General features: G+C 65.5%; 101 protein-coding genes and 4 pseudogenes (2 of these 105 only partly in view). 55 read left to right on the forward strand and 50 right to left on the reverse strand.

Going from position 1 to position 112,431, the window contains the following annotated elements; genetic code table 11:
• The 4 genes from GcLGCM259_RS12580 to GcLGCM259_RS12595 all read right to left on the reverse strand — a co-directional run.
• Positions 1-109, reverse strand: the 5' end (the start) of a protein-coding gene (locus tag GcLGCM259_RS12580; RefSeq protein WP_054820594.1) for an ABC transporter permease. Its footprint begins 668 nt before the window's first position; only the first 109 of its 777 coding nucleotides appear in the window; its start codon is at positions 107-109; its stop codon lies off the left edge, out of view.
• Positions 106-972 (reverse strand): ABC transporter permease, encoded by an 867-nt coding sequence (locus GcLGCM259_RS12585; RefSeq protein ID WP_246049894.1) that lies wholly within the window; start codon positions 970-972, stop codon positions 106-108. The genes GcLGCM259_RS12580 and GcLGCM259_RS12585 overlap by 4 nt, the downstream gene beginning before the upstream one ends.
• Entirely contained in the window at positions 944-1,945 is a 1,002-nt protein-coding gene (locus GcLGCM259_RS12590; protein ID WP_138926806.1) for an ABC transporter substrate-binding protein, read from the reverse strand. The genes GcLGCM259_RS12585 and GcLGCM259_RS12590 overlap by 29 nt, the downstream gene beginning before the upstream one ends.
• A gap of 183 nt (positions 1,946-2,128) precedes the next feature.
• Positions 2,129-3,712 carry an amidohydrolase gene (locus GcLGCM259_RS12595; protein WP_246049588.1) on the reverse strand — a complete coding sequence of 528 codons (1,584 nt, stop codon included), beginning with the start codon at positions 3,710-3,712 and terminating at the stop codon, positions 2,129-2,131.
• 314 nt (positions 3,713-4,026) lie between these two features.
• On the opposite strand from GcLGCM259_RS12595, the gene GcLGCM259_RS12600 reads away from it, so the two are divergent.
• From GcLGCM259_RS12600 to GcLGCM259_RS12615, 4 genes are all read left to right on the forward strand, one after another.
• Positions 4,027-4,674: a TetR/AcrR family transcriptional regulator gene (locus GcLGCM259_RS12600; protein WP_138926808.1), complete on the forward strand. Its 648-nt coding sequence runs from the start codon at positions 4,027-4,029 to the stop codon at positions 4,672-4,674.
• Positions 4,671-5,630, forward strand: a complete 960-nt coding sequence (locus GcLGCM259_RS12605) for a formylglycine-generating enzyme family protein (RefSeq protein WP_138926809.1) — start codon at positions 4,671-4,673, stop codon at positions 5,628-5,630. The genes GcLGCM259_RS12600 and GcLGCM259_RS12605 overlap by 4 nt, the downstream gene beginning before the upstream one ends.
• Positions 5,631-5,669: 39 nt before the next feature.
• Positions 5,670-6,086 carry a helix-turn-helix domain-containing protein gene (locus GcLGCM259_RS12610; protein WP_138926810.1) on the forward strand — a complete coding sequence of 139 codons (417 nt, stop codon included), beginning with the start codon at positions 5,670-5,672 and terminating at the stop codon, positions 6,084-6,086.
• Between the two features lie 145 nt (positions 6,087-6,231).
• On the forward strand, positions 6,232-7,479 hold the full coding sequence (locus GcLGCM259_RS12615; protein ID WP_138926811.1) for an aminotransferase-like domain-containing protein: 1,248 nt from the start codon (positions 6,232-6,234) through the stop codon (positions 7,477-7,479).
• 119 nt (positions 7,480-7,598) lie between these two features.
• On the opposite strand, the gene GcLGCM259_RS12620 is transcribed toward GcLGCM259_RS12615, so the two are convergent.
• From GcLGCM259_RS12620 to GcLGCM259_RS12630, 3 genes are read right to left on the reverse strand one after another with little or no spacing between them, the layout of a single operon-like run.
• Complete coding sequence (locus tag GcLGCM259_RS12620; RefSeq protein WP_342773560.1) at positions 7,599-8,384, reverse strand: IclR family transcriptional regulator domain-containing protein; 786 nt, start codon at positions 8,382-8,384, stop codon at positions 7,599-7,601.
• Positions 8,385-8,407: 23 nt separating this feature from the next.
• Positions 8,408-10,249, reverse strand: coding sequence for a bifunctional sugar phosphate isomerase/epimerase/4-hydroxyphenylpyruvate dioxygenase family protein (locus tag GcLGCM259_RS12625; RefSeq protein WP_138926812.1), 1,842 nt, complete (start codon positions 10,247-10,249; stop codon positions 8,408-8,410).
• Positions 10,249-11,121 carry a shikimate dehydrogenase gene (locus tag GcLGCM259_RS12630; RefSeq protein WP_138926813.1) on the reverse strand — a complete coding sequence of 291 codons (873 nt, stop codon included), beginning with the start codon at positions 11,119-11,121 and terminating at the stop codon, positions 10,249-10,251. Before GcLGCM259_RS12630 ends, GcLGCM259_RS12625 begins: the two co-directional genes overlap by 1 nt.
• Before the next feature lie 273 nt (positions 11,122-11,394).
• Between GcLGCM259_RS12630 and GcLGCM259_RS12635 the strand changes: the two genes are divergently transcribed.
• Both GcLGCM259_RS12635 and GcLGCM259_RS12640 read left to right on the forward strand, forming a co-directional pair.
• Complete coding sequence (locus GcLGCM259_RS12635; protein ID WP_138175775.1) at positions 11,395-12,735, forward strand: MFS transporter; 1,341 nt, start codon at positions 11,395-11,397, stop codon at positions 12,733-12,735.
• A gap of 124 nt (positions 12,736-12,859) precedes the next feature.
• A pseudogene (locus tag GcLGCM259_RS12640) lies at positions 12,860-13,883 on the forward strand (IS481 family transposase).
• An 18-nt stretch (positions 13,884-13,901) separates the two neighbouring features.
• Here the strand turns inward: GcLGCM259_RS12640 and GcLGCM259_RS12645 are convergent.
• Entirely contained in the window at positions 13,902-14,687 is a 786-nt protein-coding gene (locus GcLGCM259_RS12645) for a 3-hydroxybutyrate dehydrogenase (protein ID WP_138926814.1), read from the reverse strand.
• 169 nt (positions 14,688-14,856) lie between these two features.
• Here GcLGCM259_RS12645 and GcLGCM259_RS12650 point away from each other — a divergent pair, with 169 nt between their 5' ends.
• On the forward strand, positions 14,857-15,576 hold the full coding sequence (locus GcLGCM259_RS12650) for an NUDIX hydrolase (protein WP_138926815.1): 720 nt from the start codon (positions 14,857-14,859) through the stop codon (positions 15,574-15,576).
• Between the two features lie 42 nt (positions 15,577-15,618).
• Here the strand turns inward: GcLGCM259_RS12650 and GcLGCM259_RS12655 are convergent, their stop codons facing one another.
• Both GcLGCM259_RS12655 and GcLGCM259_RS12660 read right to left on the reverse strand, forming a co-directional pair.
• Positions 15,619-16,065, reverse strand: a complete 447-nt coding sequence (locus tag GcLGCM259_RS12655; RefSeq protein WP_138926816.1) for a hypothetical protein — start codon at positions 16,063-16,065, stop codon at positions 15,619-15,621.
• Between the two features lie 144 nt (positions 16,066-16,209).
• Entirely contained in the window at positions 16,210-16,674 is a 465-nt protein-coding gene (locus GcLGCM259_RS12660) for a hypothetical protein (RefSeq protein WP_138926817.1), read from the reverse strand.
• Between the two features lie 171 nt (positions 16,675-16,845).
• Between GcLGCM259_RS12660 and GcLGCM259_RS12665 the strand changes: the two genes are divergently transcribed.
• Positions 16,846-17,409: a MarR family winged helix-turn-helix transcriptional regulator gene (locus tag GcLGCM259_RS12665; protein ID WP_138926818.1), complete on the forward strand. Its 564-nt coding sequence runs from the start codon at positions 16,846-16,848 to the stop codon at positions 17,407-17,409.
• Positions 17,410-17,622: 213 nt separating this feature from the next.
• Entirely contained in the window at positions 17,623-17,832 is a 210-nt protein-coding gene (locus GcLGCM259_RS12670) for a hypothetical protein (RefSeq protein WP_138175763.1), read from the forward strand.
• Positions 17,833-17,960: 128 nt separating this feature from the next.
• Here GcLGCM259_RS12670 and GcLGCM259_RS12675 read toward each other — a convergent pair whose 3' ends face one another.
• From GcLGCM259_RS12675 to GcLGCM259_RS12695, 5 genes are all read right to left on the reverse strand, one after another.
• Entirely contained in the window at positions 17,961-19,097 is a 1,137-nt protein-coding gene (locus GcLGCM259_RS12675) for an acyl-CoA dehydrogenase family protein (RefSeq protein ID WP_138926819.1), read from the reverse strand.
• A gap of 101 nt (positions 19,098-19,198) precedes the next feature.
• Positions 19,199-20,041 carry an MBL fold metallo-hydrolase gene (locus GcLGCM259_RS12680; protein WP_138926820.1) on the reverse strand — a complete coding sequence of 281 codons (843 nt, stop codon included), beginning with the start codon at positions 20,039-20,041 and terminating at the stop codon, positions 19,199-19,201.
• Between the two features lie 44 nt (positions 20,042-20,085).
• Positions 20,086-20,883 carry an amino acid ABC transporter ATP-binding protein gene (locus GcLGCM259_RS12685; RefSeq protein WP_138926821.1) on the reverse strand — a complete coding sequence of 266 codons (798 nt, stop codon included), beginning with the start codon at positions 20,881-20,883 and terminating at the stop codon, positions 20,086-20,088.
• 2 nt (positions 20,884-20,885) lie between these two features.
• Complete coding sequence (locus tag GcLGCM259_RS12690; protein WP_138175755.1) at positions 20,886-21,746, reverse strand: amino acid ABC transporter permease; 861 nt, start codon at positions 21,744-21,746, stop codon at positions 20,886-20,888.
• Positions 21,743-22,669, reverse strand: a complete 927-nt coding sequence (locus GcLGCM259_RS12695) for an ABC transporter substrate-binding protein (RefSeq protein ID WP_138926822.1) — start codon at positions 22,667-22,669, stop codon at positions 21,743-21,745. Before GcLGCM259_RS12695 ends, GcLGCM259_RS12690 begins: the two co-directional genes overlap by 4 nt.
• A gap of 113 nt (positions 22,670-22,782) precedes the next feature.
• On the opposite strand from GcLGCM259_RS12695, the gene GcLGCM259_RS12700 reads away from it, so the two are divergent.
• The 9 genes from GcLGCM259_RS12700 to GcLGCM259_RS12740 all read left to right on the forward strand — a co-directional run bounded on the left by GcLGCM259_RS12700 (position 22,783) and on the right by GcLGCM259_RS12740 (position 31,273).
• Complete coding sequence (locus GcLGCM259_RS12700) at positions 22,783-23,535, forward strand: IclR family transcriptional regulator domain-containing protein (protein ID WP_217496530.1); 753 nt, start codon at positions 22,783-22,785, stop codon at positions 23,533-23,535.
• Positions 23,536-23,652: 117 nt separating this feature from the next.
• A complete protein-coding gene (locus GcLGCM259_RS12705) occupies positions 23,653-24,033 on the forward strand; it encodes a YidH family protein (protein WP_138926824.1) in 381 nt (126 codons plus the stop codon).
• 21 nt (positions 24,034-24,054) lie between these two features.
• Entirely contained in the window at positions 24,055-24,387 is a 333-nt protein-coding gene (locus tag GcLGCM259_RS12710; protein WP_138926825.1) for a DUF202 domain-containing protein, read from the forward strand.
• A 112-nt stretch (positions 24,388-24,499) separates the two neighbouring features.
• A complete protein-coding gene (locus GcLGCM259_RS12715) occupies positions 24,500-25,108 on the forward strand; it encodes an NAD(P)-dependent oxidoreductase (protein ID WP_138926826.1) in 609 nt (202 codons plus the stop codon).
• 116 nt (positions 25,109-25,224) lie between these two features.
• Positions 25,225-26,889, forward strand: a complete 1,665-nt coding sequence (locus GcLGCM259_RS12720) for an ABC transporter substrate-binding protein (protein WP_246049590.1) — start codon at positions 25,225-25,227, stop codon at positions 26,887-26,889.
• Positions 26,890-26,906: 17 nt separating this feature from the next.
• Positions 26,907-27,842 carry an ABC transporter permease gene (locus GcLGCM259_RS12725; protein WP_249354428.1) on the forward strand — a complete coding sequence of 312 codons (936 nt, stop codon included), beginning with the start codon at positions 26,907-26,909 and terminating at the stop codon, positions 27,840-27,842.
• The gene (locus GcLGCM259_RS12730; protein ID WP_138926828.1) at positions 27,839-28,636 is read left to right on the forward strand and encodes an ABC transporter permease; all 798 of its coding nucleotides are present in this window, start codon (positions 27,839-27,841) and stop codon (positions 28,634-28,636) included. The genes GcLGCM259_RS12725 and GcLGCM259_RS12730 overlap by 4 nt, the downstream gene beginning before the upstream one ends.
• Positions 28,633-30,264 (forward strand): dipeptide ABC transporter ATP-binding protein, encoded by a 1,632-nt coding sequence (locus tag GcLGCM259_RS12735; protein WP_138926829.1) that lies wholly within the window; start codon positions 28,633-28,635, stop codon positions 30,262-30,264. The genes GcLGCM259_RS12730 and GcLGCM259_RS12735 overlap by 4 nt, the downstream gene beginning before the upstream one ends.
• A 79-nt stretch (positions 30,265-30,343) precedes the next feature.
• The gene (locus tag GcLGCM259_RS12740) at positions 30,344-31,273 is read left to right on the forward strand and encodes a LysR substrate-binding domain-containing protein (RefSeq protein WP_138926830.1); all 930 of its coding nucleotides are present in this window, start codon (positions 30,344-30,346) and stop codon (positions 31,271-31,273) included.
• 50 nt (positions 31,274-31,323) lie between these two features.
• Here the strand turns inward: GcLGCM259_RS12740 and GcLGCM259_RS12745 are convergent, their stop codons facing one another.
• From GcLGCM259_RS12745 to GcLGCM259_RS12760, 4 genes are all read right to left on the reverse strand, one after another.
• Positions 31,324-32,661, reverse strand: coding sequence for an MFS transporter (locus GcLGCM259_RS12745; protein ID WP_138926831.1), 1,338 nt, complete (start codon positions 32,659-32,661; stop codon positions 31,324-31,326).
• Between the two features lie 11 nt (positions 32,662-32,672).
• On the reverse strand, positions 32,673-33,698 hold the full coding sequence (locus GcLGCM259_RS12750; protein WP_246049592.1) for an MBL fold metallo-hydrolase: 1,026 nt from the start codon (positions 33,696-33,698) through the stop codon (positions 32,673-32,675).
• 159 nt (positions 33,699-33,857) lie between these two features.
• Positions 33,858-35,546, reverse strand: coding sequence for a long-chain-fatty-acid--CoA ligase (locus GcLGCM259_RS12755; protein ID WP_138926833.1), 1,689 nt, complete (start codon positions 35,544-35,546; stop codon positions 33,858-33,860).
• 679 nt (positions 35,547-36,225) lie between these two features.
• Positions 36,226-37,533, reverse strand: coding sequence for an ISL3 family transposase (locus GcLGCM259_RS12760; protein ID WP_138926834.1), 1,308 nt, complete (start codon positions 37,531-37,533; stop codon positions 36,226-36,228).
• A 229-nt stretch (positions 37,534-37,762) separates the two neighbouring features.
• Here GcLGCM259_RS12760 and GcLGCM259_RS12765 point away from each other — a divergent pair, with 229 nt between their 5' ends.
• A complete protein-coding gene (locus GcLGCM259_RS12765) occupies positions 37,763-39,064 on the forward strand; it encodes an HAD family hydrolase (RefSeq protein WP_138926835.1) in 1,302 nt (433 codons plus the stop codon).
• Entirely contained in the window at positions 39,061-39,966 is a 906-nt protein-coding gene (locus GcLGCM259_RS12770; RefSeq protein ID WP_138926836.1) for an NAD-dependent epimerase/dehydratase family protein, read from the forward strand. The genes GcLGCM259_RS12765 and GcLGCM259_RS12770 overlap by 4 nt, the downstream gene beginning before the upstream one ends.
• An 835-nt stretch (positions 39,967-40,801) precedes the next feature.
• Here GcLGCM259_RS12770 and GcLGCM259_RS12780 read toward each other — a convergent pair.
• Positions 40,802-41,586 (reverse strand): annotated as a pseudogene (locus tag GcLGCM259_RS12780) (transposase); the annotation flags it as partial.
• Positions 41,587-41,601: 15 nt separating this feature from the next.
• Positions 41,602-42,643 (reverse strand): annotated as a pseudogene (locus tag GcLGCM259_RS12785) (transposase).
• A 598-nt stretch (positions 42,644-43,241) separates the two neighbouring features.
• On the opposite strand from GcLGCM259_RS12785, the gene GcLGCM259_RS12790 reads away from it, so the two are divergent.
• Positions 43,242-45,170, forward strand: a complete 1,929-nt coding sequence (locus GcLGCM259_RS12790) for an AAA family ATPase (RefSeq protein ID WP_175419426.1) — start codon at positions 43,242-43,244, stop codon at positions 45,168-45,170.
• Between the two features lie 141 nt (positions 45,171-45,311).
• Positions 45,312-46,616 (forward strand): annotated as a pseudogene (locus GcLGCM259_RS15730) (ISL3 family transposase).
• 453 nt (positions 46,617-47,069) lie between these two features.
• Here GcLGCM259_RS15730 and GcLGCM259_RS12800 read toward each other — a convergent pair.
• Positions 47,070-48,485: a pyridoxal phosphate-dependent decarboxylase family protein gene (locus GcLGCM259_RS12800; protein ID WP_138926840.1), complete on the reverse strand. Its 1,416-nt coding sequence runs from the start codon at positions 48,483-48,485 to the stop codon at positions 47,070-47,072.
• Between the two features lie 85 nt (positions 48,486-48,570).
• Entirely contained in the window at positions 48,571-49,341 is a 771-nt protein-coding gene (locus tag GcLGCM259_RS12805) for an IclR family transcriptional regulator (protein WP_138926841.1), read from the reverse strand.
• Between the two features lie 443 nt (positions 49,342-49,784).
• Between GcLGCM259_RS12805 and GcLGCM259_RS12810 the strand changes: the two genes are divergently transcribed.
• The 5 genes from GcLGCM259_RS12810 to GcLGCM259_RS12830 all read left to right on the forward strand — a co-directional run bounded on the left by GcLGCM259_RS12810 (position 49,785) and on the right by GcLGCM259_RS12830 (position 54,765).
• On the forward strand, positions 49,785-50,729 hold the full coding sequence (locus GcLGCM259_RS12810; protein ID WP_246049594.1) for a DNA topoisomerase IB: 945 nt from the start codon (positions 49,785-49,787) through the stop codon (positions 50,727-50,729).
• Positions 50,730-50,887: 158 nt separating this feature from the next.
• The gene (locus GcLGCM259_RS12815) at positions 50,888-51,592 is read left to right on the forward strand and encodes a CoA transferase subunit A (protein WP_138926842.1); all 705 of its coding nucleotides are present in this window, start codon (positions 50,888-50,890) and stop codon (positions 51,590-51,592) included.
• A gap of 2 nt (positions 51,593-51,594) precedes the next feature.
• Complete coding sequence (locus GcLGCM259_RS12820; RefSeq protein ID WP_138927258.1) at positions 51,595-52,245, forward strand: 3-oxoacid CoA-transferase subunit B; 651 nt, start codon at positions 51,595-51,597, stop codon at positions 52,243-52,245.
• On the forward strand, positions 52,242-53,411 hold the full coding sequence (locus tag GcLGCM259_RS12825; RefSeq protein ID WP_138926843.1) for an acetyl-CoA C-acyltransferase: 1,170 nt from the start codon (positions 52,242-52,244) through the stop codon (positions 53,409-53,411). Before GcLGCM259_RS12820 ends, GcLGCM259_RS12825 begins: the two co-directional genes overlap by 4 nt.
• A gap of 160 nt (positions 53,412-53,571) precedes the next feature.
• Positions 53,572-54,765: an NAD(P)/FAD-dependent oxidoreductase gene (locus GcLGCM259_RS12830; protein WP_138926844.1), complete on the forward strand. Its 1,194-nt coding sequence runs from the start codon at positions 53,572-53,574 to the stop codon at positions 54,763-54,765.
• A gap of 90 nt (positions 54,766-54,855) precedes the next feature.
• Here the strand turns inward: GcLGCM259_RS12830 and GcLGCM259_RS12835 are convergent, their stop codons facing one another.
• The 3 genes from GcLGCM259_RS12835 to GcLGCM259_RS12845 all read right to left on the reverse strand — a co-directional run bounded on the left by GcLGCM259_RS12835 (position 54,856) and on the right by GcLGCM259_RS12845 (position 56,297).
• Complete coding sequence (locus GcLGCM259_RS12835; protein ID WP_138175717.1) at positions 54,856-55,419, reverse strand: histidine phosphatase family protein; 564 nt, start codon at positions 55,417-55,419, stop codon at positions 54,856-54,858.
• A 366-nt stretch (positions 55,420-55,785) separates the two neighbouring features.
• Positions 55,786-56,052: a Txe/YoeB family addiction module toxin gene (locus GcLGCM259_RS12840; protein ID WP_138926845.1), complete on the reverse strand. Its 267-nt coding sequence runs from the start codon at positions 56,050-56,052 to the stop codon at positions 55,786-55,788.
• Positions 56,049-56,297: a type II toxin-antitoxin system Phd/YefM family antitoxin gene (locus tag GcLGCM259_RS12845; RefSeq protein ID WP_138926846.1), complete on the reverse strand. Its 249-nt coding sequence runs from the start codon at positions 56,295-56,297 to the stop codon at positions 56,049-56,051. Before GcLGCM259_RS12845 ends, GcLGCM259_RS12840 begins: the two co-directional genes overlap by 4 nt.
• Before the next feature lie 218 nt (positions 56,298-56,515).
• Here GcLGCM259_RS12845 and GcLGCM259_RS12850 point away from each other — a divergent pair, with 218 nt between their 5' ends.
• The 7 genes from GcLGCM259_RS12850 (at position 56,516) to GcLGCM259_RS12880 (ending at position 63,374) form a co-directional block, all read left to right on the forward strand.
• Positions 56,516-57,463, forward strand: coding sequence for a beta-ketoacyl-ACP synthase III (locus GcLGCM259_RS12850; protein WP_138926847.1), 948 nt, complete (start codon positions 56,516-56,518; stop codon positions 57,461-57,463).
• A 64-nt stretch (positions 57,464-57,527) separates the two neighbouring features.
• Positions 57,528-57,926, forward strand: a complete 399-nt coding sequence (locus GcLGCM259_RS12855) for a VOC family protein (protein WP_138926848.1) — start codon at positions 57,528-57,530, stop codon at positions 57,924-57,926.
• A gap of 125 nt (positions 57,927-58,051) precedes the next feature.
• A complete protein-coding gene (locus tag GcLGCM259_RS12860) occupies positions 58,052-58,756 on the forward strand; it encodes a FadR/GntR family transcriptional regulator (protein ID WP_217496531.1) in 705 nt (234 codons plus the stop codon).
• Between the two features lie 56 nt (positions 58,757-58,812).
• The gene (locus GcLGCM259_RS12865; protein WP_138926850.1) at positions 58,813-59,847 is read left to right on the forward strand and encodes an asparaginase; all 1,035 of its coding nucleotides are present in this window, start codon (positions 58,813-58,815) and stop codon (positions 59,845-59,847) included.
• Positions 59,848-59,967: 120 nt separating this feature from the next.
• Positions 59,968-61,383, forward strand: a complete 1,416-nt coding sequence (locus GcLGCM259_RS12870; RefSeq protein ID WP_138926851.1) for an aspartate ammonia-lyase — start codon at positions 59,968-59,970, stop codon at positions 61,381-61,383.
• Between the two features lie 21 nt (positions 61,384-61,404).
• The gene (locus tag GcLGCM259_RS12875) at positions 61,405-62,898 is read left to right on the forward strand and encodes an amino acid permease (protein ID WP_138926852.1); all 1,494 of its coding nucleotides are present in this window, start codon (positions 61,405-61,407) and stop codon (positions 62,896-62,898) included.
• Positions 62,899-63,056: 158 nt separating this feature from the next.
• Positions 63,057-63,374, forward strand: coding sequence for a hypothetical protein (locus GcLGCM259_RS12880; RefSeq protein ID WP_138175699.1), 318 nt, complete (start codon positions 63,057-63,059; stop codon positions 63,372-63,374).
• 98 nt (positions 63,375-63,472) lie between these two features.
• Here GcLGCM259_RS12880 and GcLGCM259_RS12885 read toward each other — a convergent pair whose 3' ends face one another.
• The gene (locus GcLGCM259_RS12885) at positions 63,473-64,255 is read right to left on the reverse strand and encodes a hypothetical protein (protein WP_138926853.1); all 783 of its coding nucleotides are present in this window, start codon (positions 64,253-64,255) and stop codon (positions 63,473-63,475) included.
• Between the two features lie 182 nt (positions 64,256-64,437).
• Between GcLGCM259_RS12885 and GcLGCM259_RS12890 the strand changes: the two genes are divergently transcribed.
• The gene (locus GcLGCM259_RS12890) at positions 64,438-66,549 is read left to right on the forward strand and encodes a S9 family peptidase (protein ID WP_138927259.1); all 2,112 of its coding nucleotides are present in this window, start codon (positions 64,438-64,440) and stop codon (positions 66,547-66,549) included.
• A gap of 53 nt (positions 66,550-66,602) precedes the next feature.
• On the opposite strand, the gene GcLGCM259_RS12895 is transcribed toward GcLGCM259_RS12890, so the two are convergent.
• The 5 genes from GcLGCM259_RS12895 to GcLGCM259_RS12915 form a co-directional block, all read right to left on the reverse strand.
• A complete protein-coding gene (locus tag GcLGCM259_RS12895; RefSeq protein WP_138175695.1) occupies positions 66,603-67,286 on the reverse strand; it encodes a DsbA family oxidoreductase in 684 nt (227 codons plus the stop codon).
• 124 nt (positions 67,287-67,410) lie between these two features.
• Complete coding sequence (locus GcLGCM259_RS12900) at positions 67,411-68,832, reverse strand: dihydrolipoamide acetyltransferase family protein (RefSeq protein ID WP_138175693.1); 1,422 nt, start codon at positions 68,830-68,832, stop codon at positions 67,411-67,413.
• A 21-nt stretch (positions 68,833-68,853) separates the two neighbouring features.
• Positions 68,854-69,819, reverse strand: a complete 966-nt coding sequence (locus GcLGCM259_RS12905; protein ID WP_138176137.1) for an alpha-ketoacid dehydrogenase subunit beta — start codon at positions 69,817-69,819, stop codon at positions 68,854-68,856.
• A gap of 14 nt (positions 69,820-69,833) precedes the next feature.
• Positions 69,834-70,979 (reverse strand): pyruvate dehydrogenase (acetyl-transferring) E1 component subunit alpha, encoded by a 1,146-nt coding sequence (pdhA, locus tag GcLGCM259_RS12910; protein ID WP_175419427.1) that lies wholly within the window; start codon positions 70,977-70,979, stop codon positions 69,834-69,836.
• Between the two features lie 119 nt (positions 70,980-71,098).
• A complete protein-coding gene (locus GcLGCM259_RS12915) occupies positions 71,099-72,214 on the reverse strand; it encodes a histidinol-phosphate transaminase (RefSeq protein ID WP_138926855.1) in 1,116 nt (371 codons plus the stop codon).
• Between the two features lie 82 nt (positions 72,215-72,296).
• Here GcLGCM259_RS12915 and GcLGCM259_RS12920 point away from each other — a divergent pair, with 82 nt between their 5' ends.
• Positions 72,297-72,680: a phage holin family protein gene (locus GcLGCM259_RS12920; RefSeq protein WP_138175687.1), complete on the forward strand. Its 384-nt coding sequence runs from the start codon at positions 72,297-72,299 to the stop codon at positions 72,678-72,680.
• Between the two features lie 9 nt (positions 72,681-72,689).
• Here GcLGCM259_RS12920 and GcLGCM259_RS12925 read toward each other — a convergent pair whose 3' ends face one another.
• Positions 72,690-74,042: an alpha/beta hydrolase family protein gene (locus GcLGCM259_RS12925; RefSeq protein ID WP_138926856.1), complete on the reverse strand. Its 1,353-nt coding sequence runs from the start codon at positions 74,040-74,042 to the stop codon at positions 72,690-72,692.
• A gap of 2 nt (positions 74,043-74,044) precedes the next feature.
• The gene (locus tag GcLGCM259_RS12930; RefSeq protein ID WP_054821497.1) at positions 74,045-74,314 is read right to left on the reverse strand and encodes a hypothetical protein; all 270 of its coding nucleotides are present in this window, start codon (positions 74,312-74,314) and stop codon (positions 74,045-74,047) included.
• A 161-nt stretch (positions 74,315-74,475) separates the two neighbouring features.
• Between GcLGCM259_RS12930 and purB the strand changes: the two genes are divergently transcribed.
• On the forward strand, positions 74,476-75,882 hold the full coding sequence (gene purB / locus GcLGCM259_RS12935; RefSeq protein WP_138926857.1) for an adenylosuccinate lyase: 1,407 nt from the start codon (positions 74,476-74,478) through the stop codon (positions 75,880-75,882).
• Positions 75,883-75,989: 107 nt separating this feature from the next.
• Here purB and GcLGCM259_RS12940 read toward each other — a convergent pair whose 3' ends face one another.
• The 5 genes from GcLGCM259_RS12940 to GcLGCM259_RS12960 all read right to left on the reverse strand — a co-directional run bounded on the left by GcLGCM259_RS12940 (position 75,990) and on the right by GcLGCM259_RS12960 (position 83,262).
• Positions 75,990-77,534, reverse strand: a complete 1,545-nt coding sequence (locus GcLGCM259_RS12940; protein WP_171021176.1) for a nucleobase:cation symporter-2 family protein — start codon at positions 77,532-77,534, stop codon at positions 75,990-75,992.
• Positions 77,535-77,676: 142 nt separating this feature from the next.
• Complete coding sequence (xdhC, locus tag GcLGCM259_RS12945) at positions 77,677-78,543, reverse strand: xanthine dehydrogenase accessory protein XdhC (RefSeq protein ID WP_138175679.1); 867 nt, start codon at positions 78,541-78,543, stop codon at positions 77,677-77,679.
• Positions 78,540-80,900 (reverse strand): xanthine dehydrogenase molybdopterin binding subunit, encoded by a 2,361-nt coding sequence (gene xdhB, locus GcLGCM259_RS12950; protein ID WP_138926858.1) that lies wholly within the window; start codon positions 80,898-80,900, stop codon positions 78,540-78,542. Before xdhB ends, xdhC begins: the two co-directional genes overlap by 4 nt.
• Positions 80,897-82,408: a xanthine dehydrogenase small subunit gene (locus GcLGCM259_RS12955; protein WP_138926859.1), complete on the reverse strand. Its 1,512-nt coding sequence runs from the start codon at positions 82,406-82,408 to the stop codon at positions 80,897-80,899. The genes xdhB and GcLGCM259_RS12955 overlap by 4 nt, the downstream gene beginning before the upstream one ends.
• A 368-nt stretch (positions 82,409-82,776) precedes the next feature.
• Positions 82,777-83,262: a nucleoside deaminase gene (locus GcLGCM259_RS12960; RefSeq protein ID WP_054821614.1), complete on the reverse strand. Its 486-nt coding sequence runs from the start codon at positions 83,260-83,262 to the stop codon at positions 82,777-82,779.
• 474 nt (positions 83,263-83,736) lie between these two features.
• On the opposite strand from GcLGCM259_RS12960, the gene GcLGCM259_RS12965 reads away from it, so the two are divergent.
• The 3 genes from GcLGCM259_RS12965 (at position 83,737) to GcLGCM259_RS12975 (ending at position 86,470) form a co-directional block, all read left to right on the forward strand.
• Positions 83,737-84,438, forward strand: coding sequence for a PepSY domain-containing protein (locus GcLGCM259_RS12965; protein ID WP_175419428.1), 702 nt, complete (start codon positions 83,737-83,739; stop codon positions 84,436-84,438).
• Between the two features lie 496 nt (positions 84,439-84,934).
• Entirely contained in the window at positions 84,935-85,729 is a 795-nt protein-coding gene (locus GcLGCM259_RS12970; RefSeq protein ID WP_138926861.1) for a sigma-70 family RNA polymerase sigma factor, read from the forward strand.
• Positions 85,730-85,747: 18 nt separating this feature from the next.
• Positions 85,748-86,470 (forward strand): hypothetical protein, encoded by a 723-nt coding sequence (locus GcLGCM259_RS12975; protein ID WP_246049598.1) that lies wholly within the window; start codon positions 85,748-85,750, stop codon positions 86,468-86,470.
• A gap of 21 nt (positions 86,471-86,491) precedes the next feature.
• Here the strand turns inward: GcLGCM259_RS12975 and GcLGCM259_RS12980 are convergent, their stop codons facing one another.
• A complete protein-coding gene (locus GcLGCM259_RS12980; RefSeq protein WP_138926862.1) occupies positions 86,492-87,505 on the reverse strand; it encodes a glycosyltransferase family 9 protein in 1,014 nt (337 codons plus the stop codon).
• 161 nt (positions 87,506-87,666) lie between these two features.
• Between GcLGCM259_RS12980 and GcLGCM259_RS12985 the strand changes: the two genes are divergently transcribed.
• The 8 genes from GcLGCM259_RS12985 (at position 87,667) to GcLGCM259_RS13020 (ending at position 95,951) form a co-directional block, all read left to right on the forward strand.
• Complete coding sequence (locus GcLGCM259_RS12985; protein WP_138926863.1) at positions 87,667-88,233, forward strand: D-glycero-alpha-D-manno-heptose-1,7-bisphosphate 7-phosphatase; 567 nt, start codon at positions 87,667-87,669, stop codon at positions 88,231-88,233.
• A complete protein-coding gene (locus GcLGCM259_RS12990; RefSeq protein ID WP_138926864.1) occupies positions 88,230-89,318 on the forward strand; it encodes a glycosyltransferase family 9 protein in 1,089 nt (362 codons plus the stop codon). Before GcLGCM259_RS12985 ends, GcLGCM259_RS12990 begins: the two co-directional genes overlap by 4 nt.
• The gene (locus GcLGCM259_RS12995) at positions 89,315-90,328 is read left to right on the forward strand and encodes a glycosyltransferase (protein ID WP_138926865.1); all 1,014 of its coding nucleotides are present in this window, start codon (positions 89,315-89,317) and stop codon (positions 90,326-90,328) included. The genes GcLGCM259_RS12990 and GcLGCM259_RS12995 overlap by 4 nt, the downstream gene beginning before the upstream one ends.
• Positions 90,325-91,575, forward strand: a complete 1,251-nt coding sequence (locus GcLGCM259_RS13000; RefSeq protein ID WP_138926866.1) for a glycosyltransferase — start codon at positions 90,325-90,327, stop codon at positions 91,573-91,575. Before GcLGCM259_RS12995 ends, GcLGCM259_RS13000 begins: the two co-directional genes overlap by 4 nt.
• Complete coding sequence (locus GcLGCM259_RS13005) at positions 91,575-92,225, forward strand: D-sedoheptulose-7-phosphate isomerase (RefSeq protein WP_138926867.1); 651 nt, start codon at positions 91,575-91,577, stop codon at positions 92,223-92,225. Before GcLGCM259_RS13000 ends, GcLGCM259_RS13005 begins: the two co-directional genes overlap by 1 nt.
• Entirely contained in the window at positions 92,225-93,604 is a 1,380-nt protein-coding gene (locus tag GcLGCM259_RS13010; protein WP_138927261.1) for a PfkB family carbohydrate kinase, read from the forward strand. Before GcLGCM259_RS13005 ends, GcLGCM259_RS13010 begins: the two co-directional genes overlap by 1 nt.
• Positions 93,605-93,663: 59 nt before the next feature.
• A complete protein-coding gene (locus tag GcLGCM259_RS13015) occupies positions 93,664-94,368 on the forward strand; it encodes an SDR family oxidoreductase (RefSeq protein ID WP_138926868.1) in 705 nt (234 codons plus the stop codon).
• 254 nt (positions 94,369-94,622) lie between these two features.
• A complete protein-coding gene (locus tag GcLGCM259_RS13020; RefSeq protein ID WP_138926869.1) occupies positions 94,623-95,951 on the forward strand; it encodes a hypothetical protein in 1,329 nt (442 codons plus the stop codon).
• Positions 95,952-96,059: 108 nt separating this feature from the next.
• On the opposite strand, the gene GcLGCM259_RS13025 is transcribed toward GcLGCM259_RS13020, so the two are convergent.
• Complete coding sequence (locus tag GcLGCM259_RS13025) at positions 96,060-97,247, reverse strand: glycosyltransferase family 9 protein (protein ID WP_138926870.1); 1,188 nt, start codon at positions 97,245-97,247, stop codon at positions 96,060-96,062.
• A gap of 257 nt (positions 97,248-97,504) precedes the next feature.
• Between GcLGCM259_RS13025 and GcLGCM259_RS13030 the strand changes: the two genes are divergently transcribed.
• The 3 genes from GcLGCM259_RS13030 to GcLGCM259_RS13040 are packed head-to-tail and all read left to right on the forward strand — an operon-like array spanning position 97,505 to position 101,299.
• A complete protein-coding gene (locus GcLGCM259_RS13030) occupies positions 97,505-98,914 on the forward strand; it encodes an aldehyde dehydrogenase family protein (protein WP_138175649.1) in 1,410 nt (469 codons plus the stop codon).
• Positions 98,911-100,458: a D-glycero-beta-D-manno-heptose 1-phosphate adenylyltransferase gene (rfaE2, locus tag GcLGCM259_RS13035; protein WP_138926871.1), complete on the forward strand. Its 1,548-nt coding sequence runs from the start codon at positions 98,911-98,913 to the stop codon at positions 100,456-100,458. The genes GcLGCM259_RS13030 and rfaE2 overlap by 4 nt, the downstream gene beginning before the upstream one ends.
• A 1-nt stretch (position 100,459) precedes the next feature.
• On the forward strand, positions 100,460-101,299 hold the full coding sequence (locus tag GcLGCM259_RS13040; RefSeq protein WP_138926872.1) for a glycosyltransferase: 840 nt from the start codon (positions 100,460-100,462) through the stop codon (positions 101,297-101,299).
• Positions 101,300-101,377: 78 nt separating this feature from the next.
• Here GcLGCM259_RS13040 and GcLGCM259_RS13045 read toward each other — a convergent pair whose 3' ends face one another.
• Positions 101,378-101,656: a hypothetical protein gene (locus GcLGCM259_RS13045; protein WP_138175643.1), complete on the reverse strand. Its 279-nt coding sequence runs from the start codon at positions 101,654-101,656 to the stop codon at positions 101,378-101,380.
• A 277-nt stretch (positions 101,657-101,933) separates the two neighbouring features.
• Here GcLGCM259_RS13045 and GcLGCM259_RS13050 point away from each other — a divergent pair, with 277 nt between their 5' ends.
• Positions 101,934-103,535, forward strand: coding sequence for a long-chain-fatty-acid--CoA ligase (locus tag GcLGCM259_RS13050; protein WP_138926873.1), 1,602 nt, complete (start codon positions 101,934-101,936; stop codon positions 103,533-103,535).
• Between the two features lie 76 nt (positions 103,536-103,611).
• On the opposite strand, the gene GcLGCM259_RS13055 is transcribed toward GcLGCM259_RS13050, so the two are convergent.
• On the reverse strand, positions 103,612-104,427 hold the full coding sequence (locus GcLGCM259_RS13055) for an enoyl-CoA hydratase/isomerase family protein (RefSeq protein WP_175419429.1): 816 nt from the start codon (positions 104,425-104,427) through the stop codon (positions 103,612-103,614).
• A gap of 92 nt (positions 104,428-104,519) precedes the next feature.
• Complete coding sequence (locus tag GcLGCM259_RS13060) at positions 104,520-105,302, reverse strand: AraC family transcriptional regulator (RefSeq protein WP_138927262.1); 783 nt, start codon at positions 105,300-105,302, stop codon at positions 104,520-104,522.
• Positions 105,303-105,449: 147 nt separating this feature from the next.
• Between GcLGCM259_RS13060 and GcLGCM259_RS13065 the strand changes: the two genes are divergently transcribed.
• Together GcLGCM259_RS13065 and GcLGCM259_RS13070 are read left to right on the forward strand one after the other, a co-directional pair.
• Positions 105,450-106,808, forward strand: a complete 1,359-nt coding sequence (locus tag GcLGCM259_RS13065; protein WP_175419430.1) for a CynX/NimT family MFS transporter — start codon at positions 105,450-105,452, stop codon at positions 106,806-106,808.
• A gap of 170 nt (positions 106,809-106,978) precedes the next feature.
• Positions 106,979-107,479: a DUF456 domain-containing protein gene (locus tag GcLGCM259_RS13070; RefSeq protein ID WP_138926875.1), complete on the forward strand. Its 501-nt coding sequence runs from the start codon at positions 106,979-106,981 to the stop codon at positions 107,477-107,479.
• A gap of 19 nt (positions 107,480-107,498) precedes the next feature.
• Here the strand turns inward: GcLGCM259_RS13070 and GcLGCM259_RS13075 are convergent, their stop codons facing one another.
• Genes GcLGCM259_RS13075 through GcLGCM259_RS13090 form a run of 4 tightly spaced genes read right to left on the reverse strand, consistent with a single transcriptional unit; the run spans position 107,499 to position 110,891 of the window.
• The gene (locus tag GcLGCM259_RS13075; protein ID WP_138926876.1) at positions 107,499-108,104 is read right to left on the reverse strand and encodes a response regulator transcription factor; all 606 of its coding nucleotides are present in this window, start codon (positions 108,102-108,104) and stop codon (positions 107,499-107,501) included.
• Positions 108,101-109,225, reverse strand: coding sequence for a sensor histidine kinase (locus GcLGCM259_RS13080; protein WP_175419431.1), 1,125 nt, complete (start codon positions 109,223-109,225; stop codon positions 108,101-108,103). The genes GcLGCM259_RS13075 and GcLGCM259_RS13080 overlap by 4 nt, the downstream gene beginning before the upstream one ends.
• On the reverse strand, positions 109,222-109,977 hold the full coding sequence (locus GcLGCM259_RS13085) for an ABC transporter permease (RefSeq protein WP_138926878.1): 756 nt from the start codon (positions 109,975-109,977) through the stop codon (positions 109,222-109,224). Before GcLGCM259_RS13085 ends, GcLGCM259_RS13080 begins: the two co-directional genes overlap by 4 nt.
• Positions 109,974-110,891, reverse strand: a complete 918-nt coding sequence (locus tag GcLGCM259_RS13090; RefSeq protein WP_138926879.1) for an ABC transporter ATP-binding protein — start codon at positions 110,889-110,891, stop codon at positions 109,974-109,976. The genes GcLGCM259_RS13085 and GcLGCM259_RS13090 overlap by 4 nt, the downstream gene beginning before the upstream one ends.
• 162 nt (positions 110,892-111,053) lie before the next feature.
• Between GcLGCM259_RS13090 and GcLGCM259_RS13095 the strand changes: the two genes are divergently transcribed.
• Complete coding sequence (locus GcLGCM259_RS13095) at positions 111,054-111,809, forward strand: DedA family protein (protein ID WP_175419432.1); 756 nt, start codon at positions 111,054-111,056, stop codon at positions 111,807-111,809.
• A 66-nt stretch (positions 111,810-111,875) separates the two neighbouring features.
• On the opposite strand, the gene GcLGCM259_RS13100 is transcribed toward GcLGCM259_RS13095, so the two are convergent.
• Positions 111,876-112,232, reverse strand: coding sequence for a DUF2695 domain-containing protein (locus GcLGCM259_RS13100; RefSeq protein ID WP_138926880.1), 357 nt, complete (start codon positions 112,230-112,232; stop codon positions 111,876-111,878).
• A 131-nt stretch (positions 112,233-112,363) separates the two neighbouring features.
• On the reverse strand, positions 112,364-112,431 hold the final stretch of the coding sequence (locus tag GcLGCM259_RS13105) for a pyridoxal phosphate-dependent aminotransferase (protein WP_138926881.1). The gene runs 1,123 nt beyond the window's last position; only the last 68 of its 1,191 coding nucleotides appear in the window; the start codon falls outside the window, past its right edge — the gene reads right to left on this strand; the stop codon is at positions 112,364-112,366.

A 112,431-nucleotide genomic window follows, 5' to 3' on the forward strand; every position in this document is an offset into this window, starting at 1 on the left:
GGGGTGGGAAGAAGGCATTGGTCGATGAGTTGGAAGCTCCGAACCAGGCAGCGATCAAAACAATCGGAGTCAGTACCGCCAACGTGAGGTTGAGAAGATGCCGTTTCACTTTGCTTCCTCCCTGAAGGCCGGATGCCAGTGCAGAACCTTGCGTTCAATCAAGACGGCCCCATTCTGGGCAAGCAACCCGAGCACACCCAGCACCAACACCAGTGCGTACACCCGAGGAAAGTCCCCTGCCGCCTGGGCGCCATAAATGCTACTGCCCAATCCTGGAGCACCGCCAAGGAGCCCGGCGACCACAACGATAATGAGCGCCGAGGGGGCGCCGATGCGAACGGAGGTGCCGATATAAGGGGACGCCGAGGGCAACGTGATGCGCCACAGGCGTTCGGCGGGCCCCATGCCGAAGGATCGTGCAGTGTTGGTTGCGACCGGGTCGGTGTCGTTGACGCCCGCGATGACCTGAATTGTGGTGGACAGGACCGTTCCGATGAGCACCAGTACCAACGCCATCTGGCTGGTCGGCCCCCAGATCATGACGCAAAGTGGCAAGACGACGATCGGCGGGATTGGTTTGAGAAATTCTACGACTGCCAGGGTCGCGTAGCGCACCGTGCTCAGGGAGCCGATAAGCAGCCCCAGGATGACTCCGGCGACTATCGAAAGTACAAGTCCGAGCAGGGCGAGCCAGATCGTGATGGCCGTTTCACTCCAGAATTCGGAGCTGGCAAGCAGTTGGGTCAGTTCCCCCAACGTCGCGCTGACGGTGGGTAGTCCCGTACCGAAGATTCCCGCGGCGGCTGTTGCCTGCCATAGCCCGAGGAGCAGCAGTGCTCCCAGTGCGCCAAGTGCTGCTTTCGTTGCCGGAGTTTCCAGGGTATTTGCTGTCCTTGCGGTCGTCCGGCGCGCGGGGGTTGCCCTCCGGCCGCTCATCCGCGGGCTAGTTTGCACTGAAGATGACGGAGTCATCAAGATCCACTCCCTTCGGAAGGTAACCGAGCTGCACCAGCTGTTCATCCACGTGGGTCAGGTCATCAAGGGCAACTTCGGATGGCCAGTAGTTATCCGCCCCGGTGCTGATGGTTTGCTCATCGATCCCGGTGATCTTGGCGGCCTTCTTCTCCATTTCCTCCTGGTGTTCATTGGCATAGGCGTTGGCCTTCACGATGGCACGTTGGAAACCGGCCATGGCTTCGGGGTTCTGCTCCACCTTTTCGCCGCCGGCAACCCATAGGCCCACGGCGCCGGGCCCGAAGAATTCCAGTCCTGGACTCCCGAGCAGATCCATGCCCTCGGCCCCGGCATTTGTAGAGAACGGGGCAACGAGGCCGGCGGCATCTACCCGTGATTGCTGCAACGACTGCAGCGAGCTGGCGGGGTCGAGCACCATCCAGTTGATCTTTGAAGGATCTCCACCGTCCTTGCTCACCATGTTGGCGATGGTGACTTCCAGCTGGGCCTTTCGAGCTGGCACTGCCACCTTCCTGCCTTCCAGATCCTTGGCTCGGCTGATCCCGCTGTTGGGGCGCACGAAGAGGCCCGTGTCATCGACCTTGGCCGGTGCCTCATCCTTCAGGGCTGCGGCGTCGTAACCGTCAGCGGGACCGACCACCTTGAGATCCACGGATTGGGACATTGCGTTGATCAGCGGGATGGAAGGGGTATATGCCAGGTCCAGCTGACCGGATTGGGCTGCGGCGATGCCCGCTGGCGGGTTTGCGACGACGGTGGTCTTCACTTCGAGGCCCTCGTCGGCAAAGTAGCCCTTCTCAATGGCGGTGTTGATCGCAGCGTCGGAGGCAATGCCGATGGTGCCGACGTTCAGCGTAATGTTCCCGTCCGCGTTCGGCTCGGCTGCCGCCTGATCCTGAGAGGAACATGCGGTGAGGCTGGCCCCCAAGGCCAGTGAGGTAACAACAGCTGCAAGTGTTTTCGTTTTCATGGAGGTACCTATCGGGTGAGAAATCAGTGGTGTAAATGGTGCGCAGTTGGGCTCGCGCCCCTGATCGGGAAAATGGTTCGGACCCACAAGCGGCTCTGCGCCTGAACCGTGACGCTGGCAATCTTTTGCGAGGTCCCGGTGGCGTTGCTAGCAATTGCCTGATACGACCGGGGTTCCCGGCCTTCAGCCCCGTTCGTAGACGACGTTCCCGCCCACGATGGTGTAGCTGGTGGGGTTATTCAGCAGCTCTTCCACCCGGGCACTGAGCGGGTCGCGCAAAATGCACAGGTCGGCTAGATATCCCTCACGGATCCAGCCCTTGTCCTGCTCAGCGTGGTCTTGCCAGGCTGGAGTTTGGGTCATCATCGCCAAGGCTTGGGCCTGGGTGAGCCGTTCCGGCTCCCCGTCTCCCGGTCCCGCGCTGGTGTTGCGGGTAACTGCGGCAATAACGCTCTGGCGCCAGTCGGGACTGGTCACCGGTGAGTCGGAAGCCAATGAAACACCGACTCCCCGTTCTGCCGCTGTGGCCAGGGGCTGCTGCGCTTCGAAGCGTTGCTGTCCGAGGAGCCTTTGCATCAGCGCTCCAGCTTCCGAGCGGATCGAGGGATTGGTGCTGTAACCGATACCGGCTCGGGCCATGCGTTGCAGAACGGAGTTGTCAGCGAATGCTCCATGTATGACGTAGTGCCGATTGTTTTTGGCCCCGCGCGGATCCGGTAGTGACTCGACGGCCTCGATAAACGCCTCGGTGGCCGCGTCTCCGGTGGCATGGACACCGGCCTGCAAACCTGCGGCGTCGATGTGTGCAAGAATCGCACGAAACTGGTCGACGCGATCTTCGTCGCTCGTTCCCTCAAGCACTAATGCGCCGTGCCCGTGGCCGCAGGGGAGCTGATACTCGTCATGGAACCAAGCTGTGCCTGAGCGTGGGATGCCGTCAGCGAAAACCTTGACCCCTGCGATACGGAGGCGCAAGGGGTCAACATCTTCGGCCAGGGCGGGTAGAGCGCTCTCAAGCCCCTCGCGCACCGACTGCGCCGACTCACCGCCGGTGCCAGCAAAGAGCAGCAGGCAATTCACCCGCAAGCTCAGCAGGCCATCCCGTGCGAGCTCCGTCAGGATCTGCAACGATGGCGTGTCACAGCTGGCAGCCATGAGAGTTCGACCTCCGGGCCCCAGTCCGGGATCCGTCAGTGAAGTGACGCCCAACATATGCAGTTCGTCTTGGAACCGCAGGAACGCTTGACGCAGTTGGTCTTCGGCAAATGGCGGCAGGGAATCGTTGACCAGGCGCATGGCTGCGTCTGCGAATCGGCCATTGACGCTGCCGTCGTGGTTTCGACCCACTACTCCCCCAGGCACGTCCGGAACTTTTTCTCCCAGATCCAGGCGACGAAGCGCTTCACCGTTCACCATCACCTGGTGGCCGGAGGCATCGAAGGCAACTACCGGTGTATCAGGCCGAGCCGTGGCCAGGTTCTCGCTGCCATCGGTTCCCAGCACCGCTTCATCCCATCCGGCAGCGCGTACCCAGCCGCCGGGGTCGGGGGAAGCTGCCTCAATGCGGTCAACGACTTCTTGCCAGGACTGCGCATCCTTGAGCTGAAGGTGCGCGTATCGGGTCATCGCACTGGCGGCAAAATGCAGGTGACCATCATTGATGCCGGGCAAGATTGCCCCACCCTGTGCATCGATGATCCTCGTCGATCCATCGGCCAGCTGCAGCAATTCGTCACCACCGGTGGCGGTGATTCGGCCATCGCTCATCGCAACCGCGCTCGGCCTTCCGGCCACCTCCGTAGCGTTTGCCCCAGAGTCAAGACCGAGCTCAGGTACAACTCCTCCGTGCACGATCAACTGTGCCGCCATGCCGTCGCCTCCCTCGTCATTCTCGCCAACGAAATGTGATCCGCCTTACAACTTCCAGTAGTATGTCAAATGACTTAGTCACTTGACCAGCTTTTGTTGGAAAATGTTAAAAATCAGTGCTTCATCGGCTGATGAACAGCGAGAAACAGTGCTTGGGTTAGGGTCATATCAGGCGTGGATCTTTCCTGGCCGGGCAATGAAAGGAATGAAGTATGGCGCGAGTTTCGGTCGAAGAGCGTAGCCGTCAGTTCATCGAAGCTGCTGCCCGCGTCATCGCAGCTGAGGGAATGGCAGCGGCAACGACCCGTCGAATAGCCGCTGAAGCAGGCGCCCCACTCGCTGCCCTGCATTACTGTTTCCGGAACAAGGATGAACTACTCAACGAGGTCTACAACTACCTAAGCCGGGACTACGCGCGCGAGCTTGACCCGATGCCCGGTCCCACGAGTCTGGATGACGCAGTTGAACGACACATCCGGCGTATCTGGCGGCGCATGCTATCCGCCCCGCATGAGCAGGTCACGACCTTTGAACTGCTCCTGCGTTCAACCCGACTCGTGGATGAACAGGAAATTGCCGCGGCAAGGACGATCAATCGTTCCATGTATGGCGCATGGATCACCTCCACCAGCGCGATCTTCCGCAGTGCCGCTGAAGCAATGGGCGAAGCTGCCCATATCGATTTTGATACCGTCTCGCGGATGGTGATCGCAGGGATCGACGGCATCAGTCTGCAGCATCTTTCGGACCCGGATGAGGAACGCACCGATCGGCTCATCGACGCGCTCTGCGATTCAGTCAAGCATTTGCTGCACCAGCAAATCGACACCCCGCGTACCGAGCCGGCCCCACGATCATGAGCTGTTGCCGCCCGAGTCCCAGAGCAACTGGGTCACCGTCAGGACCCGCAGCCGTTGGCTCATCGTCCGGTTCGGTGCTCGTAAACAGTCGATCACCTGGACTGCATGCGCTAGCTCAGGTTCATCTACCCTCCGGCAGCTTCGAGATGGGCGACCATTTTGCTGAAGGTTATCCAGCCGACGGTGAGTTGCCACTACACCGGGTTCAGGTTTCTGGATTTTCCATGGACGCCACCCTGGTCACCAACGAGCAATTTGCTTGTTTTACTGAAGCCACCGGTTACCTAACGGAATCTGAGCGGCTCGGATACTCAGCAGTCTTTCGCGGATATCTCAGCGCACCGAGCTCCGATGTCATCGGATCCGCAACTGGGACATCGTGGTGGCTCGGGGTTCGCGGAGCGAACTGGCGCCATCCCACCGGCCGCGGCTCTTCCTGGCAGGACCTCGCGGATCATCCGGTCGTCCAGGTTTCATGGAATGACGCGATGGCCTACTGCCGCTGGGCTGGGCGGGCGCTGCCCACCGAGGCCCAGTGGGAATACGCCGCGCGTGGGTTGGTCAAGGGGCAGCGCTACGCGTGGGGCAACGAATTGATGCCGGGAGGTCGGCATCAGTGCAACATCTGGCAGGGGAACTTCCCCCAGCACAATTCCGCCGAGGACGGCTACACAGGCACTTCTCCGGTCAAAAGCTATCCGCCCAACCCCGTAGGACTCTTCGACGTTGCCGGGAACGCATGGGAATGGTGCAGCGATTGGTTCCTCCCCAAGTACTATCGCAATAGCCCGCTCAAGGATCCGACCGGCCCCACGATCGGAGATGGGAGGGTTCTTCGCGGCGGCTCCCACCTCTGCCACGATTCCTACTGCAACCGCTACCGCGTGTCGGCGCGCAGTCATAATTCGCCCGACTCGGCCAGCAGCAATACCGGTTTTCGTACCGTCAACAGGTGAAGCAGTGCGGCCCACCGGCAACTGGGGCAAGATGGAAGTATGGCTTCCCCCACCGCTGCATTAAGTAAGGTACGCACCTTCGACGCGCTAGAAGATAAACAGGCCAAGAAGCTGGCCCGCGCCCTGGCTGAGGCACAAGACACGACAGTCTTCGTCAACGGAACGGCCCTGCAGCTGCCAGCCGCCGCACAACAGGTCCTATTGGAGGCGCTGCGCCGGCTTTCGGAAGGAGAAGCGGTCAGCATCGGTACCCCCGAGCTGCTGCTCAATACCTCGCAGGCCGCGCAGATGGCCGGCATCTCCAACAGCTATCTTCGCAAGCTGACCGATTCGGGCATCATTCCCGTTGAGTATCGGGGGACGCACCGCCGGATCCGCCCGGCCAGCATTGAGGCCTGGCTGGCCAGCCGCGAACAACCCCCGACCGGTCGGCAGGATGACAAAAGCCAGAATTGACGCCAACTAGTGCCAAGCGTGCGTTTTCCTGCCAGAATACTTAAGTAGTTCATCGGAAAACTTCGGCAGTGTCGCCGCCCACCGGGTTCCTCGCGCGGGCTTCCCGGACGCCACCGCCGACACGCCACGCTAGTTGAGGAGCACCATGTCGGTCTCACCCGCCAACGAGTCCATCATCGCCCAGCACGAAACCCTGTTCTCCGAACGCGCCGCCGGCATCAAACAGTCGGCCGTCCGCGACGTTTTCGAGCTGTCATTGGACCCCTCACTCGTTTCCCTTGCCGGAGGCAACCCCTACCTGCAGTCTCTTCCCCTGGCGAAGCTGGGCGAGATCGCCCGGCGCATCATCGTTGAGCAGGGGCCGGTGGCCCTGCAATACGGTTCGGGCCTGGGCACCGAGGAGCTACGCGGCCAGATTCTGGAGGTCATGGCGGCCGAAGGCATCCACAACGTCGACTTCGATGACGTGGTGGTGACCAACGGTTCCCAGTCCGCCCAGGACATGGCCTGCAAGGTCTTCTGCGATCCCGGCGACACCGTGCTTTGCGAGGACCCGACCTATGTCGGGGCCCTGAACACCTTTGAGGCCTACCAGGTCAAGGCAGCCCCGGTGCTGACCGACGAGGACGGAATTGTCCCCGAAGCCCTGGAACGTCGCATCGAGGAACTACGCGCTGCCGGGGAACGGGTGAAGTTCCTGTACACCATCCCGAACTTCAACAATCCCTCGGGGATCACCCTGGCCGCCGAACGGCGCCAACGCGTCGTTGACATCTGCCGCGCCGCCGGAGTGCTGGTGCTGGAGGACAACCCGTACGGCATGCTGCGTTACGAGGGCGAGCCCGCCCCCACGCTGCGCAGCCTGGATCCGCAGAACGTCATCTACATGGGCTCGTTTTCCAAGATCCTCTCCCCCGGCCTGCGCATTGGCTGGGCCGCGGTTCCCACGCACCTGTTCCGGCGCTTCTACCTGGCCGGGGAGGCGGTGGCGCTGTGCCCACCGACGCTGAATCAGATGATCATCAGCGACTACCTGAAGGAACACGACTGGCGGGGCCAGATCGATGACTACCGCCAGCTGTATGCGGCACGCCGTGATGCCATGCTCAGCGCACTGGAGCAGTACCTGCCCGAGGGTATCAGCTACACCCGCCCGGAAGGCGGGTTCTTCATCTGGCTGACCCTGCCGCAGGGCATCGACACCTACCAACTGTTGCAGGAGGGCGTGAAGTCCGGGGTTATCTTCATCCCCGGCGCCGCCTTCAGCCCGGGAGAGGAGTCCAGCAACAAACTGCGCCTGGCATTTTGCGCGGTGGACGAGCCGACCATCACCGAGGGCGTGAAGCGCCTTTCGGCCCTGCTTGAACGGGAGATTGCGGCGCTTTCCGCCTAGCCGCCCAGCCGTGGACGAGCAGGGCGCATTGCCGTTGCACCGCTCGTCCACGGCCCGCTGTCCGGCCCGGCCGCCGCTCTGCGACCTGCGCGTCTCCTGGCCAAGGAGGGTTGGCGCAGCTAGTTCGCGGCGATCCGCCCGCCGAAGTCATCAGCAATGTCCCGGGCGGTCTGCAGCATCAGGGGAATCATCTGCTCGGTAATGGAATCCGAGCCAACCCGCCCGGGCTGCACGGAGACGTTCAGGGCCCCGAGCAGCTGCTGGCCGCGATACACCGGAACCGCCAGGCCGCGCAGCCCCTCGTCCAGCTCCTGGGCGACCATCGACCACCCCTGGTCCGCCACCAGTTCCAGCTCCTCGCGCAGCTCATCGATGCTCGCCACGGTTTTGGAGGTGTAATGGGTCAACTCGATCCGCGAAAGGAACCGTTCCCGCTCATCGTGCGGCAGCCCTGCCATCAGTACCCGGCCCATGGAGGTGACCCAGGCGGGCATCCGGTTGCCGATGGCGGTGTTCAGCGAGTGCAGGCGCGGGGAAAGCACCCGCTCGACGTACAGGATGTCCTGCCCGTCCAGCACGCACAGCGAGGTGGTTTCCTCCAGCTCGCGGGCCAGGCGCTGCAGGTGCGGGGCCGCGACCTGCGGCAGCGTCAGCCCGGAGAGATAGGAGGCCCCGATGTCCAGCACCCTGGGGGTTTGGCGGAACGCGTTGCCCACGCTTTCCAGGTAGCCCAAATCCACAAGGGTCAGCAGGAAACGCCGGGCGGTGGCCCGGGTGACGTCGGTGGCCGCGGCCACCTGGGACACCGTCAGGGGGTCGCTTTGCGCGGAGAAGGCCAGCAGCACCGCCAGGGTCTTCTCGGCCGACTTCACGTAGTAGTCTGGTTGTTCGGCCACGCGCAGCATCCCCGCTTCCACTTTGTCGTTGGTTATCGACCGGTGAGGCGGTTCCTTTCGAACTGCGCCGCCAGCCGTATCGGGGCGTTCGGCGCCCCGTACCCATCGTAGCCGTCACGGCGTTCCACGACTTCGAAGAACAGATTTCCCACGGTGGCGGTGTAGAAGTGCAGGAACACGCCGTGCTCGTCCCGGTCGAAGAGCAGATTCAGTTCGCGCAGCGTCTGCAGCTGCTCTTCGGACAGCTCGAAGCGGGAAGCCAGGTCCTCATAGTAGTTTTCCGGCACGGGCAGGAACTCCATGCCGGCCTGCACCGCCCGGCGCGCCAGCGCGATGATGTCGGTGGTGGCCACCGCGATGTGCTCCGGGTATTCGTGGTTGCGCTCGATGGTCGCCTCCAGGCCCTGGGGCACGATGTTCAGGGCCAGGCGCACCGCGGCGTCGGGGGTGCGCAGCACCTGGGAACGCACCAGCCCCATGGGGCTGGGGACCTCGGTTCCGGCGATGGCCTGCAGGTTCAACGTGCTGGTGTAGAACAGCACGGATTCATCGAATGCCTGCCAGGGCTGGGCGAGGTTCACGTGGTCAATTCCGGTGATCGGCCCGGCCGGGGTGGCCGGGGTGCCAACCCCGAATTCCGCCTCCCAGGCGGCGGTGGCCTGGGGGCTGGAGAAGAAGACCTCGGTGTCATCCGGGGCGAGGAACCCGGTCAGCTCCTGTTCGTCACTGGTGTGGTGCCGCGGGACCACCGGGGCCAGCAGTGCTCGGGCGCGCTCGGTGCTCGGTCGTGCGTCGGGCACCTGGATCCCGAAGCCCGAGACCTGGGCGGTGACCCCGCGGCTGCGCTGGGTGTTGATGATGATGCGCGCGTTGCCGGCCTTCCACAGCTGGACCGGCTTGCGCCGGTGCTGGCCGTGGAAGCTGAAGCCCAGTTGGGCCAGCATCCCGGCGACCAGTTCGGGGTCCTCGGTGCGGATCTCGGCGTAGTCGAACCCTTCCGGCGCCTGCGCCTCGGGCAGGGCGCGCAGCTGCAACGGATAGCCGTTGGCTTCGCTGCCCATCAGTTCCATGGTGCGGTCCTGCAGCCAGATCAGTGAGCGCAGCCCGTCCACGGCGGTGCGCACGACATTGGATTGGCGGAAGACGTCATTGAAGATTTCCAACGACACGATCCCGTCATAGCCTGAGCGCACCAGCTGGGCCATGAACTGATCCAGCTGGAAGCCGCCTTCGCCCGGGAACACCCGGTAGTGGCGGGACCAGGAGAGCACATCCAATTTCATGGCCGGGGCATCGGCCAGCTGGACAAAGAAGATCTTCTCCCCCGGGATCCGGGCAATGTCCGCCGGGTCATCCCCGCGGGAGAGGATGTGGAAGGAGTCCAGGCAGATCCCCACGTTTGGCCGGTCCACCAGCTGGGCGATGCGCCAGGAGTGCTGGTAGGTGTTCACGTACTTGCCCCAGGCCAGCGCCTCGTAGGCAATGCGCACGTGGTAGCGCTCTGCCAGGTCGGCCAACTGGCGGATCTGGTCGGCAAACAATTCGTCATCGTTGATGGTGGCGGTGGCGACATTGGAGCACAGCAGGATCAGATCCATGCCCAGGCGCTGCATCAGCTTGAACTTTTCCTCGGCCCGGCGCAGGTTGGCCGCCAGCGTGGCCGGGTCGACCCCTTCAAAGTCGCGGAACGGCTGGAACAAGTCCAGGCTCAGTCCCAGACGCTGGGCCAGGGCGCGGACCTCCTCCGGGGACTTGGGGCTGACGGTCAGGTCCTGTTCAAAGATCTCGATGCCGTCGAACCCGGCCTTGGCGCAGGCGAGCATCTTTTCCTCCAGGGTGCCGGAGAGGCAGACGGTGGCGATGGAGGTGCGCATCAGAGTCCGGCCTCCAGCATCTGCAGCAGGTGTTCACGCATCCGGACGGCATCGGGGCGGATTCCGGTGATGATCTCGAACGCGTCCACGGCCTGACCCACCGCCATGTTGCCGCCATCGAGCACCCGGCAGCCGCGTTCCCGCGCGGTGGTGATCAGTTCGGTGTCCACCGGACGGTAGACGCAGTCCGCCACCCAGTGGCGGGGTTCGAGGTTTGTCAGTTCCAGCGGCAGGCCCGGATGATGGTGCATGCCAATCGGGCTGGCGTTCAGCAGCCCGTCCACCTGCGCCAGCAGCTGCGGAGCCTGCTGGGGCGTGGCGGTGCTGATCTGCCGGTTAGGGAAATTCTGGCTCAACGCGGCCGCACGTTGCCCGGCGCGTTGCTCATCCGGGTCAACGAGGATCAGGTGGCGCACCCCGGAATCCAGCAGAGCGTAGGCAACGGCCGCCCCGGCACCGCCAGCCCCCAGCTGCAGCACGGTCTCCAGCGGCACCTGCGGCAGCCCGGTGGCCAGTGCCCAGCCAAACCCGGAGGCGTCGGTGTTGTGCCCGTGGAACTTCCCGTCCCGGATCACCACGGTGTTCACGGCCCCGATGCTGGCCGCGTTCGGGCTGATCTCATCCAGGTGTTCCATCACCAGCTGCTTGCAGGGGTGGGTGATGTTGAAGGCGTTGTAGCCCAGCTCCGCGGCGGCGCGCAGCAGCTGCCCCACGTCCTGGGCGGGGCGATGGATTTCGGTCAGGTCAATGGGCCGGTAAAGATAGCGCAGCCGGTGCTGATCGGCTTCGCGTTCATGCAGCGGCGGGGTCAGCGAGGGCATGACGCCGTCGCCGATCAGACCGACCAGATAGGACTGTGCTGTGGTGCTCACCGGGTGCTCCCCATTCTCGTTCTTCAACCCTTCACCCGACCCGCCGGATGGGGCGGGTCAGTTGCTGCTGGCCCTGCCTCCATCTTCAGACAGCGTCCGATGGCGTGGCAATCGCTGGTGCCGGACCGCGATGCGGACGTTGCGGCGAAGGGGATTGTCTCGATTGTGATTTAGCTCTACTCTATATCCATGTACGTTTTACGCACAAGTGTACGCATAGCGCACAAGCGTAGAATTTCAGTAGGACCCAGGACCTGATTCGAGGAGATCTTGATGTCACACATCCACCAGGGGGCGGACGCCAGCAATCCGCCGGTCCCCCAGCGCACGCCGGTCAAGGCGGCGTTGGCCAGCTTCATGGGCAGCGCCGTCGAATACTATGACTTCTTCATCTTCGGATCCGCCGCGGCCCTAATCTTCCCGCACATCTTCTTCCCCGACGCGGACACCAATGCCGCGGTGATGTCCCTGGCGACCTTCGGCTTCGCCTACATCGCCCGACCCATTGGTGCGGTGATCCTCGGACACTTCGGGGACCGGATTGGCCGGCAAAAGGTCTTGATGTTCACCCTGGTGATGATGGGCGCGGCCACCTTCGCCATCGGCTGCCTGCCGACCTTCGACCAGGTGGGTTGGCTGGCGCCGATCCTGCTGGTGCTGGCCCGGCTGCTGCAGGGGCTTTCCGCCGCGGGCGAGCAGGCCGGGGCCTCCTCACTGAGCCTGGAACACGCCCCGGATCACCGCCGCAGCTTCTTTACCTCCTGGACGCTGACCGGCACCCAGGGCGGGCAGATCCTGGCCGCCCTGGTGTTCATCCCCGTGGTGGCCCTGCCCGATGAGATCAAGTTCGGCATCGGCTGGCGCATCCCGTTCTGGCTTTCGGCCGTGGTGGTCATCGTGACCTACTTCATCCGCCGCTCCCTGCACGAGACCCCGGAGTTCGAGGCCGCGAAGAAGAACAATGAAATCGCCAAGCTGCCGCTGGGCGTACTGCTGCGCTTCCACTGGCGGGACGTGCTGCGGGTGATCCTGTGCGCGTTCATCGCCGCCGTCTCCACCGTCTACGGCACCCTGGCGATCTCCTACGGCAAGACCATCGGCCACCTGGATGAGTCGATCACCCTGTGGCTGGTGGTCGTGGGCAACATCGGTGCGCTGTTCACCCAGCCGCTCTTTGGCATGCTGGCCGACAAGATCGGACGCAAACCGGTGTACATCTACGGCGCACTGGGTTCGGCCGCCTTCATGCCCTTCTACATCCGTTCCATGGAAGGCGGCAACACGCTGCTGCAGTTCGCGTTGTCCCTGCTGGTCTTCTCCTGCGCCTACGCGGCCGCCAATGCGGTATGGCCCAGCTTCTATGCGGAGATGTTCTCCTCCCAGGTGCGCTTCTCCGGCCTGGCGATCGGCACCCAGCTCGGATTCCTGATGGCCGGCTTCGCCCCCTCGATCGTTGCGGCGATGGGTGGACTGGAGCCCGGGGGCTGGGTGCAGATCAGCCTGTTCACCGCCGCGGTCGCCCTGGTGGCCAGCATCTCGGCGCTGACCGCCCGGGAAACCTTCCGGGTGCCCACCCACCAGCTGGGACACCGGGTGCAGAAGGTCGCCGGCTAGGTGTACTGCCCAGGGACGTTGGTTGAATTCCTGCGACGACACGATATGAATTGATGGGATGACGAAGGCCTCCTGATGTGGAGTGGAGCTGTCTAAGTAACCGCTTCACAAACAGGAGGCCCTCATGTCCCACGCTAACGCAGCGCTGACCCCTAAAGCACGTTTGCGACTGGCCCAGCTCATTGTCGAGCACGGCTGGAGCGTGGCCGCCGCCGCGAAACTATTCATGGTCGCCTGGACCACAGCCAAGCGGTGGGAGCAACGCTACCGCGAGCACGGCAAGGACGGAATGAACGATCGTCCCAGCAGGCCGCGCACCAGCCCGAACCGCACCACCACTTCGGTGGTGAAGAAAATTCACCACTTCGGTGGTGAAGAAAATCGTGTCCCTGCGCTGGCGCAAGCGCCTGGGCCCAGTCCAGATCGCCTACCGGCTGGGCCTGGCCGCTTCGACCGTGCACGCGGTTCTGAAGCGGTGCCGAATCAATCGACTGCGCTACATCGACCGGGTCACCGGCGAGAGGATCCGTCGTTACGAACACCCCTATCCCGGGGCCATGATCCACGTGGATGTCACGAAGTTCGGCAACATCCCCGACGGCGGCGGACACCGGTTCCTGGGACGACAGGCCGGGGAACACAACTCACGGGTCACTGCGAACCGCACCGGCCAACGCACCCCCAGCGGACATCCCCGGCTGGGCACCGCCTTCGTGCACACCGTGATCGATGACCACTCACGGGTCGCGTACGCCGAGATTCACCAGAACGAAAAGGCAGTAACAGCCATCGCCGTGCTCCAACGAGCGGTGAAATGGTTCGCCGCTCGGAACGTCACCGTAGAGCGAGTGCTCAGTGATAACGGCTCCGCCTATCGCTCTCGCTCCTGGCGCGATGCCTGCCTTCAGCTGGGCGTGGTGCCGAAGCGAACCCGTCCCTACCGGCCCCAAACCAATGGCAAGATCGAGCGGTTTCACCGGACGCTGAGCGATGGGTGGGCCTATGCCAAGTTCTACGACAGTGAATCAGCACGCCGCCAAGCCCTGCCGGCATGGATTCATGAGTACAATCACCACAGGCCCCACACCGCGATCGGGAACCAGCCACCCATCAGCCGCTTAATCAACCTGCCTGGACAGTACAGCTAGGGTGGTTGGGCCGCGGCGCTAGTGCGCGGTCCAGCCCCCGTCCATGGTGTAGCTGGCCCCGGTGACCATGGCCGCCGGCCCGGCGGCCAGCCATTCGGCCAGCTCGGCCACCTCCTCGGGCTCCACCAGGCGCTTGATCGGACTTTCGGTGAGCATCACCTTGGCGACGACTTCGGATTCGGGGATGGAGTGCGCCGCGGCCTGGTCGGCGACCTGGCGCTCCACCAGGGCGGTGCGCACATAGCCGGGGTTGATGCAGTTGCTGGTGACCCCGTGCTGTGCACCTTCCAGGGCGGTGACCTTCGATAGCCCCTCCAGCCCGTGCTTGGCGGCCACGTAGGCAGACTTGTAGGCGCTGCCAATCAGCCCGTGGGCCGAGGAAATGTTGATGATGCGCCCGAAACCTCGCTCATACATGCCCGGCAGCACCGCTCGGATCAGCAGGAACGGGGCCTCGAGCATCAACCGGTGGATCAGCCGCCAGTCCTGCGGATCGAATTCATGGATCGGCGCGACCCGCTGCACCCCGGCATTGTTGACCAGGATGTCCGCCGATAACTCCAGGGTCTCCAGCGCCCGGGTGTCGGACAGATCCACCACCCATGATTCCCCGCCCACCTCGGCCGCGGCCTCGCTGGCCGCGGCCTCGTCCCGGTCGGCCACGATCACCTGCGCTCCGCGCCGGGCCAGGGCCCGCACGCAGGCCAGGCCGATGCCGCCGCCCCCACCGGTGACAATGGCCCGACGCCCGGCGAGCCCTTCATTGCCCGGTACCTGCCCACGGGCGGTTTCATTGGTTGTCATGGCATTTTCCTTCCGGGGTACGGCGTCCTCTTGATTCCCATCGTGCCAAGCCTCGCGGCGGGAACAACACCCCGGCGCCGTGTATTTTTGCAAAGCCGCGGTGCGCGGCTTCTCCCGGTGCCCCACGTCAAGGCGGCACTCACCGTCCAGATCGGCCATACTGGGAGCCATGGAGCAGAACTGGCCAGAACCGCAGCGCACCGCGGCACAGCGGGCGGCGCACGAGGCGGTAACGGTGCAACGGGCCGCCAGCGTGCTGCTGCTGCGGGAATCGGTCCATGGGCTGGAGGTCTTTATCCAGCACCGGACCCGGACCATGGATTTTGCCCCCGGGGTGGTCGTGTACCCCGGCGGGCGCGTCGACGAGCAAGACGCGGCGGCGGTAGACACGATTCCCGAACCGGTGGCTGCCGGACACGCCCAGCTGTGGCGGAACACCTCGCTGTGGGCCTTGGGCGAACAGCAATCGCACTTCGCCTCCGCCGTAGTGGCGGCCGCGGCCATCAGGGAGGTCTGGGAGGAAACCGGCGCCCGCCTGCACCCCCGCCAGCTGGTGCCGTGGGCGAACTGGATTACCCCGCTCGGCCACCCGAAGCGTTTTGACACCTTCTTCTATGTCGCCGGACTCGACGCTGGCCAGCAGCCGCGCCACCAGACCACCGAAGCCCTGGATTCGCATTGGATCACGCCTCGCCAGCTGCTGAAGGACACCGACTCCGGCAGGTTGCGGCTGATGGCTCCCACGCGGGCCACCCTGCTGGCGGTCATGAATGGCGGTACCCTGCCCGAGGTGCTTGACCGGCGCGAACCGGTCAGCCCCGTGCCCCCTGCGCACCTGCCCACGGCGGGTGCGGCGCTCAACGCAGCAGACCCGGGCCGCGGGCGATGACCGGGCAGGCGCGGGCCAGCATCAAGGCTTGAGGCGGTCCTGCTAGCGCATGGTGGCAAAGCGGTACCCCCGCTGGGACACGACCTCGCGAAAGACTTCGTGGGAAGGTATCTTGTGCGCCACGACCGAGTACTTCCACTGCGGCACCCGGAAGGTCATGACGCCATCAGCCTGGGTAAGCTTCCCGAAAAATTCACCCATCCCCATCTCCTGGGGCATCGCACCAACGGTCCGAAGATCCGGCTGCTGAGTGCTCAGGTGCAGCATCATCAGTTCATCCGTGTGCCGATCAATCACGGCAATAAACACTGCCCGGCCATGGATGGAGGCCAGGCCCATGGCATCAGCCAATGATTCTGAGGCCTGAGTCATCACAATGGGAACTCCGGCCTTCCACCCGAAGAGCCCCAAATACTCTTTGCCCTCGTTTGTTGCCAATACCTGCGCTACCCGCTGCGCAGTCTGTGTTCTGATGATACGACCGGGCATGTCTTGGGTTCCCTATCTCTAAGAACGACTAATTTCAGAAATCTACAAACACTGCACTGCGGTCTGGACGGCAGCGTTGCGGAGCGCCTGTGGTCACTTTTTGACTCGCGTCCGCCGGGCAAATCACCGTTTGAAGCAGTGCGCTTAGCTGAGGATCTTCTTCTGTGCCTGCGTTGCGTCACTGCGCAGGGCCGGGGAGGCAATAATTGGCTGTTCATCGGTCGAGAAGGGATCAATTAGCCAGCCCGCTTCGGCGGTGCCAGCCTGGGCCGCCCGCCCTGCCGCCACGGCGGGGGCGGGATGCTGACCCTGAACGGCAAATTGCAGGTTCCGCACCTCAAATTGAATGCCGATGACTTGTTCCAGCTGTGGCAGAAGTTCATCATTGACGAACTGCATCAAATCCGCAACGTATCGCTCGTCCGTCGCGGTGCACGCAAAATTGATGACCAGTTGACCCGGGTCACCGGTGATTGAGCACTGGCAGGAATGCACGTCTGCCCGTCCCCCACACTGGTAGCGGGCATAGCGGGCCACTTCGGACAACTTGCGTGACCAGGCCTTCCCGGCCGGAGGGTGATCCAGGTGCTCAAGATGATTCGTTGTCATGTCTCACTCCTCGTGTATCGGGATGTTCCATAGTACAATAACACTTAGCCTGGCTAACTGTTAGAAAGGCTATATGTAAGATTGTGATGTATCAAGCTGGAGATTGAAAAAACGGACTGGCCGGTGGATCCCAAGGTCTAAAGAACACGGCTCTCCAGTAGAAAGGCCCCGATGAGCGCACTTCAAAGCAGCGGTTACTGGTACCCGCAAGGGTCCGAGGAAACCACGCCGATCGATCTGCTCAACCTGCTGCGCCGCTATCGAAGTGCGGAACGCAAAATGCGGGCGGCAACCAGGGACTCCATGGGAATGGGCGAAACTGATCTTCTCGCCCTGCGCTTCCTGCTCAAGGCCCATCAATCCGGGCGGATACTGCGCCAAAAGGACTTTGCCAGCGAACTGGAGATCTCCAACGCCTCGGTATCGGCCCTGATTGACCGCTTGTGCCGCGACGGCTATGCACAGCGTGTGGTGCACCCCGAGGACCGCAGGTCGGTGGCGATCATGCCCACCAGGCACACGGATCAGGAGGTGCGTGAAACTCTTGGTCCCATGCATCAGCGAATGCTCGAAGCGGTGGAAAGCCTTACCGCGGATGAACGCACCGCAGCGGCCAAATTTCTCCATGGAATGATTCGAAGCGTAGAGAAAGTCGACACGTCGACGCCGACCACGCCGAAAGCCCCATCTTCCTCAGGCACCAAGGCTGCGGCCACGGCTCATACCGCCTCTTGAGCCGAGGTTCGCTAGAGCGTCATTCCAACCTCCGGCAACCGCGCGAAGCGGTTCTTTGCCAAAGCGCCCGCCCGCGCATGCTGGAGGTACCGATGAGCGGATGGCTTCTGAGCGGATCAGCCCTTCTTTGCGGGGCATTTCAGGTTTCCAACAACATCAGACGCGAAGGAGTAGCCCAGACAACGCGGAAGTCGACGAAAGGAGCATCAGCGGATGCCAAAAACCACCCTCCAGCTCACCCTGACCAAAGATCAATTCGACGATCTGTCCAATGCACTGGAAGATTACCGCGACCAGTTCGCCCAACGTGCCGGAGAGTCGGAGTTTGACCTCCTACTCGGCTCCGCATATTGGGAAGATCGGGCGCAGGAAGTTCAGGAACTGCTTGAGCGCATCCTCCAGTCGCCAAGCTACTGGCTATAGAACCGGGTGTGGCAGCACCAAGAATCGTGCGGGCAACGAAGTTCCGGCACGCGCGCATGCTGGCACAGGGGGACTCATCGAACGGCCTTCGCGAAGCGGGACCCGCCCCGCTGCAGCCCACGTCCGATCTAGGACTCGATCAGCGAACGCCCCACGATCAACTGCATGATTTCGTTGGTGCCCTCCAGGATCTGGTGGACCCGCAGGTCGCGGGCAATCTTCTCCAGGCCATACTCGCTGAGGTAGCCGTAGCCGCCATGCAGCTGGATGGCGCTGTTCGCGGCGTTGAAACCCGCATCTGTGGCCATTCGTTTGGCCATGGCACACAACCGGACAGCATCCGGAGCCTTGGCGTCCAACGCGGCGGCGGCGCGGCGCAGCAGGGTGCGCGCCGCCTCAAGGCGCATCTCCATGTCGGCCAGCTCGAAGACCAGCGCCTCCTGCCGGGTCAGTGGTCCGCCGAAGGCCTGGCGTTCCTTCAGATAGGCCACGCTCTTTTCCAGCGCGTGCTGACCACCGCCCAGTGAGCATGCCCCGATGTTCAGTCGTCCCCCATTCAGCCCGCGCATGGCAATGGAGAATCCCTGGCCCTCGGCACCGAGCATCTGGTCCGCCCCGACCCGCACGTCATCCATGATCACCTGGCGGGTGGGCTGGGCCTTCCACCCCATCTTCTTCTCGTTGGCGCCGAAGGACAGGCCCGGCGCGTCCGCGGGCACCAGGAAGGCGCTGATCCCCGCGGCCCCGTCCTGGGAGGTGCGGGCCATGACGATGTACAGCGCCGCTGATCCGGCCCCGGAAATGAACTGCTTGACGCCGTTGAGCACGTAGTCATCGCCCTCGCGCCGGGCCCGGGTGCTCAACGCCGCCGCGTCGGAACCGATCCCGGGCTCGGTCAGGCAGTACGCGCCCAGCTGCTGCATCTGCAGGATTTCCGGCAACCAGCGCGAACGCTGCTGTTCGGTGCCGAATGCGTCGATCATCCACACCACCATGTTGTGGATGGAAATGTAGGCTGCAATGCTTGGATCGGCCTTGGCCAGCTCCTCAAAGATCAGCACCGCGTCGCTGCGGGTCAACCCGGAGCCGCCGTGTTCCTCACTGACGTAGATGCCGCCCATCCCCAGCTCCCCGGCCTCGGCCAGCACATCGGTGGGAAAATGGGAAGTTGCGTCCCATTCCAGGGCGTGCGGGGCCAGCTTGTCCGTCGCGAAGTCCCGAACCATCTCCACCAGCGCCTGCTGGTCCTCATTCAGTTCAAACATTGCCGAACCCCTCCCTGACCACCAACGGCTACTTGTGACCCAGACTACATCCTGTCCGTGTGCTGCGGGTGGGGCTGAATCCGGGGACGCGGTCGGGGCACCTAGATTTCCATCAGGTCCGCACCCACGGTGATCGGCCCGCTGAAGTCCTGCTGCGCGTCTTGCAGCCAAACCTGGTCGGGAACCTGCGGGGCACTGGGCACGAAATGTGAGAGCACCAGGTGCCCGACCTCGGCGCGGGCCCCCACCGCGCCCACATCCGTGGAGGCGGTGTGGGAGTCGATCAGGTGTTCGCGCAGCCGCTGCCCGTTGGAGCGTTGCAGCAGGGGATCAATGCTGGGGATGTGCATCACCTCGTGCACCAGCACGTCGGCGCCGCGGGCCAGCTCCACCAGGGAGTCGCACGGCGTAGTGTCACCGGAAATGACGTAGCTGCGGTCCTCGGTGTCGATCCGGTAGGCCAGCGCCTCGATGGGCGGGTGGTTGACCCACGCCGCGGTGATCCGCACCCGCTCGTCTTCGAACACCAGGCCGGGCTCGGTGACGTTGCGGGCGCTGATCAGCGAGGCGAAGTCCGGCCGCCCCTCGTCCACGATGCGGATCTGCACGTCCCGGCGCGCGTAGTCCAGGAAGGAGTCCCACATGCTCTGCCAAGGGGCCGGGCCAAAGGTCTGCACCGGCCGGTCCAGATTGGCGCACCAGGCCAGGTGCAGCAGCGTGCCCACGTCCGCGTTGTGATCCGAGTGGTGGTGGGTGATCCCCACGGCGCGCAGCGAGTTGAAGGCCAGCCGGGCGCGTGCCAGTTGCCGGGCCACCCCGTTGCCCGCGTCGATGATGTAGGTGGCATCGCCCACGACGACCGCGTTGCATGCGGCATTGCGTTCGATCTTCGGGGTGGGCCCGCCCCCGGTGCCCAGCAGCACCAGCTTGCTCTTGGTGGTCATGATCCGCCTTTGGTTGTTCGTTGTTCTCAAATGCCTAGGAGCCGCTAATGGACATGGCGCAGGAAGTCGCGGGTGCGTTCATGGCTCGGGTCGTCGAAGACCTGGGCCGGGGGCCCGGATTCGAGGATCACCCCGTTGTCCATGACCACCACCTGGTCCCCGACCTCACGGGCGAACGCCATCTCGTGGGTGACCACGATCATCGTCATGCCCTGGTCGGCGAGCGCCTTCATCACCTTGAGCACCTCACCGACCAGCTCGGGGTCCAGCGCGCTGGTCGGCTCGTCGAAGAGCATCACCCGCGGCTTCATGGCCAGGGCCCGGGCGATGGCCACCCGTTGCTTCTGCCCACCGGATAGGGACGCCGGGTAGGCGTTCGCCTTGTTGGCCAGACCGACCCGTTCGAGCAGTTCCATGGCCGTGGCCTTGGCTTGGGTGGCGTTGGACTTGCCCAGCAGGGTGGGAGCCAGGGTGATGTTCTGCAGCACGGAGTAGTGCGGGAACAGGTTGAAGTGCTGGAAGACCATGCCGATCTCCTGGCGCTGCCGGTCGATTTCCCGGCGGCGGCGCAGGTGCATCTGCCCGCCGCGCTCAAAGTAGGACAGCGTCTGCCCATCCATGGTGATCCTTCCGGCATCCACGCTCTCCAGGTGGTTGATGCACCGCAGCAGCGTGGACTTGCCGGACCCGGAGGGGCCGAGCAGGCAGGCGACCTGGCCTTCATTGACCTGCAGGTCCACGCCCTTGAGGACATGCAACGGGCCGAAGAACTTGTGCAGGCCGCGCACCGTGAGCAGCGGCCTCGTGCTGGTCGCTGACGGGGCGGAGGTGGAATGGGCCATGACTACACCGAGCCTTTCCGCTGGCCGCGGGCCAGACGTCGTTCCAGGAAGCTTTGCCCAATGGTCGCGATGCCGGTGACCACCAGGTACCAGAGGAAGGCAACCACGAGCAGCTCCAGGGTGCGCAGGTTGGTGGCGGCGATGTTTTGGGCTTCGGTCAGCAGGTCGCCGCCGGCGATGACCGAGACCAGGGAGGTCATCTTGATCATCGTGATGAACTGGCTGCCCGTGGGGGGAATGATGATGCGCAGCGCCTGGGGCAGGATGACCCGGAACATGGTGCGCAGTGGCCCCAGCCCCAGGGCGTTGGCCGCCTCCTGTTGGCCGGTGTCCACCGCGGAGAGCCCGGAGCGGATGATTTCGGCCATGTAGGCCGCCTCGTTCAGCGCCAGCGCGATGATCGAGGCAACGAACGGGGTGATCAGGTCATTCATGTCCCAGCTGTACCAGAGCTCGCCGGTGATGGGGTTCAGCACGTCAATGCCCGACCAGAACAAGGAGATGTTCCCGACGAACAGGATCAGCAGCAGCAATGGGATGCTGCGCACGATGGCGACGTACGCGAAGCCGATGGCCCGCAGAACCGGGTTCCGCGACAGGCGCATCAGCGCCACGATGAACCCAGCCACGACCCCGATGACCATGGAGATTAGCGCCAGCACAATTGTGTTCTTCAGTCCGCTCATGATGCTGGGGTAGGTCAGGTACTCGGCGATGGTGGAGTGATCCAGTGCCCGGTTGCCCCACAGGCCGCGGGCGGCCATGATCACCAGGGCAATCACCAGCAGCCCGGACACCAGCCGCCAGGGGTGGCGCTGGCGGGCCACCGGGTCCTTGAGCTGTGAAATCTCAACGGTGCTCATTGGCCTGCCCCTGTCTCCTCATTCGCCTCGTCCTGTGGCGCATCCAGCGCCAGGTCCTGGATTTCCCATTTGGCCAGCAGTTCGTCCACGGTTCCCTCGGCCTGCATCACGTCCAGGGCGGACTGGATGGACTGCTTCAGATCGCGGCGGTCCTTGGCGGTGATGATGCCGATGGGCTGGCGCTGGTAGGTCGCTTCCCCGCCCATCTCGAAAACCTTGCTGGTCGCCTTGTTTTCGGCGATGTACCGCATCACCGGGGTGTTGCCCAAAAACGCTGCGGTGCGTCCGGCCTGCACGGAAAGCCGTGCATCACCCGGGGCGGAAAACTGGTTGATCTCGATCGGCTTCTTGCCCTCCTGCAGGCACTTGTCGTTTTCGTCCTCGGCCAGCTCCAGCTGAACCCCGCCGCGGACGATCGCGATCGACAACCCGCACAAATCAGCGGCGGATTCGATGCCGTGGGGGTTGCCGCGCTGCACCAGCGGGGAGGTGGCCTGGTTCATGTAGTTGGAGAAGTCCACGACCTGGGCCCGCTCCTGGGTGTCGCCGATCAGGTCAATGCCGGCGTCGATCTGCTTGGATTTCACTGCCGGGATCAACCCGGCGAACGGCAGCTGCTTCCAGCGGATCTCCACCCCGAGCAGGTTGCCGATTTCTTCGACCACGTCGACGTTGATTCCCTGGTAGCCCTTGTCCGCCGGGAAGTTCATGGGCGGTGAGGCCAGTTGCGAGCCGAAGACCAGGTAGCCGCGCTCCTTGACGCTTTCGGGCAGCGGCACCACCTCGGTGTAGGCCTGCTGGGCACCGGCGCTCTGCGCCGGCTCGGTCCCGCCCTCGCGCAGCACGACGCAGCCGCTGAGCCCCAGGGTCAGGGCCAGCGCGCCGGCCAGGGCCGCAACGAGGCGTGATGATCGATGAAGCATGAAAACCCCTGACTTCGCAGAGCGAAAATACTTTTCGGTGTGCGTAAAGTATGATTGTGACCGTCGTCTCAGGTCAAGAGGCGGCGTTGATGTTTCTTTGCGGAAGGATTCCGATGCCCGTGCCCCATGACTCCCCCACGGGAGTACAGTCCTTCGCCCGCGGGTTGAGCGTGATCAAGGCATTCACCGGTTTTCCACTCACCCTGAGCGAAGTCGCCGAACGCACCGGCCTGGCCCCGGCTGCGGTGCGCCGCTACCTGGCCACCCTCACCGAGCTTGGCTACCTTGCGCAGCACGGGTCATTGTTCAGCGCACGGGCCAAGCTGCTGGAGCTGGCCCAGCCCTACTTGACGGCCAATGAAACCGCCCGCAAGGCCGAACCGATCCTGCGTCAGCTCTCGGACACGGTCAACGAAACCGCCACCCTCACCCAATATTCCAACGGGGAGGTCATTAACGTGCTGGCCACCCAGACCACCCAGGAGCTGGCGATCCAGGTCAATGCCGGACGCCACCTGCCCGCCTACTGCACCGCCATGGGGCGGGCCATGCTTTCCCTGTTGCCCGCCGAGGAGGCCCGGGCGGTCATTGAGTCCTCGACCCGCATCGAATTGACCTCGCGCACGTTGACCGACAGCACCCAGATCATGGAGCAGATCGAGCTGGCACGGCAACGCGGATACTGCTTCGTGGAAGAAGAACACACCCTGGGCATCCGCACACTGTCCGTTCCCCTGCAGCTGCCCCAGGGGCCGCTCATCGCCCTGAGCGCGCCCACCCCGACCGCACGGGAGGACCGGGAGAGCTACCTGCAGCGGGTGCTGGAGCCGCTGCAGCTCGCGGCCTCCCGGATGCGGGCCGAATAACCGGTTAATAATTGCCGTCTGCAACCACTTTTCAGGTGCCGCCATCCCCGGACATGATGAACTTAGATGCAGTCCGCGTGCCGGCGACCCCGCTTCCGACCCCTTCCAAGGAGGATCATGTCCACCCATGAACGCAGCCGCCTGGCCCGGTGGCTCCTGCCCCGCGGCAAGGAACCTGACCCGCGCTTCACCCTGGCCAATGAGCGCACGTTTTTGGCCTGGATCCGCACGTCCCTGGCCTTCCTGGCTGGCGGCATCGCCCTGGAGGCCTTCACCGCCGCGTCCTTCTCCACTCCGCTGCGCACCTGGCTGGCGCTGATTGTCATTGGCATCGGCATGCTGATCGCCGGCGGAGCGGCCTTCCGCTGGCTGCGGGTCGAGCGCCGGATGCGTGAGGACTCCCCGCTGCCGGTTCCGGCGATCGTGCCGCTGCTGGGGTTCGGGGCGGTGGCCGCGGCGGTGGCGGCCGTGGCAATGATCCTGGCCAATGGCTTCTAGGCCACCGGGGAGGCAGGACTCATGAAGGATGTGCGCATTTCTGATCCCGGGCTGCAGCCCGAACGCACCGTGCTGGCCTGGGGCCGCACCCTGATCTCCTTCCTGGTCGTCAGCGCCGTGTTCCTGCGTTGGCTGCCGCATTACGGGCAGTCCCTGCTGGTGCTGGTGGGGATTGCCGCGCTGGTCGCCGGCGGCATCTTCCTCTCCCAGCGCCGCCGCTACCGGCGGATGGCCCACGGGCTGGAGGCCGGAAGGGTACAGGCCGACGCGGTGGCCGTGTTCGCCACCGCCGCGGCCACCCTCGCGTTGGGAGCCACGGCCCTGGTTCTGCTGCTCGGTCCGCTGCTGCGCTGACCCCCCGGGGCGCGGTGTCCTTTGATGACCGGGACGTTGTTCGCCTGGCGGCACACTGGATAATCTGATCTGGAATGGGCCGCCGGCCCACGCCAATCCGAAAGGACCGAGAATGAAGATTGCAGTGTACGGAGCCACCGGGGCCGTGGGCAGCCAGGTGGTCGCCGAAGCCCTCTCCCGCGGACACGAGGTCACCGCGGTAACCCGTTCGGGAACCTCGGTCCAGGGCGCCACCGCGGTGAGTGCCGAGCTCTCCGATGCGGGCACCTATCGCGAACTGGGCAAGAACCATGACGCAGTGGTCATCGCGGTGCCCCCATCACGCACCGGAGGGGACCACCAGGAGTACCTGGATGCCTTCGAGGAAATCACCGAAACCCTGGTCCCGGCCCGCCTGCTGGTGGTCGGCGGCGCCGGGGCAACCGAGGTTGACGGGGTGCGTCTGCTGCAGACCCCGGACTTCCCCGACGCCTACAAGGCCGAGGCCGAGACCAGCGCGCAGGTCTATGACATGTTCACCTCCGTTTCCGGGATCACCTGGACGGTGGCCGCCCCGGCCCCGGAAATCGCCTCCGGCCGCCGCACCGGCAGCTACAGCCTGGGCACCGATTCCCCGGCCGGGGACTTCGTCTCCACCCAGGACTTCGCGGTGGCGATCCTCGATGAGCTGGAGAGCCCGGCCCATGAGAACCGCCGGATGACCGTGGCCAGCCAGAAGTAGGCGCGCGGGCATGCCGGGTGTGATCTGGAATACCCGACATGCCCGGCCCGGGCCCGGGTGACTATTGTGGAACCCAGGACTATCCATCATTTTTCGCCCCACGAGGTATTTTCCCCTTGAAGCAACGCACCGCCCGCTCCCGGCGCCTGGCCCTTGGCGCGCTGTCCATCCCGTTGAGCCTGGCCGTGCTGGCCGGATGTTCCAGCCCCACCAGCCCCTCCCCGCAGGGCGAATCGGCGGACCCGGTCACCGGCGGCACACTGATCTACGCCTCCGGGGACGCCGAACCAACCTGCCTGGACCCGCACGTGGGCGGCAACTACCCGCAGGCGCTGGTGGCCTCGCAGTACCTGGAGACGCTGTTCACCAAGGACGCGAACGGCCAGATCGTGCCGTGGCTGGCTGAGTCCACGAAGGTGTCCGAGGACGGGCTGGTGCGCACCATCACCGTGCGTGACGGCATCACCTTCCACGACGGCACGAAGCTGGGCGCCGAGGCGGTCAAGGCCAACATCGAGCACCTGCAGGACCCGGACACCGCCTCCTCCACCGGGTACCTGGCGGTGGGCAAGGTCGACCAGATCAAGCTGGTGGACGAGCGCACCGCCGAACTGCACCTGTCCACCCCGGACAACGCGCTGCTGGAGTCGCTGTCCATGCCGTGGACCGCCATCCAGTCCCCCAAGGCGCTGGAGCGCGAGCAGTCCGCGAACTGCGCCTCCCCGGTGGGCACCGGCCCGTTCAAGGTCGATTCCTGGGACCGCCAGGACGCGGTGCACCTGGTGCGCAACGAGGACTATGTCTCCCCGGCTCCCCAGCAGGGGCGCGAACAGCAGGGCGCCTACCTGGACGGGATCACCTGGCGCTTCATCCCGGAGGCCGCCACCCGCTACGCGGCCCTGTCCTCCGGCGAGGTCGACGTGATCGACAACGCCCAGCCGGACACCATCTCCTCGGCCGAGGGCGCCGGGCTGGGGCACCTGGACGCCCCGCGCCCGGGCGCCTCAAACCGCATTGAGCTGAACAGCGCCAAGGCCCCGTTTGACGACATCAAGGTGCGCGAGGCGTTCATCCGCGCGCTGGATGTGAACGCGGGCATCGACGCCCTGTTCTTCGGCACCGCCCCGCGCAGCTACTCGCTGCTCTCCTCCGTGGAGCCGCTGGGCATCTCCCAGGAGGCGCTCTTCGCCCCGGACGTGGCCAAGGCCGAGCAGCTGCTGGACGAGGCCGGCTGGAACCAACGTGACGCCGAGGGCTACCGGGTGAAGGACGGCAAGCGGCTGAGCGTCAGCTTCCCGGTGTCCACAAACCAGTCGGTGCCGGCCGAACAGTCCCTGTTCGAACAGATCCAGGCCTCGGCGAAGAAGGTCGGAATCGAAGTGAAGATCAACCTGCTGGACCTTTCCAGCTGGTACGGGGCACTGGCCAAGCACGAGTACAACCTGGTCTCCGCGCCGTACACGAAGGTCGGGCCCAGCGTGCTGCGCATCCTCTACCATTCGGACTCCACCGTGCCGGCCCCCTCGGGCTACTTCGCGAACAACGCCCAGCTCAAGGACCCGCAGATCGACCAGCTGCTGACCGAGGCGGAGCAGACCGAGGATGAGGCCGAACGCGCCGAGAAGTACCGCAAGGCCCAGGAGCTGATCCTGGGCGGCTACTACGTGCTGCCGCTGTACGACCAGCAGAACCACTTCCTCTACGGCAAGGACGTCAAGGGCATGGGCGCGACCACCGCGGTCTCCACCCCGGTGTACTACGACGTGTTCCTGGACCGCTAGGGTCCACCGGGCAACCGATGATGGGTACGCTGCGGTGGCTGGGCCGACGGCTGGGCGGGGCGCTGGTGGTGCTGTGGCTGGTGGCCACCGCCATCTTCCTGGGCATCCGGCTGATCCCCGGGGACCCGGCCGAGGCGATCATGGGCGGTCCCGGCTCCCAGGCCTCCGCCGAGGCGCTGGCCGCGGCCCGCGCCGAGTACGGGCTGGATCTGCCGTTGCCGGCGCAGTACCTGATGTTCCTGGGCAAGCTGGTGCGCCTGGACTTTGGCACCTCCTATTCCCTGAAGGACCCGGTGCTCACGGTCATGGGCGAGGTGCTGCCCTCCACCCTGGTGCTGGCGCTGCTGGGACTGGTGCTGGCCTGGGTGCTGGCGCTGGTGTTCGCCGCGCTGTCGCTGCGCGCCAACCGGTTCGGTGAACTGCTGGGCAACACGGTGGAGATCGTGGCCGCCGCGGTGCCGCACTTCTGGCTCGGCGCGGTGCTGATCATGGTGTTCTCCACGATGCTGGGCTGGTTGCCGGCGGTGGACAACGGCAGCGCGGCCGGGCTGCTGCTGCCGGTGCTGACCCTGGCCCTGCCGCTGGCCGGGTTCCTCACCCAGCTGATGCGCGATTCGCTGGCCTCCGCGTTTTCCAGCCAGTTCGCGCTGGCCGCCCGCGCCCGCGGGGCCAGCCGGCTGCAGCTGTTCTGGCGCCACGGGCTGCGCCACGCCGCGCTGCCGGCGCTGAGCCTGACCGGCTGGGCGTTTTCCTCCCTGCTCTCCGGGGCCGTGGTGGTCGAAGCCGTGTTCGCCCGCCCGGGGCTGGGCCGGGCGCTGCTCTCCGCGGTGCTCTCCCGCGACATCCCCATGGTCACCGGCATCGCCTTGTTCTCCGCCGCCAGCTACATGGTGGTGATGGCCGTGACCGAGGCCGTGGAACGGCTGATCAACCCGGCCGGGGTCCGGGCATGAGCCGGCTGGCGAAGCTCGGGACCGGGGTGTTCCTGGTGCTGCTGGTGGTGCTCGCGCTCTTCCCGCAGTGGCTGGCCCCGGGCGACCCGCTGGCGGTGAACCCGGCCGAGGCGTTCCAGGCCCCGAACCTGCACCACGTGATGGGCACCGACGAATCCGGGCGCGATGTGCTCACCCGGATCGTGCACGGCGCCCGGGACTCGCTGTTCATCGGGGTGGCGGCCACCACACTGGGCATGGGCATCGCGGTGCTGCTGGGCACCGCCGCCGCCCTGTCCCCGCGCTGGCTGGACGAGGCGATCCTGCGGGTGCTGGAGGCGCTGTACGCGATTCCCTCGCTGCTGATGGCGCTGCTGATCATCGCGTTTACCGGCCCCGGGGTCGGTCCGGCGATCGTCGCGGTGGGCCTGTCGACCGCGCCGGGCTACGCCCGGCTGGTGCGCAGCCAGATCCGCACCCTGAAGGCCTCGGAAATGCTGGAGGCCGCCACCGTGCTGGGCCGCGGCACCCTGGCCAAGGTGCGCAACCACCTGCTGCCCAACGCCCTGCGCCCGCTGCTGGCGCTGATCACCCTGGGGGTGGGCCAGGCGGTCATCTGGGCCTCGGCGCTGTCCTTCCTGGGGCTGGGCACTCCCCCGCCGGCCCCCGAATGGGGTGCGATGCTCGCCGCCGGTCGCACCTACCTGCACCTGGCCTGGTGGTTGAGCTTCTTCCCGGGCCTGGCCATCGTGGTTGTGGCCGCCGGGGCAACGATGATCGGCCGGGCACTGGGCGGAAAGGTGAACGCGGCATGAGGGCAAGCACCACGAAGCGGGAAAACCCCGGCGCTGCGCCGCTGATCGAAGTCGAGCAGCTGGCGGTGCGCTTTGGCGCGCAGGGCGCGGTGGACGGGGTCAGCTTCACCCTGCACGCCGGGCAGTGCCTGGCGCTGGTGGGCGAATCCGGGTCAGGCAAGTCGGTGACCGCCCGCAGCCTGCTGGGGCTCAGCGGCGGAACCGTCACCGCCGACCGGCTGCGGGTGCTCGGCCAGGACGGGCTGAGGCTGGGTGAAGACGGCTGGCGGACCGTGCGCGGGGCGCAGATCGGCCTGGTGCTGCAGGACGCGCTCTCCGCACTGGACCCGCTGCGCCCGGTGGGCCGGGAAATCTCAGACGCGCTGCGTGGAACGCGGCGCGCCGAACGCCGCGCCCGGATGCTGCAGATGCTGCAGGCGGTGGGCATGGATGACCCGGCCCGCCGCGCCGCCCAGCGCAGCGGGGAACTGTCCGGCGGCATGCGCCAGCGCGCCCTGATCGCCCAGGCGCTGATCGGGGACCCGCAGGTGGTGATCGCCGACGAGGCGACCACGGCCCTGGATGCGGGGCTGACCGCCCTGGTGCTGCGCCAGCTGCGTGAGCTGAAGGCGCAGGGCCGGGCGGTGCTGATGATCAGCCACGACCTGGCCCAGGTGGCGCAGGTCGCGGATCGGATCGCGGTGATGCGCGGCGGGAAGATCGTGGAAAGCGGTCCTGCCGAAGAACTGCTGGGCGCCCCGCGCCACGAGTACACCCAGACCCTGTTGCGCGCCGTCCCCTCCGGGGTGCCGCGCTTCACCCCGCTGGCGGCCAGCACCCCACGCCCGGCGCCGCAGCCGGCAACGGCCGCCACCGCGCAGACCGAGTCCCGGCCGGAACCGGCGCTGCAGGTCAGCGGGCTGTCCAAGGCCTTCGGCGGCCAACTGGCGGTGGATGACGTCAGTTTCACGCTGCCGCGCGGGGCCACCCTGGGGATCGTGGGCGAATCGGGCAGCGGCAAGACCACCACCGCGCGCATGGTGCTGGGCCTGCAGCGCCCGGACGCCGGCACGGTGCGGCTGCTGGGGCGCGGGTTCGTGCCCGCCCGGGAAGCCGAACGCCGCCCGCTGCGCCGGGCCATGGGCGCGATCTACCAGAACCCGCTGGGCTCCTTCGACCCGCGCTACACGGTCGGGGCGCTGCTGGCCGATGCGCTCACCTCCGGGCGCAGCCGGCGCCTGTCCCCGGTGCGCGATCAGGTCCACGCACTGCTGCGCCAGGTGCAGCTGGACGAGCAGCTGGCCAACCGCTACCCCACCCAGCTCTCCGGAGGCCAGCGCCAGCGCCTGGCGATTGCCCGGGCCCTGGCCCCCAGGCCCGCGGTGCTGGTGCTGGACGAACCGGTCTCCGCGCTGGATGTGTCCATCCAGGCCACGGTGCTGGACCTGCTGGATGAACTGCAGGTCCAGACCGGGACCAGTTACCTGTTCATCAGCCATGACCTGTCGGTGATCGAGCACATGAGCGATCAGGTGGCGGTGATGTACCAGGGCCGGTTCGTGGAGAGCGGACCCACCGCCGAGGTGTTCGCCAATCCGCAGCACCCCTACACCCAGCGCCTGCTCTCCGCGGTGCCGCGGCTGCGCTAGCCAGAGAACCATTGCGCCTGCCTCTTCCCGGCGGGGACACGGTGCCCGCCGGCGCCCGGGCGCTGGCTAAACTGGCCAGGTGATCAACTACACCCTGCGCCAGCTGCACTACTTCCTGGCGGTGGCCGAGGCCGGTTCCATTTCCGCGGCCGCAACCGCCAGCCACATCTCCCAGGCGGCCATGTCCCAGGCGATGGATGATCTGGAACGCGCGGTCGGCGCCCAGCTGCTGGTACGCCGCCGCGCCCGCGGGGTGGAGCTGACGGCGGTGGGCACCGTGTTCCTGCATGATGCCCGCGAACTGATGCGCCACGCCGAGGAGGTGCAGGGGCAGATCATTGAACGCCAAACCACCCTGGCCGGCCCGCTGGTCATCGGCTGCTACTCCTCGCTGGCGGCCTTCTGGATCCCGGTGATCTGTGAAAAGTTCACCAAGCCGAACCCGGGCCTGAGCGTCACCCTGGTGGAGGGTGACGGGGCGGAGCTGCAGCAGCAGATGCTCAAGGGGCACCTGGATGTGGTGCTCACCCACACCCGCCACCTGCTGCCCCAGGTGCACCACCGCACCGTGATGTCCGGTCGGCCCTATGTTCTGGTCGCCGCCAACCACCGGTTGGCCGCCCGCTCCTCGGTGCGGCTCAGCGAACTGGCCGAGGAGGATTTCGTGGGCCTGGACCTGCCCACGGTGCGTGATAACCAGCTGGTGAACCTGCGCATGTCCGGCCTGGATCCGAAGGTGCGCTGGAGTTCGCAGAGCTTCGAGGCGGTGCGCGGCATGGTGGCCCGCGGTCTGGGCTACACGGTGCTGGTGCAGCGCCCGCCTGTGAACGTCAGCTATGACGGGCTGCCGCTGGCGGTGCTGGAGATCGAAGGCCCGGTGGGGGTCAGCGACATCTGCGTCGCCTACACCGCCTCCGAACGCCCCAGCCTGCGGCTGCGTGCCTTCCTGGACTTCTGTGAACAAGTGGGCGCCAAACGCGACGCCGGGGACGCCCGGGGCTCTTCCTAGGAAAAGCTCCCGAGCGCCCCCGGTGCAGTCGCGTTCGGCCGTGCGTGCTCCTACATCTGTTCGGCCATCAGGTCCGCGTCCTTGCCTTCCTTGACGTTGCGCATCGCCAGCGCGGCGATCACGAACGTCGCGGCCCACACGATGCCCACCAGCCACAGCGATCCGCCGCCAAGCAGCACCAGGGCGGCCACGATCATCGGGGTGAACCCGGCGCCGACCGTGGAGGAAAGCTGGTAGACCAGGGAAGCACCCGTGTAGCGGATCCGGGTGGGGAACAGTTCGGCGGTGAACGCCCCGAACGGGCCAAAGATGAACGCCTGGATCAGCCCGTTGGCCACAAACAGGGCGATGGCGAATGCCCACAGCGCACCGAGCTGCAGCAGCCACATGATCGGCAGCGCCGCCAGCGCCCCGGCGGCAATGCCCACCAGCATCACCGGGCGGCGTCCCAGCTTGTCCGAATAGCGGGCCGCGAACCAGATGCCGACCACGGTCAGCGTGGCGCCGACGGCCTTGATGTTCAGCACCGCGGTGCGGTCCATCCCCATGTCCTCCACCACGTAGGAGATCGCCCAGACGGTCATCAGCCCCTGCACGGTGTAGGAGCTCATCCCCACCAGGGTGCCGCGCAGCACCGACTTCGGGTACTGGGTGAGCACCTGCATGATCGGGGTCTTCTTTTCCTCCGCCTTGTCCTCCAAAGCCAGGAACAGCGGGGATTCGGCCACCTTCAGCCGGATGACCAGCCCGATGCCCACCAGCAGCACCGAGAGGATGAACGGGATGCGCCAACCCCAGGAGAGGAACACGTCATTGGGCAGCAGCGACACCGCGGAGACCGCCAGGGTCGCCAACACCGCACCGGCCGGCCCGCCCATGTTCGCGAAGCTGGCGGCGAAGCCGCGCCGTTCCTTCGGCGCGTGTTCCAGGGCCATGAGCATTGCCCCACCCCATTCACCGCCCACGGCCAGGCCCTGGAGGATGCGCAGCAGGATCAGCGCAATCGGGGCGACCATGCCCACCTGGGCGGTGGGCGGCAGCAGCCCGATGATGGTCGAGGCCCCGCCCATCATCACCATGGAGGTGATCAGCACGCCCTTGCGTCCCACCTTGTCGCCAAAGTGGCCAAAGACGATGCCGCCCAGCGGCCGAGCCAGGTAGCCCACGGCCAGCGTGGCGAAGGAGGCGAACAACGCCACCCCGGGGGTCAGGTTCACGAAGAAGACCTTGTTGAACACCAGGGACGCGGCGGTGGCATAGAGGATGAAGTCATAGAACTCGATGGCGCTGCCGATGAAGCTGGAGGCCAGGATGCGGCGCATCTGCGGGGAGTTCAGCGACGGGACCGGCAGTTCGCGGTCCTGCTGCTGGTCGGTGAGGTTGCTCATGAGACTGCCTTTTATGCCAGGGCGCGGGCGAAGGAAATGATCTGCAGGTCATCGGGGACCAGGAAGCTGCCGGAGAAGTCCCGGGCGTGGGAGAGCCAGGTTTCCAGCGGGGTGGTGCCGGGCACCAGGTGGTGCAACGCCAGGGTGCGGGCCCCGGCCTGTTCGGCCAGGGCGATCGCCTGGGCGGCGGAGGTGTGCGAGCGGCGGTGGTGGTCCATGGAGGCCTCCGCCTCCTCGGTGCCCAGCGAACCGTAGGCGCGCTGCACCCACTCGAAGTCGATGGCCTCATGCAGCAGCAGGTCCGTGTCCCGGGCCAGGGTGACCAGGTTCTGGCAGGGGGCGGTGTCCCCGGAAATCGTCACCGAGCCCTCTTCGGTGTCAAAGCGGAAGGCGAACGCCGGGGCGATGGGCGGGTGCTGGACCAGGGTGGCGGTGACGGTGACCAGTTCATCGCGGTAGATCTCAAACGGTTCCAGTCCCGCCGGGGTTGGGTTCTGGTTCGGGTGGTACCCGCTGTGGGCAGGGATCTGGATGTCGCTGGCCTGGAAGTACTCCAGCGGGGAGGGGCGCAGCGCATCAATAACGCGGTCGTTCAGGTCGGTGGCGTAGGCCTGCATCAGGTGGCTGAACATGTCGGCGGTGCCCGGAGTCGGGTTGTGCGGGTAGAGCGGCTGCGGTGCCACCTGGGCGCGCGGCGAAACCGGCGGCAGCGCGCCGCGGTCCCCGGGGCCCAGGATCTGGATAGGCCGCTTGCCGCCGGGGATGGTGAACAGCCCAAAGATCGCCAGCGAGGCCAGATCGATGGTGTGATCCGAATGCAGGTGGGTCAGGAAGATCCCGCGCAGGTCCCCGGGGGTGAACCCGGCCTTCATCAGCTGATTGCCCACCCCGGAACCGGCATCGACCAGGTAGACGGCGTCGCCGACCACCACGGCGGTGGAAATTCCGGCGCGTTTGCCGGCGTTGGCCCCGGTCCACCAGCGGGGGCCGCCGGCGGTGCCCAGGGTGACGACGTGGGGTGCGAGGTTGGAGGCCACGGGCCCTGTCCTTTCAGTCGGGAAGCGTATTGCTTCCATACTGAATGGAATAGATCACATCCGTAAAACTGTTTTTTACGTCCTAATTCATAGGTTTTACCTGTTTGAACATGCAAAGAGGGGCCCGCGGTCACCCCGCGGGCCCCGGCCAAGTAAGCGCTAGTCGGTGCCGCCCAGCTGCTCGCGCACCTGCTTGCGCAGGATCTTTCCGAGCATGGAGCGCGGCAGCTCCTCCACCTGCCGGATCTTCCGGGGCACCTTGTAGGCGGCCAACAGTCCGCGGCAGTGCTCCCGCAGCGCCTGCTCATCCAGCTGCGCACCCTCGTTCAGCTCCACCGCGGCGACCACCATCTCTCCGCCGCGGGCCAGCGGCTCACCGAACGCGGCCGCATCAGCCACATCCGCATGCTGACGCAGCGCCGCCTCCACCTCGGTGGGCGAGACATTGAAACCGCCGGTGATGATCAGTTCCTTGGCGCGGTCCACGATCGTGGCAAATCCGTCGTCGTCCACCGTCACCACGTCCCCGGTGTGCAGCCAGCCCTCGGCGGTAAGCACCTTGGCCGTCTCCTCCGGGTTGTTCCAGTAGCCGGAGAACACCTGCGGCCCCTTGATCAGCAGCTCGCCGGGCTGCCCGGGTTCCACCGCTTCGTGCGGCTCCTGGAGACTGACCACCTTCATGTCCGTGGAAGGGAAGGGGATCCCAATGGTCCCGGTGCGCCGTGAAGGGTGGAAGGGATTGCCCAGCGCCACCGGCGAGGATTCGGTCATCCCGTAGCCCTCCACCAACAGTCCGCCGGAGACCGACTCCCACAGCTCGACCACGTGATCGGGCAGGTTCATCGCCCCGGAAATGCAGTATTTGGCCGATCGCAATGAGATGCCGCGCTCCAGCGCCCCCATGGCGGTGCGCTCATAGATCGGCGGCACCGCGCAGTACACGGTGGCCGGGGACTTCTTCCAGGCATCAAGCACCAGCTTCGGCTCGAACTTGGGGAAGAGCACCAACAGGCCCTGCTTCTTAATCCCGAACGTCAGGTACAGCGTCATCCCAAAGGCATGGAACATCGGCAGGATCGCGTAGAGGACTTCCTTGCGCTCCTCCGCCCCGAGCATCCACGCCTCTCCCTGAAGCGCATTGGAGTACAGGTTGTAATGGCTGAGCATGGCGCCCTTGGGGTGCCCGGTGGTGCCGGAGGTGTACTGGATAACCGCCAGGTCATCCACCTCGGGCATCGGGTGGCGTGGGTTCAGCCGGTCAGACTTGGCCAGCTGCTTCCAGCTCATCGTCCCGGGGGCCGGTGCGGTCAGCCCAGCCCGGGCCTCACGCAGCTTCTTCACCGGCAGACCCAGCGCCAGGCGCTTGGTGGCCGGGAACGCCTGCAGCAGATTGACCGCGACGATGGTGTCGATCTGCACATCCTCGGGGAATTGCTGCAGGGCCGGCACCGCCTTGTCCCAGGCGATCACCACCCGGGCCTGGTGGTCCTCGAACTGGTGGCGCAGCTCGCGGGAGGTGTACAGCGGATTGTGCTCCACCACCACGGCACCCAGGCGCAGCACCGCGTAGAACGCGATCACATGCTGGGGGCAGTTGGGAAGGATCAGGGCAACCCTCTCCCCCGCGGTCACACCGAGCCGGCGCAGCCCCTCGGCCACGCGCTCCACCTGTTCGCCGAGTTCGGCATAGCTCATCTGCCGTCCGAAGAATTCGGTGGCCGGGCTGTCCCCGGCCTGGGCGACGGAGCGGGCGAACATGTGGGCCAGCGATTCGGTGGGCAGCTCGATCTCGGCGGGCACCCCGGGCTGGTAGTTCTTGGTCCACGGATGCGCAGATGTGTTGTGCATGTCCCCATCATGCCCCTTTGGCGCGATCTGCGCGATTCTGATGGTCTCATTCACGCAGTTGGCAGGATGGAAACATGAGCACGAACACTACTGTCGAGCTTTTCACTGGCGGCGTTCTTCCTAGTTAAATGGTGGAGCAAATCCGGTCGAGCTAGAAAAACGTTCATACATTGGCGCACCACCACCAAGTGTTTAGGAGGCGGTGTCGGTCAACAGTCAATCACAAATGGCATTCATTATTATCAACACGGCACAAGAGGCAGGGAGTCTGGAAGCTCACATCATCTTATTTTCCCGGGTGGTTTCACAAAAGCATCTCCACAAGTCAGTGTCTATCCCGCATGGGTGGAAGAGTCAGCATGGCCAAGGAAGGCGCCGAAAATTTCCACGGTACTCCTATCAGTTTCGAGATCACGACCGAATCGCTACCAGCTACTCGATGGACCCGACACTATATCGAGCGTAAGGTCCAGAGTTCTTCCCTAACCCACCGTGATCCTCAGACTAAGTGCAGATTTTTCCGCAATTACGAAAGCTCAACGGACAGTTGGAATCTAAAGCAGAAATTGTACTCCACATATGTCAGGGGTTTCTTGCAGAACGCGAATCAATATCTCCCCACTTTTAAGCATGCTCGACTATGGTCAACAAACGTGTATCTTGACACAAAACTGGCTCTTCACAATCCAGGGTGTAAAACGGGTCTGAACCCGCCAGATTCCAAGAGCGAACGGGCAATATAATTCGCTAGGCTCCGGAACCCCAGAGCGCTGCCGCGCAGGTGTTCCAACCTCCCATTGATCGCTTCGGTGGGGCCGTTCGAGGTGCCTGCCCGGTCAAAGTAAGCCAGGATATCCCCGGCCCGGCGCTTCAGGGTGCGGCCCAGGGACGCCAGTTCGGGCAGCCCGGTAGGAATTTTTGCTTTGATCAGCTCGATGACCTGCTCCATCGACCACCTGCCGATGCTCTTCTCCTTTTGCCGGTACGCGTCCACGATGCGCTGATAGATGTTCCAGGTGAATTGCACCGGTTCGTGCTGCTGATCAGCAAATAAGGCATCAAGGCGTTCAATCTGCTTCTCAGTCAGCAAACCATCCCCGGTCAACAGCGTGCGCCGTGCCGTATAGAGCGGATCACCCTTGCGGCCACGGTGCCCACAGGTGTCTTGCTGCACCCGTTGACGGCACTTATCCAATGCTTCGGAAGCCAAGCGCACCACATGGAAGGGATCCATCACTTCTACCGCGTCCGGGAGTTCCTCGGCCGCGGCGGTTTTGAAGCCGCTGAAACCGTCCATTGCCACCACTTCAATCCCGTCCCGCCATTCTTGGGGACGGTTCGCGAGCCAGGACTTGAACACGGCCTTGGAGCGGCCTTGGACCATGTCCAGCAGCCGGGCCGGGCCAGCACCTTCGGTGACCGGGGTCAGGTCAATGATCACGGTGACGTATTTGCCTCCAGCACGGGTGTGGCGCCATACGTGCTCGTCCACCCCAATGACTTTTACTGCGTTGAACCGTTCAGGCTTGTTGATCAGCACTCGTTGCCCCTGACCCAACACCGCGTCATTAGCGGTATTCCAGGACACGCCCAGCCCCTCAGCAACCCGTGCCATGGACAAGTGCTGACACACGATCCCGGTCAGCGCCCAACCCAACCCGCCACGAGAAATCTTCGCCCGGGGCTCGGCAGCCTGGCTGGTGTCCTGACGCCACACAGTACCGCAGTCAGCACACCGGTACCGGCGCACCCGGATCACCAGCGTGGTCGGCCGCCAGCCGACTGGCTCATGCGCCAGCCGGCGCACCACGGTGCCACGAGGCGTTCCCGGCTGCCCGCAGTTACGGCACCACGGATCCGCTTCGGTGACCTTGCATAGGATCTCGGCACGTTCAGGCAACAACCGCTGACCGCAGGCTGTCAGGCCCAGCTCGTCCAGCCGGCAGAACGTGGTCAGATCCGGGGCGGTAAAGGTAGTATGAGACAACGTCGGGGTCTTTCAAGAAGGTTGTGTAGGAACTTCCATTCTTGTGAAGACCTCGACTTTTTACTGCCCTACGACACGCCCCGAAATCAGCTCAACGGCAATGCTGCCCTACACCCTCAATTGCGAAGAGCCACAAAACTTATGGAATCTTTAATCTAAACTGAGGCTTTGTGAGTTTATTTTGAGTATATTTAAGAGCCAAAAACATGAAGGCGGGGAGAATGCTGCTATGGAACTATGGAATTCGTTAATCCAATCACTCGCCATTATTGGTTCAATCCTAGGGATATTTCTATTCGCAGCTGCCACCGTTAGAGTGGTAGATCAACTTAAAAAACGACCCCGTCGTGAATCCCTTGATCTCGAAGAACCCGACCAGCTTTACTCAAAATTAAACGTTTTATGGAATAATTCAAATCTCAGTTGTTTAACAATTATCGGTTATTCTGTTCAATCGATGCACGCCCCTTTGAGCGCTCTAATAATTCATGCGCTAAAGAACCGAATACCAATCCAATTCTTGATGCTCGATCCAAACTCAGATTTTCTTAGGGACCGTGCAGCATCAGAGTCTACTCGAATGAATCTCACAGCGAACCAGTTCCTGAAACATAGCCGATTATCCATCAGAACAACTGCAGCGAGCATCATTGAAACGGTGCAGACTGTCGAATTTAATAATAACCTAAATGGGTCGAGTTGCTCAGTAAGAGCCTATTCCGCACCTCCGGTCTACCGAGCTATTCTATCAAATCTGGGCGGAGCCTGCTCCAGCTATCTCGAGGACTTAACTAAGCCATCACGAGATTTTATGATGACAGATCCTACGAAAAAGAATATGAGTAATGACAGAGAACTCGAACGGGCACGTAATTGGGTAGACTACATCGTCAAACATCGATCCCGTCCATTTGAAACGGAGGTTATATTATTAGACGCACTTGAAATTTTATTAAACGATACTTCAAAGCATAAAAGCGTAACGAGAAAAGAAGCTCCTAATCTGATTGAACAACATATTGATCGTCTAAATAGCAGTCAGGATTCTTCTGTCGAGAACGCGAGTACCCCAAGCGAAGCTCCTGAAAATCTTCGGTATAGTGACGTCGGGTTCTTCGAACCTCACTCTTCCGTCGATGCGAGCGCTAGAAAATTTCTGCGAGAGCTGCGAAACCGAGGATACAGAATTGCCCTTATTATTGATTCTGACAAGCTTATAGATGCCGTTCATTGTGATCTTCTGTCAATGGTTGATATCCATGCTTTCAGCGATGGTGGGGGTTTTCATAGAAACCGACGAGACATATACACCGAATTGCTTCAGCGTCTAGGGGCGGAACCTCGACGCGCTGTTTATGTAGGAGATGGGTCACCCGAATCGTTTCAACTGGTCTCGAGTTTGGGCTTAAGAGCAATCAGAGCCGCGTGGCGCGGTCCGCTGCAAGACGTGGAAAGCATCGAAGAAGCATCCAGCTTTGGTCACGTCGCTCGACTTATTGATCCTCTCGCTGACTGGGGGAAAATCGAATGACCCCTCAAGGAACTACCCTCGTCACGGGTGCCTCTGGGTTCTTAGGTTCGCGAGTTGTACGGCGACTAATAGACTGCAACATAAAAGTTGTGGGTGTTGATAACAAACCTTCTCCTGATGCTAGCTTTCCTTTTTTTGAATGCGATATTTCTAATAAGCAACAGGTGCACACAAGACTCTCACATATTAGTGCCGATGTTCTAATTCACTTAGCGGCAATTCATTTTATTCCTGAGTGTGAAGCCAATCCACAGCTTACTTATGAAACTAACGTAATTGGAACGCGAAATATGCTCGAGTATTCGGCCAGGACCGGAGTCAGTACATTTACCTTTGCTTCCTCAGCCGACGTCTACCAACCGAGCGTCTTCGAACACACAGAAGACGACGCTCTTTCAAGTCCGAGTGTTTACGGTCGAAGCAAAATCGCTGCAGAAGCTCTAGTTCGCGAATGGCATCGTCTTCAGCCTGGAAGAACCGCAAATATCCTGCGGCTATTTAATCTCGTAGGGCGAGACGATCCAGTTGATCATCTAATTCCTTCTCTTGTGAAGAAAATGTATAATACGCAGAATATATATGTAGGAAACTTCTCTTCCCAACGGGACTACGTTCTAGTTGACGATGTCGCCGATCTGATGTTGCGAACTACTACAGACGGAGAAATTAGAATTCTCAACGTTGGAAATGGCGTCGGATACTCCGGATTTGAAGTGTTTAACGAAGTATCAAATCAGATAGGCGGTCCTCATTTTGCTGTAGTAAGCGCAGAACTGACTCGCAGCATGGATCGTCCCCGTCTCGTAGCGAATCGTGGAAGACTCGACTTATATGATTCGGCGTTTCCACGCAGAAATCTATCGGAAATGTTGTCACTTGTTCTGAACGATGGCTTATCCTGAGCATGTAGTGTAAAGCTGTGCACTCCGTCCACAACTCGCTCAATTAATTTGAATTTTCCACAGACCCACTCGGGTTAGTTTCGTAGAAGACAGTGAACGGTTTCCGAATCGCGTATATTGTTGCCCATTGTGTTGCAGACAGGAGACATTCCTGCTGCAAGCGTCTGGTCGCGACCACAACGGCACTGGAGTCAGCGCTATTTATGGACGTGCTCGAGAGACACTAGACTTGATCCAGCAGTAGCGTCACGTCCGCCGGACCTCTTGAACCGGTAGGCCCTGCAGCTCTCACGAGACCGCAAGGGCTCCCCGACAGTCGTGGATTCAGGCACCAGCTGCAGTGACCCCGGTGCCACCAACAACCCTAAAAACAGAAAGCTACTGCCCCCAGAGAGACTAGAGATCAACATCCATCCCTCATCAGATGAAACCGTTAGGCTCGTAGAGGCACAGTGGCTTTCACGAAAATAGAACGTGGCCCGCTATTCAGCCTTGTAGAGCTTGCTCACTTTTCTGTTTCCGTCGTGCCCCATCTACAAATTGGAAGCTTTTGACTCGTTCTCTCTGCTCGCTTGCAGTCGGCCTAATACCCAAGTGGGCATGAAGACACGCCCACTGTCGATAGTGCAAAGCATGACGCTGAAAATCACCAAAGCGGTTCCATCCGGATGAATAACTGTGCGGTCGCAACTAACCGTCTATGCCTCCAGGATTACACTAGCCCAGTTGTTTCATCGTTTGCCTGAAGGCCGCTGACCCCGGGATTCGTAGTGGGTCAGCGGTCTTTTCCTGTTCCGGGCAGGCCAAGACTGGCTTTGAGGCGCCAGCCTTCGGGCGTCAATTGGAGCCCCAACGAATCAAGGTGGTTCAGGAATTCCCTGGAGGCGCCGGCACTATCGGTACGAACCAGCAGCTTCTCACCAATCAACATGCCTTCTGGATCGTAGAAGTCATCGGGCAGCACCTCCAGGGCCTGGGAGAGCGCCTCGATATGATCCTTCGCGCTGTTCGCTCCCTTGTTGCCCGGGCGCAGCAGCACCGCGAGGATTTCCCCGGTCCCTGGCCCTGCCCGTAATCGGCGGTCGCGATCATTGGTGCGAACCCGTAGCCGCCCTTGTAGGTGCCGGCAGCGCCCTGTTTGTCCGAATGCGCCTGCACCAAGGTGGCGTCAATGTCCAGGATCAGGGGGTTGGTACGGGTGGCGCGCTTCGCGGGGTTCCGGTCTCCGGTAGCGGGCCAGAGCCTGGAGCGCAGGGTTTTGCTCATGCTCTGATACCCGTGGGTGAAGGCTTCGGGCATGTGTTTGATCCGTCCCATGAACCGGGACACGGTCGCTTCCGAAGCGATGGGGCCGAAGACGCCGGGGCTGGTGCGCAACAAGTCAACGCCGCAGGCCTGCTCACCGCCTGCGGCGAGCATCATGGCCAGGTCCGCGATGATTTTCCCCGGCCGATGACTCGCCGTTTTGGGAACGAACTGGGAGAACCGGTCCTCGCACAAGGCCCTTAAATCCACGGCGTTCAGCAGGCCACCCAGGGCGCTGAGCCCGGCGTGGGAGATCAGGTGCTGACCGGTGAGTTCGCTGCGCGGCGCGGGGTAGGTCAGGGTAGGATGGTGCATCGATCCTTTTATGTCTCATGTCAAGGCAAAGTTCCTCTCCAGCCATCGGAAGATGCTGCGTGCGAGATACCGTTTCAGAACACGTTTGATCTCCCGATAGCTTAATCCTTCGGCTGTTCGCCGTTCGGCATACTCCTTGGTCGTTTGATCGTGGATCATGCGGTTCCTGATCACTACGTCCAACGCCATGTTGAGCTGGCGATCACCGTGGCGGTTCAGCCGATGCCGGGTGACGTTCCCCGATGAGGCCTGCAGAGGAGCCGCGCCCGCCAGCGATGCGAACGCGGCTTCCGAACGGAATCGGCCATGGTGTGAATAGGACACCAGGATGATTCCCGTGGTGACGGGTCCCAAACCGGGCTGGTCCTGAAATCCAGGAGCTATCTGCTCGCTGAGCTCAGCCAACTGTGTCTTGTTGCTCTTCAACCGCGCTGCAGCACTGAGGATGTCGTTGGCTAATTCTGTGGCCTCCTGTCGGGCGATGCGTTGCTCAAGTCCATCGCTGCGGCGGCTTCGCCAGGAACTAATGTCCGCGATTTGCTGGTCGGTCAAGGCCCGACGTGTGTCCAGCCCAAGATCGGTCTGACGGACCAAGGCGTTCAGTGCGTTGCGGTTGGCCGTGCACTGCTGTTCGATCCGCCGACGGCGGGTCAGCAAGAGGTTCATTGCTGCCCTAATCCCGTCGGCACGCGGCTGTGACAACAGGTCAATGCCGGTGCCGAGGATGCTCATCGCTGCCGCGGTTGCATCGATTTCGTCGGTCTTCCCGACGCCTGCGCGGGCTTGCCTGCGTGGTGGCTTTACTTCAGCAACGGTGATGCCGGCATCAGTGAGCTCACGGCAAATCGACGTTCCATAGGATCTACTGCCTTCCACGGCGGCAATGACTTCGTTGGTGGTGTTCCGTCGAATCCAGGCGATGGCCCGGCCCCGATACCGGGAAGGCTTCGCATCCCGTGCGGCCGCCAGTTCTGGTGTCGATAATCGCATAGGTGTGGGTGCGGGCGTGGGTGTCGATTCCGATGACGTAGTCGTATTTTTCTGCCACGATGGTCATGACGGTGGTCCTCCATTCCGGTTGATGGCCGTTGTTGCGGCATCGGTCTGGGAAGGAGTCTTGTCAGGCAGTTCTTTAATGAGGCACGCCTCTTGTGCAGGAGGCGGCCAGCCTTTTATCAAGCCATGGCAAGGGGCCAGGCCGATGCCAGCCTGTCACATCGGACAAATCGATGCCACGGCACAAGGGGGCATACCCCTTTGGCCAGAAAAGGTGTGAGTCACGGTGTGTCAGGTTGGCATCGATCTTGCCAGCGGGTAACCAGACCTGCCAAGACCATTAAAGAAAAGGTGATCCTTGATGTTGAGATTTTAGAGCTTAGACACTCCTATTTTCCCAAGTCCGGATCACTTTTTCGTCTTAATGACGCTTAATGACACTCCCGCGATGAAACCACCGGGCTAAATGCATCGTTGGGAGACTTACCCATCTGTGACCCACTTCCCGCGTAAGAGTGGCACCGAAACGTGGTGGCTCTGCAGCAAGGTGCTCGATGATACTAAAAGTGCTTCGCCCAAACACGGATACCCCGAGCTATGCTGCGACGCAACCCGGTACGATGTCAACAGACACGTTCGAAAGCGCTAGTTGGGGAATCATGACGACAATTCGAGACAAATCAGAAAAGCAACCTGAGGCTCTCCACGGGAAATCTTCGGAGGGCATCGGCCTGGATGATGTGGTTTGGGAGCTGGAGAACTTGAGCTTCGATGCGACGCGCAGAGCGGACGAGAGAGTCATCCTTGTAGAGGAAAAAGCGAAGCTCTTGAAACCGATTCACGAGGTTTCTTTGACCCGTTTCAAGCAGCATTCCGATCTCCGACTAAATCTCAAGTCCAACCTTTCACTGATGGCGGGGAGTAACAATTCTGGGAAATCTTCCATTCTCCAAGCGTTGGCAGTCTGGGAATTCTGTCGGCTTTCCACGACTATGGAACGCGGCGGGCGATCCGGACTCTATCCCAACCGGGTGGGAGTGCAGGGGTTCGGGATTAGCGAAGACGAGTTTTCGCCAATCAATATTCCTTCACTTAAACACATGTGGACGAACCTGAAACCCGGTCAAAAAAATCCTGGTGAAGACGGCTACACTCTCAAAATTGGCATCGAATGGACAACTGGCATAGGTCAAAAGCATCTTACATTCGGCCTTTCTTTAGCGAATGATCGACTTTTCATTAGGGTCGACAAATCAAATCTTGGAGCGGGAGATGCAATCCCTCGAATTGCTTATCTTCCACCTTTTGCCGGAATCACAGCGCACGAGCAGAGAGTGAGTGGGGCGCTAAGACGTCGTCGCATTGGCGAAGGACTGGCGGGCGCTGTACTTAGAAACCTATTACTCGAGATGCAACAAGAAAATGTCAGGAAAAGGACAGCGCTTCGCAATTCAGTTAATAACGGGAAGAGGTCTAAAATCCGAGACAAAGATCTCGAAGACCTCCGCCAATCCGATCCATGGGAATTATTACAGCAAACGCTCCGCGAAGTTTTTGGAGCCGAACTATCTGTCAGTGAGTTCCGAGAAGAGTATCATTCGTACATTCAGGTGCAGGTGATAAAGGGGACTTTGTCCGGACATAAACTCACGCCACATAGAAATTTCACGAAACGCGACCTCATGGTCGAAGGTAGCGGATTCCTCCAATGGCTCAGTGTCTTTGCTTTAGCTACTAGCCCAGAAGTGGACGTCCTACTCTTGGATGAGCCGGATGCCCATCTTCATCCACAACTGCAAAAAGAACTTCTTGATCGGCTGGAAAATTTAACAGAAAGTTCAAAAAAACAGGTATTTGTAGCAACGCACTCCAGCGAAATACTTAAACATTCAGAGCCCGGTCAGATTTTGGAATTTCGTGAGAATGGTCCTCCTCGATATCTTACTGCAGATCATCAAAAAATCGGATTATTGGAAGGTATCGGCGCACATTACGCTCCTCGCATAGATAAGATTCGCCGGACGAGAAAAGTGTTTTTCCACGAAGGCACAACGGACATTGAGGTTTTGCGTAAAGTAGGTGAGATTCTGAACAAACCCCTCTCGAATGATTGGGTAGCATGGAAAACAGAACGAAGTCATAAAGACCGAAAGATGCTATGGATGTCCCTGGAAAAAGAAATTTCGGGGCTTATAGCTGTCAGTTTACGAGATCGGGACGAAGAAGAAGTCAATACGGTAGACCACGAACTTCGGGATAAGTCCATAAAGATGACCGAGGGATTTGACATGCGTAAATGGCGCCGCCGTCACCTGGAATCTTACCTGATCGTTCCAAGAGCTCTATCTGCCGCTGCTAAGATGCCGGTGGACGATGTTGTTCAGTATCTGAGCAATCAGCACGCTCTTGTAATCCCGAGTGATTACTATCAAAGTAATTGTCCTGGAACCTTGTTGGAAATCCGCGGTAAGACGATCTTAGAAGGGTTACAACTGACAGCCGGAGAAGTAGTCCAACACTTGGAACCTCATGAAGTCTGTGAGGACCTCAGAATTATGGTCGATCTTCTATCCGCCAGTACAGAATAAGCAAAAGGGCCCTTCGCAATCGATGGTGTAGGGCAGCACTGCCGCTGATCTGATTTTGGGGCGTGTCGTAGGGCGGTAAAAAGTCGAAGTCTTCACGAGAATGGAAGTTCCTACACAGACCGTTCACGAAAGACCTCGACGTTGCCCTATACTACCTTCACCGCCCCGGACCTGGCCACGTTCTGCCGCTTGGACGAGCTGGGCCTGACAGGTTGCGGTCAGCGCTTGTTGCCTGAACGCGCCGAGATCCTGTGCAAGGTCACCGAAGCGGATCTACGGCGCCGCAACTGCTGCCAGCCAGGAACGCCTCGTGACCGTGGTGCGCCGGCTGGCGCGTGAGCCAGTCAGCTGGCGTCCGACCACACTGCTGATCCGGGGTGCGCCGGTACCGGTGCGCTGACTGCGGTACCGTGTGGCGTCAGGACACCAATAAGACCGCCGAAACCTCGAGCGAAGATTTCTCGTGGCGGGCTGGGCTGGGCGCTAGCCGAGATCGTGTGCCAGCACCCGTCCATGGCCCAGGTTGCTGAGGGGCTGGGCGTGGCCTGGAATCCCGCTAACGACGCGGTCTTGGCTTAGGAGCAACGAGTGCTGATCAACAAGCCTGAACGCTTCGGCGCGGTAAAGTGATCGGGGTGGATGAGCACGTATGACGACATACTCGCAATGGAGGCAAGTACCTCACCGTGATCATTGACTTGACCCCGGTCGCCGCTGGCCCCGGCCGGACCCGTTGCTGGACATGGTCGAAGACCGCTCCGAGGCCGTGTTCAAGTCCTCGCTCGCGAACCGGCCCCAAAAATGGCGGGACGAGATTGAAGTGATGGCCATGGACGGGTTAAGTGGCTCCAAAACCGCAGCTGCCGAAGAGCTGCCCGACCCGGTAGAAATAATGGACCCTATACATATAGTGCGGCTTGCCGCCGAAGCGTTGGCTAAGTGCCGCCAGCAGGTGCAGCAGGAGACCTGTGGACACCGCGGCCGCAAGGGTGCTCCGCTCTATTCGGCACGTCGGACGCCGTTGACCGGGGATGGTCTACTCACGCAGATACAAATTGAACGCCTTGATTCCTTATACGTTGTTCAGCAGCACGAACCGGTGCAACTTACCTGAAACATTTATCAGCGCATCATGGACGCGTACCGGCGAAAGGAGAAAAACATCGGCAAGTGGCCGCTGGAGCAGGCCATCGAGCTGATCAAAGCAAAAATTCCTACAGGGCTACCGAATTGGCATCCCTGGGCCACACCCTGAAACGCCGGTCGGGGGCCATTCTGGCTTACTTCGATCGGGAAGGCACCTCGAACGGCACCACCGAAGCGATCAACGGCAGGTTGGACTACCTGCGCTACAGCGCTCTGGGGTTCCGGGACCTGGGGAATTATATTGCCCACTCGCTCTTGGAATCCGGCGGGTTCAGACCCGTTTTACACCATGGATTGTGAAGAGCCAGCAAAGGTTGGGATTTATGGTCTTTATTCTTGAGTATCTGACTGAGCGCGTAATGGCTTGTCGTCTACCTTTCCAAACCGTTGCGCCCTTGGCGTAATGGTTATTTGGATTGATCGTTGATCAACTGCTCCCCAAACGAAATAGCTTCAACTCCTGGTGCAAAACGAAAATATCTCGGCGAATAGAACAACAAGGACAACCCAGCCACATCTTTGGTGATTCCGCCCGCGATGTGCCTCGTAAAAAAATTGGATGTGAGAAGAAGTGTTATCAACATATCTCTGATATTTCATCGATGGCTATGTGGGAGTGCTGCTGCTGGTGCTGATGCTCGTGAAGACCGGCACCCGCCTGGTACGCCGCGAGAAGCTCTAGACCTGGCCTGGGAAGTCCACCGGTCCTGCACCCCCGCGGCCCCGGCCGGTGGGGGTGCCGTCTCATCCGGCTCAGTTTCCTTCGGCCACCTGCCGCAGGTCCCGCCACAGCTGTTCCACGTGGGAGCGCTCCGTGCCCAGGGCGCCAATGGAAACCCGCACCATCCAGCGGCCCTCCAGCACGGCCGGGGAAACATAGGCACGACCGGAGAGGTTCAGCTGCCGGGCCCAGTGCTGGGTGTGCTCATCGACCTGCTCGGCGCTGGCGCCCTGCGGTTCGTGCACCACGCACACGGTCTGCAGGTTGACCGGGGCGGCGAGCTTCCACCCTGGGGTGGAGCTGACCTGTTCGGCCAGCCACCGGGCGTTTTCCAGGTCGCGGCGCAGCCGGGCGCGCAGCTGCTCGGCCCCTTCGGCGCGCAGCATGAACCACAGCTTCAGGGCACGGAAGCGCCGCCCCAGCGGGATCCCCCAATCGCGCAGATTGGTCACCTGGTCATCACGTTCGGAACGCAGGTAGCTGGGGTTGGTGCCCATGACGCGTTCCAGATGCTGCGGGTCGCGCACGAAGTACAGGGAGCAGTCGAACGCCACCCCGAGCCACTTGTGGGCGTTGACCACGACCGAATCGGCGTACTCGATCCCGTCCCACATCCAGCGGTACTCGGGCAGGATCATCGCCGAGCCGGCCATCGCCGAATCCACGTGGAACCAGATCTCCTGACGCGCTGCGATCTCTCCCAATTCCCGCAAGGGGTCAACAGCGGTCGTGGTGGTGGTGCCGGTCGCGGCCACGATGGCCGCGGGGATGCGTCCAGCCGCGCGGTCCTGCGCGATGGCCGCGGCCAGTGCGGCTGGGTCCATGGCGTGGTTCTGGTCCGTGTCGATCCAGTGGATGTTCTGCCGGCCGAACCCGGCCAGCAATGCGCCCTTTTCCACCGAACTGTGGGCATAGCGGCTGGCGTAGACGATAAGGGGCGCTTCCTCAGCCTGCAGGCCGCCGCGGGCCAGGGCGAAATCGGTGGCGCGTTCCCGCGCGCACAGCAGCGCGATCACGGTGCTGCTGGAGGCCGAATCCTGGATGGAGCCACGGAACTGCTCGGGCAGCCCAAAGAGCTGGCGGGTCCAGTCCACTACGGTCTGCTCGATCTCGGACAGGGCTGGGCTGGATTCCCAGGACAGGCCGAGCACTCCCAGCCCGCTGCCCAGCATGTCCCCGAGCACCGAGGACAGCTCCGAGTTCGACGGGAAGAATCCGAAGAAGCTGGGGTGTTGCCAGTGAGTGAGCCCGGGCATCACGATGCGCTGCACGTCCTCTAGCAGCCCCGCCCCGCCGTCGCCCTCTTCCGGCGCCTGCGCGGGCAGCTGCGCGGCCACCTGGCCGGGTTCGACGGTGGACATCACCGGTTGCTGGTCGATGCCGGCGCGGTAGTCGGCAATGAAGTCCACCAGTTCGTGGGCCTGGCGGCGGAATTCCTCCGGTGTCATCTAATCTCTTTCCCTTGTGCCTGATGGCCTTCCTGCATGGTATCGGCCGCACCGGCGCTGGGCCGATTCCGGATGCCGGTTCAAACTACCCGCGGCGCAGCTGTTGGGAGAGCTCGTGGGCGTGGTGCAGCAGCAATGCCCCCAGTTCCGGGCGGCGCCCGGGTGTGAAGCGGGATTCAATGCCGGTCACGCTCAGGGCCCAGGCCGGGGATCCGGAGGCGTCAAAGACGGCGGCTCCCATCCCCCAGCTGCCCTCGACAATCAGCCCTGGGTTGACCGAGTAGCCCAGTTTGCGGGTTTCACGGACCTTCTCGCGCAGCCGGGCCGGGCTGTGCGCGTCTCCGTAGCGTTCGGTGAAGTCATTGGCCTGCAGGTAGCGCTCCACCACCGGGGCGGACAGGAAGGCCAGGATCGCGATCCCGGCCGAGGCCACGCCCAGCGGGAAGCGTTTGCCCTCGTAGAGTACGAACGAGCGGATTGGGAAAGCGCCGTCCTGGCGCAGCAGGCACACGGTCTCGTCCCCGCGCCGTGCGGAGAGAAAGGCGCTTTCCCCGGTCGCTTCGGCGAGCGCGGCGACGTGCTCCCGGGCCATGTCGCTGATGTCGTAGCGTTCGGCCGCGACCGCTCCCATCAGGTAGAGTTCCGGACCCAGCAGCCAGCGCCCGGCCTGGTGGTCGTGGTCGCAGAACCCCTCTGCCACCAGTGCGCCAAGCAGCCGGTGCACGGTGGGGCGCGCCAGCCCGGTGTGCCGGGCGACCTCGGTCGTGGTGATGCCCTGCGGCATGGCCCCGCTGACCGTGCGCAGCACCGCGGCCAGCCGTCCGACCACTTGGGCGCCTGCGGGAGTGGGAGTCATGATCACATTATGGACGAGCCGCGTCCACGGCGCTGCCGTGTGACGTGCCGCTTGACTTCGCTAAGCGGCGCGTTTCCCATCAGGCGGACCATGCGGCCCGGCACCGGTTGGATGGTGCGCGCCCGGCTTTCGGCGGCTCGCGCAGGCCAGTCAAAGCGGTGGCCACTTCGGTAAAGACGGCGGTCCGCACCGGTCCCCACGCCCGGGCAACTGCGTCACTATCCAAGACGCGAAGGCGCCGGAACCGCCGCCGGCCGGCACCCGCTGGCACCCGTGGGCCGCGGCCGCTGGTAGTTCGCTGGGCGCGGCGGGACGGCGGGCACCGATTCGGTAGCCTGAGCGCGAAATGCTCGGGGCAAGGAGGTGGGACGGTGGCGCGTGGTTCCGTTCGCCGCAGGCGCGGTCGTCTGCAGATTTCGCGGCAGCTGCGGCGCGGGGAGTTCGTGTATCTGCAACGCGGGGAGCAAATCACCGATCCCGAGGAGCTGGAACGCATCAAGGCCCTGGTCATTCCGCCGGCCTGGCATGACGTGCAGATCTCCGCCTCGCCCAGCGCCAAGGTGCTGGCCCGCGGGGTCGATGACGCCGGACGGCGCCAGGCGATCTACCACCCCTCGTTTCGGCGCCGCCGCGAAGAGGAGAAGTTCGCCAAGCTCAGTGAGTTCGGCCAAGCCCTGCCGGCGCTGCGCAAACAGGTGGCGGCGGACATGGAGCGGCGCGGAACCAGCCGCGAGAAGGTGGTAGCCTGCGTGATCAAGGTGCTGGACAAGGGGTACCTGCGCATCGGCACCCCGAAATATGCCCGGCAATATCGCTCCTATGGGGCAACCACGCTGCGCCGGCGGCATACCCGCATCAAGGGAACCAGCGTTACCTTTGATTTCAACGGCAAGAGCGGACAGCACCAGACGGTGACGATCGAGGACGCGCAGATGGCCCGCTTCGTGAAGAAGCTGCGGGAGATGCCCGGCTATGAAGTCTTCCGCTTCACCGATGATGAGGGACAACTGTGTTCGGTGCGCAGTGAGCATGTCAATGAATACCTGCATACGAACATGGGCAGCCAGTTCACCGCGAAGGACTTTCGCACCTGGGGCGGAACGCTGACGGCCTTCGCCTCCCTGCTGGACGCCGAGGTTGACGGCGCCAGCCCGCAACGGGAACTGACGCGTGCTGAACGCGAGGCGGTGAAGCAGGCCGCCTCGGTGCTGGGCAACACCCAGTCCACGGCGCGCAAGGCCTACATCGCCCCGCGGGTGCTGAAGCTGGCCGGGGACCCCGAGAAACTCGAGGACCTGCGCGGTGAGCGCAAGCGCCGGCGCGCGCGCAAGTACCTGAGCGTCGATGAGCAGTGTCTGCTGCAGCTGCTGGAAGAAGACAGCGCATAGCCTGTTCCTCCCCTTCCTGCTGTTCATATTGTGGACGACAGATCCTCTTTTCTTCATCCATCGAGCACTTGGGCTCCATTTATTGAGGCCTTTCGCCGTCTTGGCTAGGTTCATTGGTAATGACGAGCGCTTCCACAAAGTGGACGTAGGAGGAAACCATGGCAAGCAAGTACCGGCAGGACGCCGCAGCGGCCCTGGCCGAGGTCGTCCAGGACGGGATGACCGTCGCGGTCGGCGGCTTCGGTCTGAGCGGGATACCCACCCGGTTGATCACGGCACTGCGCGATTCCGGGGCGAGGAACCTGACCATCGTGTCGAACAATATGGGGGTAGACGGCAAAGGCCTGGGTCTATTGATCGAAAATCAGCAGGTCGCCAAGGTCATGGCCTCCTACGTGGGTGAAAACAAGCTGTTCGCCCAGCAGTTCCTTTCCGGCGAGCTCGAGGTGGAGTTCGTTCCCCAGGGCACCCTTGCCGAGCGGCTGCGCGCCGGGGGTGCCGGGATCCCGGCGTTCTACACGCCCACCGGTGTGGGCACCCCGGTGGCAGAGGGGAAACCGGTCATGGAGTTCGACGGGAAGCCGGCCATTCTCGAACGTGGAATCGTTGCCGACATCGCCCTGGTGCGCGCCCACCAGGCGGACGCGGAAGGCAACCTGCGGTACCGGATGACCGCGCGGAACTTCAACCCGCTGGCCGCCATGGCCGGGAGGTACACGTTCGCCGAGGCCGAGCACATCGAGCAGGACTACCTGGATCCGCAGCTGGTGGACACCCCGGGGATCTTCGTGCAGTGCCTGGTCGAGGCGGACCAGATCAAGGACATCGAACAGCGCACCGTGCGGGTGCGGCAGGAGGCATGAGCATGTGGTCCAGGGATGAGATGGCAGCCATCGCCGCCAGCGAGCTGGTGGACGGGCAGTACGTCAACCTGGGGATCGGCATCCCCACACTGGTGGCCAATAACCTGCCCGAAGGCGTGTCGGTAAAGCTGCAAAGCGAAAACGGCCTGCTGGGCATGGGACCTTTCCCCTACGCGGGTGAGGAGGATGCGGACCTGATCAACGCCGGCAAGCAGACCGTCACCGTGCTGCCCGGCGGCAGCTTCTTCGACTCCGCCACCAGCTTTGGAATGATCCGCGGCGGCCACGTGCAGACCGCCATCCTCGGCGCACTGCAGGTGGCGGGCAACGGGGACCTGGCGAACTGGACTATTCCCGGCAAGCTGGTCAAGGGCATGGGCGGGGCCATGGACCTGGTGGCCGGCACCCCGCGGGTCATCGTGATCACCGACCACGTGGCCAAGGACGGCACCCCGAAGATCGTGGAACATTGCGACCTGCCGCTGACCGGCGTCGGCGTGGTGGACCGGATCATTACCGACCGCGCCGTGTTCGACATCGAAGACGGGCGGCTGATCCTACGCCGCCTGGCAGAGGGCGAAAGCCCGGAATCAATCAAAGACATCACCGCAGCAAAGTTCAGCATCGACCTTGAGGAGTCACAGGCAGCATGAGTGTAAAGATCGCCGGATACGCCCGCACCCCCTTCATGCGCTTCAACGGCGCACTGGCCGGCGTTGAGGCCACCGAGCTGGGGGCGCACGCGGCCAAGGCGGCCCTGGAACGCGCCGGGGTTCCGGCCGAAAAGGTTCAGTACGTGATCGCCGGCCAGGTGCTGCAGGCCGCGGCCGGGCAGAACCCGGCCCGGCAGAGCGCGGTCGGGGCGGGGATTGGCCTGGACGTCCCGGCCATCACGCTGAACGCGGTGTGTCTTTCGGGCACCGAGGCCGTCGTGGCGGCCACCCGGATGATCAACGCCGGGGAGGCCGACATCGTCCTGGCCATTGGGCAGGAATCAATGTCGTTGGCGCCCCACGCACAACGCGCGCGGGCCGGCACCAAGTACGGGGCCATCGAAATGGTCGACACCCTGGAGTTCGACGGGCTGACCGACGCGTTTGAACGTCGTTCCATGGGCGCCTCCACCGAGGAGCACAATCAGAAGCTCGGGATGACCCGTGAAGCGCAGGACACCCTGGCCGCCGCCTCCCACCAGCGGGCCGCGGCCTCCGCAGAATTCCTGGCCGGGGAAATTGCGCCGTTGACCATCACCACCCGCAAGGGGCAAAGCGAACACGCCGCCGATGACGGGGTGCGCCCGGACACCACGGCACAGTCCCTGGGCAAGCTGCGCCCCGCCTTCGCCAAGGAAGGAACGATCACCGCCGGGAACTCCTCGCAGATCACCGACGGCGCGGCGGCCCTGGTGCTGGTCAGCGACCGGGCCGTAACCGAGCTCGGCTTGGAGCCGATCGCCGAGGTCCTCTCCCATGCCTTCGTGGCGGGCCCGGACCGCACCCTGCATGAGCAGCCCTCCAACGCCATCCAGGCCGCGCTGCAGCGCACCGACTACACGACCGCAGATCTGCAGGCCGTGGAAATCAACGAGGCCTTCGCCGCGGTGGGAGTACGCTCCACCGAGCAGCTGGGCCTGAGCGAGCAGATCGTGAACCGCCATGGCGGGGCGATTGCGCTGGGCCATCCGATTGGCGCCTCCGGCGCGCGGATCATCGGTACCCTGGCCCGCCAGCTGCAGCAGCAGGGCGCCGGAGCCATCGGTGCCGCCGGAATCTGCGGCGGCGGCGGTCAGGGCAGCGCGGTGGTCCTGCGCGCTGTGTAGCCGGAGCACACACCTCTACAAGCCGTTCCATGCTGTACGCATCTTCATGCAGTGGATGCGTACAGCTGTGTGCTTCCTGACTCATTCCAGGCTCTTCCCATTAACCCCTGCGCTTTCGCTACAGTGCATCTCAATCCAGGTCCTTCTTGAAGGAGATGAAATGTCCAGCGTCAAGCATGATGTTGTGGTTATCGGCGGCGGAAACGCCGGCATTTCAGTTGCGGCGAGGATGTTGCGCAAAGGCAAGCTGGATGTTGCGATTGTCGAACCCCGCGACCAGCACTTCTTTCAGCCCTTGTTCTCCCATATTGCCGCTGGCGCCGCAAAGATGAGCGAGGCGGTCCGCCCCCAGCATTCTGTAATGCCCAAGCAGGCACGGTGGATTCAGAACCGGGTCACCCATGTTCAGCCCGAGGAAAATTCGGTGCTGCTGGCAGATGGAACGCAGGTTGAATATAAGCAACTTATAGTCTGTCCCGGGCTGCAGTTGGACTTCAACGCGATCCCGGGACTTCCTCAGGCCATGGATGGAGTGACGGGCAGCTCGGACTATGATCCTGCACTCGTCACCCGAACCTGGTCAATGATTGAGGGGTTGTCCAAGGGCACCGCGGTATTTGTGCAACCGCCCGGGCCCGCCAAATGTGCGGGTGCCGCCCAGAAGGTGGCCTACATGGCCTGCGATTATTGGCGTTCTGTCGGGCGTCTGGCGGACATTGAAGTACACCTGGTGGTTCCCTCCCCCACAGTATTCGGCATGCCTGATGTGGACGCCGAGCTCAACCGAAAAATCCGTGAGTACGGCATTGAACTGCACACCTCAAGTACCTTGGAGTCGGTCAATGCAGAAACACGTTCCGTGAACCTGGACGCCGGAGCAGAAAAGGTGACCCTTTCCTATGACCTTCTCCATGTAGTGCCGCCCCAGTCAGCCCCCGACTGGTTGAAAGCTACGGACCTTCCCCGTCCGGAAACTTATGGGGGATTCGTCGATGTCGATGATCAACATTTGCGCCATCGCAGGTATCGGAATGTCTGGTCGCTAGGGGACGCCGCCGGCAGCTCGAACTCGAAGTCCGGCGGAGCGTTGCGCAAGCAGACAAAAGTCGTCGCACTGAACGTGCTGGACGTCTTGGCGGGCAAGGAACCGCGCCATTCGTACAACGGGTATTCGGTGTGCCCCTTTACATTGAGCCGGGGAACAGCATTCTTTGCCGAGTTCGATCAACAGTACCGGCCCATGAAGTCCTACCCGGTATTGAAAATGGCCAAGGAACGACGCTGGCAGTGGGTCATGGACCGGTGGATTTTTCCCCAGATCTATTGGCACATGATCCTCAAAGGTCGCGCTTAACCTCCCGGCGAAGGCGCAGCGCGATCAAGGCGAGAGTTGTTCGTAGTCCAACAGCCATCTGCCGTGGACGTCCTGGAACTAGGGCCTCGTTTACTGCTGGACGAACTCGTGCAGGCGGTCGGTATTCAGTTCCAGGATCTGCCCGTTCAGCACGTGGGGGTGCGGGGTGTCAGAAAGCGCGCCGAGCACCAGCCGGATCAGGGTCCCGTGGCAGACAATCACCACACGGGAGTCGCTGTTCTCTGCAACCAGCTTGCGCAGGGCACGCACGGCCCGGACCACAACCTCATCCTCGGGTTCGGTCTGCGCCATCAGCTCTTCAAGTTCGGCGGCACTGAGCCCATCGGTGCTGCGGCCTTCGGCAGCACGGTAGTCGCGCTCCACCAGGTCATCGACCTCCAGGATCCGCCAAATGCCCAGGTAGTCGGCGATGATTTGGGCGGTCTGATGCGCGCGGACCAGCGGAGAACACACAACCAGGTCCCAAGGGCCTTCCTTGGACAGCTCTACCCCTGCGCGTTCGGCCTGTTGCCGCCCGGTCGAATTCAACGGTACGTCGCTGCGGCCCTGCAGCCGGTTGGCCACATTCCAGGCGGTTTCGCCGTGTCGAACCAGAACCCAGCGTTCCTCAACCGGCTCGTGTTCCTCGCTCATGCTGTCTCCTGCCTTTGTCCCAGACGGGCCGGCAAACGATGCCGGTCAACGTCACTACTGCGTTCTGCGGACGGCCGGCAGGCCGTCGCTTCCGCGACTGAAGCGGGCCTGTTCCCGTGGACCGGGCCCGTCTCCTATGGTGATTTGACCATATCGGCTTTGCCGAGACTAGCGGTAGCTCGTGTCACCGCTCTTTCAGGAACCTTCCACCGACGCCTGCTCCCAATGCCGCAGCAGTATGCCGCTGAGGATGAGACGCCGCAACGATGTCTGCTTGCGCTAGATCAGGCGGGAACAGGAGCGGTCCTGAAATCTCAACGACCACCGCGCGCCGCACGCACTGTTTGATTCACGTGTTCAGGGTACTTAGTAGTGATACCGCGCCTGCAAGATCGTCACTGCGCGGTCATCAGCAATATAGGCGAGCCGATTGACTGCATCGATGCGCCGCGACCATGCGCCAGCCAAGGCGTGTTTTAGGGCTTCGGATTTGCCGATCCCTTCAGGGGGCTCATCGCCCAGGATGTCTTCGATCAGCGCGTTGATGCGCTTGAGCGTTTTTCTGTCTTGGGTTTGCCAGTAGAGACAGTCTTCCCATCCCGCTTCAGTCCATGCGAGCACTCTGTCGCTCATGGGTCAATGAGCCCATGCTCAGTTGAATTTCCTTCCTGCGCTGATTTAAACGCTTCAAGCAGGCGCAGTGCGTTCTTGGGAGACCTCAGCAAGTAGCTTGTCTCGACCAAGGCGTCGTATTCGTCTTTCGACATCAGGATCGCCGAGCCCCGCTTGGACACAATCTCAACTTCCGTTTGGTCAAGATTGACCTTCTCAACCGACCCAAACAAAGCACGACGCGCTTCACTCGCTGTTATCGCCACAACCCCTCCTAGTCGTCCCGGGTGTGGTACCACTCTGGGATCGCTTGGACAGCTCTCAGAGCAGACATTTCTTGGGCAAAGTGTTGGTACGCCGGCGCGAAGCACCTTTGCCTTGTACCGGCTCCAGCCGTCGTGGTGCGTAGTCTCACGGCGCGCAGCCGGTCAACGGACTACTCTTAAGGGGAGAAATCTTTCCCCGCATTTGTAGGAGCCCCTCCATGACCGGCAGCAAAGTTGTTTCCTTCGGCCACTACCAGCCCGAACGGATCGTGCCGAACTCCGAGCTGGAAAAGCTGGTGGAAACCAGCGACGAGTGGATTACTCGCCGCGTCGGGATCCAGGAACGCCGCTGGGCTGGCGAGGGTGAAAGCGTGGACTTCATGGCCACCGAGGCCGCCAAGATGGCCCTGAACAACGCGGAGGGCATCGAGGCCAGCGACATCGATCTGGTCGTGGTGGCCACCTGCACTGCGCTGGACCGCACCCCGAACATGGCAGCTCGGGTGGCACTGGCCCTGGGCATGGAGCAGAACCCGGCCGTCATGGACGTGAACACTGCCTGCTCGGGATTCAACCACGCCCTGGCCACCGCCCAGCACGCGATTATGGCCGGCAGTGCCACCAAGGCCCTGGTCATCGCCTCCGAACGACTGACCGACGTCACCGACTTCACGGACCGCACCACCTGCGTGCTCACCGCCGACGGCGCGGGCGCCGTGGTGGTGACCGCCTCCCAGGAGCAGGGCATCTCCCCGGTGCTGTGGGGCTCGGTGCCGCAGATGTCCGATGCCGTGCGCATTGAGCACTCGAACAACGACAAGTTCGCCCAGAACGGGCAGAGCGTCTACCGCTGGACCGTCACCCAGCTGCCCAAGATCGCCAAGCAGATCATCGAGCGTGCCGGACTGGCCCCGGAGGAGATCGGTGCGATCGTGCTGCACCAGGCCAACCTGCGCATCATCGAACCGCTGGCCGAGAAGATCGGGGCCCCGAACGCACGGGTGGCCACCGACGTGGTCTACTCCGGTAACACCTCGGCCGCTTCGGTGCCGCTGGCGTTGTCCAAGATGATGGCGGACGAGCCGCTGCCCTCGGGCACCAAGGCCCTGCTGTTCGCCTTTGGCGGCGGCCTGACCTACGCGGGCCAGGTCATCACCATCCCGTAACCAGCACCGCGCAGGCGCCGGCCCCCTGGCCGGTCCGGTGCCTGAGTTGATTGGAGTGCCCAGCATGGAGATCCTGAGCAGCCGGGTGCTGCTGCGCCCGGTGGACCCGGTGGCCACCCAGCATTTCTACCGGCACACGCTCGGGCTGGCGGTGGCCCGCGAATTTGGTCCCGCTAACGCACCGGGCCTGGTCTTCCACCTGGGCAACGGGTTGCTGGAGGTTTCCGGAGCGCGCACCGCCAGTGAGCCGTCCTCCCTGCAGTTGTGGCTGCAGGTGCGACAGGTGGGCGAGGAGGTGCGGCGGCTGCGGACCGCCGGGGTGAAGGTGCTGCGCGAGCCGCGCACCGAACCGTGGGGACTGATTGAGGCCTGGATCCAGGACCCGGACGGCACCCGCATCGTGCTGGTGCAGATTCCCGAGGATCACCCGCTGCGCCGGGATCAGCGCGATCTGTCCGGGTGATCGGCTTCCCCCGCTCCACGGCAGGGGGTGCCGGAAGCGCAGGAAGCGAACTCCTGACTTGGGGCAAGAGCGAGTTGTAGACGGGAATTTGACGTAGGCAGCATCACATTGTCATACTCGACACCGTGAACCTGTCAGACAGCTGGACACCCGGACAGCAGCCGATCTCCCGCACCAGTGCCTCCGAGGCCGTTTTCCAGTCCCTGCGCACCGCCATTGAAGAACAGCGCATCCCGCTGGGCAGCAAGCTGGGCTCGGAAGCCAGCCTGGCCGCCGACTACTCGGTCAGCCGCTCGGTGATCCGCGAGGCCCTGCGCTCCTGCGCCGCCTTGGGCCTGACCCGCACCGAAACCGGGCGCGGCACCTTCGTGGTCTCCCACCGGCCCAACCGGGAACTGGTCCTTGGCGGGTTCTCCTCCTCCGACCTCTATGAGGCCCGGCCCCACATCGAAATCCCGGCCGCCCGGCTGGCCGCCGACCGGCACACCGAGGAGGACCTCGAACGATTGCGCGGGTTGATTGAGCAGATGGAAGTCGAAGACGACGCCGCCGCCTGGGTGGAATTGGACGCCGCCTTCCACGCCGCCGTGGCCCGCGCCAGCGGCAACTCCGTCTTCGACCGGGTGGTGGGGGACATCCGTGATGCGATGGCCCGCCAGTCCGAGACCGTCAACCTGGTCACTGGCCGCCGCGGCGCCTCCAACCTGGAGCACCGGCTGATCGTCGAGGCGATCGCATCCGGCGACGGGGACGCGGCAGGAGCAGCCATGGGTGAGCACCTGAGCAAGGTCCAGCAGGCCGTCTCGCTGATCGTGCGCAGCACCCCGTGAACCAGCCACCGAACAAGCCACCGCAAGCCCACCAGGATGAAGTGAACCAGGACGCCATGACCCCACCGCCTTCCAGCCAGTCCGCGACCGAGCAGGCCGCGGCCACCAGCCACCCCTCCCTGCAGGAACTGGCGGCCTCCGGGCTGCCCGGGCACGTTCCGGTCGCGGCGGTGACCCGCGGTGAGGCGATCGAGTCCGTGCACTACGGTTCGGCCGTGCTGCTGGACCCGCAGGGCCGGATCCTGGCCTCGCTGGGTGACACCAGCTCGCGCTTCTACCCCCGCTCGGCGCTCAAGCCGCTGTTCGCGGTGGGAATGCTGCGCGCCGGGCTGGAACTGGACGACGAACAGCTCGCCCTGGCCGCCGCCAGCCACTCCGGCTCCCAGCGCCACCAGGACGTCGCGCTGGGCACCCTGCACGCGGCCGGGCTGCAGGCGGCGGACCTGGGCAACTCCACCGACCTGCCCTACGGTCCCGCCGAGCGCACCGCCTGGCTGGCCGCCGGGGGCGCAGCGACCCAGCTGGCGCAGAACTGCTCGGGCAAGCACGCGGCGCTGCTGGCCCTGTGCAGGCTCAAGGGCTGGGACACCGCCACCTACCTGGCCCCGGGCCACCCGATCAGCAAACTGCTGGCCGAGACCGTGCAGGAGCTGACCGGGGAACAGATCACCAGCGCCAGCGCGGATGGCTGCGGCACCCCGGTCTACCCGTTGAGCCTGCCGGCCCTGGCCCGCGGCTTCGCCCGGCTGGCCAACGCCCCGCAGGGCAGCGCCGAGGCCCGGGTGGGCGCGGCGATGCGCCGCCATCCCGAACTGCTGGCCGGGGAGGGCCGGGATGTGACGGCGCTGATTCGCACGGTGCCCGGGCTGATCGCCAAGGACGGATTCGAGGGCGTCCAGGCCGTGGCCCTGGCCGACGGGACCAGCCTGGCGGTGAAGATCGCCGATGGCTCGGACCGGGCCCGGATGCCGGTGACCGCCAAGCTGCTGCTGGAGCACCTGGGCGACGCGGCCCCCGCGGGGCTGCGCCAGCTGGCCAGCTCCCCGGCCTACGGCGGCGGAGAAGTGGTCGGCGAGCTGGCCGCACTCTAGCCCGCCGGGCTTTACCGCACCGGCGGCCTGCGGGCTTGTCCCGCCCCACAGTTTTGGCAGCGCGCCCGTGCTGCCCCATGAAGTTTCACGCAACAGATTTCACAAAGGAGTACATCTGCCATGTCCACCACCCTGCTGTCGGGACAGACTCGCACCGAGCATGACCTGATCGGTGATCTGGAAATTCCGGTGGAAGCCTACTGGGGCGTGCACACGCTGCGCGCCAAGGAGAACTTCCACATCACCGGCACCACCCTCGAGGGCAACCCGCACCTGATCAACGCGCTGGCCCGCGTGAAGCAGGCCGCCGCCCGGGCGAACCACGAGCTGGGGCTGCTGGACGCCGAACGCGCCCAGGCCATTGACCGGGCCTGCGAGGCGGTGGCCGGCGGGGCGCTGCACGGCCAGTTCATCATCGACCCGATCCAGGGCGGGGCCGGGACCAGCACCAACATGAACGCCAATGAGGTCATCGCCAACCTGGCCCTGGAGATCCTGGGCCATGGCAAGGGCGAGTACCAGTACCTGCACCCGAACGACCACGTGAACCTGTCCCAGTCCACCAATGACGCCTACCCGACCGCGGTGAACATCGCCACCTACTTCGCCACCCAGCCGCTGCTGGCCGCGATGCAGCAGCTGGAGGATTCCTGCCTGGCCAAGGCCACCGAGTTCCGCACCGTGGTGAAGATGGGCCGCACCCAGCTGCAGGACGCGGTGCCGATGACCGTGGGCCAGGAGTTCGGCGGCTGGGCGGTGACCCTGCGTGAGGACCGGGACCGGCTGGCCGAGTCGCTGAGCCTGGTCACCGAGATCAACCTGGGCGCCACCGCGATCGGCACCGGGCTGAACGCCCCGGCCGGCTACGCCGAGGCCGCCTGCCGCCACCTGCGCGAGCTGACCGGGCTGCCGCTGACCACCAGCCCGGATTTGATCGAGGCGACCAGCGACGTGGGCGCGTTCGTGCACCTGTCCGGCGTGCTCAAGCGCGTGGCGCTGAAGATCTCCAAGATCTGCAACGACCTGCGCCTGCTCTCCTCCGGCCCGCGCGCCGGGCTCTACGACCTGCAGCTGCCGGCAGTGCAGTCCGGGTCCTCGATCATGCCCGGCAAGGTCAACCCGGTGATCCCCGAGGTCGTGAACCAGATCGCCTACCAGGTGGTGGGCCACGATCTGACCGTGACCATGGCCGCGGAGGGCGGGCAGCTGCAGCTGAACGCGTTCGAACCGGTGATCGTGCACTCGATCGGGCTCTCGCTCAAGCACCTGACCAACGGCTGCCTCACCCTGGCCGAACGCTGCATCGACGGGATCACCGTGGATGAGGCGGCGCTGCGCCGCGAGGTGGAGAACTCCATCGGCCTGGTCACCGCGCTGAACCCGCGCCTGGGCTACGCGGCGTCGACCTCGATCGCGATGGAGGCGCTGCACACCGGACGCGGTGTGGCCGAGCTGGTCCTGGAACGCGGCCTGCTCTCCGCCGAGGACCTCAATGAGCTGCTCTCCCCCGAGCGCCTTGCCAATCTTTCCGACTAATCCCCCCACCCAAGGATACTGATGGAGCATTCCACCACTGGGAACACCCCCGTTCCCGACGCCTCGCTGACCGCCGGCGACGCGGACTACCACAAGGGCCTTTCGGGCCGGCAGATGCAGATGATCGCGATCGGCGGGGCGATCGGCACCGGACTGTTCATGGGGGCCGGCGGACGGCTGGCGCAGGCCGGGCCGGGCATCGTGATCAGCTATGCGGTCTGCGGCTTCTTCGCCTTCCTGATCCTGCGCGCGCTGGGCGAACTGGTGATGCACCGGCCCTCCTCGGGCTCGTTCGTCTCCTACGCCCGTGAGTTCTACGGGGAGAAGGCGGCGTTCGCCACCGGCTGGCTGTACTGGCTGAACTGGTGCATGACCTCGATCGTGGACATCACCGCCGCGGCGCTGTACATGAACTTCTTTGGCAAATACGTGCCCTGGATCGGCGCGGTGCCGCAGTGGCTGTGGGCGCTGGCCGCCCTGCTGCTGGTGCTGTCGATGAACCTGATCTCGGTGAAGGTCTTTGGTGAGCTGGAGTTCTGGTTTGCGCTGATCAAGGTGGTGGCGCTGGTCGCGTTCCTGCTGCTGGGCTGCTACTTCGTGATCTTCGGGACCCCGATCGAGGGCCACCAGGTCGGCTTCTCGTTGATCAGCGACAACGGCGGGCTGCTGCCCAGCGGCCTGATGCCGGTGCTGGTGCTGATGCAGGGCGTGGTGTTCGCCTACGCCTCGATCGAGCTGATCGGCACCGCGGCCGGGGAGGCGAAGAACCCGGAAAAGGTGATGCCCAAGGCGGTGAACACGGTCATCGTGCGCATCGCGGTGTTCTACGTCGGTTCGCTGGTGCTGCTCTCCCTGCTGCTGCCCTACACCGCCTACAAGGACGGCGAGTCCCCGTTCGTGACGTTCTTCGGCGCGATCGGCGTGCAGGGCATGGATGTGGTGATGAACCTGGTGGTGCTCACCGCGGCGCTGTCCTCGTTGAATGCCGGGTTGTACTCCACCGGCCGGATCCTGCGCTCGATGTCGCTGAACGGCTCGGCCCCGCGCTTTGCGGGGCGGATGAACAAGGCCGGGGTGCCCTACGGCGGCATCGTGATCACCGCGGTGATCGCCGTGTTCGGTGTGCTGCTGAACGCGATCGTGCCGGCCAAGGCGTTTGAGATCGTGCTGAACTTCGCCGCGATCGGCATCATCTCCGCGTGGGCGATGATCGTGCTGTGCCAGATGGCGCTGGTGAAGAAGGCCCGCGCCGGCCAACTGCAGCGCCCGTCCTTCCGGATGCCGCTGGCGCCGGTCTCCGGGTGGGTGACGCTGGTCTTCCTGGCCCTGGTGCTGGTGATGATGGCGTTCGACAACCCGGTGGGCACCTGGACGATCGCCTCGCTGGCGATCATCATCCCACTGCTGGTGATCGGCTGGTTCCTGTGCCGTGACCGGATCAACGAGATCGCCGCCGCCCGCCTGGCGGCCGAACGCCGGGTGCAGGAAGACGAGGCCGAACACAGCCGCCTCTAGGCTGGAGCGGCCCTTGACCCTCCCAAGGGGCCCGAATCCGCAGTGCGCTGCGGGTCCGGGCCCCTTCGGCGTTGCTGCGGCACCACGGATGAGCCGGTGATTCTGGGAGAGTGGGCCAAGCCCTTCACTTTCACCCGCCCGCTTGGGATGCTGGGGCCATGACGCTCTTTAATCCCATTATCCGTCCAGGCCAGGCCCAGGCTGCCCGGGTCCTGGTGCAGGTAACCCCGGACTATCTGAGCCAAAAGTCCGGGTTCGATCTGGCCCTGTTGCGTGACTTCGAGGCCGGGCGCGTGGAGCTGGACGCCGACCAGCAGGAGAAGCTGCGCGCCGCACTGGAGGGCCTGGGCGCCGTCTTCCTGCCCGAGGACGAGGAGTTCGGCCATGGTGTGCGACTGAAGTTCAACTCCCGCAAGGCCCATTCGATTCGCACCTGGGAAGGTGAGGGCGGCGCGGCCCAGCCCGACGTCGTCTAGGTGCTGCGGGCCGTAACCCGGCATGGTGCACCGGTCCCGCGGCCAGTCGGCACCCGAAGGGATCCTGCCTTCGGGCGCCGGCTGCAGGCATGCACGGCCTAGGCCGGACGCAGGCTGAGCATGATCTGCCGCACCGTCTGGTATTCGGGGCTCTGCACGATCTGGCGGGCCTGGTCCACGGTGACGTGGTCCTCGTCAAAGCCCAGCAGTTCGGGCAGGTCCCCGGTGGATTCCATGACCGAATACAGGTCCTTCTTGGGACTGAAGTAGGACAGTGCCGGCTGCTGCCCGCGTTCGGCGATCATCTCATCGTTGATGAGCATGACCAGGAATTTCTCCTCGGTATCCCCGTCGGATTCGGTGCTCACGTAGTGCTCGGCATAGAGGCTGGCCGGTTTGCTGAGCTTGGCCGGCAACGCCTCCTGTTCAATCTTGGTGCGCTGGTACGTGTCCATGTCTCCGTCGGTGTCCTCCGCGGAGTTGGCCTTGAACTCGATCAGGGTTCGGCCCTTCTCGTTCTTGACCTTCCACTCGGTGAACGGGTTGTCCATCGGATCCTCGTCCGGGTCGCAGTGCTCGCAGTCATCGGGAACGACGCTCCAGTCCTTCGGATGCTTGAAGCTCAGGCCCTGGGTGGAAAACTCCTGCCACTGCGACGTCTGGGTTTCGCTGGGCTGCGGGGTCGGGCTGGTCTGGGTTTGGGTTGGTTCAGTGGACGGGGATGCGCTGCTCGGCGGTGCCGAGGTGGTGGGGGATGCGGTGGCCGGGGCCGAGGTGGGCGAGGGGCCCGGGTCGGCCGGGGTGGTGTTGCAGGCGGCCAGCAGGAACATGGCGGCCGCGGCGCCACCAAGGTATAGGGCGGGGGTCTTTCTCGGATTCATGAACATCGCCTCCTGAATCCACCTTGCCCGAGCCCCCGCGCAGTTCCAAGACCCGGGGACCGGATTCCGCGCGAACTCCATGAATCGGTGCGGAACCGTTATGAATCAAGCCAGGGGCAACGAAGCCGGAAAGCTGGTCTCTTTGACGCATGGACTAGTGCCAAGGCGTATTCGATGGAATGATGTGTGAGGTGGAACACTCTAAGCATTCATTTCATAATCTGGATTCGTATATCGCACTGCAGCGCCTGAACGGGCTGCGCCTCTCCCCCGACGGCAGCCGGCTGATCACCACGGTGGCCGCACTGAACGAGGAAGGCACCAAGTACCTGAACTCGTTGTGGGAGCTGGACCCGGCCGGCCGGCGGCCGGCGCGCCGTCTCACCCACGGGGAGCAGGGCGAATCCCAGCCCCGCTTCAACGCCGAGGGCGACCTTTTGTTCGTGGCCAAGCGTTCGGAGAAGGAGGACGCGACCGCCGGGGTGTGGCTGCTGCCCCGCAACGGCGGAGAAGCCCAGCTACTGGCCGAGCACCCGGCCGGGATCGACACGTTCACCACGCTGCCCCACGCCCCGGCCGGACGCCGCGAGAACCTGGTGATCACCGCGCACTCGTTGCCCGGGGCCCGGGACATCGAGGAGGAAAAGGCGCTGCGCGAAATGCGCAAGGACAAGAAGGTTGATGCGATCCTGCACACCGGCTACCCGGTGCGCTACTGGGACACCGATTTGGGTCCCCAGCGGCCCAACTACTACACCGCGTCGGTCAGCCAGGACCCCGCCACACCGGCCGAACTGCACAACATCACCCCCGGGGCCGGCGGGCACCTGCTGGAGGCCGGGATGGACGTGGCCCCCAACGGCCAGTTCCTGCTCAGCGACTGGAGCCTGCCCGAAGGCCGGGGAAGCATCCACACCGGCATCATGCGCATCGACCTGGAGACCGGGCAGCGGGAGCTGCTGCTGAGCCCGGATGAACGCTACGAATACGAGATGGGCAGGATCAGCCCGGACTCCTCCCAGCTGATCTACACCCGCGCCGAACGCTCCACCCCGCAGCGTCCGGTGCACCCCACACTGTGGCTGATGAACCTGGACAGCGGGGAATCCCATCAGGTCGCCGTCGGCTGGGACCGCTGGGCCAGCTCCATCACCTGGCTGCCCAACGGCACCGGGGTGCTGCTCACCGCCGATGACACCGGCCGGGCCCCGGTGTTCCACCTGGCCCTGGAATCGGACAAGGTCACCCGGCTGACCACCGAGGGCGCCTACAGCGACGTGGCGATCTCCCCGGATTCACGTTCAGCCTACGCGCTGCGCGCCAGCTACGAGTACCCGGCCGAACCGGTGAAGCTGGACCTGGCGCACATCTCGGCGCTGGAGGAGGGCGAGCAGGTGCAGCTGCAGGAGCTGGATTCCCCGGTGCAGCGTCCGCAGCTGCCCGGCACCCTGCAGGAGGTGGACACCACCGCCGCGGACGGAACCAGCATTCGCGCCTGGCTTGCGGTGCCGCATGGGGCCGGAGCGCAAAATCAGGCGCCGCTGCTGTTGTGGGTGCACGGCGGGCCGCTCTCCTCCTGGAACAGCTGGAGCTGGCGCTGGAACCCGTGGCTGCTGGTGGCGCAGGGCTATGCGGTGCTGTTGCCGGATCCGGGGCTGTCCACCGGGTACGGGCAGGAGTTCATTGCCCGCGGCTGGGGCATGTGGGGTGAGCATCCCTACACGGATCTGATGGCAATCACCGACGCCGCGGAACAGCGCCCGGAGATCGACGCCAGCCGCACCGCGGCGATGGGCGGCAGCTTCGGCGGCTACATGGCCAACTGGATCGCCGGGCAGACCCGGCGTTTCAAGGCCATCGTCACCCATGCGAGCCTGTGGGACTTGGACGGGTTCGGCCCGACCACCGATGCGGCGTTCTACTGGGCCCGGGAAATGCAGCCGGAAATGGTCACCAAGTACTCGCCCAGCCGGTACGTGAAGCAGATCCGCACCCCGATGCTGGTGATCCATGGGGACAAGGACTACCGTGTGCCCATCGGCGAGGGCCTGCGGCTGTGGTACGAGCTGCTCTCCCTATCCGGGCTGCCGCAGCAGGCCGACGGTTCGACCGCCCACCGCTTCCTGTACTTCCCGCAGGAGAACCACTGGATCCTCTCCCCGCAGCACGCCAAGCTCTGGTACCAGGTGGTGATCGGCTACCTGGCCGAACATGTGCTGGAGCACGAGCCCCAGCCGCTGCCCGAGGTGCTGGGGCTGCGGCCCCCGCAGAACCCGGAGCCCCAGCAAGACTAGGCCGGCTCCCTCCCGGCCCCGGCGGCATGGCCAGGGGCCAGGGCCGGGGCCGGCTACTGCCGCACGGCGCGGCGCACCAGCTGGGCGTACACCTCGGGGTCGTCCTCATCGACCACGAGGAACCCGGCACCGGGCTGGCCAACCTGGCGCATCGTGATGCCGGGGTTGTGGCTGCTGCTGCCATCGGGCAGGAAAAAGTGCGGGCTTCCCTGTACGTCTTCGCGGCAGTCCAGGTAGGTGCGCATCATCGCTGCCCGGGCCCGGCCGGTATCCAGTGCCTCGCGCAGCCGGTCCACATCGACCCGGTCGCAGTCCGTGGCAATGTCCAGGATTTCGTGGCGCATGCTGATGCACCGGCTGTCCCGCCAGAACCCCAGGCGCAGCGCCATGTCCAGCTGTTCGGCGGCACGGGCGGACTGTTCCTTTGCCGCGTGCACCGCCTCATTGGCCGGCAGGCTGGTGACCGGGTATTCGGAGGGGTCCCGCTGCCAGGGCTTGAACCCGAGTTCCTCGGCCAGCGCGCCGACAACCGGCTTTTCCCCTTCAATGATCTTGGTGTTCAGGGCCATCCGGTTTACGTCCTCCAGCAGGAACAGCTGGGGGTCCAGCGTCAGCTGGTCTTCCAGGCCCGCCGCTTCACGGGCCTGATAGAAACGGTGGAAGGCAAGGGTGGACCAGCCGCACATCACATCGGTGAAGGCGACCACGGTGCCCGGTGATACTTGTGGTGGTGTCATCTGCCCAGCGTGGCAGGATCCCGCCGGCAGGTCACCGGTGTTGCGGCAATTGGCAGGTTCGCCCGGCACCCGTCCCCCCGGCAGCGGTGGACGGGTGCCGACCTGGCCTCCAGAGAGCGCCGAATCAGTCCAGCAGCAGCGCCGGTTCCTCCATGATGGCCGCAACGTCGGCCATGAACCGGGCCGAGAGGTCCCCGTCCACCACGCGGTGGTCGAAGGAGCCGCCCAGGGTGGTGATCCAGCGCGGCACCACTTCCCCGTCCACGACCCACGGCTTCTGGCGGATCGTGCCGAAGGCAACGATCGCCACCTCACCGGGGTTGATGATCGGGGTGCCGGTATCGATGCCCAGCACGCCAATGTTCGTGATGCTCAAGGTGCCGTTGCGCATGTCCTCCGGGGCGGTCTTCCCGGCCCGGGCGGTGGTGGCCAGCTCGTTCAGCGCGATCGCCAGCTCCCGCATGGACAGGTTCTGCGCGTCCTTGATGTTCGGCACCAACAGCCCGCGCGGTGTGGCGGCGGCGATGCCCAGGTTCAGGAAGTGCTTCTGGTGGATCTCCGCGCCGTTCTCGGTCTCCACCCAGCTGGCGTTGACCGAGGGGTTGCGAGCCGCCGCCCAGATCACCGCGCGGGCCAGCACCAGCAGCGGGGAGACCTTGATGCCCTCGAAGTCGCGGGACTTCTTCAGCCGGGCAATGTATTCCATGGTCCGGCTGGCGTCCACGTCCACGAAGATGGACACGTGCGGGGCGGTGAACGCCGAGTCGACCATGGCCTTGGCCGTGGCCTTGCGCACCCCGCGCACGGTGATGCGCTCGATGCGGGTTTCCTGGCTGGCGCCCTTCTGCCAGTACAGCGGTGCCGCGTCGCGTTCGGCCGCGCGCTGGGCGTTGTAGCTGTTGACGTCTTCCCGGGTGATTTCCCCCTGGGTTCCGGTACCGACCACGTCCTGCAGGTCAATGTTCAGTTCCTTGGCCAGGCGCCGCACCGGCGGCTTGGCCAGCACCCGGTCCATGAAGTTGGCGACCGCGGGCTTGCGCTTGTCCACTTCCCGGGCGACTGCCGCCCCCAGGCCCTGGGCGCGGCGCGAAATCTGGTCGGCCAGGGCGGCCGGGGCGCTTTCGGCGCGCACCGCAGCGGTGCGCTTGCCCGACTCGCTGGGCGCCGGGCGGTTCACCCGCTGGCGGCGGTGCGAGGCGTCCGCGGTGGGGCCGGAGCCGACCAGCGGGCCGGGTTCCTCGCTGGCCACCGGGGCGGCGGTGGCCAGGGCCTCGGCCGGTTCCGGAGTTCCGGTGGGGGCCGGTTTGTTCCCCTCCTCGTCGATGGTGATCAACGGGGAGTCCACGGCCAGGGTTTCCCCCTCGGCCGCGTGCAGCTCGGTCACCACCCCGGCATAGGGGCTGGGCAGCTCCACCAGCGACTTGGCGGTTTCGATCTCAACGAAGACCTGGTTGACCTCCACGGTGTCCCCCACCGCGACCTTCCAGGCGGCAATGTCGGCTTCGGTCAGTCCCTCGCCCACATCGGGCAGGTTGAAGGTAGTCATGATTCTCTCCTTGGACCGTTTCTAGTATGCGAAGGAGCGGTCGAGCGCTTCGAGCAGCTTGTCGATGTCGGGTAGGTACTGGGATTCCACCTTTGAGATCGGGTAGGGCATGTGGAACCCGCCCACCCGCAGCACCGGGGCCTCCAGGTACAAGAACGCCCGTTCGGTGATGCGCGCGGCGATTTCCCCGCCCAGCCCGCCGAAGGTCGGCGCCTCATGGGTGACGATCAGCCGTCCGGTCTTCTGCACCGATTCGGTGATGGTGTCAAAGTCAATGGGTGAGAGTGAACGCAGGTCGATGACCTCGACCGAACGCCCGTCCTCCCGGGCCGCCTCGGCGGCGGCCAGCGCGACCGGCACCAGCGGACCGTAGGCGACGATGGTGGCGTCCTCGCCGGGGCGCACCACCTGGGCCTTGAAGGCGTCCAGGGTCGGGGTTTCGGTGTCCACCTCGCCCTTAAGCCAGTAGCGGCGCTTGGGTTCCAGGTAGATCACCGGGTCCTGGCAGGCGGCGGCCTGCTGGATCATCCAGTAGGCGTCGTGCGCGTTGGAGGGGGTGATGACCCGCAGCCCGGCGGTGTGCACGAACAGGGCCTCCGGGGATTCGGAGTGGTGTTCAATGGAGCCGATGCCGCCGCCGTAGGGGATGCGGATGACCACCGGCATGTTGATCCGCCCCTCGGAACGGGTGCGCATCTTGGCCAGCTGGGTGGTGATCTGGCTGAAGGCCGGGAATACGAAGCCGTCGAACTGGATTTCGGCCAGCGGGGTGTGCCCGCGCAGGGCCATGCCCACGCTGGCGCCCACGATGCCCGCCTCGCCCAGCGGCGAGTCGATCACCCGGTGGGCCCCGTACTTGCCCTGCAGTCCCTCGGTGATGCGGTAGACGCCGCCGAGTTTGCCGATGTCCTCACCGATCAACACGGCGTGGTCATCGTTTTCAAGGATCTTGTCCAGCCCGGCGGTGATCGCCTTGGCCAGGGTCATGGTGGTGCTCACGGTTACTTGCCCTCGTTTCCGGCCTGGTCGGCGAATCCTGCTTCATACTCCAGGTGCCATTGCAGTTCTTCCTTCACCAGCGGGTGCGCCTCGGCGTAGACGTGCTCGAAGACCTCGGCCAGGGACGGGACCGGGAAGGCCATGGCGTCCTTGCGCACCCGGGCGGCCATCTCATCGCCGTCGCGGGCCAGCTGCTCGAAGAACTCGTCATCCACCAGCCCCTGCTCGCGCAGGTAGGTTTCCAGGCGGACCAGCGGGTCCTTGGGGTCCCAGGACTGCTCCTCCGCGCTCTGGCGGTACTTGGTCGGATCATCGGCGGTGGTGTGCGCGCCCAGGCGGTAGGTGATCGCCTCGATGAGCACCGGGCCCTTGCCGCTGCGCGCGTGCTCCAGCGCCCAGCGGGTGGCGGCCAGCACTGCCAGCACGTCGTTGCCGTCCACCTGCAGGCCCGGCATCCCATAGCCGGCGGCGCGCTGCACCAGCGGCACCTTGGACTGGACCTCGAACGGCACGGAAATGGCCCACTGGTTGTTCTGGCAGAAGAAGACCACCGGGGCGTTGAAGCTGGCGGCGAAGACCATGGATTCGTGGGTCTCACCCTCCGTGGAGGACCCGTCACCGAAGTAGGCCATCACGGCCTCGCCCTCGGTGGCGCGGCGCTGCTCATCCCAGTCGTGCTGTTCCAGATTCACCGCCATGCCGTATCCGGTGGCGTGCGGCAGCTGGGCGGCGAGCACCATGGTGTACATGTGGAAGTTGTTCTCCCGCGGATCCCAGCCCCCGCCGGAGATGCCGCGGAAGAGGCGCAGCATTTCGGAGAAGTCGACGTTGCGGGTCAGCGCCACCCCGTGTTCGCGGTAGGTGGGGAAGATGTAGTCCCCCGGGCGGGTGGCCCGGCCCGAGGCGATCTGCGCTGCTTCCTGCCCGCGCAGCGGAACCCACAGGCACAGCTGCCCCTGGCGCTGCAGGGCGGTGGCCTCCGCATCGAAGCGGCGGGTGAGGGCCATGTCGCGGTAGAAGTCCCGCAGCATTTGCTCGTCCACATCCTGCAGGTAGGCATCGTAGAACTCATGGGAGTGCCGTTTGCCGTCCGGAGTCAGTAACTGGATGAACTCCTGATCCGATGCCTCGGCTGCACTAGAGGGCATGCGTTTCCCTTCAATCAAATATGCCTCATGCGGAATACATTCCGCATGAGACATATACGGCTTGTCCTGGGATCAAGCCTAGCGGCACCGCCGTGCCAATTGCGAGATTTGGCGCGGTTCTACGGGGTTAGCAATCCCGCATTCTCCCGGCATAGTTCCAGGAAGCGGTCGTTGGCCTCGACCTCGCCAATCGAAACCCGCACCCCTTCACCGGCGAAGCCGCGCACCGAGAGCGCACGTTCCTCGGCCAGCGCCACGAACTGCATCGTCCGCTCCGCCAGCGGCAGCCAGACGAAGTTCGCCTCGGTCACCGGGATCTTCCAGCCCAACTCCTTGAGCCCGGCCACAACCCGTTCGCGTTCCTCCACCAGCGAGTCCACCCGGGCCATCACCTGGTCCAGGTGCTTCAGCGAGGCGATCGCCGCCTGCTGGGCCACGCTGGAAACCGCAAACGGGGTGGCGACCAGGCGGATGTAGTTGGTGATTTCGGGTTGCGAGATCGAGTAGCCGACGCGCAGGTTCGCCAGGCCATGGGCCTTGGAGAAGGTGCGCAGCACCACTACGTTGCGGTGCTGCTGGTAGGTCTTCACCCCGTCCACCGCCTGCGAGTCGCGCACGAACTCGGTGTAGGCCTCGTCCAGGACAATCAGCACATTCTTCGGAACCCGGGCAATGAAGTCATCGACTTCCCGCTGGGTCAGGATCGGACCAGTCGGGTTATTCGGGGTGCACAGCAGGATCACCGAGGTGTTCTCGTTGATGGCCTCGGCCATGGCCTGCAGATCGTGGCGTCCGTCCTCCAGCAGCGGCACCGGGACCGGAAGTGCTCCGGCGGTCTGCACCACGATGGGGTAGGCCTCAAAGGAACGCCAGGCGAAGATCACCTCATCTTGGATTCCGTCCTCGTTGGCGCCGGCGAAGGTGGCCAGGATCTGGGTCAGGGCACCGAGTGACCCGGCGCCGGTGACGATGTCCTCGGCCGGCACGCCCAGCATCGGGGCCAGCTGGGAGCACAGCTCGGTGGAGGCGGTGTCCGGGTAGCGGTTGATGTAGGCCTCGGCGGCAATGGCTTGGCGAACCTCCTCCAAGGGCCCGAAGGGGTTCTCGTTTGAGGCCAACTTGTAGGGGGTCAGCCCCGGCACCTGCACCGGCGGCTTCCCTGCGGCATATTTCGGCAACCGGGCAACCACGGGACGGGGCTGCACCGGATCATGGGTTACGGGGTTCTCACTCATGAAGCCAGCTTATCGGTGCGCAGCCCCGGCGGGCATGGTGTTTTTCCAGCTCATACCCCGGTGAATGTGAAAAGCTAGTGCCATGAGCTTCCTGCTACGAGTCATCGTCAACGCCTTGGCCTTGGCCGCCGCCGTCTGGGTGGTTCCGGGCATCAACGTCATTCCCGCCGAGGACACCACGTTCTCGCGGGTCATCGCCTACCTGGTTGTCGCGCTGGTCTTCGGGCTGGTTAATGCGCTGATCCGCCCGGTGATCGCCTTCCTGTCGCTGCCGCTGACCTGCTTGACGCTGGGGATCTTCACGATCATCATCAACGCCGGCATGTTAATGCTCACTGCCTGGCTGACCCAGTTCCTACCGGTGGGGCTCAGCGTCAACGCCTTCTGGTGGGACGCGATTTGGGGCACGATCATCGTCTCCATCGTCTCGGCGATCCTGGGGCGTTTCGCCCTGATTGAACGGTAGCCAGCGGCCCTAACGTGGTGGGGCGATCTGCCCGAGTTTGCGGTAATTCTCGTCCCTACGAGTGGGCGTCTTGGGACGTTCCGGTGGGATGCGTCGCAAGGTGAACCCGCGCAGCTGCATCGGGCCCGGTTCAAAGCGCAATCCGCGCAGCACCGGGGATAGATCCCGGGCCGGTTGCCGCTGTAGCTGCCGCAAATGGTTCCCGTAATTTTGCAGTGTATGCCCGGGCCCGAAGGTGCCCTTGGGCAACACCCCGGGGTTCTCCGGCCCACGAAAGGTCACCGTCAGCTGCCGGGGCCGGCGCCGGTTGGCGCGCCCGTCCAGCCCGGGGACCGGGTCGGAGGCGTCCTCCACGTGCAGCGCCATAATCTGCTGCGGCAACTGCACGTTGCCGATCGGCGCTCCGAGGGTGAGCACCGCTTGGACTTTGAACTTCTGACCAATCAGCGGGTTCTTGGCAAGGTTCACCGCGTGCACCCCGCCCTGGGAGTGGCCGCTGAAGATGATCCGGCTGCCCTCCCGTGCACCGCTTTGCCGCAGCGCCTGCAGGACCGGAGGAATATAGTTCCCGGAATCCTGGCCCAACGAATCCAGGATTCCCCGGGCGTCAAAAGGGTTCTGCTCCCCAAGCTCGCCGTGGGTGCCCGGAAGGATCACCACGAAGGTTTCCTCACCATCCTGCAATGTCTTGCCGACGAGGATCCGTGACTCCTGGCGCAGCACCTCGGCCTGCAGCCGGTAGTAGCCCTCCAGGCCTCCGTCCAATTCCAGGGGAGGCAATGCTTCGCTGTGCCGGATCCGGATGGGCTGCACTGGCAGCTGCTGATTCCCATCCAAGACGCGGGTGAGGTCTTCCAGGAATTCATCCACTTGGCGCTGGTGCGGGTCGGGTTGATTGAACGGGTCAAGCGGGGCCCGCAGCAGCGCTCCGAGCAGTTCCAGCATCCGCTCGGTGCTGTCCCGCGGCGGGCTGCCCCGGGTGCTCCACCACTCGCCGACGAATTCGGTGATGGTGCGCGGTGAACTCAGCAGCGCCAGCAGGGTGACAACCCGGTGCTCCGCGGCCCGAGCGTTGTCCATCGCCTGCCCCACCCTTGTCCCCAATTCCCCGGCATTGCCCTGGGCGTCGTTGGCGGCAGCCGTGCCCTGCTGCACCAGCTCGGCCAGCTGGGTCAGATGCACCAGCGGTGGGGCCAGTCCGGCCTGAGCCGCAGTGAGCCTGGCCTCGGCAGCGCTGAGCAGGATCCTGCCCTGGGTGGAGGCCAGCAGCTGCTGCACCCGGTGCAGCGCCTCGGCGGCGCGGGCACAGCCGTGTGCGGCGGCCGCGTAATCCTTTTCGCTGTAATTGATCTCATAGCCCATGGCTACGCCGCCAGCTGCAGCCGCAGGATCCGGGTCTCCAGTTCATCAAGTTCGCGGCGGGCCGCAAGGAGCTCGTCCTGGGTTTGGGTGATGTGTCCGCAAAGCCGGTTGATCTCCGCCGCAAGCTCGCCGCTGCGCCGGATGAAAGCCTGCCCGGTCTCGGTGTGCCATGTCAGGGCATGGATTGCCGTTAATTCCCGGATCGCCAAATCAGCGGCTTCCCGGGCTTCGGCCAGGGCGGCCCCCACCGAATCCAAGGTTGCGTTGAACATTGCCGTGCACCTCCAGTGTGAAAGTTCTGCGGGCTTCACCTCCCGTTCTGACCCAGCATGGGTGCTGCCCGCCGTTGCGGGCGGTCCCAGCCCGCGGGTTGTGGAGGGTGTGGGGCGGCGTAAAAGATGTGCTTGGCCACAAGTGATGAAAGAATATGGGCATGTCTGAGAATGCGCGCACTTCCCTTGCAAATGAACCGTTGGCACTTGGTGCTCTCGACGGCCGCTACCGTTCGGCGGTCGCCCCGCTGGTCGATTACCTCTCCGAAGCGGCCCTGAACCGCGACCGGGTCCATGTTGAGATTGAATGGCTGATCCACCTCACCGATCATTCGGTGTTGCCCGGGACCTCGCCGCTGAGCGATGAGCAGAAGACCGCGCTGCGCAAGATCGTCACCGACTTCAACGCCGACTCGGTCAAGGAACTGGCCGAGATCGAGGCCGTGACCGTGCATGACGTGAAGGCCGTGGAGTACTACATTGCCAACCGTCTGGAGGGCATCGGCATTGCTCAGCTCAAGCCCCTGGTGCACTTTGGCTGCACCAGCGAAGACATCAACAACCTCTCCTACGCGGTGGGCATCAAGGGCGGGATCGAAAACGTCTGGTTGCCCGCGGCCCGCGACCTGGTCGCCCAGCTGACCAAGATGGCCGAGGAGTCCCGCGAGGTGCCGATGCTTTCGCGCACCCACGGCCAGCCGGCCACCCCGACCACCCTGGGCAAGGAACTGGCCGTGTTGGCCTGGCGCCTGACCCGTCAGCTTCAGCGCATCGCCAAGACCGAGTTCCTGGGCAAGATCAACGGCGCCACCGGCACCTACGCCGCCCACTACGCCTCGGTGCCCAGCGCCGACTGGCAGCAGGTGTCCAAGTCCTTCGTCGAACACCTGGGCCTGACCTGGAACCCGCTGACCACCCAGATCGAGTCGCACGACTGGCAGGCGGAACTGTACGCGGACATCGCCCGCTTCAACCGGATCCTGCACAACCTGTGCACCGACATCTGGAGCTACATCTCCATCGGCTACTTCGTGCAGATCCCGGTGGCCGGGGCCACCGGCTCCTCCACCATGCCGCACAAGGTCAACCCGATCCGCTTCGAGAACGCCGAGGCGAACCTGGAGATCTCCAACGGGGTGCTCGACACCCTGGCGGCCACCCTGGTCACCAGCCGCTGGCAGCGCGATCTGACCGATTCCTCCTCGCAGCGCAACATCGGCACCGGAGTGGGACACTCGCTGCTGGCCATCTCCAATGTCGCCAAGGGCCTGGATCGCCTGGATGTTGCCGAGACCGTGCTGGCCGAGGACCTGGACCACAACTGGGAGGTGCTGGCCGAGGCCATCCAGATGGTGATGCGTGCCGAGGCCATCGCCGGGGTCCAGGGCATGGACAACCCGTACGAGCGGTTGAAGGACCTGACCCGCGGACACCGCGTGGACGCCGCCCGCCTGAAGGAATTCGTGGGCGAGCTGGGGCTCTCGGCAGAGGCCGAACAGCGTCTGCAGGCGCTGACCCCGGGGACCTACAACGGGATCGCCGCCCAGCTGGTGGATCACCTGAAGTAGACCCGGCAGCAGCCGTTAAGACCCGTGGGCCGGGCGCCTGTTCTCAGGCGCCCGGCCCACGGGTTTGGTCCGGGTCTCGGCGTTCTCACGGGCCGGACCCGCGCCGCTTACCGTTCCTCGACCTCGGCCTGGAACCTGCGCGGCTCCGGCAACGGCAGCGCCCCGGTCTGGATTTGCTGGAGTTCCTCCTCGGTGACCACCGGTACCTCGTACCCGTCCTTGTCGACCAACTTTCCGGAGGCGAAGTAGTCCCCGTCCAGCAGGCCGCACACTTCTTCCTCCCGCACCATGCGCGGTGGAGCGGCGGCAAACACGGAGGCGTCCTTGGCCGGGGTCCCGAATTTCATCTCATTGAACAACAGGTTCAGCAGCACGGCCATCAGGGCGGCCGAGGAGATCCCCGAGTCGAAGATGGTGGCGAACCATTCCGGGAAGTTCTGGTAGATGCCGGGGCTGACGATGGGCAGGCAGCCAAACGCGATGGATGCGGCGACCACCACCAGGTTCAGCCCGTCATACTTCACGCTGGACAGGGTGCGGATGCCCGAGGCGGCCACCGTGCCGAACAGGACGATGCCTGCGCCACCCAACACCGGTGCCGGCACCGCGGCCACCACCCGGCCCAGCACCGGCAGCAGGCCCAGGACCACCAGGATGCCGCCGCCGGCGGCCACCACGAACCGGCTGGTGACACCGGTGATGGCCACCAGGCCCACGTTCTGTGCGAACGCCGTCTGGGTGAAGGTGTTGAAGATCGGGGCCAGCACCGAGGAGGCCATGTCCGCGCGCAGCCCGTCGGCGATGCGCTTTGAGTTCACCTTGGTCTTGGCAATCTCACCCACCGCCAGGATGTCGGCAGTGGTTTCGGTCAGGGTCACCAGCACCACGATGGTCATCGAGATGATCCCGCCGATTTCAAACACCGGCCAGCCGAAGGCCAGCGGCTGCGGGAAGGCGAAGAACGCGCCCTCGCCGACCTTGGAGAAGTCCGCCATCCCGGTCAGTGCCGCGATGATGGTACCGATGACGATGGCCAGCAGGATCGAGAGCCGGGAGATGCCCGGGGAACCGATCTTGGACAGCAGCAGGACGATGGCCAGGGTCAGCGCGGCCAGCCCGATGTTGGCCAGGCTGCCGTATTCCGGCGCACTCGCGTCCCCGCCCATGGCCCAGTTCGCCGCCACCGGGGTCAGCGACAGTCCGATCATGGTGATCACCACGCCGGTGACCACCGGCGGGAAGAACCGGATGATCCGGGCGAAGAACGGGGCGATGATGAACCCGATGAGCGAGGCGACCAGCACCGCGCCGAAGACCGCAGGCATGCCCCCACCGCCGTTGACGATGGCCACCAGGGTGGCGACCGAGGCGAAGGAGACCCCCTGCACCAGAGGCAGCTGGGCCCCGAAGAACGGGATGCCAATGGTCTGCAGGATGGTGGCCAGCCCGCCGATGAACAGGCAGCTGGCCACCAGCACACCGATTTCGGCGCTGCTCAGGCCGGCGGCCCCGCCAACGATCAGCGGCGGGGCGATGATCCCGCCGTACATGGTCAGCACATGCTGCAGACCATAGGCGAAGCTGCGGCCCAGCGGCAGCTTCTCATCTTCCGGGCGTCTGCCCTTGATGTCCTTGCCTTGTAGTGCACCCACTATGACCTCCTAGTGATGGTGGTGTGGTTGGTGATGACGGTGAATGGTGAAGACGGTAGAAGGGGTGTTGCCGGTGTTTTTGGCATCGCCAAAGAGCGCACGGCTCCTCAAGACCGGGCGTTGAAGACGGGTTATTGGGTTATCAGCAGGCCGCTGGTTGTTCGGCCCTTGGGTGGCTGTCCGTGTGGGACGTTGGTTCTGTGGCGTTGGTCGGTGCTGCCGCCCGGCTGAGCCGGGCCAGCAGGTCGGCGGCGACACTGACCGCGATGGTGGCCGGGGTTTTCCCGGCCACCTGCGGCAGCCCGATGGGGCAGTCGATTCTTTGAATGTCGTGCTCTTCATGGCCGCTGGCCGCAAGGTTTTTGCGGAATCGCTGCCATTTGGCATTGGAGCCGATCAGCCCCACCGAGCCGAGGTCCGTGCGGCGCAGGGCCGCATCGCACAGGTGGAAGTCCTCGGCGTGGTCGTGGGTCATGATCAAAACATGGGTTCCGGCCGGCAAACGGGTCAGGACCTCCTCCCCCAGCAGCGCCGGCTGGGCGTGAAGGCGGGCCACCGGGGGTTCCAGGGCCGCCAACTGCTCCAGCTGTTCGGGCCGGGAGTCGCTCAGGTACAGTTCCATGTCGTGCCGGGCCAGGATGCGGGCCAGTTCCATGCCCACGTTCCCGACCCCGAAGATCGCCACCGCGGTGGGCACCGCCTGGGGTTCAAGCAAGATGGTCACCTCTCCTCCGCAGCACTGCCGGCCGTAGGTGGCCGGGGCCTTGTCGTTTAGCCGCAGCGTGAACATCTGCGGTTCGCTGCTTCCCTCCGCCAGCAGCTGCCGGGCCCGGGTGATCATGCTCATCTCCAGGTTGCCGCCGCCGATGGTCTGGAAGATCGCCTCGGCGGTGACCACCATCTTGGCCCCGGCCTCGCGCGGGGCGTGACCGCGCACGGCCGCGACGGTCACCAGCACGGCCGGGGTGCGCTGCTCACGCAGCCGGGACAGATCCTGGATCCAGGTCATGGCGTCAGGCTCACCGCCGGGGATGCGGCGCGCTGGCGGACCGCATCAATGGCCCAGTAGACGGCTTCCGGGGTGGCCGGGGAGGCCAGCTGCACCCCGGTTCCGGCAGCGGCGAAGGCCGCGACCGCCTGGCGCAGCGCCTCCCGCACGGAGAAGGCGAGCATGAACGGCGGTTCACCCACCGCCTTGGAGCCGTAGACCGCCCCTTCCTCGTGGGCCTTGTCCAGCAGGGCCACATTGAAGGTCTCGGGCATTTCGGAGAAGCTGGGGATCTTGTAGGTGCTGGCCGCCTGGGTGGCCAGCCGGCCCCGGGTGGGCCGGTCGCTGGTGTCCCAGCGCAGGTCCTCCAGGGTGAGCCAACCCAAGCCCTGCACGAACCCGCCCTCAATCTGTCCCACGTCGATCATCGGGGAGAGCGAGTCCCCCACGTCGTGCACGATGTCCACGCGGCGCACCGTGTAGGAGCCGTCGAAGCGGCTGACCTCCACCTCGGTGGCGGCGGCCCCGCAGGCGAAGTACTTGAATGGCTCCCCGCGCATCGCGCCCAGGTCCCAGTGCAGCCCCTCCGTGCGGTAGAAGCCGGCGGCGGAGAGCTGGATGCGCTGGAAGTAGGCGGTGCGCACCAGTTCGCCCCATTCCAGGGTTTTCTTGGTGCTCAGGCCGGTGATGATCCCGCCCTGGAAGCGGACCTCATGGGCCGGCACGCCCAACTGCACGGCGGCGACCTGCGCCAGCCGGGCCTGGATCTGTTCACAGGCGTCCTTCACCGCCCCGCCGTTCAGGTCGCTGCCGGAGCTGGCTGCGGTGGCCGAGGTGTTGGGAACCTTGTCGGTGCGGGTCGCGGCGATGCGCACCGTGGACAGCGGCACCCCCAGGCTGGTCGCGGCGACCTGCAGGATCTTTTGGTGCAGGCCCTGGCCCATCTCGGTGCCGCCGTGGTTCACCAGCACGGTACCGTCCTTGTAGACCAGCACCAGGGCCCCGCCCTGGTTGAAGGCGGTGAGGTTGAAGGAGATCCCGAACTTGACCGGGGTCAGCGCCAACGCACGCTTGGTGTGCTCAGTGCCGGCATTGAATTCGGCGATTTCCTTTTCCCGGCGGACGATATCTGCCTCGTCGAGTACCTGCTGCCACACGGCGTCGATGCGCTCGGCGTGGCGCACCGGCTGGTAGTAGGGGGTGTCCTGCCCCTGGGTGTAGAAGTTTCGCCGGCGCAGCTCACGCGCCGGGATCCCCAGCTGCGGTGCCACCCGGCCCAGGATGTCTTCCATGATGAGCATGCCCTGCGGCCCGCCGAAGCCGCGGAACGCGGTTTGGGAGGTCTTGTGGCATTTGGCCACCCGCCCGTGCACCCGGATGTTCGGGATCCAGTAGGCGTTGTCGATGTGGCACAGCGCGCGGGTGAGCACCGGTTCGGACATGTCCAGGCTCCACCCGCCATCGGAGGTCAGCGTGGCATCCAGCCCCAGGATCCGGCCGTCCTGGTCGAACCCGATCTTCCAGCTGGCGTAGAAGCCGTGGCGTTTGCCGGTCATGGTCATGTCCAGGGTGCGGTCCAGGCGCACCCGCACCGGCCGGCCGGTGAGCAGCGCCCCCAGCCCGGCCAGGGCCGCATAGCCGTGGGACTGCATTTCCTTCCCGCCGAACGCCCCGCCCATGCGCAGCACCTGAACGGTGATCTGGTGGGCCGGCAGATCCAGCACGTGCGAGACGATGTCCTGGGTTTCGGTGGGGTGCTGGGTGGAGGACTGGATCATCAGCTGCCCGCCCTCATCCACGTAGGCCAGCGAGTTCTGCGTTTCCAGGTAGAAGTGTTCCTGCCCGGAGAACTCAAAGTCCCCCTCGAACACGTGTGCCGCCTCCGCCAGCGCGGCCCCGGGCTCACCCTTGTTGATCACCGGTTGGATGCCATGGAAGCTTTCGGCGGCAATCGCCTCGGACAACGTGATCAGCGAGGGCAGCGGCTCGTAGTCCACCGCAACGGCGGCGGCCCCGGCCTTGGCGGCCTCCAGGTCTTCACCGAGAACCCAGGCCACCGCCTGACCGTAGAACATGACTTCTTCGGGTGGGATCATCGGCTCGTCATGCTTCGTGCCCTGGTCGTTCACCCCGGGGATGTCCGCCGCGGTGATGACCCTGACCACACCCGGGACCTTCAGGGCCGGGGTGGGGTCCAGGCTCAGGATTCGGGCGTGGGCATGGGTGGACTGCACCGGGTAGGCGTGCAGCACGCCGACCATCCGCTGGTACAGGTCATCGGTGTACAGGGCGGTGCCGGTCACGTGCGCGAGAGCGGATTCGTGCGGGTGGCTTTCGCCGACAATGGCCCCGGTGGGGCGCTGCGATAGCTGGCTCATGAGTGGTGCTCTCCCTTCAAAGCTGGGGTGCGGCCAAGCTGCTGGGCAAAGAAGCGCTCCAGGGAGGAGCCGAGCATGGCCTTGCGGTAGTTTGAGCTGGCGCGGTGATCATCCATGGGGGTTCCCTCCTGCGCCATGACCTCGGCCGCGGCGTGCAGGGTCTCCAGCTGCCAGGGGCGGCCTTCGAGCATGGCCTCGGTGGCGGTGGCGCGCAGCGGGGTGGCGGCCACCCCGCCCAGCCCAATGCGGGCCTTGGTGATGACCCCGTCCTGGACGTCCACGGCATAGCCGATGGCGACGCTGGAGATGTCATCGAAGCGGCGCTTGGCGATCTTCTGGAAGGAGGTCAACGGCGCCAGCGGCAACGGGATGCTGATGACGGTGATCAGTTCCTCGGGGGTCTTGACAGTTTGCCGGTACCCGGTGAAGTACTGGGACAGCGGCACCATCCGCTGCCCGGCGGTGGAGCTGAGCACCAGTTCGGCCTCCAGGGCCAGCAGCGCCGGCGGGGTGTCCCCGATGGGTGAGCCGGTGCCCAGGTTGCCGCCGATGGTGGCCCCGTTGCGGATCAGCCTGGAGGCGAACTGCCCGAACAGCTGGCCCAGCAGCGGGACGCGCCCGGCCAGCCCGCGTTCCAATTCGCTCAGCGTGCAGGCCGCGCCGATCACGATCCGGTCCTGGCGCACCTGGATCTGGCGCAGTTCGGCCAGCCGGTCGATGGCCAGCAGCGAGCGGGCCCGGGCCCCCTTCAGGTTGACCTCCACACCCCAGTCGGTGCCACCGGCAATGGGCAGCACGTCGGGTTCCTCGGCCAGGATCTGCAGCGCCTGCTCCAGGCTGGCCGGGCGGCGATAGCGTCCGGGTTCACCGGTGGGGGTGTCGGCCCTACAAAGGTCGGTGAGGGCCGGTGCCGGTGCGGCCTGCTGACGGCGCAGGGCCAGTTCGTCCCCGGCCTCCGGCTGCCCCAGCGCGTAGGCGGCGTCCCGGATCGGACGGTAGCCGGTGCAGCGGCACAGGTTGCCGGACAGGGCATGCAGGTCAAAGCCGTTGGGCCCGCATTCGTGCTCGGCCAGCTGGCCGTCGTGTTCGGCGTTCCGGGACGGTTCGGCGCGTTCGGGGCGGTAGTATTCGGCGGCCATGCTGCATACGAATCCGGGCGTGCAGTAGCCGCACTGGGAGCCGCCGCGTTCGGCCAGCTGTTCCTGGACCGGGTGCAGGTCGCCCGGTCCACCCAGGCCTTCCGCGGTGAGCACTTCCTGTCCGTCCAGCGCCGCGGCCGGCAGCAGGCAGGAGTTCAGTGCGGTCCAGCGGGTGCCCTGCCCGTCGGGGCGGGCGACCAGGATGGCGCAGGCGCCGCATTCGCCTTCGGCGCAGCCTTCCTTGGCTCCGGTCAGCCCCTCGCCGCGCAGGAAGTTCAGCGCGTTGGTGTGCGGTGGGCCGGTGAATTCGCGGGCGGTTCCATTAACGGTGACCTGGCACCGGGTTTGTTCAGTGATCTCGGCGGTCATGCCGCTTGCCTCCTACTTCCCCAGAGAGGGAAGCACAGTGGGTGAAAGTGAGCTGGTGGTCATCTTCGCCGGGGCAACGCGTTCGGCGAAGGGGCAGGCAGCGGCCTGGGCACCAGTTGGGTGGCCGGAGTTCAATGACTCAACGGAAAACTGGCTGGCGGCGCGCTGGCGCCGTTAAGCTCCGTGGGCAATCTGTCCCTTCGCCCAGACAACGGATCCACCCATGACGGTCCTCCAAGAAATTTCGGATCGCGAGAAATCGATTTCAAACGATTGTTGTGAAGCATATCACAGCAGGCTTTGGTGCACCATGGTTCGCTGCTTCCGGAGGACGTTCGTGACGCCAGCGGCCTGCCGGCAGCGACGGCTTAGTATTCCGTGCGTACTTCCAGGCCATCCCAGATCTCGAACGGCTGCAGGTGCTCTTCGGCCTCGAACAGCTGGCGTTCCACCGGCATCAGGGAGCGATCCGAATCGGGGCCAAAGTAGTCATAGAACACCGCGTCATCGAAGCCGGAGCGTTCGGCGTCATGGCGGTCCGCGGCGAATACGACCCGGTCGACGCGGGCCCAGAGCGCGGAGGCCAGGCACATCGGGCAGGGCTCGCAACTGGTGTAGAGGATGCAGCCAGCCAGGGTGAAGGTGCCCATTTGCTCGGCCGCGGCGCGGATGGCGACCACTTCGGCATGGGCGGTGGGGTCGTTGTTCGCGGTGACCCGGTTGACGCCTTCAAAGGTGCGCCCGTCGGGCGCCAGGATCAGCGCGCCAAAGGGGCCGCCGCTGTTTTTGACATTGTTACTGGCGATGTCAATGGCCATTGACAGGTACTTCTGGTCGGCAATGGTCGCACTCATCTGGGGCTCCTCGCGGCTCGCACGGCAGGCCGGCATGCCGCCGGATACGGACAGCAACTCAGCCCACCAACTCGGTAGGTTCAACAGCATGCCCGGTAGATAGCCCCTGATCCGGGGCCCGCCGTAGCCATGATCCGAGGGTAGCAGTCCACTGTGAGCCACGCCATATTGTGTCGTTACCTCGCTTCGTCGTACCGGTGCACACCCGGACGCATGGCACCGGTACGGCCAGCGGATGAACGCCAGGTGGACGCTGACTGCCAGAGTCCCGCCGGTGCTTGACCTGTCGGGGAACCAGTGGAAAACATGGCCTTGGGTGCCCGCTAAAGGCGGCACCGCGCGACCAGGCCGGTGAACCGGCCGGGGGATGACCCGGCGGCGGGCTTCCCGCGGCGACCCGGCAATGAACCGATCCGAGACATGAAGTCCCGCATTTTTAATGTTGGGCCTTCCCAGGGAATTAGGGAGCGAATCATGAAAACCAGTGCCACGAAGAAGACCACGACAGTGCTCACGTTCGCGTTCGCCACTGCCTTGCTGGCCTCCGGATGTTCCGGCAACACCGGTGACAGTCCCGAACCAACGACGGCCACCAACAGCCAGGCGGCGGCACCCAGCACCAGCGCGTCCCCCACCGAAGATGCCTCGCAGTCCTCCGCCTCCTCGACCGGTTCGGCCACGCAGAGCCCGGAATCGCAGAGTCCGGGTTCGCAGAAGAGCGACCTGTCCCAAACCAGCTTCGACACGTCCTGGCAGGATGCGGTGGACAGCGCGAAGAAGAAGTTCTCCGGCGAGGTCTCGAAGATTGAGCTGGAGGCCAATGACGCCGGACGGTATGCCTACAAGGTCGAGATCATCAACGACACCCAGAAGTACGAGACCCACATTGATGCGAACTCCGGGGAAGTGATCAATGAGGAAACCGATGACCTGGATGATGATGAGCGCGGCACCGAGAAGGACAAGAAGCGCCTGGACCTGGACAAGGTCGTCTCCCTGGACGATGCGATGAAGACCGCACAGCAGGAGCAGGCCGGGGCGGTGAACAAGTGGAAGCTGGAGGGCACGTCCGCCGGGCCGCGCTACGAATTCGACATCACCCCGGACGGCGCGAACGAGGACCGCGAGATCAAGGTCGATGCCATCAGCGGAAAGCTGGTTCCCGGCGACGACTAAGCCCCCTAGCGGTCAGGTTCCCCGCCGCCGGCGATGGGCCGGACCAAGGGGACGTACACAATGCCCACACAGCCATGCTCTGTTCCCCTTGGGGACAGGGCATGGCTGTGCCTTTGACCGCTGTTGCCGCTCGCCTGGCCACGGGCCCGACACAGAACCGGCCGGGCACCCTTGGCAAAACGGCGCAAATGCGCTAGCTCTTCAAAGCCGCACTCTCTTCCAGCGTCGAAGCGCTTGTTTGCGGGGAAGCAGCAGTGTCCCTCCCCGCCCGCCCCGGCACCGCGCCGGCCCGCGTTGCGCTCCCCGCAGGACGGCGACCTTAGAACTCTCCTAAAGCGCTCCCCGCCGATTGGCGCAGGGGGCTAGCTTGTTGGCGGGATGAAACGGAAGCCGCGGAGCATCCCGAAAAATCCATCGGCCATCGGGGACCGAGACCAGTAATCGGTACGGTTCGGCCGCAACAGCAGGCGCCAGCAGCAGGAAGGGAAGGAAGCCAGTGACACAGCACCGGAGCGCAGAGGTGGGCACCGCCACCGCCCCCAAGGGCGCGCTGCGCACCGCGACCGAGGAGCAGGCGGTGCACGAATACCTGCCGCTGGCCGACGGCATTGCCCGGCAGATGGGCCAGCACGGCCCGGACCTGGAGGACCTGATCCAGGTGGCCCGACTGGCCCTGGTCAAGGCGGCCCGCCGCTTCGACCCGCGCCTGAACTCCAATTTCGTGGCCTTCGCCCGCCCCACCATCACCGGGGAGCTCAAACGCTACCTGCGCGACCACTCCTGGGTGATCCAGCCGCCGCGCGAAGTCCAGGAGCTGCAGATAGAAATCCGGCGTGAACATCCGCTGTTGTGCCAGGTGCTGGGCCGTGAACCGCGTCTGCATGAACTGGCGGCTCACCTGGGCCAGCCGATCCCCCGGGTCGCCGAGGCGGTGGTGTCCCAATCGGGCCGCCACCCGGATTCGCTGGATGTGGTGCACAACGGGCGCACCTTGGAAGAACAGCTGCCCGATGCCTGCAATGACGAGTTCGCGGCACTGGATGATTCACTGATGCTTTCCGGGGCCCTGCGTCAGCTGGACCCCGATGAGAAGCTGATGCTGCGCCTGCGCTATTTCGAGGACGAAAGCCAGCAGCGCATCGGTGAACGGATGCGGATGAGCCAGGTGCAGGTCTCCCGGGCGCTGGCCCGGATCTTGCAAAAGCTGCAGCGCCACATCCTTGCCCAATTTCCGCACACGGCCGGCGAGCGCGGCACCCGGGCACGCCAGCACCGGCCCCGGGTCGCCTAAGGGCGGCGCCGCACCACCGTGGCACCACGTGAGCACCGCCGGGAATTGCATCCGGCCCTCCCGGACCGGGGCGCAGCCCGGATCCGGGCCGCCGAGCACCTGGCCGACCGGCTGGATAAGCCCATGGGCTTGTTGGGAGTGTTCTTCCTCTTTGTGGTGCTCGGGCAGCTGGTGGTCACCGAACCGCGCTGGGCCCAGGCACTGGCCGTTACCGGCTGGATCTGCTGGGTCGTATTCGTCCTGGAGTTCCTGTTGCGCGCGTATATCGCCCGCTTCCAGGCAACGTTCTGGCGGCACAACTGGTGGCAGGTGTTGTTCCTGCTGGTGCCGTTCCTGCGTTTTGTCAGGGCCCTGCAGGCGGTGCGCACCCTGCGGGTGGCCCGGCTGGGCGGGATCGTATCCGCCGGGGTGCGCGGCTCCAGGTCGGCCGGAAGGCTGCTGAGCAGCCGGATCGCCTGGCTGGCCGCGTTCACCGCGATTGTCATCCTGGCCGCCAGCCAGCTGCTCTACGCAATGGGCTCCCATACCCGGTACTCCACGGCATTGTTTGAGACCGCCATGGCCACCATCACTGGTTCGGGCATCAGCGCCGATGACCCCTTCTCCCGGATCCTGCAGGTGGTGCTGGCCGTGTATTCGGTCGCGGTGTTCGCCACCCTGGCCGGGTCGCTGGGCGCGTTTTTCCTGCGCAGCGAGGAAGCGGCCGAGCGGAATATGGGCCAGGAACCGGAGCAGCGCTAGGTCCCGGGCCCCGGACGGCGCTTAGCTGCCCGGCAGTATCTGCGCGCGACCGGCGTCCTGCAGGATCCCCAGTCCCCGCAGCGCCTGGATGACATCTTCGCTCTGCACCGCCAGCAGGGCCGGGTCGGGGTCGGTGGCGAAGGTTTCCCCGCGGCGCAGGCTCTCATCGGTGAGCACCACGTGCGGGCCCGGGGGCGGGCCCCAGGAGGAGACCGGGGCCGGGCCAAAGAGCACCACGGAGGGCACCTGGTAGGCGGAGGCCAGGTGGGCCGCCCCGGTGTCGGCCGAGACCACGCAGGCAGCCTCGGCCACCAGGGCGGCAAACTCGTCCAGCCCCAGCGTGCCGGCCAGCACCGCCTGTTCCCCCAGCCCGCAGGCCTCCGCCACGGCCAACGCGCGCGGACGTTCGGAGGAGCTGCCGGTGAACACCACCTGGTGCCCGGCCTCGTGCAGGGTGCCGGCGACCGCAGCGAAGCGCTCCACCGGCCAGTGCCGGCTGCCGTAGGCGGCGCCCGGGTGGATGACCACGGCCCCGGGGGCCGGGCTGGGCGCGGAGGGGCGCAGCAGCAAGTAGTCGGCCGGGTCGGATGGGATGCCATGCCACTGCACCAGCTGGCTCCAGCGCACCCGTTCGTGGGCATCCGGGTCCCATTCCGGGCCCTGCTGGCCGTCGGCCCGGTGACCTATCACCCGGTTGGCCTCCAGGGCGGCGATGCGCGAACGGCTCTCCAGGCCGTTGCCGTGCAGGTTCACCGCCACATCCACGCTGCCCGGCGCCCGGTCGATGGGCACGTCCAGGCCGTGGGTGTCCAGCAGCTCGATGCCGCCCACCAGGTCCACGATGGGGCGCAGCCAGGACTGGGCGGCGTAGGTGATCCGGTGTTCGGGGAAGGCGCGGCGCAGCGCCCGCAGGGCCGGGACCGCGACCAGCAGGTCGCCCAGCTTCAGTGCCCGCAACACCAGCACTTCATCCTTCTTCTCACCCACCGGGTGCTCCTTTCGCGACGCTTGAGTACAGCCCAATCCGTGCGGCATTTCCCGGCGATCCGTCGCTGACCGGCACCGGTTTGTGCCATACGGTTTCAGGCAAATCCCAAGGGAAGCACACATTTCCTAAAAATTCACAGAAGCTGGGAGAACCCAAAGAAGTTCTTCTCGGCTGATTATCCCCCGGTGTGACGGGTACCTCAGGTCGTATGGGCAATGAAACAGTTTTTCCCCGGGCGGTGCTCTTCGACCGCGATGACACGCTGGTCGTGGACGTGCCGTACAACGGCGACCCCGATCTGGTGCGGCCGGTGCCCGGCGCCGGGCAGGTGCTGCAGGCGCTGCGCGCGGCCGGGGTGCGCTGCGGGGTCATCAGCAACCAGTCGGGCATCGCACGCGGGCTGATCAGCGCAGAGCAGGTGGCCGCGGTCAACGCCCGGGTCAGTGAACTGCTCGGCCCCTTTGACACGTTCCAGTTCTGCCCGCACGGCCCCGAGGACCGCTGCCGGTGCCGCAAGCCCGCCCCCGGGATGGTGCACCGGGCGTGCGAGGAACTGGGGCTGGAGCCCTGGGAGGTGGCCGTGGTCGGGGACATCGGCGCGGACGTCGCGGCGGCCAAGGCCGCCGGGGCACGCGGGGTGCTGGTGCCCACCGCAGTCACCCGGCCCGAGGAGGTACGCGATGCCGACCTGGTGGCCGGCAGCCTCGCCGAGGCCATGCGGCTGCTGGGCGGGATCCCGGCCCCGGCCGACCAGGGCGCGGGAGGCCGGGCATGAGGCGGGTACTGGTGGCCCGGCTGGACTCGGCCGGGGACGTGCTGCTCAGCGGACCTGCGGTGCGCGCCGTCGCCGCCGCCGACACCCGGGTCAGCTACCTGTGCGGCCCGCAGGGCCAGGCCGCGGCCCGCTCCCTGCCGGGAGTGGATGAGGTCTTCACCTTCAACAGTCCCTGGATCACCGCCCCGGCACCGGCGGCCACCGATGAGCACCTGCAGCCGTTGCGTGACTTCCTGGCCGAACGGCAATTCGACGAGGCGCTCATCCTCACCTCCTTCCACCAGTCCCCGCTGCCGCTCGCGCTGCTGCTGCGCCTGGCCGGGGTGCCGCGCATCACCGGGGCCTCGGTCGACTATCCCGGCTCGCTGCTGGATGTGCGGTTGCGCCCCGGCGAGGACTTTGCCGAGGACCAGCCCGAGGCTTTGCGCGCCCTGGGGATCGCCGAGGCCGCCGGCTACCGGCTGCCTGCCGGGGATGACGGGGCGCTGGCGGTGCGGGACATCCCCGATACCCGGCACCTGACCGGAACCAAACCCTATGTGGTCATCCACCCGGGCGCCGCCGTGCCGGCGCGCACCTGGCCGGCCCTGCACCACGCGGCGCTGGTGGAGCTGCTGGACGCGGCCGGCTGGCTGCCGGTGGTCACCGGCGGCCCCTCCGAACGCCAGTTGACCGCCACCGTGGCCGGCACCGCCGGACTGGACTTGGGCGGGGCCACCGACTTCCACACCCTGGGCGGCGTGCTGGCCGGGGCCGAGGTGGTGGTCACCGGCAACACCGGGCCCGCGCACCTGGCCGCTGCCGTGGGCACCCCGGTGGCCAGCCTGTTCTCCCCGGTGGTCCCGGCGATCCGCTGGGCGCCGTACAAGGTGGCGGTGGAGCTGCTCGGGGACCAGCAGGCCCCCTGCGCCCTGAGCCGGGCCCGCGAATGTCCGGTCCCTGGCCACCCCTGCCTGACACAGGTCACCCCCGAAGAGGTGTTCGCCGCGGTGCAGCGGCTGGGTTCCGGCGTCGCGTCCTTCACCACCCGCCGCCAGCTGCGCCGCAGCAACGAGGTCGTTGAGAACGAAAGGAAGAGATCGTGAAAATCCTGATCTGGCATGTGCACGGCGGATGGATGGACTCCTTCGTGCACGGACCGCATGAATACCTGGTCCCGGTCAACGCGCAGCGTGACGCCTGGGGGCTGGGCACCGGGGGCCGGGACTGGCCGGCCTCGGTAAGGGAAGTCAGCCAGGAGCAGCTGGCCGAGGAACACATTGACGTGGTGGTGCTGCAGCGGCCCGAGGAGCTGGCCGAGGTGCACCGGCTCACCGGCCGGGCGCCGGGCAGCGAGCTGCCGGCGGTCTTCCTGGAGCACAACACCCCCAAGAGCGGGAACGTGCCGAACTCGGTGCACCCGCTGGCCGAGCGCAGCGACATCCCGATCGTGCACGTCACCCACTTCAACCGGCTGTTCTGGGACTGCGGGCGGGCCCGCACCCTGGTCATTGAGCACGGCATCGTGGACCCGGGCTACCAGTACACCGGCACGAACCCGACCCTGGGGGTGGCGATCAACGAACCGGTGCGCCGCTGGCGGGTCACCGGCACCGACCTGCTGCCCGGCTTCGCGCAGATCGCCCCGCTGGAGGTGTACGGGATCGGCACCAAGAAGCTGCCCGAGGCCCTGCAGCTGCCCGAGGGGCAGCTGATCATCCGCGGGGACGTGAACCCGGCCCAGCTGCACGGGATGCTCGGCCAGGCCCGCGCCTACCTGCACCCCTTCCGCTGGACCTCGCTGGGTCTGGCGCTGCTGGAGGCGATGCACCTGGGCATGCCGGTGCTGGCGCTGGGGGCCACCGAGGCGTTCCGGGCGGTACCGCCCGAGGCCGGGATGGTCAGCAGCGACGTCGCCGAACTGCAGCGCACCGCGCGGGTGCTGCTCAACGACCCGCAGGAGGCGGTGGCCCGCGGCCGGGCGGCGCGCGAATTCGCGCTGAAGCACTACGGCCTGCAGCGGTTCCTGACCCGCTGGGACACCGTGCTGGCCGAGGTTGGCGATGTGCGTTCCACGCAGCTTGCCGAAGAATTGACGGAAGGATCAACCCCATGAAAATCGCAATGATTTCCGAGCATGCCAGCCCCCTGGCCGCCATCGGCGGCGTGGACGCCGGAGGGCAGAACGTGCATGTTGCGGCCCTGTCCACGGCGCTGGCCGAACGCGGGCACCAGGTGAGCGTGTACACCCGCCGCGATGATCCGCAGCTGCCCGAACGGGTACAGGTGTGCCAGGGCTTCGAGGTGGTGCACGTGGATGCCGGGCCGCCCGAGCCGATCTCCAAGGACCTGATCCTGCCCTACATGGGGGAACTGGCCCGCGCGGTGGCCGCCGACTGGGGCACCACACCCCCGGCGGTGGTGCACGGGCACTTCTGGATGTCCGGGCTGGCCGCACTGCAGGCCGCCCGCCTGGCCGAGGCGCCGGTGGCGGTGGCCCAGACCTTCCACGCGCTGGGCACCGTCAAGCGCCGCCACCAGGGGGCGGCGGACACCAGCCCGGAGGAACGCTCCTGGATGGAGCCGGCCGTGGCCCAGGATGTGGACTGCATCGTGGCCACCTGCTCCGATGAGGTGTTCGAGCTGCGCGCCATGGGCGCCGAGGGCCAGCGCATCTCGATCGTGCCGTGCGGGGTGGACACCGACCTGTTCACCGCCCAGGGCCCGGCCGAGGCCCGCGGCCGGCGCTACCGTATCGCCAGCATTGGGCGGCTGGTGCCGCGCAAGGGCGTGGCCACCGTCATCGCCTCCCTGGCCGAACTGGCCAAGCTGGGCATCACCGACATTGAACTGGTGATCATCGGCGGGGCCGGCGGCGCCGGATCCCTGGAATCCGACCCGGAGGCCGCCCGGCTGCGGGACCTGGCCAACGAGCTGGGCGTGGGCGATCAGGTGATCTTCCGCGGCCAGCTGCCGCGCGAGCAGATGCCGCAGCTGATCCGCAGCTGCAACGCCGTGGTCTGCGACCCCTGGTACGAGCCCTTCGGCATCGTGCCGCTGGAAGCGATGGCCTGCGGGGTGCCGGTGATCGCCAGCACCGTGGGCGGGCTGGTGGACACCGTGGTGGATTCGGTCACCGGGCTGCACATCCCGCCGCGGGATGAGGCCGCCCTGGCCCAGGCACTGCAGCGGCTGCTGAACGACGAGCAGTTCGCGGCCCGGATGGGCGCGGCCGGCCGGGAACGGGCGGTCACCCGCTACAGCTGGCAGCGCATCGCCACCGACACCGAACGGGTGTACGGCCAGCTGGTCTCCCGCCCCTCGGCGGCACGCGAAGAACGGATGATGGGAAGGGCACAGTAATGGAACAGGCAGTCAATGCGGCAATCAACCTGGACACGGTGCGCGCCCCGCAGGCGGCGCGGCTGGTCACCGGCCACCTGGACGCGCTGGCCCCGGCGGTCAGCTCACTGCGCGGCTCGGCTGACACCCTGGCCCGCTGGGGCACCGTGCTGGCCCAGAAGCTGGCGGCCGGGCAGCGGCTGCTGGTCGCCGGCAACGGCGGTTCGGCCGCCGAGGCCCAGCACCTGACCGCCGAACTGGTGGGCCGCTTCGACGGGGAGCGCGGGGCCTACTCGGCGATCTCGCTGCACGCCGAGACCTCCGCGTTCTCGGCAATCTCCAACGACTACGGCTACGATCAGTCCTTCGCCCGCCAGGTGCGGGCCCACGGCCGGGAAGGGGACGTGCTGCTGCTGCTGAGCACCAGCGGACGCAGCCCCAACCTGCTGCAGGCCGCCCAGGCCGCCCGCCAGGCGGGCCTGGCCACCTGGGCGCTGGTCGGCCAGGGCCCCACCCGGCTCTCCGACCTGTGCGATGAGAGCGTGGAAATCCAGGGCCCCTCGGCCAGCGTGCAGGAATGCCACCTGGTGGCCATCCACGCGATCTGCCGGGTCTTCGACGCGGCCATCGCCGCGCATGAGCGTGAGGCCTCGAAGGGAGCGTGGCAATGATGCGTATCGCCGTCGTCGGTGACCTGCTGCTGGACCGCGACCTGTCCGGGCAGGCCACCCGGCTCAGCCCCGACGCCCCGGTGCCGGTGGTCGATGTGCAGGATGACAGCTACCGGGCCGGCGGCGCCGGACTGGTGGCCAGGATGCTGGCCGGGGACGGGCACCAGGTGGTGCTGGTCTCCGTGCTCGGGGATGACGCCGCCGCGCACCGGCTGCGCGGGGCGCTGGCGGGCCTGGAACTGGCCTGCGGGCCCTCGGGGGCACCGACCCCGGTCAAGAGCCGGGTGCGCGCCAACGGCCAGGGCGTGGTCCGCTTTGACGAGGGCTGTGCCCTGCCGCCGGTGCCGCAGGCCACCAGCACCATGCTCGGGGCCATCGCCGGGGCGGACGCCGTGGTGGTGGCCGACTACGGGCGCCGGGTGGTGGAGAACCCGCGCATCCGCGCGGCCCTGCAGGCCAAGGCCGAAACCCACCCGGTGGTCTGGGACCCGCACCCGGCCGGGGCCCGGCCGGTGCCCGGCTGCAGCGCGATCACCCCGAACCACTCGGAGGCCCTGAAGTTCGCCGGCGCCCTGGGCACCGAACCGGCCCAGGAACCGTCCGCGGCGGCCGCTGCGCTGCACACCGAGTGGGGGTGCCCGGTCGTGGTCACCCTGGGTGAGCACGGCGCCCTGCTGCAGCACCAGGACGGGCAGCCGGTGCGGCTTCCCGCCCCGCAGGTCGGCGCCCACGACCCCTGCGGCGCCGGGGACCGGTTCGCCTCCGCGCTCGCGGTGGCCCTGGCCGAGGGCCAGGAGCTGCCCGAGGCGGTGGCCACCGCGGTGGATGCCGCCGCCGGGTTCCTCGGTTCGGGCGGGGTCGCGGCGCTGGGCGAGCTGCCGGCCGCCACGGCGCGGCCGATGGACGTGGGCACGGTGGCCGGGGAACCGGACCCGTGGCGGGTCATTGAACAGGTGCGCGGTGCAGAGGGGACCGTGGTCGCCACCGGCGGCTGCTTTGACCTGCTGCACGCCGGGCACACCCGGACCCTGCAGCAGGCCCGGGCGATGGGTGACTGCCTGATCGTGCTGCTGAACTCGGATGAGTCGGTGCGCCGGCTCAAGGGCAGCACCCGACCCATCATTGCCGGAGACGACCGAGCCGAGCTGCTGCTGGCCCTGGACTGCGTGGACGCGGTGGTGATCTTTGACGAGGACACCCCGCACGCGGTGCTGGAACAGATCCGGCCAGATATCTGGGTCAAGGGCGGGGACTACGACGCGCAGACGCTGCCGGAAACCCCGCTGATTGAATCCTGGGGCGGGCGCAGCGTGACCGTCCCCTACCGGGTGGCGCGCTCCACCACGTCGCTGGCAGCCGCGCTGGCCCGGGTCGGCTAGCCCCGACCAGGATCAGCGGCACAAGAATACCGAACAACCACTACCGCAAGGAGTTAGTTTTGTCCCAGGACAACCAGAAGCACAATCCCGGACGCGTACTGATCACCGGCGGCAGCTCCGGGCTGGGCGCCGCCGTTGCCAAGGCGGTCGCCGAGGCCGGCGGCACCCCGGTGGTGCTGGACATCCAGGCGCCGGCCGAGGCCCAGGCGCAGTACTACGAAGTGGATGTCACCGACCGTTCAGCGGTGGAGCACGCCGTCGAGCAGGCGGCCGCGGACGGCGGGTTGGACGCGGTGGTGACCGCCGCCGGCATTGACCGCTGCGGCAAACTGGATGAGGTCCCGGCGGACCAGTGGGAGCTGGTGCTGGGGGTCAACCTGCTCGGCACGGTCTCCACGGCGCGGGCCGCGCTGCCGCACCTGGAGAAAAGCCATGGGCGTCTGGTGACCATCGCCTCGACCCTGGCGCTGCGCGGGGTTTCGGATGCGACCGCCTACTGCGCTTCGAAGTTCGGGGTGCTCGGGTTCAGCAAGGCGCTGGCCGCCGAAACGGCCGGGCGGCTGGGGGTCACCACGATCATCCCCGGCGGCATGGACACCCACTTCTTCGATGACCGCACCGAGCAGTACCGCCCGGCGGACAACTCCCGGCTCAATGACCCCTCGCGGGTGTCCGGCGCCATCCTGTTCGCGCTCTCCCAGCCGCGGGGCTGCGAGGTGCGCGAACTGCTGATCTGCCACGAAGGTGAGGATTCCTGGCCGTAAAGAGCGGCCCCAACCACGCTCATTGAAGGCAAGGACGCAGCCCCGCACCCGTTGGTGCGGGGCTGCGTCCGTAACTGAAACAGACCGGCGGCTCAAGTCATTCTTTGCGTCTGCTTTGTGCCGGGTAATAAGTACGCTAGGTTGATCTTTGTCACGCGTTCACTTCAAGAGCACGCGATCGGCCGGGGCCTTTTCTTCCACCTTTCAAGGGTCGCAGTCCCAGCCGCTGTCTTTGCGTATAGAACAGGAAAACCATGACCTCTCGCGTCTCCGGAGCGCTCCTCTCCACCGCCGTCGTTTCGGGCCTACTGTTGTCGCCCGCTGCGGCGCAGGCCGACGAAACCGTGCAGTCCCCCACCGCAATTGCGGCCGAATCAAGCGCCCTCCAGGAACCGGCGGCCAATGCACCGGCCGCCCTTCCGGTGCCGTCGGAACCGGTACAACTGAGCGCGGCCGACGTGGCTGAACCGGTGACAGCGGCTGCCAGCGAGCAGGCCCCGCCGGAGAACGAGCCGGCTGAAGCTGCAACCGACCCGGCCGCTTCGCCTGAGGAAACCGCGGCACCAGCCGAGAACGGTACCGAGACAGAGCGCACCGAACCGGGACCGGCAGAATCCGCCGCACCCACCGTTGCGGATCAGCCCACCACGGATCAGGCCCCGGCAAACGGCTCCGGGACGACAGATGAGGACAACTCGCTGGTCACCGAGGTTCCCGGGTCCGCGGAGAAGAATGTCCCCGCCGCCCAATCGGAGGGTGGGCCGGTGCCGAAGAAGCAGGAAAAGCTGAACCAAGCACCGGAACCGGCCGCGGAAACCCGTGGGGATGACACAAGGAATCTTGCATCCCTCTTCGCGGCCAACGTCAATGGCGTGTCCTTCGACGACGAGGACGCGTTCTGGGATTACCTTGATGAACGCTTCCCCCAGGTCGATGAAAATTGGACGGAAGAACAATGGGAGGCCTTCTTCAAGACTGCTCAGGGCCGGGAATGGGACCGTCTCGTCGATGAATACCTGGAACAGTCCAGCATCGAGGACCCGGACCTCTCCGATGAAGAACAGGCCTGGCTCGATGAGGTGCTGCGCCTGCTGCCGGAAGGCAGCGAAAGCTGGGACGAAGCACAGTGGGAGCAGTTCTTCAGCACCGATCAGGGTAGGGGACTGCTCGGGATCTTCCTCGGCATCGAGTTCGATATGGCCCAAAGCGAGGCCGAGCTGAAGGAACTGATCGAAAGCTACCGGGAGCTCTTGGAGGGCGAGGACGCTGCCTGGTTTGAGGACTTCCTCGCCTGGTACTTCGGCGATCAGACCGAGAGCGGCAACGACAAGGGCAAGGGTGAGGTGAAGCCCTCCAGCAATGCGTCACCACAAGCCGCCAAGACGCCGGAGGCCACGATCGTCGGCGCAGCCGTTGCGCACAAGGTCGACACCGAAGACGCCGCTCAGGCCAAGGCCCCGGCAAGTGATGCCGCGCTGGCCGACACCGGGTTTGGCGGCGTGCTCGCCGCCGGTGCCGGCCTGCTGGTGATCCTTCTTGGCGGCGTGTTCCTGCGCCTGGCCCGGAAGAACACCGCCCGGTAGCGGCGTCGTTCCGCTAGCGGCACTCAATGACGCGGGGCGAAGCGGACCGGTAGACGGTTCGCTTCGCCCCGCGGTGTTCTCCTCTGCGTTTCGGGCTGCGGGCGTTGGCTACTCGGTCGCGCTCTGCAGCTGGCGTCCTGCCGAGAGCAGCTCGCCGCTGGCGGTCAGGTCGGTGATATTCGCATAAACCTCATCCACGCTCACCGCAGCGGTCAGCGGGAAGGTGTGGTCGCAGCGCGGGGCATTCCATCCCACCTGGGTCACGTCGATGCCGCATTCCGGGCAGTGCGTCACCCAGCCCAGGTGCACCCGGTGGCGGCTGCGCTCCAGCGGGGCGGCCATGATCATGTTCCCGGCCCAGAAGATTCCCACGGTGGGGGTCCCCACCGCCTGGGCCAGGTGACGCGGCCCGCTGTCATTGCCCAGCATGACATCCGCGGACTCCAGCACCCCGACCAGGCCCGGGAGGCTGAGCTTCCCGGCCAGCACGTGCACGGCCTCGCGCTGCTCGGCGGGCACCTGCTCCCAGATCCGCCGGCACAGTTCGGCCTCCGCCCCGGCACCGACCAGCAGCACCTGGTAGCCGTCGGTCACGGCCCGGGTGGCCAGGGCGGCGAACGACTCGACCGGCCACTGCCGGCGTGCGTCGGAGGCTCCGGGGTGGATCGCCAGGCGCGGTGCCCGGCGCCCGGCGGCGTCCGGCAGGCTGCGGGCCAGTGCCTCCAACGCCGTGCGTGCCTCGTCCCGGTCGTGTTCGGTCACCTCGATGCGCGGGCTCAACGCGGTGGTGGTGGCCCCGGCCATCCCGGCCACCTCCAGGGCCCGAAGGACCTCGTGCTGGTAGTAGTGGTACGGGATGGTGCGTTCAAGTTCCGCCGCGTCCTCGGTGCGGGTGCCCACCGTGTGCTTCGCGCCCAGTTCCAGCAGGAAGGGGTTGGAGAACCGTCCCCCGCCGTGTACCTGCACGGCCAGGTCGAACTCGCGTTCACGCATCCTGGCCAGGAAGTCCTGCACCTGCTGCGCATCCGCGGCAGCGTCCCCGCTGCCGCCCGGGCGCACACCTTCGGCGAAGGGCAGCACCGCCACCTCATCCACCGGTCCGGGCCTGCCGGCCAGCAGTTCGGCATGCAGCGGAGTGCCCAGCAGCGTGATCCGGGCCTGCGGATAGGCCGCGGCCAGCGCATGAATGGCCGGCATGGCAAACAGCAGGTCTCCCAACCCGCCGCCACGCAGCACGGCGATGCTCCCAATGGATTCGAAAGGTGGGGCCACGGGCCCGACGGCGGTCTCGTTCATTATCTCCTTGCCTTTCCTGCCACACATGCTCCCGGGGCGCATTCGCGCCGTCAGATGGGCTTCTGAGGGCATACCCTACCGCCGGGCGGAGGTTGGCAACGTGATCCTGAGCACTTGCCGGGAACTTGGGTCCGCGGTGACTGAAATGCCGCCAAGCGGGTACCTCAGCGGTAGCAGGGCCTTGTGGACACCTTGGGTGCCCGGGGCCGCTGAACCAGAGCTTTGAGAGCTGATTTTCTGACTGAAGGAGGAACGCGATGTCCACCGCTCCGGCACCAAGCACGCAAGCAGACCGCGACACCGGGCAAATGGTGATCATGGATCCGGCCACCGGCGAGCAGGTCGGCTCCCTCCCCATCGCCGGCCCCGAGGAAGCCCACCGGGCCCTGGCCGCCGCCCGCACGGCAGCCGCCGACTGGGCCGCCACCAGTCCTGCCGAGCGCGGCCAGCTGCTGCACCGGGCCGCGCAGGCCCTGGAGGACGCCGCCGAGGAACTGGCCGAGCTGAACCGCCGGGAAACCGGCAAGCCGCTGCAGGATTCCCTGGGCGGGGTGCAGGCCGGGGCCGCGACGCTGCGCCAGTACGCCGAGCTGGGCCCGGTGCACCGCGGGCACTCCCTGTGCGGTGACCAGCTGGCCACCAACTACACGGTCAGTGAACCGCGCGGCGTGGCACTGCTGCTCACCCCCTGGAACGACCCGGTCGCGGTGGCGGCCGGACTGATCGGGGCCGCACTGGTCACCGGCAACACCGTGGTGCACAAGCCCAGCGAACGCTGCCCGCAGGTGGGCGCGCGGCTGGGCGAGCTGCTCGAACCGATCTTCGCCCCCGGGGTGTTCAGCACCGTGCTCGGGGATGCCGCCACCGGGCGGGTGCTAAGCGAGGCCGGGCAGGCGCAGGTGATCGCCCACGTGGGCTCCAGCGCCACCGGCGCCCGGTTGGCCGAGGTCGCCGCCGCCACCTCGGCGCATCTGATCCGTGAAAACGGTGGCAACGACCCGCTGCTGGTGGATGCCGGGGTGGACCCGCAGTGGGCGGCCGAGCAGGCCGCGCTGGGCTGCTTCGCCAACGCCGGGCAGATCTGCACCAGCGTGGAACGCATTTACGTGCACCGGGACATCGCCGCCGAATTCTGCCGGGCCCTGACCGAGCAGGCCCGCCAGCGCAACGCCTCGGGCGACTTCCAGCCGCTGGTTGACGCCGCCCACCGCGAGGGCGTGCACGAACAGGTGCGCCAGGCACTGGCGAGCGGCGCGGTCGCCGCCGAGGGCGGGATGCTGCCCGAGGGACCCGGCGCCCACTACCCGGCCACGGTGCTGCTGCAGTGCGCCTCGGGCATGCGCGTCATGGACGAGGAAACCTTCGGACCAATCGCCCCGGTGGAGGTCGTGGACGACTTCGAACAGGGACTGGCCAAGGCCCGCGCCGGACGCTATGGGCTGGCCGCCAGCGTGCTCACCGCCGACATCGCCCACCTGCAGCAGGCCGTCGCCGGGCTGCCGGTGGGCACCGTGAAGGTCAACGCGGTCTTCGGCGGGGCTCCGGGCGGAGCGGCCGAACCCCGCGGGGACAGCGGCGCCGGCTTCGGCTACGGGCCGGAGCTGTTGGATGAATTCACGCTCACCAAGGTCGTCCACGTGAGCGCCCCGGAACGGAGGACCCCATGAAGTCGCCACTAGACCAACTGCACGCCCTGACCGAACAGGTCCCCCAGCTGCTGGCCGAGGCCGCCCCGGTGGTGGCCGTGGTCGGCGATGTCATGCTTGACGGCTGGTGGCACGGGGACATCGAACGCTTCTGCCGTGAGGCCCCGGCCCCGGTGGTGGAGGTCCGTGAACGCTCCTACGCGCCGGGTGGCGCGGCGAACACCGCCATGAACGCCGCCCGGCTGGGCGGGGCGGTGCGGATGCTGGGGCTGGTGGGCCGGGACCGGGCCGGCATCAGGCTGCGCCAGCTGCTGGAGCAGGAGGGCATCGACACCAGCGCCCTGGTGGAGCACGAGCAGGCGGCCACCACCACCAAGGACCGGATCATCGGCGGGGACCAGATCCTCTTCCGCCTCGACGAGCAGTCCCGCACCGTGCCCGCCGAGGCGCTGCAGGCGGTCGCCGACCGGGTGGCCGCGGCCGTGAAGGGGGCGGACGTTGTGGTGGTGTGCGACTACGATTCGGGGATGCTGCGCGGCCAGGTGCATGACGCGCTGGTGGCCGAGCTGGCCGACCGCGACCCGGACCAGCTGGTGATCATTGACGCCCACGACCCGCGCCCGTGGGCCGCGCTGGTCCCGGACCTGGCCACCCCCAACGCTCAGGAGGCCCTGGGCCTGCTGGGGTGGGAGGGCCAGCGCCCGCAGGACCGGGTGGCGCTGCTGCGTGAGCGGCACACCGAGCTGCTGGCGCAGACCGGGTCCCGGGCGGTGGTGGTCACCCTGGACCAGGAGGGCACCATCTACTTCACCGCCAGCGGCCGCGAACACCGCACGTGGGCGCGGCCGGTGACCGAGAAGCAGGCCTCGGGGGCCGGGGACACATTCGTGGCCGCCCTGTCGCTGGGCTGCGCGGCCGGGCTGCCGCGCAACATCGCGCTGGAGCTGGCGCAGGCCGCCGCCACCGTGGTGGTGCACCGTCCGGGCACCTCGGTGTGCAGTACCGCGGACCTGCGGGCCCACCTGGGCGGCGCGTCACGGGTGCACTTCAATACGGGGGATCTGGCGCAGGCCATTGCCCGGCACCGTGAGGACGGGCAGAGCGTGGTGCTGACCAACGGCTGTTTTGATGTGCTGCACCGGGGGCACACCAGCTACCTGGAGCAGGCCAAGGAGCTGGGTGATGTGCTGGTGGTGGCCCTGAACTCGGATGAGTCGGTGCGCCGGCTCAAGGGCGAGGGGCGGCCGGTGAATCCGGTCGCCGACCGGGCCGCGGTGATTGAGGCGCTCAGCTGCGTGGACTATGTCACGGTCTTCGACTCGGACACCCCGGTGCCGTTGATCCAGTCGCTGCAGCCGGAGATCTACGCCAAGGGCGGGGACTACACCGAGCAGATGCTCGCCGAGAGCGCCAGCGTGCGCGAGTACGGCGGTCAGGTGCGGATCCTGGACTACGTCTCGGATCATTCCACCACCGGACTGCTGCGCCGCATGTCCCAGCAGGGGGCGGCCGGCAACGGCGCGGCGGCCCAGGTCGCCGAACAGTCCCCGGAAGCGGGAGGCTGAGATGGCGGGCACAACCCCAAGTCTGCAGGTGTTGATTCCCAGCTTCGCGCGGGAAGCGGAACTGGCGGTCACCCTGGCCGGATTGGCCGGCCAGCAGGACTGTGAGTTCGGCGTGATCATCGCCGACCAGAACGACGCGACGCCCGGGTGGGAACACCCTGCCGTGGAGGCGATGGTCCGGGTGCTGCGCATCCAGGGCCGGACGGTCAGCCTGGAACGCAACCTGCCGCGCCGCGGCATGGCCCAGCAGCGCGACTTCCTGCTGCGCCGGGCCACCGCGGAACGGGTCCTGTTCCTGGACAATGACGTCTGGCTCACCCCGCAGGGGATCAGCCAGCTGCAGCAGGCCATGGACTGGGCCGGTTGCGGTTTCATCGGGGCCGCCGTGCAGGGGCTGTCCTACCTGAAGGACCGCCGGCCCCAGGAGCAGGAACCGTTCGAGCTGTGGGAGCAGCCGCCGCGGCCCGAAAGGCTGCGTCCGGGGGATGCGAACTTTGAGCGCTGGACGCTGCACAACGCCGCGAACCTGTCCCACATTGCCCAGCAGCTGGGGATCGGGCCGCAGCAGTGGCGGCTGTACAAGGTCGCCTGGGTGGGCGGCTGCGTGCTCTTTGACCGGGCGAAGCTCGAGGAATGCGGCGGGTTCGAATTCTGGCGCCAGCTGCCGGCGGCGCACGCCGGTGAGGACATGGTGGCGCAGCTGCGGGTCATGGAGCGCTTCGGCGGGGCCGGGCTCATCCCCTCCCCCGCGGTGCACCTGGAATCCGAGACCACGGTGACCGACCGCTCCACCGAAGCGGCCGATGTCGTCCTGGATTCCCCGCGGCCCGTCAAGGGCTAGAACCACGGCACAGGCAAAGACCCGGCCGACGGCACTGCTGCCGTCGGCCGGGTCCTTGCCAGCTGACCTGGCTGCCGGTCAGCGCTTGACGATCTTGAAGAAGGTGCTCGCCTCCCCGTCGGCCTTGTGCTCCTGGTAGAGCAGGGCCAGGCGTTCGGCGTCGAACTTGTCGAACCAGTCCTCCCAGGAAATGTGCTGCAAGGCGTCCTCCCCGGCGCCCCCGGGGAAGTCGAAGCGCAGGATGCCCGGGTCATCCGCGTCCCCGGTGGAACGCACGCAGGCAGGGCTGCCCTCGTTCTTCTCCACCCACTGACGAATCTCATCGTGGTCCACGGTGGTCTTCGATTCGGAAGCCATGTTCCCTCCTAGTACTCATCGGTGTTTGCCGCGGGCACCGGGGCGTGTGCGATGACAGGTCGCGGTGCCCATAGGCGCCACGCTACGCAGGCGCGCGCCGCGCTGGCCACGACCACCGGGAACTTTTCAGGTTCACCGAACACCCCTGCTGGCGCGGTTTGACGCCCCCGATGACCCAACATGACACTTCATGCCTTGAATTGATACCCAGTTTCACTACTATGGAGTAATCACAGTTTGTGACTGGACTCACACTTCCATCCCGCAAGGAGTACCGATGACTCGCCCAGCATCAAACCTCACCATGTCCGTTGCCGCGATCCTCGCCGAATCAGCCACCCGCTTCGGCGAGCGCAATGCCATCACCATGAGCGGGGTGAGCACCACCTACGCGCAGCTGTGGGATGAGACCCGGGCATATGCCGGCGCCCTGCGGGAACACGGCATCACCGAAGGGGACCGCGTCGCGGTGCTGATCCCCAACGTCACCGACTTCGCGCGGGTCTACTATGCGGTGTTGTCCTTGGGGGCCGTCGTAGTACCGATCCACGCGTTGCTTAAGCGGCACGAGATTGCCTACGTGCTGGAAGATTCGCAGGCCACCCTCATGATCTGCGCCGCCCCGCTGCTGGGCGAGGGCAGCGCAGGCGCCCAGGCCGCCGGGGTGCAGGTCTTCAGCGTCATGGCCCCGGAAGAGCTGGGCTCGGACCGGTTGGAGGACCGGGCCCAGCGCGCGGAAGCGATCACCACCTATGTTCCGCAGCACCCGGAGAACATGGCCACCATCTTGTACACCTCCGGCACCACGGGCAAGCCCAAGGGAGCCATGGGTTCACACCTGGCCCTGGTGGAGCAGACCAACACCCTGCTGGTGAACACCATTGACATGCGCGCCGGAGACAAGATCTTCGGCGGGCTGCCGCTGTTCCACATCTTCGGGCAGACCGCGGTGCTGAACACCGGGCTGCGGGCCGGCAGCGAACTCATGCTGCTGCCCAAGTTCACCGCGCAGGCTGCCCTGGACCTGCTGCTGGATGAGGAAATCGACGTGTTCATCGGGGTGCCCACCATGTATGTGGCGCTTTTGGAGGCTGGACGGCAGCGCACCGACAAGCCGACCAAGCTGCGCTACGGGGTCTCCGGCGGCGCGTCGCTGCCGGTGGCGGTGCTCGAGGCGTTCGAGGCCCGCTTCGGGGCGCGCATCCACGAGGCCTACGGGCTGACCGAAACCTCCCCGGCCGCCACCTTCAACCATGTGGGCCGCGAACCGCGTCCGGGCACCATCGGCACCCCGGTGTGGGGTGTGGATGTGGAGATCGCCGACCCGCTGGTTCGCGATTCGATCAAGCTGCTGCCGCGCGGGGAACTGGGCGAACTGGTGGTCCGCGGCCACAACCTGTTCTCCGGCTACCTGAACCGGCCCGAGGCGACGGCCGAGGCAATGGTGGACGGGTGGTTCCGCACCGGGGACCTGGGAACGAAGGACGAGGATGACTACCTGCGCATCATGGACCGCACCAAGGACATGATCCTGCGCAACGGCTACAACGTCTATCCGCGAGAGGTGGAGGAGGTGCTCATCAGCCATCCCGAGATCTCCAACGCGGCCGTCTACGGGGTGCCGCACCCCACCCATGGCCAGGAGGTGGCCGCTTCGGTGACACTGGAAGCCGGTTCAAACCTGGACGCCCGGAGCATCGGCACGTGGATCAGCGAACGGGTCGCCGCCTACAAGTACCCCCGCCACATTGAGGTCATTTCCGAGTTCCCGCTGGGTCCCAGCGGCAAGATCCTCAAGCGCGAGCTGGTGGCACGCCACGGCCAGGAGGACGCGCCGGGCCGGGGCACCCTGGCCGGGCAGGACAGCGCCACGGTTTAAGCCCGCCTGCCGGCCGGGACGGTTCGCACCCTGCGGACTGTCCCGGCCGGAGCGTGGCGTGAAGCAGTGTGGACCTTCAGGAATCCTGGCCCGCCTCGCCCTCGGGTCGGTGGGTGGAAAAATCGGGTCGGCGGTGTTCAAGGAACGCTCGGCGCCCCTCGGCCAGGTCCGTGCTGGTCGCGTTCTGCGCCCACAACCGCCGCCAGTGCTCCGTCACCTGCCCGTTTGCAGGATCCATCCCCATGACCTGCTTGGTCTGCCGGATGGAGAACGGTGAATTGGCCACCAGCCGCCCGGTCAGGTCCTCCAGCGCCCGCTCCATGCCGTCGGCCGGCACCAGGTCGGTGAAGAGATTCCAGTCCACGGCCGTCGCCGCGCTGATGGACGCGGCGCTGAACAGCAGGTAGCGGGCTCGGCTCTGGCCGACGCGGTCGCGCAGGCGCTCAATGCCGCGCTGCGGGTAGACCAGCCCGAGCTTGGCCGGGGTGATGGCGAAGCGGACGTTCTCCGCCGCCAGCTGGATGTCGCAAGCCGCGGCCAGCTGCCACGCTCCACCAAAGCAGTTGCCCTCCACGGCCGCCACGGTGGGCACCGGGCAGCTCGTGATGGCCGTATCGAGCAGGTCAAAGTGGTTCAGCGGGCTGCCCTGTCGATCCTCATCGAAGAGCACCCGGTCCATCTCGTTGATGGCGATGCCGGCGCTGAATTCCTTGCCCTCTCCGCGCAGAATGATGCACCTGATGTGCGGGTCCTCCCCCAGGCACGCCAGGGCCTGGATGAGTTCCTGGCACATGCCCAGCGTCAGCGCGTTGTGCTGGGCCGGATTGCGCAACCAGATGGTCGCGACCTGCCCGCTTCTGTCCACCGTTATTTCCTGGAAGGTTTGCTTCATCCCCGTGCCTTGGTTTCGTGGTTCGCCCGCCGCCGGGTTTTTCCGGCCGCCCGGCCCCTTGGCCCCGTCCTTGCGGTCATTGTCCGGCAAGCTCATCCCCAGCGTTCCTGCCCGGTTCCCGCCGGCGCATGCAGCGTCCGCTGATAGTTGCCCGGGGTCACCCCCACCAGAGCGGTGAATGCATCAATGAAGGTGCTGGGGTTGCTCCACCCGCAGGCCGTGGCGGTATCGAGCACGGACACCCCGTCGGTGAGCAACAGCAGGGCGTGGTGGATGCGCAGCTGGGTGCGCCACTGTCGGAAACTCATTCCGGTTTCGGCCTGGAAAAGGCGGCTGAGGGTGCGTTCGCTCGCCCCGACGCGGTGCCCCAGTTCCCTCAGGCTGGCCGGGTCGGCCAGGTCGCGTCCCACCAGGCGGGTGACGGCGCGCAGCCGGTCGTTGTGCGGTTCGGGCAGGTGCAGGGGCTGTTCCGGCGTCACGGTGAGTTCATCAATGATCACCATGCGCAACCGGTCACGCACCGCCGCTGCCCGCCGCCGCTGCCCGGTCAGGGCAAGGGTGGCCTCACGGGCCAGTGGCGAGACGGCCAGCACGGCCGGGCGTTCGGGCAGCAGCGCGGCGAAACGCTCTCCCATGAAAACGATCCGCATGTCGGTGTTGCCGTGGGCGCGGTGCTGATGCATGAACCCTCCGGGGATCCACACCGCACGGTTCCAGGGGGCAATCCAGGATCCGGCATCGGTGAGCATGGATAGCACCCCGCTGGCCGGATACACCAGGTGGCCTTCATCGTGAAGGTGGGCGGGCGTGAAGTGATCGTGCCCGAGCAGCAGCGTCTGCTCTGGTGAAAGCAGGTCGTGGCGAGTTTTCAGCATCAAGAGTCACTCTACCGGTTGAGCGTCAGGGGTGGCGGGCGAAAACATGGAAGCACAGTGCACCACCGCGCCTAAGGCCGGCGACCACGGCCAGGGATCTGGCCCAACGCACTTTTATCCCCCGAACGATGTTGAAGCAAGGATCCGATGACCCCGCGCCCCGAAGACGCCGCTGCCCTGGAAACCTATCCCGTTCCCGGCGGTGAACCTCCCTCCGCCCCGGAGGTGGGCCAGCCCGCCGAACGCGCCCATGGCCGGTGGGCGCTGCTGCTGCTCGGTGCGGGGCTGATCCTGATCGGCCTGAACCTGCGCATTGGCGTGGCGGCGATCGGCCCGGTCCTGGCAGAGATCCGCCAGACGCTGGGCCTGTCGGCCACCGCGGCAAGCCTGCTCACCACCATCCCGGTCTTCGCCTTCGGGGTCTTCGCGTTCCTCACCCCCGGGCTGACCCGTCGGATCGGGATGCACCGGCTGCTGGGCGTGACCATGCTGACGCTCGCGGCGGGAATCCTGCTTCGTCTGCACCCCAGCCTGCTGGCCCTGTTCGCCGGCACCGTGCTGGTGGGCGCCGCGATCGCGGTGGGCAATGTGGTGATGCCCGCAGCCATCAAACAGGACTTTGCGCACCGTGCGGGGTTGATGATGGGCCTGTACTCCACCGCGCTGTTTGTCGGCGCCGCCCTGGCATCGGGTCTCACCGCACCCCTGGTCACCGCGCTGGACGGGAAGTGGCAGGCGGCCCTGGCGCTCTGGGCGGTGCCCGCGCTGCTGGCGCTGCTGGTCTGGGTCCCGCAGCTGGGCCGCTTTCCGGGACGGCTCAAGGCCAGCCCGGCCGTGGCCGATGCCCCCACCGAACGCGGTGAACCGCCGTTCCGGGCAATGCTCGCCGATCCGGTGGCGATCGCGGTCACGGTTCTCATGGGCCTGCAAAGCGTCAGCTACTACGTCGCGCTGGCCTGGGTTCCCACGATGCTGCAGGATGCCGGCATGGATGCCAGCACCGCCGGGTGGATGCTTGCCTACTCCGCCTTCCCCGGCATCGTGGCCTCACTGTTCACCCCGGCCCTGGCCGTGCGGGTGCGGGCCACCTGGCTGCCGGTGGTGCTGGCCGTGGCCCTGACCGGCGCCGCCTACCTCGGTCTGGCGTTCCTCCCCGCCACCGGCGCGCTGGTGTGGATGACGCTGCTCGGGTTGGGGCAGGGCGCCTCGATCAGCCTGTCGCTGTCCTACATTGTCTGGCGCTCACCCAACACCCATTTCACCGGCCACCTCTCGACCATGGCGCAGGGCTTTGGCTACCTGCTAGCGGGCCTGGGGCCCATCGGCATCGGCGCGCTGCACGGGCTCACCGGTGAATGGGTCGTGCCGATCGGCGTCCTGGGCGTGCTGCTGGTGGCCCAGCTGGTGGCCGGCATCGCCGCCAGCCGTCCCCGGCTCGTGCAGGCCCGCGGATGGCAGGATCCGGAATCGCCAACCCCGGCGGTCACCGAGCGCGTGGAAGCCTAGGTCCCTAACCTCCGGGCAACCAGCGCACCGGCCACCGCTGGGGGGCAGCCGTGGTGTTGCGTGGCCCGTTCCCAGCCCGAGTGCCCCAGCCCTGGCTTGCCCTGCCCCCGGGGTGATCGGCGGCAAGGCCAATGGGGGTTCCACCGGGGATGGCATGTCACACTGTAACCGTGGACGCACAGATCATTTACACCATCCTTGCTGGCGTGCTGCTGGTGGTTTCCGCCCTGGGCACCATCTTCCCGGTGCTGCCCGGCTCCCTGCTGGCGATCCTGACCCTGCTGGGGTGGGGTTGGCTGCTGGGCAGCGCCGCCTCCTGGTGGGCGGCCGGCCTGGGCATGCTGATCGCCGCCCTGGGGTGGTCCGCCTCCGCGGTGCTCACCGGGCGCAAGCTCAAGCAACACCGGGTGCCGCGCGGCTCCATCTTCTGGGCCCTGCTGGGCGCGGTGATCGGCGCCTTCGTCATCCCGGTGCTCGGACTGTTCGTCGGCTTCGCGGTGGGCCTGTTCGCCGGCGAAGCCCGCCGCCACCGGGATCTGGGCACCGCCTTTGACTCGTCCTGGTCGGCGCTGAAGGCGATGGGCTGGGGCATCCTGATTGAATTTGGGTGCGTGCTGTTGGCCAGCTCCATTTGGGTCATCGGCCTGATCACCCACTTCGCCACCCGCTGATGCGCAACGGAAAACCGTCCTAGATCCAGCCGTTGTCCTGCGCCACCCGGGCCGCTTCGATCCGGTTCGCCGCACTGGTCTTGCCAATCGCACTGGATAGATGGTTGCGCACGGTGCCCACGGAGAGGTGGATCTGCGTGGCGATCGCGGACACCGGCTGGCCGCTGGATGCCAGGGCCAGCACTTCACGTTCCCGCTCCGTCAATGGGTTCACCGCCGACTGGACACTGATCATCGCCAGCTTCGGATCAACCACCCGGCCCCCTGCGTACACCCGGCGGACCGCGGCGGCCAACTCGGCCGGGGAGGCGTCCTTGACCAGGAAGCCGTGGGCCCCGGCGTCGAAGGCCTGGCGGAAATATCCCGGACGGTCAAAGGTGGTGACAATCAGGATCTTCACCCCCGGATGCTCCGCCCGCACCTGCATCGCGGTGCTCAACCCATCCTGCCGGGGCATCTGGATATCCAGCAGGGCCACGTCCACCGGGTGTTCAGCCAGGGCCGCGGCCACCTCGTCCCCGTCGGAGCATTCGGCGACCACCTCAATGTCCGCCTCCAGGCTCAGCAGCGCGGCCAGCGCCCCGCGCACCAGATGCTGGTCATCGGCGATCAACACCCTGATCATGTATTGCTCCCCGTCCGCCCAAAATCAATGTCCACGCTGGTGCCGCCCAGCGCCGACTCCCCCACCGTACAGCTGGCCCCAAACAGCCGGGCCCGTTCGCGCATGCCGCGGATGCCGTGACCTTCGGCGGCGGCGCCCAGCCCGTCCCCGTCATCAGCAACGCTGACGCTGTGCTGCTCCAGGCGCACCCACACCGCGGAGGCGTGGGCATGGCGCAGCACATTGGTCATGGCCTCGCGCACCACCCAGGCCACATGGGAGCGCAGCGCGGAGGGAATGTGTTCGGCGTTGCCCACCAGGTTGAAGGTAATCCCGTTATCGGCGCACGCCCGACGCAGCTCCTCCAGCTCCGCACCCAGATCCTCTCGGTTGATCCCGTGCACCGTGGTGCGCACCGAATCCAGGGCGGAGACCGCCAGGCTGGACAGCTGCTCCACCTCGCCGCGGGCCCGCTCGTACTGCCCGGCGTCCATCAGCTGCAACGCCAGCTGGGCCTTGAGGTTCAGGGCAGTCAGTGAATGCCCCACCCCGTCATGCACGTCGCGGGCCATTCGTTCCTGTTCGCTGAGCACCAGGTAGTCCGCCCGCAACTGTTCGGCCGCCACCGAATGCTCGATCGCGCTGGAGGTGACGTAGTAGATGACCATCAGCACCAGGTTCAGGCCGATCAAAAACAGCATGTCCAGGAAATCGCCAAAAATGACCGGCAGCGCAAAGCAGAGCACCGTGGCCACCGCGTAGGTGGGGTACAGGACCCTGCGCGGCAGCAGGAAGGCGGCATAGGAAGTGATGAACGGAATCAGGCCCAGGCTGCCGCTGCGCAGCACCGGGATGCCCAGCAGCACAATGCCCACCAGCGCGCCGAAGTACCACAACGCCTCCGCCTGGCGGGCACCGCCAAAACCCACCGCCCAGGAAAACCGGGCATAGCCGCGCAGGTACACGGCGGCGAACACCGCGGTCAGACCCAACCCGATGACCCGGATGGCGGCGGGGTACTCCCCCTGGATCAGCTGCAGGACCGGGAAGATCAGAAACAGGATCCAAACCCCGGAGATCCACCAGCCAAAACGGGCCCAGAACTCATCGGCCTCGCGTTGCGAGGCCTCTAATCCCGTCACTGCCGCGCCCGCGCCTTGCGGGTCGCAACGACCGCGAACACCGCGAAGATCACTGCCCATAGCACCAGATTAGTCACTGGCATCCACAATGGGTCGGGGGCGAACCCGGTTTCCGGGGCCACCTCGCGCAACTGCAGGTAGCGGATCAGCGCCACGTAGCCGTACATCGGGGTGAACCGGGCAATGTCCAGCATCATGCCCTCCAGCGGCATGAACACGTTGCCGAAGAAGGCGAAGAAGACCATCAGCCCACCGGCCAGGCCCAGTGCGGACTCGGATTTGAAGACCATGCCCACCCCGATTCCGTAGCAGGCAAAGATCAGCGAACCGCCGATGGTGATCAGGTAGCTGGCCGCCCAAATCCAGTTCTCGCTCACCTGCGCCCCGGTCGCCGCACCCAGGGCAAAGACCAGGGCCGAGGAGATCGCGGCCACCGTGGTGGCCACGAGCATCTTCGAGGAGACAAATGTCGCCGGTGGCATGCGGGTCAGCGCCACCTGGCGGCCCCAGCCCTGCATGGTTTCGGTGGCCACGGTGCCGGCAATCGCCACCGTGGAGACGGCCGCGCCGTAGGCGGCCATGGACACCATGACGTAGAACTTCACGTTGCCGAAGCCCAGTTCCTGATCCGTGTAGGAGGGGATGTTGCCAAAGAGCACGTACATGGCGCTGGGCATCAGCAGGGAGAAGACCAGGTTGTAGCCGTCGCGCAGGTGCCGGGCGAACTCGACCCGGATGTAGGTGGCGTTCATGATGCGTCCTGCGTGAGGTGAATGAAGGCTTCCTCCAGACTGGGCGCGGTGATCTCCAGGTCATAGGCCCCGCACTCGGTCAGCAGAAGGCGGGCAAAAGCGTCCGAGTCCTGGCAGCGGAAGATGGCGCGAAGGCCGTTGCGCTCCTCCAGCCGCACCTGGCCTGCACCGTTTAGTGCGTGGTCAATCGATGCGGCGGTGGGCAGGGTCGCCACGACCTTGCGCCCGGAGATCATCTGGCGCAGCTGTTCGGTGGCGCCGTCGGCAACCACCTGGCCGTGGGCCATCAGCACCGTGCGTTCGGCAAAGTTTTGCGCCTCTTCCAGATAGTGGGTGGCAAAGATGATGGTGCGCCCCTCGGTGGCCTCGGCCCGCATGGTTTGCCAGAAGTCACGCCGGGCCCGCACATCCATGCCGGCGGTCGGCTCGTCCAGGATCAGCACATCCGGGTCGGGCAGCAGGGCCAGGGCGAACTTGATGCGCTGCTGTTCACCGCCGGAGCATTTGCCGACCCGCCGCTTGCCGATGGCGTCCAGGCCAGTGCGCTGTATGACCGCTTCAACCCGTTCGGTCATCCGGTGCATGGAGGCGATGACCGTGATCGTTTCGCGTACCGTCATGTCCCGCAGCAGCCCTCCGGTCTGCATGACCGCCGAGACCCGTCCGCTCTTGACCGCGCGGTGCGGGTCCAGACCCAGCACGCAGGCAGTGCCGCTGGTTGGCGGGGTGAGCCCGAGGATCATGTCCACCGTGGTGGTCTTGCCCGCGCCGTTGGGGCCCAGCAGCGCGACGATCTGCCCGGTGGGGATCACCAAATCCAGGTCCCTGACCGCCTCGACGCGGGTGCCGCCGGCGCTGAAGGTCTTGCCCAACCCCTGCAGGGTGACGGCGTCGGCTTTCGTCAGTGTTTGCATGTTTCCCAGTCTGGTTTGGGCGGGCGGCAACGCGAAGAGCCAAAAGTCATGAGCTGGGCATGACGAATGTCATGGGGCGGCATCGCGTCTAGCGCCGGCGGGGGCGGTGATTTCGCTCAATTGGCTGGGAAACTCTCAGAATAATCCCGTAATCTTCTTACCGTGCCTGATCTTTCTTCCCTAGCCTCTTTTGCATCCCAGGGCGGCGTACTGCCGCTGGGTGCCGCGTTTCTGCCTGACTGGCTGAACCCTGCCGTATTCCTGAACGACCCTGCCCTCGGCCCCTGGGTGCTGCTGCTGGTGTGCGGCATCGTATTCGCCGAAACCGGCCTTTTGGTCGGCTTCTTCCTGCCCGGGGACTCCATGCTGTTCACGGTGGGAATGCTCATTGCCACCGGAACCATTCACATCCCGTTGTGGCTGTTCTGCCTGGCGATTTTCGTCTGTGCCTTCGCCGGTGACCAGACCGGTTACATGATCGGCAAGAAGACGGGGCCCGCGATCTTCAAACGCGAGGACTCCCGCTTCTTCTCGCAGTCCAATGTCCGGCGTGCCCACGACTTCTTTGAGCGCTTTGGCGGCCGTGCTGTGGTCCTGGCCCGTTTCGTGCCGGTGGTGCGCACGTTCGTCCCGGTCATCGCCGGTGTGGCGAAGATGAAGCACAGCACCTTTGTGTGGTTCAACCTTCTCGGTGCCCTGCTCTGGGGCGTCGGGGTGACCATGCTGGGCTACTGGCTGGGACAGATCGAGTGGATCGAGCAGAACATCGACCTGATCTTCATCCTGATCGTTTTCATCTCGATCATCCCGATCGTTTTCGAGTTGGTCAAGGCATCGATGACCGCGCGGAAGAACGCCAAGGCCGAGAGCCAGGATGCTCCGGCTCAGGAATCCCGCTCGAACTCCACCAACAACTAGATCACCACGGCTGCCGGGCATCCTGCGTCCGGGGAACCGCCTGCGGGGCTCCCGGCGCAGGGAGGGCTAGGCAGAACGGCGGCGGAACTGTCCGCCGCCCCATTGCACGCCGCGGCGCATCAACCACTGGTCACAGGGTTGGATGCAGCCGCGGCGTACTCCGTGGCAGACAATGTCGGCGGCATCATCCAACAGCCGGGCCGTGGCCGCACCGGCCGGGCGTACCGCGTTCATCAACACCTCGCAGTCACAGTACGCACCAAGCAGATTGATCTTGCGTTCCAGGGCAGTGGCGCGTGGTGCCGCGGTGTTCCGGTAGTGGATGAGGAACCGCAGCGTGCAATCGCAGTCAAAGTCCCGGGCCATTCGGTACAAAAAGCAGATCAGACATTCGTGGTCCACGGGTTCGGGCAGATCCGACATGTCGGCTCCTTTACTGCTGGAGGGATCAGGTCCCTGCCAGCTTCACCGCTTCACGCCCGCGCCGCGGCCAGTCGCCGCCGGTTTGTGGACAACCACCCGCAATGGGTCTCTTGCCTACAAATCCCAGTTGACTAACCTACATGCCTTGCAAGGAATGCTTCGACGCGGTCCAGCGCTTCGGCCACGCGCTCATACCCGG

Origin of the sequence: Glutamicibacter creatinolyticus (assembly GCF_006094275.1) — a bacterium.
Classification (GTDB): Bacteria; Actinomycetota; Actinomycetes; order Actinomycetales; family Micrococcaceae; genus Glutamicibacter; species Glutamicibacter creatinolyticus.

Bases quoted from the DNA above. Each gene is read 5' to 3' on its own strand.
- GcLGCM259_RS12585 (WP_246049894.1), bottom strand. From the start codon at position 972: ATGACTCCGTCATCTTCAGTGCAAACTAGCCCGCGGATGAGCGGCCGG.
- GcLGCM259_RS12590 (WP_138926806.1), bottom strand. From the start codon at position 1,945: ATGAAAACGAAAACACTTGCAGCTGTTGTTACCTCACTGGCCTTGGGG.
- GcLGCM259_RS12595 (WP_246049588.1), bottom strand. From the start codon at position 3,712: ATGAGCGATGGCCGAATCACCGCCACCGGTGGTGACGAATTGCTGCAG.
- GcLGCM259_RS12600 (WP_138926808.1), top strand. From the start codon at position 4,027: ATGGCGCGAGTTTCGGTCGAAGAGCGTAGCCGTCAGTTCATCGAAGCT.
- GcLGCM259_RS12605 (WP_138926809.1), top strand. From the start codon at position 4,671: ATGAGCTGTTGCCGCCCGAGTCCCAGAGCAACTGGGTCACCGTCAGGA.
- GcLGCM259_RS12610 (WP_138926810.1), top strand. From the start codon at position 5,670: ATGGCTTCCCCCACCGCTGCATTAAGTAAGGTACGCACCTTCGACGCG.
- GcLGCM259_RS12615 (WP_138926811.1), top strand. From the start codon at position 6,232: ATGTCGGTCTCACCCGCCAACGAGTCCATCATCGCCCAGCACGAAACC.
- GcLGCM259_RS12620 (WP_342773560.1), bottom strand. From the start codon at position 8,384: ATGCTGCGCGTGGCCGAACAACCAGACTACTACGTGAAGTCGGCCGAG.
- GcLGCM259_RS12625 (WP_138926812.1), bottom strand. From the start codon at position 10,249: ATGCGCACCTCCATCGCCACCGTCTGCCTCTCCGGCACCCTGGAGGAA.
- GcLGCM259_RS12635 (WP_138175775.1), top strand. From the start codon at position 11,395: ATGTCACACATCCACCAGGGGGCGGACGCCAGCAATCCGCCGGTCCCC.
- GcLGCM259_RS12645 (WP_138926814.1), bottom strand. From the start codon at position 14,687: ATGACAACCAATGAAACCGCCCGTGGGCAGGTACCGGGCAATGAAGGG.
- GcLGCM259_RS12650 (WP_138926815.1), top strand. From the start codon at position 14,857: ATGGAGCAGAACTGGCCAGAACCGCAGCGCACCGCGGCACAGCGGGCG.
- GcLGCM259_RS12655 (WP_138926816.1), bottom strand. From the start codon at position 16,065: ATGCCCGGTCGTATCATCAGAACACAGACTGCGCAGCGGGTAGCGCAG.
- GcLGCM259_RS12660 (WP_138926817.1), bottom strand. From the start codon at position 16,674: ATGACAACGAATCATCTTGAGCACCTGGATCACCCTCCGGCCGGGAAG.
- GcLGCM259_RS12665 (WP_138926818.1), top strand. From the start codon at position 16,846: ATGAGCGCACTTCAAAGCAGCGGTTACTGGTACCCGCAAGGGTCCGAG.
- GcLGCM259_RS12670 (WP_138175763.1), top strand. From the start codon at position 17,623: ATGCCAAAAACCACCCTCCAGCTCACCCTGACCAAAGATCAATTCGAC.
- GcLGCM259_RS12675 (WP_138926819.1), bottom strand. From the start codon at position 19,097: ATGTTTGAACTGAATGAGGACCAGCAGGCGCTGGTGGAGATGGTTCGG.
- GcLGCM259_RS12680 (WP_138926820.1), bottom strand. From the start codon at position 20,041: ATGACCACCAAGAGCAAGCTGGTGCTGCTGGGCACCGGGGGCGGGCCC.
- GcLGCM259_RS12685 (WP_138926821.1), bottom strand. From the start codon at position 20,883: ATGGCCCATTCCACCTCCGCCCCGTCAGCGACCAGCACGAGGCCGCTG.
- GcLGCM259_RS12690 (WP_138175755.1), bottom strand. From the start codon at position 21,746: ATGAGCACCGTTGAGATTTCACAGCTCAAGGACCCGGTGGCCCGCCAG.
- GcLGCM259_RS12695 (WP_138926822.1), bottom strand. From the start codon at position 22,669: ATGCTTCATCGATCATCACGCCTCGTTGCGGCCCTGGCCGGCGCGCTG.
- GcLGCM259_RS12700 (WP_217496530.1), top strand. From the start codon at position 22,783: ATGCCCGTGCCCCATGACTCCCCCACGGGAGTACAGTCCTTCGCCCGC.
- GcLGCM259_RS12705 (WP_138926824.1), top strand. From the start codon at position 23,653: ATGTCCACCCATGAACGCAGCCGCCTGGCCCGGTGGCTCCTGCCCCGC.
- GcLGCM259_RS12710 (WP_138926825.1), top strand. From the start codon at position 24,055: ATGAAGGATGTGCGCATTTCTGATCCCGGGCTGCAGCCCGAACGCACC.
- GcLGCM259_RS12715 (WP_138926826.1), top strand. From the start codon at position 24,500: ATGAAGATTGCAGTGTACGGAGCCACCGGGGCCGTGGGCAGCCAGGTG.
- GcLGCM259_RS12725 (WP_249354428.1), top strand. From the start codon at position 26,907: ATGATGGGTACGCTGCGGTGGCTGGGCCGACGGCTGGGCGGGGCGCTG.
- GcLGCM259_RS12730 (WP_138926828.1), top strand. From the start codon at position 27,839: ATGAGCCGGCTGGCGAAGCTCGGGACCGGGGTGTTCCTGGTGCTGCTG.
- GcLGCM259_RS12735 (WP_138926829.1), top strand. From the start codon at position 28,633: ATGAGGGCAAGCACCACGAAGCGGGAAAACCCCGGCGCTGCGCCGCTG.
- GcLGCM259_RS12745 (WP_138926831.1), bottom strand. From the start codon at position 32,661: ATGAGCAACCTCACCGACCAGCAGCAGGACCGCGAACTGCCGGTCCCG.
- GcLGCM259_RS12755 (WP_138926833.1), bottom strand. From the start codon at position 35,546: ATGCACAACACATCTGCGCATCCGTGGACCAAGAACTACCAGCCCGGG.
- GcLGCM259_RS12765 (WP_138926835.1), top strand. From the start codon at position 37,763: ATGGAACTATGGAATTCGTTAATCCAATCACTCGCCATTATTGGTTCA.
- GcLGCM259_RS12770 (WP_138926836.1), top strand. From the start codon at position 39,061: ATGACCCCTCAAGGAACTACCCTCGTCACGGGTGCCTCTGGGTTCTTA.
- GcLGCM259_RS12790 (WP_175419426.1), top strand. From the start codon at position 43,242: ATGACGACAATTCGAGACAAATCAGAAAAGCAACCTGAGGCTCTCCAC.
- GcLGCM259_RS12800 (WP_138926840.1), bottom strand. From the start codon at position 48,485: ATGACACCGGAGGAATTCCGCCGCCAGGCCCACGAACTGGTGGACTTC.
- GcLGCM259_RS12805 (WP_138926841.1), bottom strand. From the start codon at position 49,341: ATGACTCCCACTCCCGCAGGCGCCCAAGTGGTCGGACGGCTGGCCGCG.
- GcLGCM259_RS12815 (WP_138926842.1), top strand. From the start codon at position 50,888: ATGGCAAGCAAGTACCGGCAGGACGCCGCAGCGGCCCTGGCCGAGGTC.
- GcLGCM259_RS12820 (WP_138927258.1), top strand. From the start codon at position 51,595: ATGTGGTCCAGGGATGAGATGGCAGCCATCGCCGCCAGCGAGCTGGTG.
- GcLGCM259_RS12825 (WP_138926843.1), top strand. From the start codon at position 52,242: ATGAGTGTAAAGATCGCCGGATACGCCCGCACCCCCTTCATGCGCTTC.
- GcLGCM259_RS12830 (WP_138926844.1), top strand. From the start codon at position 53,572: ATGTCCAGCGTCAAGCATGATGTTGTGGTTATCGGCGGCGGAAACGCC.
- GcLGCM259_RS12835 (WP_138175717.1), bottom strand. From the start codon at position 55,419: ATGAGCGAGGAACACGAGCCGGTTGAGGAACGCTGGGTTCTGGTTCGA.
- GcLGCM259_RS12840 (WP_138926845.1), bottom strand. From the start codon at position 56,052: ATGAGCGACAGAGTGCTCGCATGGACTGAAGCGGGATGGGAAGACTGT.
- GcLGCM259_RS12850 (WP_138926847.1), top strand. From the start codon at position 56,516: ATGACCGGCAGCAAAGTTGTTTCCTTCGGCCACTACCAGCCCGAACGG.
- GcLGCM259_RS12855 (WP_138926848.1), top strand. From the start codon at position 57,528: ATGGAGATCCTGAGCAGCCGGGTGCTGCTGCGCCCGGTGGACCCGGTG.
- GcLGCM259_RS12865 (WP_138926850.1), top strand. From the start codon at position 58,813: ATGACCCCACCGCCTTCCAGCCAGTCCGCGACCGAGCAGGCCGCGGCC.
- GcLGCM259_RS12870 (WP_138926851.1), top strand. From the start codon at position 59,968: ATGTCCACCACCCTGCTGTCGGGACAGACTCGCACCGAGCATGACCTG.
- GcLGCM259_RS12875 (WP_138926852.1), top strand. From the start codon at position 61,405: ATGGAGCATTCCACCACTGGGAACACCCCCGTTCCCGACGCCTCGCTG.
- GcLGCM259_RS12880 (WP_138175699.1), top strand. From the start codon at position 63,057: ATGACGCTCTTTAATCCCATTATCCGTCCAGGCCAGGCCCAGGCTGCC.
- GcLGCM259_RS12885 (WP_138926853.1), bottom strand. From the start codon at position 64,255: ATGAATCCGAGAAAGACCCCCGCCCTATACCTTGGTGGCGCCGCGGCC.
- GcLGCM259_RS12890 (WP_138927259.1), top strand. From the start codon at position 64,438: ATGTGTGAGGTGGAACACTCTAAGCATTCATTTCATAATCTGGATTCG.
- GcLGCM259_RS12895 (WP_138175695.1), bottom strand. From the start codon at position 67,286: ATGACACCACCACAAGTATCACCGGGCACCGTGGTCGCCTTCACCGAT.
- GcLGCM259_RS12900 (WP_138175693.1), bottom strand. From the start codon at position 68,832: ATGACTACCTTCAACCTGCCCGATGTGGGCGAGGGACTGACCGAAGCC.
- GcLGCM259_RS12905 (WP_138176137.1), bottom strand. From the start codon at position 69,819: ATGACCCTGGCCAAGGCGATCACCGCCGGGCTGGACAAGATCCTTGAA.
- pdhA (WP_175419427.1), bottom strand. From the start codon at position 70,979: ATGCCCTCTAGTGCAGCCGAGGCATCGGATCAGGAGTTCATCCAGTTA.
- GcLGCM259_RS12915 (WP_138926855.1), bottom strand. From the start codon at position 72,214: ATGAGTGAGAACCCCGTAACCCATGATCCGGTGCAGCCCCGTCCCGTG.
- GcLGCM259_RS12920 (WP_138175687.1), top strand. From the start codon at position 72,297: ATGAGCTTCCTGCTACGAGTCATCGTCAACGCCTTGGCCTTGGCCGCC.
- GcLGCM259_RS12925 (WP_138926856.1), bottom strand. From the start codon at position 74,042: ATGGGCTATGAGATCAATTACAGCGAAAAGGATTACGCGGCCGCCGCA.
- GcLGCM259_RS12930 (WP_054821497.1), bottom strand. From the start codon at position 74,314: ATGTTCAACGCAACCTTGGATTCGGTGGGGGCCGCCCTGGCCGAAGCC.
- purB (WP_138926857.1), top strand. From the start codon at position 74,476: ATGTCTGAGAATGCGCGCACTTCCCTTGCAAATGAACCGTTGGCACTT.
- xdhC (WP_138175679.1), bottom strand. From the start codon at position 78,543: ATGACCTGGATCCAGGATCTGTCCCGGCTGCGTGAGCAGCGCACCCCG.
- xdhB (WP_138926858.1), bottom strand. From the start codon at position 80,900: ATGAGCCAGCTATCGCAGCGCCCCACCGGGGCCATTGTCGGCGAAAGC.
- GcLGCM259_RS12955 (WP_138926859.1), bottom strand. From the start codon at position 82,408: ATGACCGCCGAGATCACTGAACAAACCCGGTGCCAGGTCACCGTTAAT.
- GcLGCM259_RS12960 (WP_054821614.1), bottom strand. From the start codon at position 83,262: ATGAGTGCGACCATTGCCGACCAGAAGTACCTGTCAATGGCCATTGAC.
- GcLGCM259_RS12965 (WP_175419428.1), top strand. From the start codon at position 83,737: ATGAAAACCAGTGCCACGAAGAAGACCACGACAGTGCTCACGTTCGCG.
- GcLGCM259_RS12980 (WP_138926862.1), bottom strand. From the start codon at position 87,505: ATGCCGCACGGATTGGGCTGTACTCAAGCGTCGCGAAAGGAGCACCCG.
- GcLGCM259_RS12985 (WP_138926863.1), top strand. From the start codon at position 87,667: ATGGGCAATGAAACAGTTTTTCCCCGGGCGGTGCTCTTCGACCGCGAT.
- GcLGCM259_RS12990 (WP_138926864.1), top strand. From the start codon at position 88,230: ATGAGGCGGGTACTGGTGGCCCGGCTGGACTCGGCCGGGGACGTGCTG.
- GcLGCM259_RS13000 (WP_138926866.1), top strand. From the start codon at position 90,325: ATGAAAATCGCAATGATTTCCGAGCATGCCAGCCCCCTGGCCGCCATC.
- GcLGCM259_RS13005 (WP_138926867.1), top strand. From the start codon at position 91,575: ATGGAACAGGCAGTCAATGCGGCAATCAACCTGGACACGGTGCGCGCC.
- GcLGCM259_RS13010 (WP_138927261.1), top strand. From the start codon at position 92,225: ATGCGTATCGCCGTCGTCGGTGACCTGCTGCTGGACCGCGACCTGTCC.
- GcLGCM259_RS13020 (WP_138926869.1), top strand. From the start codon at position 94,623: ATGACCTCTCGCGTCTCCGGAGCGCTCCTCTCCACCGCCGTCGTTTCG.
- GcLGCM259_RS13025 (WP_138926870.1), bottom strand. From the start codon at position 97,247: ATGAACGAGACCGCCGTCGGGCCCGTGGCCCCACCTTTCGAATCCATT.
- GcLGCM259_RS13030 (WP_138175649.1), top strand. From the start codon at position 97,505: ATGTCCACCGCTCCGGCACCAAGCACGCAAGCAGACCGCGACACCGGG.
- rfaE2 (WP_138926871.1), top strand. From the start codon at position 98,911: ATGAAGTCGCCACTAGACCAACTGCACGCCCTGACCGAACAGGTCCCC.
- GcLGCM259_RS13040 (WP_138926872.1), top strand. From the start codon at position 100,460: ATGGCGGGCACAACCCCAAGTCTGCAGGTGTTGATTCCCAGCTTCGCG.
- GcLGCM259_RS13045 (WP_138175643.1), bottom strand. From the start codon at position 101,656: ATGGCTTCCGAATCGAAGACCACCGTGGACCACGATGAGATTCGTCAG.
- GcLGCM259_RS13050 (WP_138926873.1), top strand. From the start codon at position 101,934: ATGACTCGCCCAGCATCAAACCTCACCATGTCCGTTGCCGCGATCCTC.
- GcLGCM259_RS13055 (WP_175419429.1), bottom strand. From the start codon at position 104,427: ATGAAGCAAACCTTCCAGGAAATAACGGTGGACAGAAGCGGGCAGGTC.
- GcLGCM259_RS13060 (WP_138927262.1), bottom strand. From the start codon at position 105,302: ATGCTGAAAACTCGCCACGACCTGCTTTCACCAGAGCAGACGCTGCTG.
- GcLGCM259_RS13065 (WP_175419430.1), top strand. From the start codon at position 105,450: ATGACCCCGCGCCCCGAAGACGCCGCTGCCCTGGAAACCTATCCCGTT.
- GcLGCM259_RS13075 (WP_138926876.1), bottom strand. From the start codon at position 108,104: ATGATCAGGGTGTTGATCGCCGATGACCAGCATCTGGTGCGCGGGGCG.
- GcLGCM259_RS13085 (WP_138926878.1), bottom strand. From the start codon at position 109,977: ATGAACGCCACCTACATCCGGGTCGAGTTCGCCCGGCACCTGCGCGAC.
- GcLGCM259_RS13090 (WP_138926879.1), bottom strand. From the start codon at position 110,891: ATGCAAACACTGACGAAAGCCGACGCCGTCACCCTGCAGGGGTTGGGC.
- GcLGCM259_RS13100 (WP_138926880.1), bottom strand. From the start codon at position 112,232: ATGTCGGATCTGCCCGAACCCGTGGACCACGAATGTCTGATCTGCTTT.